This is a genomic window from Streptomyces sp. NPDC020379 (assembly GCF_044387105.1).
Taxonomy (GTDB): Bacteria; Actinomycetota; Actinomycetes; order Streptomycetales; family Streptomycetaceae; genus Streptomyces.
Genome location: NZ_JBIRVR010000013.1, coordinates 1 through 113,257 on the forward strand (window position 1 = coordinate 1; position 113,257 = coordinate 113,257).

General features: G+C 71.5%; 106 protein-coding genes, 3 tRNA genes, 1 other RNA gene and 1 pseudogene (1 of these 111 cut by a window edge). 56 read left to right on the plus strand and 55 right to left on the minus strand.

Annotated features, from left to right (window positions below):
* From ACH427_RS18265 to ACH427_RS18280, 4 genes are all read right to left on the minus strand, one after another.
* The coding region (locus ACH427_RS18265) for a GTP-binding protein (RefSeq protein WP_398870510.1) at window positions 1-222 on the minus strand (222 nt) is incomplete at its 3' end.
* Entirely contained in the window at window positions 222-1,169 is a 948-nt protein-coding gene (cysD, locus tag ACH427_RS18270; protein WP_398870511.1) for a sulfate adenylyltransferase subunit CysD, read from the minus strand. The genes ACH427_RS18265 and cysD, both read right to left, overlap by 1 nt.
* Window positions 1,166-1,729, minus strand: a complete 564-nt coding sequence (cysC, locus tag ACH427_RS18275) for an adenylyl-sulfate kinase (protein ID WP_398870702.1) — start codon at window positions 1,727-1,729, stop codon at window positions 1,166-1,168. The genes cysD and cysC overlap by 4 nt, the downstream gene beginning before the upstream one ends.
* Before the next feature lie 2 nt (window positions 1,730-1,731).
* Window positions 1,732-2,436, minus strand: coding sequence for a hypothetical protein (locus ACH427_RS18280; RefSeq protein ID WP_398870512.1), 705 nt, complete (start codon window positions 2,434-2,436; stop codon window positions 1,732-1,734).
* Window positions 2,437-2,779: 343 nt separating this feature from the next.
* On the opposite strand from ACH427_RS18280, the pseudogene ACH427_RS18285 reads away from it, so the two are divergent.
* The 4 genes and pseudogenes from ACH427_RS18285 to ACH427_RS18300 form a co-directional block, all read left to right on the plus strand.
* Window positions 2,780-2,926: pseudogene (locus tag ACH427_RS18285) on the plus strand (N-acetyl-gamma-glutamyl-phosphate reductase); the annotation flags it as partial.
* A gap of 62 nt (window positions 2,927-2,988) precedes the next feature.
* Window positions 2,989-3,363: a hypothetical protein gene (locus ACH427_RS18290; RefSeq protein WP_398870514.1), complete on the plus strand. Its 375-nt coding sequence runs from the start codon at window positions 2,989-2,991 to the stop codon at window positions 3,361-3,363.
* Complete coding sequence (locus tag ACH427_RS18295; RefSeq protein ID WP_398870515.1) at window positions 3,273-4,376, plus strand: transketolase; 1,104 nt, start codon at window positions 3,273-3,275, stop codon at window positions 4,374-4,376. The genes ACH427_RS18290 and ACH427_RS18295 overlap by 91 nt, the downstream gene beginning before the upstream one ends.
* Entirely contained in the window at window positions 4,280-4,603 is a 324-nt protein-coding gene (locus ACH427_RS18300; protein ID WP_398870517.1) for a hypothetical protein, read from the plus strand. The genes ACH427_RS18295 and ACH427_RS18300 overlap by 97 nt, the downstream gene beginning before the upstream one ends.
* A gap of 78 nt (window positions 4,604-4,681) precedes the next feature.
* Here ACH427_RS18300 and ACH427_RS18305 read toward each other — a convergent pair whose 3' ends face one another.
* The 11 genes from ACH427_RS18305 to bldG form a co-directional block, all read right to left on the minus strand.
* Window positions 4,682-5,437 carry an HNH endonuclease gene (locus tag ACH427_RS18305; protein ID WP_398870518.1) on the minus strand — a complete coding sequence of 252 codons (756 nt, stop codon included), beginning with the start codon at window positions 5,435-5,437 and terminating at the stop codon, window positions 4,682-4,684.
* Between the two features lie 322 nt (window positions 5,438-5,759).
* Window positions 5,760-5,833 (minus strand) — tRNA-Thr (locus ACH427_RS18310).
* Between the two features lie 98 nt (window positions 5,834-5,931).
* Window positions 5,932-7,575 carry an alpha/beta hydrolase gene (locus ACH427_RS18315; protein ID WP_398870519.1) on the minus strand — a complete coding sequence of 548 codons (1,644 nt, stop codon included), beginning with the start codon at window positions 7,573-7,575 and terminating at the stop codon, window positions 5,932-5,934.
* Window positions 7,576-7,822: 247 nt separating this feature from the next.
* On the minus strand, window positions 7,823-9,022 hold the full coding sequence (locus tag ACH427_RS18320) for a DNA polymerase III subunit delta' (protein WP_398870703.1): 1,200 nt from the start codon (window positions 9,020-9,022) through the stop codon (window positions 7,823-7,825).
* 717 nt (window positions 9,023-9,739) lie between these two features.
* Window positions 9,740-13,183 (minus strand): dTMP kinase, encoded by a 3,444-nt coding sequence (gene tmk, locus ACH427_RS18325; protein ID WP_398870520.1) that lies wholly within the window; start codon window positions 13,181-13,183, stop codon window positions 9,740-9,742.
* A gap of 178 nt (window positions 13,184-13,361) precedes the next feature.
* Window positions 13,362-16,190: a type I DNA topoisomerase gene (topA, locus tag ACH427_RS18330; RefSeq protein ID WP_398870521.1), complete on the minus strand. Its 2,829-nt coding sequence runs from the start codon at window positions 16,188-16,190 to the stop codon at window positions 13,362-13,364.
* A gap of 360 nt (window positions 16,191-16,550) precedes the next feature.
* On the minus strand, window positions 16,551-18,068 hold the full coding sequence (locus ACH427_RS18335) for a methyltransferase (RefSeq protein WP_398870523.1): 1,518 nt from the start codon (window positions 18,066-18,068) through the stop codon (window positions 16,551-16,553).
* A 130-nt stretch (window positions 18,069-18,198) separates the two neighbouring features.
* On the minus strand, window positions 18,199-18,771 hold the full coding sequence (locus ACH427_RS18340) for a small secreted protein (RefSeq protein WP_398870524.1): 573 nt from the start codon (window positions 18,769-18,771) through the stop codon (window positions 18,199-18,201).
* A 232-nt stretch (window positions 18,772-19,003) separates the two neighbouring features.
* Window positions 19,004-21,397, minus strand: a complete 2,394-nt coding sequence (locus ACH427_RS18345; protein ID WP_398870525.1) for a sodium-translocating pyrophosphatase — start codon at window positions 21,395-21,397, stop codon at window positions 19,004-19,006.
* Between the two features lie 451 nt (window positions 21,398-21,848).
* Window positions 21,849-22,313 (minus strand): ATP-binding protein, encoded by a 465-nt coding sequence (locus ACH427_RS18350; RefSeq protein ID WP_398870526.1) that lies wholly within the window; start codon window positions 22,311-22,313, stop codon window positions 21,849-21,851.
* A 119-nt stretch (window positions 22,314-22,432) separates the two neighbouring features.
* Entirely contained in the window at window positions 22,433-22,774 is a 342-nt protein-coding gene (bldG, locus tag ACH427_RS18355) for an anti-sigma factor antagonist BldG (RefSeq protein ID WP_030367299.1), read from the minus strand.
* Between the two features lie 54 nt (window positions 22,775-22,828).
* Here bldG and ACH427_RS18360 point away from each other — a divergent pair, with 54 nt between their 5' ends.
* Window positions 22,829-25,285 (plus strand): DEAD/DEAH box helicase, encoded by a 2,457-nt coding sequence (locus ACH427_RS18360; protein WP_398870527.1) that lies wholly within the window; start codon window positions 22,829-22,831, stop codon window positions 25,283-25,285.
* 487 nt (window positions 25,286-25,772) lie between these two features.
* Here ACH427_RS18360 and ACH427_RS18365 read toward each other — a convergent pair whose 3' ends face one another.
* The 7 genes from ACH427_RS18365 to ssd form a co-directional block, all read right to left on the minus strand.
* Window positions 25,773-26,105: an Rv3654c family TadE-like protein gene (locus ACH427_RS18365; protein ID WP_398870528.1), complete on the minus strand. Its 333-nt coding sequence runs from the start codon at window positions 26,103-26,105 to the stop codon at window positions 25,773-25,775.
* A 7-nt stretch (window positions 26,106-26,112) separates the two neighbouring features.
* Window positions 26,113-26,457 (minus strand): TadE family type IV pilus minor pilin, encoded by a 345-nt coding sequence (locus ACH427_RS18370; RefSeq protein ID WP_398870529.1) that lies wholly within the window; start codon window positions 26,455-26,457, stop codon window positions 26,113-26,115.
* Window positions 26,444-26,674: a DUF4244 domain-containing protein gene (locus ACH427_RS18375; protein ID WP_398870530.1), complete on the minus strand. Its 231-nt coding sequence runs from the start codon at window positions 26,672-26,674 to the stop codon at window positions 26,444-26,446. Before ACH427_RS18375 ends, ACH427_RS18370 begins: the two co-directional genes overlap by 14 nt.
* Window positions 26,675-26,705: 31 nt before the next feature.
* A complete protein-coding gene (locus tag ACH427_RS18380) occupies window positions 26,706-27,062 on the minus strand; it encodes a type II secretion system F family protein (RefSeq protein ID WP_398870531.1) in 357 nt (118 codons plus the stop codon).
* A gap of 539 nt (window positions 27,063-27,601) precedes the next feature.
* Window positions 27,602-28,537, minus strand: coding sequence for a type II secretion system F family protein (locus tag ACH427_RS18385; protein WP_398870532.1), 936 nt, complete (start codon window positions 28,535-28,537; stop codon window positions 27,602-27,604).
* Complete coding sequence (locus tag ACH427_RS18390) at window positions 28,534-29,691, minus strand: TadA family conjugal transfer-associated ATPase (protein ID WP_398870533.1); 1,158 nt, start codon at window positions 29,689-29,691, stop codon at window positions 28,534-28,536. Before ACH427_RS18390 ends, ACH427_RS18385 begins: the two co-directional genes overlap by 4 nt.
* A complete protein-coding gene (ssd, locus tag ACH427_RS18395) occupies window positions 29,688-30,803 on the minus strand; it encodes a septum site-determining protein Ssd (protein WP_398870534.1) in 1,116 nt (371 codons plus the stop codon). Before ssd ends, ACH427_RS18390 begins: the two co-directional genes overlap by 4 nt.
* 454 nt (window positions 30,804-31,257) lie before the next feature.
* On the opposite strand from ssd, the gene ACH427_RS18400 reads away from it, so the two are divergent.
* Window positions 31,258-32,103 (plus strand): HAD family hydrolase, encoded by an 846-nt coding sequence (locus tag ACH427_RS18400; protein ID WP_398870535.1) that lies wholly within the window; start codon window positions 31,258-31,260, stop codon window positions 32,101-32,103.
* 398 nt (window positions 32,104-32,501) lie between these two features.
* On the opposite strand, the gene ACH427_RS18405 is transcribed toward ACH427_RS18400, so the two are convergent.
* Window positions 32,502-33,323: an oxidoreductase gene (locus ACH427_RS18405; RefSeq protein WP_398870536.1), complete on the minus strand. Its 822-nt coding sequence runs from the start codon at window positions 33,321-33,323 to the stop codon at window positions 32,502-32,504.
* A 101-nt stretch (window positions 33,324-33,424) separates the two neighbouring features.
* On the opposite strand from ACH427_RS18405, the gene ACH427_RS18410 reads away from it, so the two are divergent.
* The 7 genes from ACH427_RS18410 (at window position 33,425) to ACH427_RS18440 (ending at window position 42,756) form a co-directional block, all read left to right on the plus strand.
* On the plus strand, window positions 33,425-34,420 hold the full coding sequence (locus tag ACH427_RS18410; RefSeq protein WP_398870537.1) for an ATP-binding protein: 996 nt from the start codon (window positions 33,425-33,427) through the stop codon (window positions 34,418-34,420).
* Window positions 34,421-34,724: 304 nt separating this feature from the next.
* Window positions 34,725-37,034: a SulP family inorganic anion transporter gene (locus ACH427_RS18415; protein ID WP_398870538.1), complete on the plus strand. Its 2,310-nt coding sequence runs from the start codon at window positions 34,725-34,727 to the stop codon at window positions 37,032-37,034.
* A gap of 203 nt (window positions 37,035-37,237) precedes the next feature.
* Window positions 37,238-39,205: an acetate--CoA ligase gene (gene acs, locus ACH427_RS18420; protein ID WP_398870539.1), complete on the plus strand. Its 1,968-nt coding sequence runs from the start codon at window positions 37,238-37,240 to the stop codon at window positions 39,203-39,205.
* A 202-nt stretch (window positions 39,206-39,407) separates the two neighbouring features.
* Entirely contained in the window at window positions 39,408-40,805 is a 1,398-nt protein-coding gene (gene nhaA / locus ACH427_RS18425; RefSeq protein WP_398870540.1) for a Na+/H+ antiporter NhaA, read from the plus strand.
* A gap of 66 nt (window positions 40,806-40,871) precedes the next feature.
* A complete protein-coding gene (locus ACH427_RS18430) occupies window positions 40,872-41,360 on the plus strand; it encodes a phage holin family protein (RefSeq protein WP_398870541.1) in 489 nt (162 codons plus the stop codon).
* A complete protein-coding gene (locus ACH427_RS18435; protein WP_398870542.1) occupies window positions 41,357-42,370 on the plus strand; it encodes an alpha/beta fold hydrolase in 1,014 nt (337 codons plus the stop codon). The genes ACH427_RS18430 and ACH427_RS18435 overlap by 4 nt, the downstream gene beginning before the upstream one ends.
* A 173-nt stretch (window positions 42,371-42,543) precedes the next feature.
* Window positions 42,544-42,756, plus strand: coding sequence for a hypothetical protein (locus ACH427_RS18440; protein ID WP_398870543.1), 213 nt, complete (start codon window positions 42,544-42,546; stop codon window positions 42,754-42,756).
* An 84-nt stretch (window positions 42,757-42,840) separates the two neighbouring features.
* On the opposite strand, the gene ACH427_RS18445 is transcribed toward ACH427_RS18440, so the two are convergent.
* The 3 genes from ACH427_RS18445 to nth all read right to left on the minus strand — a co-directional run bounded on the left by ACH427_RS18445 (window position 42,841) and on the right by nth (window position 45,809).
* Window positions 42,841-44,040: a MarP family serine protease gene (locus tag ACH427_RS18445; protein ID WP_398870544.1), complete on the minus strand. Its 1,200-nt coding sequence runs from the start codon at window positions 44,038-44,040 to the stop codon at window positions 42,841-42,843.
* Between the two features lie 84 nt (window positions 44,041-44,124).
* Window positions 44,125-44,808, minus strand: coding sequence for an NUDIX hydrolase (locus ACH427_RS18450; RefSeq protein WP_398870546.1), 684 nt, complete (start codon window positions 44,806-44,808; stop codon window positions 44,125-44,127).
* A gap of 56 nt (window positions 44,809-44,864) precedes the next feature.
* Window positions 44,865-45,809, minus strand: coding sequence for an endonuclease III (gene nth, locus ACH427_RS18455; RefSeq protein ID WP_398870547.1), 945 nt, complete (start codon window positions 45,807-45,809; stop codon window positions 44,865-44,867).
* Window positions 45,810-46,059: 250 nt separating this feature from the next.
* Here nth and ACH427_RS18460 point away from each other — a divergent pair, with 250 nt between their 5' ends.
* Window positions 46,060-46,734: a Crp/Fnr family transcriptional regulator gene (locus ACH427_RS18460; protein WP_030367278.1), complete on the plus strand. Its 675-nt coding sequence runs from the start codon at window positions 46,060-46,062 to the stop codon at window positions 46,732-46,734.
* A gap of 117 nt (window positions 46,735-46,851) precedes the next feature.
* Here the strand turns inward: ACH427_RS18460 and ACH427_RS18465 are convergent, their stop codons facing one another.
* The 4 genes from ACH427_RS18465 to ACH427_RS18480 all read right to left on the minus strand — a co-directional run bounded on the left by ACH427_RS18465 (window position 46,852) and on the right by ACH427_RS18480 (window position 49,303).
* Window positions 46,852-47,682: an MBL fold metallo-hydrolase gene (locus ACH427_RS18465; protein ID WP_398870548.1), complete on the minus strand. Its 831-nt coding sequence runs from the start codon at window positions 47,680-47,682 to the stop codon at window positions 46,852-46,854.
* Complete coding sequence (locus ACH427_RS18470; RefSeq protein WP_398870549.1) at window positions 47,679-48,593, minus strand: NUDIX hydrolase; 915 nt, start codon at window positions 48,591-48,593, stop codon at window positions 47,679-47,681. Before ACH427_RS18470 ends, ACH427_RS18465 begins: the two co-directional genes overlap by 4 nt.
* Window positions 48,594-48,683: 90 nt before the next feature.
* The gene (locus ACH427_RS18475; RefSeq protein WP_398870550.1) at window positions 48,684-49,148 is read right to left on the minus strand and encodes a RidA family protein; all 465 of its coding nucleotides are present in this window, start codon (window positions 49,146-49,148) and stop codon (window positions 48,684-48,686) included.
* The gene (locus tag ACH427_RS18480) at window positions 49,145-49,303 is read right to left on the minus strand and encodes a DUF4177 domain-containing protein (RefSeq protein WP_003967454.1); all 159 of its coding nucleotides are present in this window, start codon (window positions 49,301-49,303) and stop codon (window positions 49,145-49,147) included. The genes ACH427_RS18475 and ACH427_RS18480 overlap by 4 nt, the downstream gene beginning before the upstream one ends.
* Before the next feature lie 207 nt (window positions 49,304-49,510).
* On the opposite strand from ACH427_RS18480, the gene ACH427_RS18485 reads away from it, so the two are divergent.
* Entirely contained in the window at window positions 49,511-50,506 is a 996-nt protein-coding gene (locus ACH427_RS18485; RefSeq protein ID WP_398870551.1) for an ArsA family ATPase, read from the plus strand.
* Window positions 50,503-51,951, plus strand: coding sequence for an ArsA family ATPase (locus ACH427_RS18490; protein WP_398870552.1), 1,449 nt, complete (start codon window positions 50,503-50,505; stop codon window positions 51,949-51,951). Before ACH427_RS18485 ends, ACH427_RS18490 begins: the two co-directional genes overlap by 4 nt.
* 127 nt (window positions 51,952-52,078) lie before the next feature.
* Here the strand turns inward: ACH427_RS18490 and ACH427_RS18495 are convergent, their stop codons facing one another.
* Entirely contained in the window at window positions 52,079-52,414 is a 336-nt protein-coding gene (locus tag ACH427_RS18495; RefSeq protein ID WP_361525423.1) for a WhiB family transcriptional regulator, read from the minus strand.
* Window positions 52,415-52,799: 385 nt separating this feature from the next.
* On the opposite strand from ACH427_RS18495, the gene ACH427_RS18500 reads away from it, so the two are divergent.
* Window positions 52,800-54,971: a transglycosylase domain-containing protein gene (locus ACH427_RS18500; protein WP_398870553.1), complete on the plus strand. Its 2,172-nt coding sequence runs from the start codon at window positions 52,800-52,802 to the stop codon at window positions 54,969-54,971.
* A gap of 85 nt (window positions 54,972-55,056) precedes the next feature.
* Here the strand turns inward: ACH427_RS18500 and ACH427_RS18505 are convergent, their stop codons facing one another.
* Window positions 55,057-55,521 carry a GatB/YqeY domain-containing protein gene (locus ACH427_RS18505; protein ID WP_398870554.1) on the minus strand — a complete coding sequence of 155 codons (465 nt, stop codon included), beginning with the start codon at window positions 55,519-55,521 and terminating at the stop codon, window positions 55,057-55,059.
* Between the two features lie 244 nt (window positions 55,522-55,765).
* On the opposite strand from ACH427_RS18505, the gene ACH427_RS18510 reads away from it, so the two are divergent.
* From ACH427_RS18510 to ACH427_RS18545, 8 genes are all read left to right on the plus strand, one after another.
* On the plus strand, window positions 55,766-56,701 hold the full coding sequence (locus tag ACH427_RS18510; protein WP_398870555.1) for a metallophosphoesterase: 936 nt from the start codon (window positions 55,766-55,768) through the stop codon (window positions 56,699-56,701).
* 39 nt (window positions 56,702-56,740) lie between these two features.
* A complete protein-coding gene (locus ACH427_RS18515; protein WP_398870556.1) occupies window positions 56,741-57,499 on the plus strand; it encodes a Pr6Pr family membrane protein in 759 nt (252 codons plus the stop codon).
* A 47-nt stretch (window positions 57,500-57,546) separates the two neighbouring features.
* Window positions 57,547-57,620, plus strand: a tRNA-Pro gene (locus ACH427_RS18520).
* Window positions 57,621-58,042: 422 nt separating this feature from the next.
* A complete protein-coding gene (locus ACH427_RS18525; protein ID WP_398870557.1) occupies window positions 58,043-58,567 on the plus strand; it encodes a hypothetical protein in 525 nt (174 codons plus the stop codon).
* 486 nt (window positions 58,568-59,053) lie between these two features.
* The gene (locus ACH427_RS18530) at window positions 59,054-59,653 is read left to right on the plus strand and encodes a chemotaxis protein CheB (RefSeq protein WP_398870558.1); all 600 of its coding nucleotides are present in this window, start codon (window positions 59,054-59,056) and stop codon (window positions 59,651-59,653) included.
* Window positions 59,653-61,521, plus strand: a complete 1,869-nt coding sequence (locus ACH427_RS18535) for a CheR family methyltransferase (RefSeq protein ID WP_398870559.1) — start codon at window positions 59,653-59,655, stop codon at window positions 61,519-61,521. Before ACH427_RS18530 ends, ACH427_RS18535 begins: the two co-directional genes overlap by 1 nt.
* 24 nt (window positions 61,522-61,545) lie before the next feature.
* Window positions 61,546-62,406: a GAF domain-containing protein gene (locus ACH427_RS18540; RefSeq protein ID WP_398870560.1), complete on the plus strand. Its 861-nt coding sequence runs from the start codon at window positions 61,546-61,548 to the stop codon at window positions 62,404-62,406.
* Window positions 62,407-62,415: 9 nt separating this feature from the next.
* Window positions 62,416-63,216 (plus strand): ANTAR domain-containing protein, encoded by an 801-nt coding sequence (locus tag ACH427_RS18545; RefSeq protein WP_398870561.1) that lies wholly within the window; start codon window positions 62,416-62,418, stop codon window positions 63,214-63,216.
* Between the two features lie 185 nt (window positions 63,217-63,401).
* On the opposite strand, the gene ACH427_RS18550 is transcribed toward ACH427_RS18545, so the two are convergent.
* Both ACH427_RS18550 and ACH427_RS18555 read right to left on the minus strand, forming a co-directional pair.
* On the minus strand, window positions 63,402-64,403 hold the full coding sequence (locus tag ACH427_RS18550; protein ID WP_398870562.1) for an aldo/keto reductase: 1,002 nt from the start codon (window positions 64,401-64,403) through the stop codon (window positions 63,402-63,404).
* On the minus strand, window positions 64,400-65,767 hold the full coding sequence (locus ACH427_RS18555; protein WP_398870563.1) for a sugar porter family MFS transporter: 1,368 nt from the start codon (window positions 65,765-65,767) through the stop codon (window positions 64,400-64,402). The genes ACH427_RS18550 and ACH427_RS18555 overlap by 4 nt, the downstream gene beginning before the upstream one ends.
* Before the next feature lie 329 nt (window positions 65,768-66,096).
* Here ACH427_RS18555 and ACH427_RS18560 point away from each other — a divergent pair, with 329 nt between their 5' ends.
* The 14 genes from ACH427_RS18560 (at window position 66,097) to ACH427_RS18625 (ending at window position 79,145) form a co-directional block, all read left to right on the plus strand.
* Complete coding sequence (locus tag ACH427_RS18560; RefSeq protein WP_398870564.1) at window positions 66,097-67,077, plus strand: ABC transporter ATP-binding protein; 981 nt, start codon at window positions 66,097-66,099, stop codon at window positions 67,075-67,077.
* Window positions 67,074-68,126: an ABC transporter permease gene (locus ACH427_RS18565; protein WP_398870565.1), complete on the plus strand. Its 1,053-nt coding sequence runs from the start codon at window positions 67,074-67,076 to the stop codon at window positions 68,124-68,126. Before ACH427_RS18560 ends, ACH427_RS18565 begins: the two co-directional genes overlap by 4 nt.
* Window positions 68,123-69,457 (plus strand): YcaO-like family protein, encoded by a 1,335-nt coding sequence (locus ACH427_RS18570; protein WP_398870566.1) that lies wholly within the window; start codon window positions 68,123-68,125, stop codon window positions 69,455-69,457. The genes ACH427_RS18565 and ACH427_RS18570 overlap by 4 nt, the downstream gene beginning before the upstream one ends.
* Before the next feature lie 44 nt (window positions 69,458-69,501).
* On the plus strand, window positions 69,502-70,212 hold the full coding sequence (locus ACH427_RS18575; RefSeq protein WP_398870567.1) for a TOMM precursor leader peptide-binding protein: 711 nt from the start codon (window positions 69,502-69,504) through the stop codon (window positions 70,210-70,212).
* 10 nt (window positions 70,213-70,222) lie between these two features.
* The gene (locus ACH427_RS18580) at window positions 70,223-71,926 is read left to right on the plus strand and encodes a nitroreductase family protein (protein WP_398870568.1); all 1,704 of its coding nucleotides are present in this window, start codon (window positions 70,223-70,225) and stop codon (window positions 71,924-71,926) included.
* 2 nt (window positions 71,927-71,928) lie between these two features.
* Window positions 71,929-72,696, plus strand: a complete 768-nt coding sequence (locus ACH427_RS18585; RefSeq protein WP_398870569.1) for a nitroreductase family protein — start codon at window positions 71,929-71,931, stop codon at window positions 72,694-72,696.
* Between the two features lie 539 nt (window positions 72,697-73,235).
* The gene (locus tag ACH427_RS18590) at window positions 73,236-73,418 is read left to right on the plus strand and encodes a thiocillin family RiPP (RefSeq protein ID WP_398870570.1); all 183 of its coding nucleotides are present in this window, start codon (window positions 73,236-73,238) and stop codon (window positions 73,416-73,418) included.
* Between the two features lie 44 nt (window positions 73,419-73,462).
* Window positions 73,463-73,636 carry a thiocillin family RiPP gene (locus tag ACH427_RS18595; RefSeq protein WP_361522292.1) on the plus strand — a complete coding sequence of 58 codons (174 nt, stop codon included), beginning with the start codon at window positions 73,463-73,465 and terminating at the stop codon, window positions 73,634-73,636.
* A 30-nt stretch (window positions 73,637-73,666) separates the two neighbouring features.
* Window positions 73,667-73,831 (plus strand): thiocillin family RiPP, encoded by a 165-nt coding sequence (locus tag ACH427_RS18600; RefSeq protein ID WP_398870571.1) that lies wholly within the window; start codon window positions 73,667-73,669, stop codon window positions 73,829-73,831.
* Between the two features lie 31 nt (window positions 73,832-73,862).
* Window positions 73,863-74,048 carry a thiocillin family RiPP gene (locus tag ACH427_RS18605; RefSeq protein WP_398870572.1) on the plus strand — a complete coding sequence of 62 codons (186 nt, stop codon included), beginning with the start codon at window positions 73,863-73,865 and terminating at the stop codon, window positions 74,046-74,048.
* Window positions 74,049-74,166: 118 nt separating this feature from the next.
* Window positions 74,167-75,348, plus strand: a complete 1,182-nt coding sequence (locus ACH427_RS18610) for a PqqD family peptide modification chaperone (protein ID WP_398870573.1) — start codon at window positions 74,167-74,169, stop codon at window positions 75,346-75,348.
* Window positions 75,345-77,939, plus strand: coding sequence for a hypothetical protein (locus ACH427_RS18615; protein WP_398870574.1), 2,595 nt, complete (start codon window positions 75,345-75,347; stop codon window positions 77,937-77,939). The genes ACH427_RS18610 and ACH427_RS18615 overlap by 4 nt, the downstream gene beginning before the upstream one ends.
* Window positions 77,936-78,889: a lantibiotic dehydratase C-terminal domain-containing protein gene (locus ACH427_RS18620; protein WP_398870576.1), complete on the plus strand. Its 954-nt coding sequence runs from the start codon at window positions 77,936-77,938 to the stop codon at window positions 78,887-78,889. The genes ACH427_RS18615 and ACH427_RS18620 overlap by 4 nt, the downstream gene beginning before the upstream one ends.
* A 58-nt stretch (window positions 78,890-78,947) precedes the next feature.
* Window positions 78,948-79,145 (plus strand): hypothetical protein, encoded by a 198-nt coding sequence (locus ACH427_RS18625; RefSeq protein ID WP_398870577.1) that lies wholly within the window; start codon window positions 78,948-78,950, stop codon window positions 79,143-79,145.
* 109 nt (window positions 79,146-79,254) lie between these two features.
* On the opposite strand, the gene ACH427_RS18630 is transcribed toward ACH427_RS18625, so the two are convergent.
* A complete protein-coding gene (locus ACH427_RS18630) occupies window positions 79,255-79,905 on the minus strand; it encodes a response regulator (protein WP_398870578.1) in 651 nt (216 codons plus the stop codon).
* Window positions 79,906-80,147: 242 nt separating this feature from the next.
* On the opposite strand from ACH427_RS18630, the gene ACH427_RS18635 reads away from it, so the two are divergent.
* The 4 genes from ACH427_RS18635 (at window position 80,148) to ACH427_RS18650 (ending at window position 83,550) form a co-directional block, all read left to right on the plus strand.
* The gene (locus ACH427_RS18635; protein WP_398870579.1) at window positions 80,148-80,606 is read left to right on the plus strand and encodes a helix-turn-helix domain-containing protein; all 459 of its coding nucleotides are present in this window, start codon (window positions 80,148-80,150) and stop codon (window positions 80,604-80,606) included.
* 9 nt (window positions 80,607-80,615) lie between these two features.
* Window positions 80,616-81,131, plus strand: coding sequence for a hypothetical protein (locus ACH427_RS18640; RefSeq protein ID WP_398870580.1), 516 nt, complete (start codon window positions 80,616-80,618; stop codon window positions 81,129-81,131).
* Window positions 81,128-82,258: an MAB_1171c family putative transporter gene (locus ACH427_RS18645; RefSeq protein WP_398870581.1), complete on the plus strand. Its 1,131-nt coding sequence runs from the start codon at window positions 81,128-81,130 to the stop codon at window positions 82,256-82,258. The genes ACH427_RS18640 and ACH427_RS18645 overlap by 4 nt, the downstream gene beginning before the upstream one ends.
* 68 nt (window positions 82,259-82,326) lie before the next feature.
* Window positions 82,327-83,550: an amidohydrolase family protein gene (locus ACH427_RS18650; RefSeq protein ID WP_398870582.1), complete on the plus strand. Its 1,224-nt coding sequence runs from the start codon at window positions 82,327-82,329 to the stop codon at window positions 83,548-83,550.
* A 57-nt stretch (window positions 83,551-83,607) separates the two neighbouring features.
* On the opposite strand, the gene ACH427_RS18655 is transcribed toward ACH427_RS18650, so the two are convergent.
* Entirely contained in the window at window positions 83,608-84,501 is an 894-nt protein-coding gene (locus tag ACH427_RS18655) for a DUF4190 domain-containing protein (protein WP_398870583.1), read from the minus strand.
* Window positions 84,502-85,096: 595 nt separating this feature from the next.
* Between ACH427_RS18655 and ACH427_RS18660 the strand changes: the two genes are divergently transcribed.
* Window positions 85,097-85,984, plus strand: a complete 888-nt coding sequence (locus ACH427_RS18660; RefSeq protein ID WP_398870584.1) for a phenylalanine 4-monooxygenase — start codon at window positions 85,097-85,099, stop codon at window positions 85,982-85,984.
* A gap of 255 nt (window positions 85,985-86,239) precedes the next feature.
* Window positions 86,240-88,042, plus strand: coding sequence for a prolyl oligopeptidase family serine peptidase (locus ACH427_RS18665; protein ID WP_398870704.1), 1,803 nt, complete (start codon window positions 86,240-86,242; stop codon window positions 88,040-88,042).
* On the opposite strand, the gene ACH427_RS18670 is transcribed toward ACH427_RS18665, so the two are convergent.
* The 5 genes from ACH427_RS18670 to ACH427_RS18690 all read right to left on the minus strand — a co-directional run bounded on the left by ACH427_RS18670 (window position 87,969) and on the right by ACH427_RS18690 (window position 93,448).
* Entirely contained in the window at window positions 87,969-88,877 is a 909-nt protein-coding gene (locus ACH427_RS18670) for an SURF1 family protein (protein ID WP_398870585.1), read from the minus strand. The genes ACH427_RS18665 and ACH427_RS18670 overlap by 74 nt on opposite strands.
* Window positions 88,878-88,949: 72 nt before the next feature.
* Window positions 88,950-90,134, minus strand: coding sequence for a hypothetical protein (locus tag ACH427_RS18675; protein ID WP_398870587.1), 1,185 nt, complete (start codon window positions 90,132-90,134; stop codon window positions 88,950-88,952).
* Window positions 90,131-90,706 (minus strand): SigE family RNA polymerase sigma factor, encoded by a 576-nt coding sequence (locus ACH427_RS18680; RefSeq protein WP_398870588.1) that lies wholly within the window; start codon window positions 90,704-90,706, stop codon window positions 90,131-90,133. Before ACH427_RS18680 ends, ACH427_RS18675 begins: the two co-directional genes overlap by 4 nt.
* A gap of 373 nt (window positions 90,707-91,079) precedes the next feature.
* A complete protein-coding gene (locus ACH427_RS18685) occupies window positions 91,080-92,180 on the minus strand; it encodes an aspartate-semialdehyde dehydrogenase (RefSeq protein ID WP_398870589.1) in 1,101 nt (366 codons plus the stop codon).
* A complete protein-coding gene (locus ACH427_RS18690) occupies window positions 92,177-93,448 on the minus strand; it encodes an aspartate kinase (protein ID WP_116213049.1) in 1,272 nt (423 codons plus the stop codon). The genes ACH427_RS18685 and ACH427_RS18690 overlap by 4 nt, the downstream gene beginning before the upstream one ends.
* Before the next feature lie 283 nt (window positions 93,449-93,731).
* On the opposite strand from ACH427_RS18690, the gene ACH427_RS18695 reads away from it, so the two are divergent.
* Window positions 93,732-94,490, plus strand: coding sequence for a hypothetical protein (locus ACH427_RS18695; RefSeq protein ID WP_398870590.1), 759 nt, complete (start codon window positions 93,732-93,734; stop codon window positions 94,488-94,490).
* A gap of 19 nt (window positions 94,491-94,509) precedes the next feature.
* Here ACH427_RS18695 and ACH427_RS18700 read toward each other — a convergent pair whose 3' ends face one another.
* The 5 genes from ACH427_RS18700 to ffs form a co-directional block, all read right to left on the minus strand.
* Window positions 94,510-95,166, minus strand: coding sequence for a DUF5063 domain-containing protein (locus ACH427_RS18700; RefSeq protein WP_398870591.1), 657 nt, complete (start codon window positions 95,164-95,166; stop codon window positions 94,510-94,512).
* Entirely contained in the window at window positions 95,159-95,758 is a 600-nt protein-coding gene (gene recR, locus ACH427_RS18705) for a recombination mediator RecR (protein WP_398870592.1), read from the minus strand. The genes ACH427_RS18700 and recR overlap by 8 nt, the downstream gene beginning before the upstream one ends.
* 70 nt (window positions 95,759-95,828) lie before the next feature.
* Complete coding sequence (locus tag ACH427_RS18710) at window positions 95,829-96,185, minus strand: YbaB/EbfC family nucleoid-associated protein (protein ID WP_398870593.1); 357 nt, start codon at window positions 96,183-96,185, stop codon at window positions 95,829-95,831.
* A gap of 186 nt (window positions 96,186-96,371) precedes the next feature.
* Window positions 96,372-98,612, minus strand: coding sequence for a DNA polymerase III subunit gamma and tau (locus ACH427_RS18715; protein ID WP_398870594.1), 2,241 nt, complete (start codon window positions 98,610-98,612; stop codon window positions 96,372-96,374).
* Between the two features lie 77 nt (window positions 98,613-98,689).
* Window positions 98,690-98,784: signal recognition particle sRNA small type (gene ffs / locus ACH427_RS18720), an RNA gene on the minus strand.
* Between the two features lie 111 nt (window positions 98,785-98,895).
* Here ffs and ACH427_RS18725 point away from each other — a divergent pair.
* The 5 genes from ACH427_RS18725 to ACH427_RS18745 all read left to right on the plus strand — a co-directional run bounded on the left by ACH427_RS18725 (window position 98,896) and on the right by ACH427_RS18745 (window position 102,164).
* A tRNA-Ser gene (locus tag ACH427_RS18725) sits at window positions 98,896-98,983 on the plus strand.
* A gap of 140 nt (window positions 98,984-99,123) precedes the next feature.
* Window positions 99,124-99,768, plus strand: a complete 645-nt coding sequence (locus ACH427_RS18730) for a class I SAM-dependent DNA methyltransferase (protein ID WP_398870596.1) — start codon at window positions 99,124-99,126, stop codon at window positions 99,766-99,768.
* Window positions 99,769-99,938: 170 nt separating this feature from the next.
* Window positions 99,939-100,547 (plus strand): hypothetical protein, encoded by a 609-nt coding sequence (locus ACH427_RS18735; protein ID WP_398870597.1) that lies wholly within the window; start codon window positions 99,939-99,941, stop codon window positions 100,545-100,547.
* Window positions 100,548-100,672: 125 nt separating this feature from the next.
* Window positions 100,673-101,413 carry a YcnI family protein gene (locus tag ACH427_RS18740; RefSeq protein WP_398870599.1) on the plus strand — a complete coding sequence of 247 codons (741 nt, stop codon included), beginning with the start codon at window positions 100,673-100,675 and terminating at the stop codon, window positions 101,411-101,413.
* 451 nt (window positions 101,414-101,864) lie between these two features.
* Entirely contained in the window at window positions 101,865-102,164 is a 300-nt protein-coding gene (locus ACH427_RS18745) for a hypothetical protein (RefSeq protein WP_398870600.1), read from the plus strand.
* Here the strand turns inward: ACH427_RS18745 and ACH427_RS18750 are convergent.
* The 4 genes from ACH427_RS18750 to ACH427_RS18765 form a co-directional block, all read right to left on the minus strand.
* A complete protein-coding gene (locus ACH427_RS18750; protein ID WP_398870601.1) occupies window positions 102,107-102,628 on the minus strand; it encodes a metal ABC transporter permease in 522 nt (173 codons plus the stop codon). The genes ACH427_RS18745 and ACH427_RS18750 overlap by 58 nt on opposite strands.
* Window positions 102,601-103,833: a tyrosine-type recombinase/integrase gene (locus ACH427_RS18755; RefSeq protein ID WP_398870602.1), complete on the minus strand. Its 1,233-nt coding sequence runs from the start codon at window positions 103,831-103,833 to the stop codon at window positions 102,601-102,603. The genes ACH427_RS18750 and ACH427_RS18755 overlap by 28 nt, the downstream gene beginning before the upstream one ends.
* Window positions 103,834-103,843: 10 nt before the next feature.
* A complete protein-coding gene (locus ACH427_RS18760; RefSeq protein WP_398870603.1) occupies window positions 103,844-104,143 on the minus strand; it encodes a helix-turn-helix domain-containing protein in 300 nt (99 codons plus the stop codon).
* Window positions 104,144-104,272: 129 nt separating this feature from the next.
* Window positions 104,273-104,818, minus strand: coding sequence for a helix-turn-helix transcriptional regulator (locus tag ACH427_RS18765; protein WP_398870605.1), 546 nt, complete (start codon window positions 104,816-104,818; stop codon window positions 104,273-104,275).
* 278 nt (window positions 104,819-105,096) lie between these two features.
* Here ACH427_RS18765 and ACH427_RS18770 point away from each other — a divergent pair, with 278 nt between their 5' ends.
* From ACH427_RS18770 to ACH427_RS18780, 3 genes are all read left to right on the plus strand, one after another.
* Window positions 105,097-106,632: a DnaB-like helicase N-terminal domain-containing protein gene (locus tag ACH427_RS18770; RefSeq protein ID WP_398870606.1), complete on the plus strand. Its 1,536-nt coding sequence runs from the start codon at window positions 105,097-105,099 to the stop codon at window positions 106,630-106,632.
* 248 nt (window positions 106,633-106,880) lie between these two features.
* Window positions 106,881-107,672, plus strand: coding sequence for a DUF2637 domain-containing protein (locus ACH427_RS18775; RefSeq protein ID WP_398870607.1), 792 nt, complete (start codon window positions 106,881-106,883; stop codon window positions 107,670-107,672).
* Between the two features lie 227 nt (window positions 107,673-107,899).
* Complete coding sequence (locus tag ACH427_RS18780) at window positions 107,900-108,529, plus strand: plasmid mobilization protein (RefSeq protein ID WP_398870608.1); 630 nt, start codon at window positions 107,900-107,902, stop codon at window positions 108,527-108,529.
* On the opposite strand, the gene ACH427_RS18785 is transcribed toward ACH427_RS18780, so the two are convergent.
* From ACH427_RS18785 to ACH427_RS18805, 5 genes are read right to left on the minus strand one after another with little or no spacing between them, the layout of a single operon-like run.
* Window positions 108,526-109,068 (minus strand): NUDIX hydrolase, encoded by a 543-nt coding sequence (locus tag ACH427_RS18785; RefSeq protein WP_398870609.1) that lies wholly within the window; start codon window positions 109,066-109,068, stop codon window positions 108,526-108,528. The genes ACH427_RS18780 and ACH427_RS18785 overlap by 4 nt on opposite strands.
* Before the next feature lie 5 nt (window positions 109,069-109,073).
* Window positions 109,074-110,195, minus strand: a complete 1,122-nt coding sequence (locus ACH427_RS18790) for an adenosylhomocysteinase (protein WP_398870610.1) — start codon at window positions 110,193-110,195, stop codon at window positions 109,074-109,076.
* Window positions 110,196-110,245: 50 nt separating this feature from the next.
* Window positions 110,246-110,728, minus strand: coding sequence for a hypothetical protein (locus tag ACH427_RS18795; protein ID WP_398870611.1), 483 nt, complete (start codon window positions 110,726-110,728; stop codon window positions 110,246-110,248).
* A complete protein-coding gene (locus ACH427_RS18800) occupies window positions 110,722-111,138 on the minus strand; it encodes an ATP-binding protein (RefSeq protein WP_398870612.1) in 417 nt (138 codons plus the stop codon). Before ACH427_RS18800 ends, ACH427_RS18795 begins: the two co-directional genes overlap by 7 nt.
* Window positions 111,135-111,572, minus strand: coding sequence for a hypothetical protein (locus ACH427_RS18805; RefSeq protein ID WP_398870614.1), 438 nt, complete (start codon window positions 111,570-111,572; stop codon window positions 111,135-111,137). Before ACH427_RS18805 ends, ACH427_RS18800 begins: the two co-directional genes overlap by 4 nt.
* A gap of 197 nt (window positions 111,573-111,769) precedes the next feature.
* Between ACH427_RS18805 and ACH427_RS18810 the strand changes: the two genes are divergently transcribed.
* Both ACH427_RS18810 and ACH427_RS18815 read left to right on the plus strand, forming a co-directional pair.
* Window positions 111,770-112,885 (plus strand): helix-turn-helix domain-containing protein, encoded by a 1,116-nt coding sequence (locus ACH427_RS18810; protein WP_398870615.1) that lies wholly within the window; start codon window positions 111,770-111,772, stop codon window positions 112,883-112,885.
* Window positions 112,882-113,257, plus strand: partial view of a YdcF family protein gene (locus ACH427_RS18815; protein ID WP_398870616.1) — the 5' portion only. Its footprint extends 296 nt past the window's final position; the window shows 376 of its 672 coding nt (coding positions 1-376); its start codon is at window positions 112,882-112,884; the stop codon falls past the right edge of the window. Before ACH427_RS18810 ends, ACH427_RS18815 begins: the two co-directional genes overlap by 4 nt.

The window sequence follows — 113,257 nt, forward strand, 5'->3', positions numbered from 1 at the left end:
GCCCTGCTCGCGCTCGGCGCGCAGGCCGTCGGTGAGGAGGGCGAGGTCGGGGGTGGCCTGGCCGCGGCGGCGCGAGGCGTCCTCGACCGCTTCCAACTGGTCGGCGAGCACGGACTTGGAGTCGTGCAGCAGCCGCCCCACGAGGGTGGACTTGCCGTCGTCCACGGAACCCGCGGTCGCGAAACGCAGCAGGCCCGCGGCCCGCTGCCCGGTGGTGGTCATCAGAAGTACCCCTCCCGCTTCCGGTCTTCCATCGCTGCCTCGGACATCTTGTCGTCGGCCCGCGTCGCGCCCCGCTCGGTCAGCCGGGAGGCCGCTAGCTCCGCGATCACCGCGTCGAGCGTGGTGGCGCCGGAGTCGACGGCGCCCGTGCAGGACATGTCACCGACCGTGCGGTAGCGCACCTGGCGCACCTCGACGGGCTCGCCGTCCTTGGGGCCGCCCCACGCGCCCGCGGTCAGCCACATGCCGTTGCGGGCGAAGACCTCGCGCTCGTGGGCGAAGTAGATCTCGGGCAGCTCGATCTTCTCGTGGGCGATGTACTGCCACACATCCAGCTCCGTCCAGTTGGACAGCGGGAAGACGCGGACGTGCTCGCCGGGCGCGTGCCGGCCGTTGTAGAGCTGCCACAGCTCGGGCCGCTGGCGCCGCGGGTCCCAGCTGCCGAACTCGTCGCGCAGCGAGAAGACACGCTCCTTGGCGCGCGCTTTTTCCTCGTCGCGCCGCCCGCCGCCGAAGACCGCGTCGAAACGGTTCCGTTCGATCGCGTCGAGCAGCGGCGCGGTCTGGAGCGGATTGCGCGTACCGTCCGGCCGCTCCCGCAGCCGCCCGTCGTCGATGAACTCCTGCACGGAGGCGACATGCAGCCGCAGCCCGTGCTCCGCCACCACCCGGTCGCGGTAGGCCAGCACCTCGGGGAAGTTGTGCCCGGTGTCCACATGCAGCAGCGTGAAGGGCACCGGCGCGGGCGCGAACGCCTTCAGCGCCAGGTGCAGCATCACGATCGAGTCCTTGCCACCCGAGAAAAGAATCACCGGCCGCTCGAACTCACCCGCCACCTCACGGAATATATGCACCGCTTCGGATTCCAACACATCCAGGTGCGACAGCGCGTATCGACCGGCGGTGTCGTCGGCAGGCGCGAAGGCCGTCGAACCGGTGTCACTCACACCAGGCCCCTCTCCGTGAGCAGCGAATACAGTACGCCGGCCGACTCGGCCACGGTCTGCGTGTGCGACTCGATCCGCAGGTCCGGCGACTCCGGTGCCTCATAGGGATCATCAACCCCCGTGAGACCCGATATCTCACCGGCCGCCTGCTTGGCGTACAACCCCTTCACGTCCCGCTCCGAGCACACCTCGACCGGAGTCGCGACGTGCACCTCGAGATAGGCCGTCCCCGAGGCGCCGTGACGCTCTCGCACCGCCTCCCGGGAATCGGCGTACGGCGCGATCACCGGCACGATCGACTTCACGCCGTTGCGCGCGAGCACCTCCGCTATCAGGCCGATGCGCCGCACATGGGTGTCCCGGTCCGCGCGGGAGAAGCCCAGCCCGGCGGAGAGGAACTCGCGGATCTCGTCCCCGTCCAGCACCTCCACCCGGTGCCCCTCGCCGCGCAGCCGCTCGGCGAGCGCCTTGGCGATCGTGGTCTTGCCCGCGCTCGGCAGCCCGGTCAGCCACACCGTGGCGCCCGTCCGCTCCGGCGTGCCGCACGTGCACTGCGTCACTGTCACCTTCCGGTCCCCCCACTCCTCACCGCGTCGACCGGGGGCTGCGCCGCAGCCGCCCGTACCCCCACGTCAGACACCCAGCCGGTGTGCGCGCAGCTTCTCGTAGAACGGTAGATGGTGCGCCAGGTACCCCGAGAGGACAGGGTGGGTGTCCACGTCGACCCGGTCCGCGCGCTCCTTCTTCTCGAAGCCGCTGCTCGCGCTCGCGTCCCGGTGCCGCTTCTCGCTCGGCGCCCACTCCTGGCGGCTGCCGCGGCTCCACTGGAGGGCCTCGGGAACGTACGGGATCCGGCGGCGTCGCAGTACGCCTTCACGGTCCGCTCCGGTGCCTCCACGAGGTCCGCGGCGTCGACCACGGCGGGCACGGTGCCCGTCAGCTCCTGGACGCGCTCGAAGCGCTCGTACTGCGCCTCGAATCCGATCTGGTGCTGCCGCACGCCGGGATTGATGGCGCGGTACGAGGCGATCGTCTCGCGCGGGTGCCGGATGATGAAGGCGTATAGCGCGTCCCCGAGCAGCCCGGGACAGCGCTCGTCGGTGGTGTCCTTGAAGAAAAGCGGGCGGTCCGCGGAAAGCTCGCGGGCACGGGCGAGCAGACCGGTCTCGTCGGATATCCGCCGGCCGGCCGCGTCCACGGAACCGAATTCCATCAGATACGAGAACGGATCGTGCAGCGGCCGGAAATCACCGCGCTCCGACATCATGCGGACGAATGCGGTGGAACGGCAGCGCGGAGCGCTCCAGAGGGCCAGAATTCTCGGGGCTTCCGCGGACCGCAAAATGACACTCCTCGCGCACTCTGCCGATACTGGACACGGGCGCCTCAACCTAGCCTGAACGGCGCGCCGGTAGCAATGGTGCGTGCGCCACCTCCGGCTCCGCGCAAGGGAATTGAAACAGCCCGGTCAGCCTGCCGTTGAGAAGTTGTGGACGCGCGTCGACGCGCCATCAGGAATTGCGCGTCGCGGTCAATGGGATCGGCCTGCGGGAATCAGCAAACGAGTGGATGCCCGCCCGGAAGCACGGCTCCTGGCCTTACCCGGCTGCATGGCGACAGCCGGCATCCTGGCGCTCCGCCCGCTCAGCGAGGCCGGACTGCTCACGGGGAGCGTCCAGATCGACGCCCGCACCGGATCCAGCGGATCCGGCATCTCGGCCGGCTCGTCCGACATCCACGCCGAACGCAGCGGCGCCATGCGGACCTTCGCGCCCAACAGCCACCGCCACCAGGCGGAGATCGCCCAGTGGTGGGCGCCGTGGAGGAGGAGACAGCGCTGTCGCGCGGCGCCGTGCACATCCGCCGCACCCACCCCAGGCCGGACGCCTTCGTCATCGGCGAGCCCAGCGGCTGGTCGACGGTCGTGCTCGGCTACAAGGGCAAGCTCGACCTCCGCTACGAGGTGGCGTGCGAGGCGACCCACCCCAGCAACCCGCTGCCCAAGGCCACCGAGCTGGTCGCGGGGGCCTGGGCCACGCTGCTGGAGCTGCTCGGGCCGGACGCGGGCCACGGCTCCTTCGACCAGCCGGGCCCCACGCTTCAGTGCCACGTCCCCCTACCGGTTCCCTCGCGGGCAGCGCCTGGACCGGCGACCTCCCGCCCGAGGAACACGCCCTGCGCGTCCGCGAACTGATCGTGGAGATGTGCGGCTCCGCCGAAGGGGGGCACCTCGGCGGCTCGATGTCCCTCGTCGAGATCCTGGTGACCCTCTACCGCTCGGTGCTGCGCGTCGAGCCCGCCGCACCCGACGACCCCGAGCGCGACGTGCTGCTGAGCAAGGGCCACGGCGCGATCGGCCTCTACGCCGTCCTGGCAGAACGCGGCTTCTTCCCCGCCGAGGACCTCGCCACGTACGGCCGCCCGGAGAGCCTCTTCTCCGCGCACCCCAACCCGGCCGTGCCCGGCGTCGAGATGCCCACCGGCTCCCTCGGGCACGGGCTGCCGCTGGGCGTCGGCTTCGCCCTCGCGGCCCGGCTGGACGCCTCCCCCCGGCGCACCTTCGTCGTCCTCGGCGACGGCAAGCTCCAGGAGGGCTCGAACTGGGAGGCCGCGATGGCCGCCGGTTCGCTCGGGCTCGGCCGGCTCGTCGCCGTCGTCGACCGCAACAGCCTCCAGATCACCGGCCCCACCGAGAACGCCGTCGCCCTGGAGCCGCCGGCCGACCGCTGGCGCGGCTTCGGGTGGCACGCACACGAGGTGGACGGGCACGAAATCGCCCTGCTCCGCGCCACGTTCGACGGCATCCCCGCCGACACGGACCGGCCGGCCGTGCTGATCGCGCGGACGGTCAAGGGCCGCAGCCTGCCCTACATCGAGGGCCAGACCCGCAGCCACTACGCCCGCCTCGGCGAGCGGCCGAAGAAGAGGGCGCTGGCGATCCTGCGTGCCCGGTCCAGGAAGGCGGCACAGGCATGGCCACCGTGGCACCCGACGCCCCGCGCGCCCCGCGCGCCCCGGAGCGGACCGCTCCCGCGGCGCCCGCGATCCCGTCCAGCCGTGAGGTCTAACGCGACCTGCTGGCGGAGTTCCTCGCCGCGGACGAGCGGGTGGTGTGCCTGGACAGCGACACCGGCCTGTTCAACGGCGTGGACTTCGGCGCCGCCGCCGTCCGCTACGTCAACCTCGGCATCGCCGAGCAGAACCTGATGGGCGTGGCCGCGGGCCTGGCGAGATCCGGGCGGCTGCCGTACGTCAACACGATGGCGACGTTCGCCGAACTCGGCGTCCCCGCCCCCGTACGCCGCGTGGCCGTGGGCGACCACTTCGCCCACGGCACGGGCGCCCAGTCCCACCTCGTGGTACGCAGCGGCATCACAGCGGCGGCAATCGTCACCCGGGCCCGCGAAGCGTTGGGGGCGACCGGCCGTCGGTAGCGGGGCAGTTCCTGCCGATACGCATGAGACCGGCATCGTCCGGTCGAGGCGGTCGAGCAGTACGGCGCGGCGCCCCTGTCAGTCGCGTGGTCGCTCACTGAGCCAGTGCGCATCGAGCCAGACCCTGTGTTCCGGTCGCAGCCGCACCGCCAAAGGCCGGCCATGCAGCTGCGCGTAGCACGGATAGCGGTGAAGGCTCAAGGCGACATCGAGCGTTCCGGAGGAAGTGTCCACTGCGACATGCCCAAGGTCGAAGAGCCGGTGGATGTCACGGCGCAGCAACAGTCCACCGTAGTCGTGGTGCTCACCGCTCTCGGCGTAGCTGTAGAGGTGCGCCGCTTCCAGGGCGGCAGCGGGCGTCGGACCCGTGAAGGCGCATATCTCGCCCTGCTCCCGCAACAGCTGTTCGCGGAAGGCCTCTTGCCCGACGCGCACTCGCACCAGCGACTCCCTGTGGCCCCCCGCTATGGCCAAGCGAGTGGCTGCGGCTATGTCCTTGACCGTGCCGGCTTGGCCGGTGACGTCAAGAAGCGCCTGCCGCAGCCGCTCCCATCGCACGGGGCGCATACTCAACTGCGACTTCGGGGCATCGCAAAGGGCCCGTAGCTCGGAGCCCGAGAGCAGACCGCGACCGTTCATCCATCGCTTGCCGTGCACGGACCGATAAGTGGTCACTGTCCTGGTCTTCTGGCGCGCGACGGAAAACAGGTGCCCACACTTGCCGCAGCGGTACGCCGGCTTCTCCCTCTGGCGCTGCTTGATGTCGGCTTTACCGCACTGCGGACAGGAGTACAGCGTCTTCTCAGCGGTCGCGATGTCGATCGCCTCTATCACCGAGACGCCGATGAGTTCTCTCCTGTCTCAGAGAGCTATCACGTCTCCCACCGCCACACGGGCATGGTTCTGAACGGTGCTGTCCCAGCTGTAGTGCCGAGACGGACTGTCGTCATAGCCGTCGTTCCCGGCGTGCTCCCGACTGTTGCCCAGCGCCAGCATCAACCACGCAGTGGTCATTCCGCCCCCTCACGTCACCCCCCGCAACCGAGTCACACAACGGCCACACATGAGGGTGCGACGATCGACGAGTTCCGCCCCCGACGTGTCCCGGCATAAGAAAAAATCCAGGTCACGGGAAATGTGACCTGGACTTCATCGGAGCCGCCTTCGGGATTCGAACCCGAGACCTACGCATTACGAGTGCGTTGCTCTGGCCAACTGAGCTAAGGCGGCAAGCTGCCGGACACCGGTTCGGCATCAGCAGCGCGGCCAAGTCTACACAGTTTCGAGGGGTGCTCCGTACACGGCCGCCGGGAGGGGGGATCCGCAGGTCAGGAGCACTTCTGGTCGGCGGGCGGCGGGGTGTTCGTGAGGAGGTAGTTGTTGATCGCGGAGTCGATGCACTTGCTGCCCCGCGTGTAGGCCGTGTGACCGTCGCCGTCGTAGGTGAGGAGGCGGCCGGAGGAGAGCTGCGACGCGAGGGAGCGGGCCCAGGGGTAGGGGGTCGCGGGGTCGCGGGTGGTGCCGACGACGAGGATCGGGGCGGCTCCCCGCGCGGGGATGCGGTGTGGGCGGCCGGTGGCGGGCACCGACCAATAACCGCAGGTCAGCGAGGACCAGGCGAGGCTGGCGCCGAAGACGGGCGACGCCTTGCGGAATTCGGGGAGGGCCTCGCGGACATCGTTGGGGTCGCGGAAGGCCGGCGGGAGGTCGAGGCAGTTCACGGCGGCGTTGGCGAACATCAGGTTGGTGTACGAGCCCTTGCCGTCCCGCTCGTAATAGGCGTCCGAGAGCCTGAGCAGCAAGGTGCCGTCGCCGTGCTCCGCGTCCCACACCCCCTTGCGCAGGAGGCCCCAGGCGGCCTCGTCGTACATGGCCGAGATCACACCCGTCGTGGCCAGGCTCTCGGTGAGCTTGCGCTTGCCGGCCGGGAGCGGGTGGGCGTCGAGCTCCTTGAAGAGCGCGGCGAGCCGGTCCCCCGCCGCCGCGACGTTCGCGGCGGGGGTGAGGGGGCAGTCTGTGCGCTTGAGGCAGTCCTGCGCGAAGGCGGTGAAGGCGGTCTGGAAGCCGGCGGTCTGGTCGCGGTTGATCCGCTCCGCGTCCAGGGAGGGGTCCAGGGCGCCGTCGAGCACCACGCGGCCGACCCGGGACGGGAAGAGCCCGGCGTAGGTGGCACCGAGGAAGGTGCCGTACGAGGCGCCGACGTACGTCAGCTTCTCGTCGCCCAGGACCGCACGGAGGACGTCCATGTCGCGGGCGGCGTCGACGGTCGAGACGTGGGGCAGGAGCCTGCCGCTGCGGCTCGCGCAGCCGTCCGCGAACTTCTGGTACGCCTCGACCAGCTCGGCGATCTCGGTGGCGTCGTCGGGCGTCTGGTCCACCTGCGTGTAGGCGTCCATCTCGGCGTCGGTGAGACAGGTGACCGGTTCGCTCGCGGCGACGCCGCGCGGGTCCATGCCGACCAGGTCGTAGCGGGCGCGGACGGCGGCGGGGTAGCCGGTCGCCGCGTACTGCTGGAGGTAGTTGATCGCCGAGCCGCCCGGGCCGCCCGGATTGACCATCAGGGAGCCGAGGTGCGCACCGGGGCCGCTCGCCTTCTTGCGGGAGACGGCGAGCTTGATGTCGTCACCCGCCCGCGGCCGGTCGTAATCCAGGGGCGCGGTCAGGCTGGCGCACTCGAACCCTGCGGCACCACACGCGTGCCAGGCGAGCTTCTGCGCGTAGTAGGGCCGCAGCGCGGAGGGCAGCTCCCTCGGGAGCGGCGCCAGGGTGCTGGCCGGGCCCGCGAGGGAGCCGCCGGCACCGATCGCGCCCGCGGCGGGGAAGTCGCCCCAGGCCCGTCCGTTCCCCCGGGCCTGCGGTCTCGCCGCCGCGGACGCGCTCGGTGCCGAGTCCTCCAGGGCACAGCCGGAGATCAGCAGTGCCGCGGTCGCGATGACGGCGCCTGAGGTGCGGAGCAGACGGCTGGAGTCCATCGGCTGGTCCCTCTGATGGAGTGATGTGGCATGAAAAGGACGAGCAGCGGGAATGACTGTGGGTTACGACAGATCACGATGCCCGCACGGAGCGTATCCATATGGGTGTGCGGCATGGCCACTTGCCGGGCCACTTGGGCTCGTATGAGTGAGATCGCGTAACTGTGGGCCTGCGCGCGCGTAGGGGCGCGTCGACACAGGCATGTGGGAGCGGGCGCCTGTGCTCCCGGCGGGCTCGGACGCGGGCTCAGCCGGCCCGCAGTGCCATCGTCATCGCCTCGACCGCGAGGAGCGGTGCCACGTTCCGGTCGAGGGCGCGGCGGCACTCGATGATCGCCTCGATGCGGCGCAGCGTCCGCTCCGGCCCGGAGCCCGCGGCGACACGCTGGAGGGCGTCCCGGGAGTCGGTGTTGGCGAGCTCCACGCGCGAGCCGAGCTGCATGGCCAGCACGTCGCGGTAGAAGCCGGTCAGATCCACGAGGGCGAGGTCGAGGCTGTCGCGCTGAGTGCGTGTGCTGCGGCGCTTCTGGCGGTCCTGAAGCTCCTTCATGGCGCCCGCTGTGCCGCGCGGGAGGCGGCTGCCGGTGCCGGCCGCCGCGCCGAGGGCGGCGCGCAGCTCCTCGGTCTCCTTCGTGTCGACCTCCTCGGCGACCTGCTTGGCGTCCTCGGCGGCCGCGTCGATCAGCTCCTGCGCGGCCTTGAGGCAGCCGCCGACATCGTCGACGCGGAGCGGGAGTCTGAGGACGGCCGCGCGGCGGGCGCGGGCGCGCTCGTCCGTCGCGAGGCGGCGGGCCCTGCCGATGTGGCCCTGCGTGGCCCGCGCGGACTGCCCCGCGATGTCGGGCTCGATGCCGTCACGGCGGACGAGGAGGTCCGCGACCGCGGCGACGGGCGGCGTCCGCAGGGTGAGCAGGCGGCAGCGGGAACGGATCGTCGGCAGCACATCCTCCAGGGAGGGCGCGCACAGCAGCCACACGGTGCGCGGAGCGGGCTCCTCCACCGCCTTGAGCAGGACGTTGCCCGCGCCTTCGGTCAGGCGGTCGGCGTCCTCCAGGACGATCACCTGCCAGCGGCCGCCGGCCGGGGACAGCTGGGCGCGGCGGACGAGGTCGCGGGTCTCCTTGACGCCGATCGACAGCTGGTCGGTGCGCACGACCTCCACGTCCGCGTGGGTGCCCACGAGGCTGGTGTGGCAGCCGTCGCAGAATCCGCAGCCGGGGGCTCCGCCGAGGGACCGGTCGGGGCTGACGCACTGGAGCGCGGCGGCGAACGCGCGGGCCGCGGTGGCCCGCCCGGACCCGGGCGGACCGGTGAACAGCCAGGCGTGCGTCATCGAACCGCCGCCCCCGCCGCCTCCGCCCGTGACGAACGCGTCCGCGTCGCGGGCGGCAGCGGAGAGCTGCTCCGTCACCCGGTCCTGACCGACCAGGTCGTCCCACACCGCCATGGCTGCCTCCGAGCGCACTGTTCGTCCTGCGGCTACCCATTGTGGGACACGGCACTGACACCGCCCGCCACGTCCTCGGGCCGGACGGGCCGACGCGGCGAGGAGCGCGGATACGAAGCCGACGAACCACGAGGCCGCGCGAGCCTTCCGCACGGGCTGCGCCCGGCCGGGGAAGCAACCCGCCGCACGCCCCAGGCAGGACGGGCCGACGCGGTGACGGACGGGCACGGAATCAGCTGTAAGGCCGCCGAGGACCTTCCGCCCTAGCCAGGCCCAGCCCCAGGAAGCACCCGCCGCACGCCCCAGGCAGGACGGGCCGACGCGGGTGAGGGCCCGGAGTCGGCAAAGCCCTGAGGCCACCGCGGATCTTCCGCCCCAGCCACACCCACCCACGAGAACACCCACCGCACGCCCGGACCGGACGGGCCGCCCCCGTGACGGAATCAGCAAAGCCGCAAAGCCACCGCGGACCTATCCCCCGCCCGGGAACACCCGCCGCACGCCCCCCGGGCCGGACGGGCCGACCGATGGCCAACACCCGCCGGACCGACCCCCGGGGCTCCTGGCCACGGCCGGCCCCGGAGAGACGGCCACCGTCCGGGCCGACGGTCGGCCTACGCCGACCGGGCCGGCAGAGCAGCGGGTCCACCGGCCGGGCCGACGGGGCAGGGAGCCAGGAGTGGGCGAGGAGGCCCACCACAGGCACCAGCGATCACCTCAGCGCCCGCCCCGCCGGCGCCCCTTCTGTTCGTCGTCCGACGGGCGGCGCGTGTCCTCGCGCGGGCCCAGCAGTTCGTCCGCCAGCGTGGGTGCGTCGTCGGAGGACGGTTCCGCCCAGCCCGGGCGGCGTCGACGGCTCTCCGGCTCCTCCTCCGCCGTACGCGGCATCTCGTGTGTCCGCTCGCCGTCCTCCGGCCGGAACAGCCAGGTCGGCACGCGGTCCGCCGGGTCCTCGGGGCGGTCGGGCCGCCCGGCCGGAGCGGGGCCTTCGGAACGTACGGGCGGAAGCACCGCGGTCTCGTCCTCCGCGGAAGCGCCGGACGCACCGGATCCACCGGCCGCACCGGATGCCCCGGACCCACCGGCCGCACCGGACGACCCAGGCCGACCGGACCCACCGGACGCAGGCTTCGCCTCGGGGCGGGCCACCGGCTGCGGGAGAACCGCCGTCTCCTCGGACTCCGAGCCGGTGTCGGCCGGCGTCCTCTCCGGCTCCATCCCCCAGGTGACGCGCTGCGGCGCCTCCGGGCGGACGACCGGCGGTGCGGGCCGCACGGGCGGGAGCACAGCCGTCTCATCGGCCGCACCCTCCGACCCCGCACGCTGCTCGACGCGCGGCCGCTCGACCGTCGGCGTCAGGTCGGGGTCGCCCCGCCGCGGGTCCGGCCGGCCGACGATCGGCCTGCGCACCGTCTGCGTACGGTCGGAGCCGCCGGAAGCCGGCGGGGCCAGCGTCTCCACCGTCTGCGTCGCGTCGGAATCGGCGGAGTCGTCCCGCCGGGCATCCTTCCGCAGCGACGGCCGCTCGACCGTCGGCGCCTCGGAAGCCGAAGCAGCAGAAGCCGACGCAGCGGCCGAAGCAGCCGCGGCCGCCGCCTCCGCCTCGACGCGCGCCCGCTCGGCCCGCAGCAGGGCCTCTTCCGCCTTGCGCTGCTTCTCCCGGCGACGTTCCTCCGCCTCGGCGCGCAGCCGGGCCTCTTCCTCGGCCTGCTTGCGGAGTCGTTCCTGCTCGGCGGCGCGCGTACGCTCCTCCGCCTCGCGCCGCTTGCGCTCCTGCTCGGCCGCCAGCCGCTCTTCCTCGGCCCGCTGCCTGGCCTCCTCGGCGAGTCGTGCCTCTTCCCGCCGGCGCGCCTCTTCCGCCTCGCGCCGCTTGCGCTCTTCCTCCTCGGCCCTCAGCTTGGCGAGCCGCGCCTGGCGCTCGCGCTCCAGGCGCTCCTCCTCCGCCTTGCGCGCGGCCTCTTCCTCGGCCTTGCGCCGGGCCTCCTCCTCGGCCGCCTTGCGGGCCTGCTCGCGGGCCTCGATCTCGTGGGCGGAGAGCGGGAGGACCTCGTCGAGCCGGTGCCGTACGACCGTGGAGACGGCCTCCGGCTCCTGCCCGGCGTCCACGACGAGATACCGCGCGGGGTCGGCGGCGGCGAGGGTGAGGAAGCCGGTCCGTACGCGCTGGTGGAACTCCGCCGGCTCGGACTCCAGCCGGTCCGGCGCCTCCGTGAAGCGCTCACGGGCGGTCTCGGGCGAGACGTCGAGCAGCACCGTCAGATGCGGAACGAGCCCGTCCGTGGCCCAGCGGGAGATGCGGGCGATCTCGGTCGGCGAGAGGTCGCGCCCGGCGCCCTGATAGGCGACGGAGGAGTCGATGTAGCGGTCGGTGATGACCACCGCGCCGCGCTCCAGCGCGGGCCGCACGACGGAGTCGACGTGCTGCGCGCGGTCGGCGGCGTAGAGCAGCGCCTCGGCCCGGTCGGACAGGCCGGCGGAGCCGACGTCGAGCAGGATCGCGCGCAGTCGCTTGCCGATGGCCGTGGCACCGGGCTCCCGGGTGACGACGACCTCGTGGCCCTTGCTGCGGATCCAGTCGGCGACGGCCTGCACCTGTGTCGACTTGCCGGCGCCGTCGCCACCCTCGAAGGCGATGAAGAAGCCGGTGCCCGACGGCGCCTGCGTGGGGTCGCCGCCCCGCAGGACGTCCATCAGGTCGCGGCGGAACGGTACGCCGTGCCGGTCGTCCGTCTTGCCCAGGACGATGGCGCCGACGGGCAGCAGCAGCGCGCCGATGAGCATCAGCGTGAACGCGGCCCCGCCGTGCGAGAAGACGAAGCTGCCGCTCTCCAGCCGGTGCGGCCCGATGGCGGCGGCGAGCAGCGGCGCGACCACCGCGCCGAGCGCCGCGGTGACGCGGACGACGGCGTGCAGATGGTCGGTCGTACGGGCCCGCCGGGCCTCCTCGGTCTCCTGGTCGAGCAGGGAGTGCCCGGTGTTGGCGACGACGCCGGCGCCGACGCCCGCGAGCAGGATCAGCAGCAGGACCGTCGTCGGGTCCGGCACCAGGCCCGCGATCAGCAGCGCGAGGCCCGTCAGGGCGAGGGCCAGGGCGAGCAGGCGGCGGCGTGAGAAGCCCGGCAGGACCCTCCGCGCGGTGCGGATGCCGATGACGGGACCGCCGCTCAGCGCGAGCACCAGCAGTCCGAAGGCGACCGGCCCGCCGCCCAGGTCGACAGCCTGGAGCGTGGCCACGCCGACGGCCGCGGCGATCGCGCCCGCGACGGCGGCGCAGGCGAGGACGAGCACCGGGATGGCGCCCGTGCGACCGGTGTCGGGACCGTGCTGCGTCCGGGGGCGGCGCAGTCCTTCAAGGGGGGAGCGCACGCGCGGCGACTGCACGCCGGGAAGTGCGAGGAGGTAGAGGATCGAGGCGGAACCGGCGAACAGCGCGGCCGCCAGGAAGGAGCCCAGCGCCGCCTGGTGCGCGTGGAACCACGCGATCCCGGAGCCGAGCAGATTGCTGATCAGGGTGATGACGACGAGTGCGGCGGCGGCTATGGGCAGCGCGACGAAGTTCGTCCGCAGCGAGAGGCGGCGCAGCGCGTCGTAGGGGTCCGGCAGCGGCCGGACGGCGGCGCCCTCGTTGGGCGGCCGCGGCAGCAGCGCGGGCGCCGCGCCGTCCTTGGCCACGGTCCAGAACCGCTCGGCGACGCCCACGACGAAGGCGGACACCAGCAGCAGCGCGAGGGCCCTGGTGCCGGTCCAGCCGGTCCACAGCGGCGCCACCGCGAGCAGCGCCACCCGTACGCCGTCGGCGACGAGCATCGTCCAGCGGCGGTCCAGCGGGCCGTTCGGCGCGATCAGCGAGGAGACCGGGCCGAGCAGGACGGCGCCGAAGAGCAGGGTCGCGAGCAGCCGCGCGCCGAGGACCGCGGCGACCGCCAGGGCGGCGCCGCGATAGCCGCCCCCGAAGGAGCCCGCCGCGACCGCCGCCTGGAACGACAACAGCAGGAGCACCAGCAGGGCGAGGGCGTCCCCGATCCCGCCGACGAACTGGGCGCTCCACAGCCGCCGCAGCGGGGGAAGGCGCAACAGGGCCCGTACGGCACGCTCGCGGGAGTCCTCGGCCAGTGCCCCGGATGTGGGGGTTTCCACTGTTGGCTGCTCGGCTCGCGTCATCCTGCCAGCCTATCCGCCTGCGGCGGGGCACCGCGTCTCCCTAGAACGCCCGTCCGAACAGTGCGGGGTCTGTTGCCGCCCGCGGGGGAGCGTCCCGCAGGCACGTCCTCAGACTCCCCCAGCTACCGGCGGGAGGTGCCCCCACGGGCTGAAATCAGCCCGCCCGGCGTGCGGCCCCCTACTCCGCCGCAGCCTTCGACGCCGCCGTCTTCTTGGCAGCCGTCTTCTTGGCGGCCGTCGTCTTCTTGGCCGTCGTCTTCTTCGCGACAGCCTTCTTCGCCGTCGTCTTCTTCGCCGCGGCAGCCGTCTTCTTCGCGGGCGCCTTCTTGGCCGTCTTCTTCGCCGGCCCCTTCGCCCGCTTCTCGGCGAGCAGCTCGTAGCCCCGCTCCGGCGTGATCGTCTCGACGTCGTCGTCACGGCGCAGCGTCGCGTTGGTCTCGCCGTCGGTCACATACGGGCCGAACCGGCCGTCCTTGACCACGACCGGACGCTCGCTGACCGGGTCCGTGCCGAGCTCCTTCAGCGGCGGCTTGGCCGCGGCGCGGCCGCGCTGCTTGGGCTGGGCGTAGATCGCCAGTGCCTCGTCGAGCGTGATCGTGAAGAGCTGGTCCTCGGTCTCCAGGGAGCGCGAGTCGGTGCCCTTCTTCAGATACGGGCCGTAGCGGCCGTTCTGCGCGGTGATCTCCACGCCCTCGGCGTCCTTGCCGACGACGCGCGGCAGCGACATCAGCTTGAGCGCGTCCTCGAGGGTGACCGTGTCGAGCGACATGGTCTTGAAGAGCGAGGCGGTCCGCGGCTTCACGGCGTTCTTGCCGGTCTTGGGCGTGCCCTCGGGCAGGATCTCGGTGACGTACGGGCCGTAGCGGCCGTCCTTGGCGACGATCTGGTTGCCGCTCTCGGGGTCCTTGCCCAGCTCGAAGTCGCCGCTCGGCTTGGCGAGCAGCTCCTCGGCGTACGCGACGGTGAGCTCGTCGGGCGCCAGGTCGTCCGGCACGTCGGCGCGCTGGTGGCCCTCGGAGTCCTTCTCGCCGCGCTCGACGTACGGGCCGTAGCGGCCGACGCGCAGCACGATGCCCTCGCCGACCGGGAACGAGGAGACCTCGCGGGCGTCGATCGCGCCCAGGTCGGTGACGAGCTCCTTGAGGCCGCCGAGGTGGTCGCCGTCGCCGTTGCCCGCGTCGGCGGCGGAGCCCTCCGGGCCGTCCGCCGAACCGAAGTAGAAGCGGCGCAGCCACGGCACGGCCTGGGCCTCGCCGCGCGCGATGCGGTCGAGGTCCTCCTCCATGGAGGCGGTGAAGTCGTAGTCGACGAGCCGCCCGAAGTGCTTCTCCAGGAGGTTCACGACGGCGAAGGACAGGAAGGACGGCACCAGGGCCGTGCCCTTCTTGAAGACGTAGCCGCGGTCGAGGATGGTGCCGATGATCGACGCGTAGGTCGACGGGCGGCCGATCTCCCGCTCCTCCAGCTCCTTGACCAGCGACGCCTCGGTGTAGCGCGCCGGGGGCTTGGTGGCGTGGCCGTCGGCGGTGATCTCCTCGGCCGTCAGCGCGTCGCCCTCGGTGACCTGCGGGAGACGGCGCTCGCGGTCGTCGAGCTCGGCGTTCGGGTCGTCGGCGCCCTCGACGTACGCCTTCATGAAGCCGTGGAAGGTGATCGTCTTGCCGGACGCGCTGAACTCGGCGTCCCGGCCGTCGCTCGCCCGGCCGCCGATCTTGACGGTGACGGAGTCGCCGGTCGCGTCCTTCATCTGGGAGGCGACGGTCCGCTTCCAGATGAGCTCGTAGAGCCGGAACTGGTCGCCGGTCAGGCCGGTCTCGGCGGGCGTGCGGAAACGATCACCCGAAGGCCGGATCGCCTCGTGCGCCTCCTGCGCGTTCTTGACCTTGCCGGCGTACGTGCGCGGCTTCTCCGGCAGATAGTCGGCGCCGTACAGCTGGGTCACCTGCGCCCGGGCCGCGGAGACCGCGGTGTCGGACAGCGTGGTGGAGTCCGTACGCATATAGGTGATGAAGCCGTTCTCGTACAGCTTCTGTGCCACCTGCATGGTGGCCTTCGCGCCGAAGCCGAGCTTGCGCGACGCCTCCTGCTGGAGGGTGGTCGTGCGGAACGGCGCGTACGGCGAGCGGCGGTAGGGCTTGGACTCGACGGAGCGCACCGAGAACGCGGAGTCCGCGAGGGCCGCGGCCAGCGCGCGGGCATTGGCCTCGTCCAGGTGCAGGACCTGCGAGCCGTCCTTGAGCCGGCCGGTCGAGCCGAAGTCTCGGCCCTGCGCGACGCGGCGGCCGTCGACGGCGGTCAGCCGCGCGGCGATGCTGCCCGGGTCACTGGCGTCGCCGCCGCGCCCGGTGGCGAAGGTGCCGGTGAGGTCCCAGTACTCGGCGGAGCGGAAGGCGATGCGCTCGCGCTCGCGCTCGACGACGAGACGGGTGGCGACGGACTGCACGCGGCCGGCCGAAAGCCGCGGCATGACCTTCTTCCACAGGACCGGCGAGACCTCGTAGCCGTAGAGGCGGTCGAGGATGCGGCGGGTCTCCTGGGCGTCGACGAGCTTCTTGTTCAGCTCGCGCGGATTGGCGACGGCCTCGCGGATCGCGTCCTTGGTGATCTCGTGGAAGACCATCCGGCGGACGGGGACCTTCGGCTTGAGGACTTCCTGGAGGTGCCAGGCGATGGCCTCGCCCTCGCGGTCCTCATCGGTGGCGAGGAAGAGCTCGTCGGAGTCGGCCAGCAGCTCCTTGAGCTTCTTGACCTGGTCCTTCTTGTCGTGGTTGACGACATAGATGGGCTGGAAATCGGCGTCGACGTTCACGCCGAGCCGGGCCCACGGCTCGCCCTTGTACTTGGCCGGGACCTCGGCGGCCCCGTTCGGCAGGTCACGGATGTGCCCGACGCTCGCCTCGACGACGTATCCGGGGCCGAGGTAGCCCTTGATCGTCTTCGCCTTGGCAGGCGACTCGACGATGACGAGTCGGCGGCCGCCCTGTGCGGTCTCGCTGGTCGGGGACAACTTCGCTCTTCTTCCGGTCGGCACTCGGTGTAGGCGCTGCGGTGACGCTGCGGAGTGTGACGGTACATCCCGCCCCCGTGTCAAACGGAAAAAGCCCGCAACGCCACTCGAACGGTAACCCGACAAGCGTCCTGTCTGCCGCCCGGACCGGCACACCACCGGAGTGAACCGGCGGCCCGGCCCCGCCGGGGACGCCCCCGGCGGGCTCCCGGCCCGCGCGCGACCGGGGCCCGGGGGCAAGAGGACGGCCCGTCAAGGCCACCGAACGAAGAATCGCAGGTGGCAGCCCTGACACCTGCGGTCCCAGAAGACGATGCCCACACGAACGTGACGTGAACCCGACCCCTCCGAACGGCGTTCTCAGCCCTCCACGGGAACCAGGAACCCCTGCTCCACGAGCAGCCGGATCGACTCCGGAGTGCGGTCGCGCAGCGACACCGCGTCCTCCCCGACGAGCTGCGCGATCGCGTCCAGAATCCGTCCCGCGCTGAGAGAGCCGTCACACACCCCGGCGAAGCCCGCGCCGACCGTGTCGACCTTGGTCGCCCGTCGCATTCCGCGGTTCTGCCTGAGGACGACGTGCTCCGGATCCTCCGCGCCGGGCATCCCGACCTGCTCCTGGACGACCTCGTCGGCCAGCCGGAAGCGGGCGGCGAGCAGTGCCGCGTCGTCATGCGAGCGCAGGAAGTCCTGTCGCTCGAAATGGGCCCGAACGGACGCACCGAGCGGCTGCTCGACCGGGTGCGGCCACTCCTCCGCCGTGACGGAAGGCAGCTCTGAGCCCGTTTTGCGCAGCGTGATCCAGCCAAATCCGACGGCCTTGGTGCCGCGGGCCGCGAATTCGTCCAGCCACGCGTCGTAGCGCGCCGCGTACGCCTCGGGGGCGGAGCGGTGGTCACCGCCGTCGCGCAGCCACAGCTCGGCGTACTGCGTGACGTCCTGCACCTCGCGCTGGACGATCCAGGCGTCGCACCCGCGCGGCACCCAGGACGACAGCCGGTCGCGCCAGTCCTCGCCCTCGACGTGCTGCCAGTTGGCGAGCAGCTGGCAGTAACCGCCGTCGTTGAGCCGCTCCCCCGCCTGCTGCACGAGCGTGCGGCAGAGGTCGTCGCCGCCCATCCCGCCGTCGCGATAGGTGAGCCGTGCGCCCGGGGAGATGACGAACGGGGGGTTGGAGACGATCAGGTCGTACGTGTCCTGCGCGACCGGCTCGAACAGCGAGCCTTCGCGCAGGTCGGCCTCGGGCGCGCCGGACAGGGCGAGCGTGAGCCGGGCGAAGTGCAGCGCCCGCGGGTTGAGGTCGGTCGCGGTGACCTTGGTGGCGTGCTGAGCGGCGTGCAGCGCCTGGATGCCGGAACCGGTGCCGAGGTCCAGGGCGCTCCCCACGGGCGTGCGCACGGTGATCCCGGCGAGCGTGGTGGACGCGCCGCCGACACCGAGGACCAGCTCCGAGCGCTCCACACCGGCGGGGCCCTGCGCGATCCCGCCGGCGCCGCCGACGGCACAGCCCAGGTCGGAGACGATCCACCAGTCCTGCCCCTCGGGGCCGCCGTAGGGGCGCACGTCGACGGTCGCCCGCACCTCGTCGCCGTCGCGCACGAGCCAGCCGCCGGCGAGGCAGTCGTCCACGGGCAGCGCGGCGGCGGCCCGGCCGTACGCGGCGGGGCGCTGCAGGAGGAAGAGCCGGACCAGCGTCTCCAGCGGCCCGTCCCCCCGCGTGGCGCGCAGCGCGGGCACGGTCTCGCTGCGCGCGAGAGCGGCGTAGGCGGGGGCGCCCAGCAGGTCGAGGAGGCCGTCGGCGGTGAAGGCGGCGGAGAGCAGGGCACCGCGCAGCCGGTCGGTGCGGGCGGGGTCGGCGAAGGGAAGGAGCGTACTCACGCACCCATTGTCGGGTGCGCCACCGACAAACGGGTGCGGCGGGGCGTTTCCCCTGCCCACCCGTTTGCCGGTGGCGCCGTGCTTACTGCTTCGCGCCGCGGATCACTTCGTACTGATCACTTCACGCTGATCACTTCGTGCCGGCCGAGGGCGACACGGACGTCTTCTGGCATCCGGGCTGCTTGGCCATCGACTTGCCCACGTCTCCCGACTGAAGCTTCTTCAGCGCGTCGTCACTCTGGCTGCTCAGCTTCCCGATGTCCCCGCCGATGCCCTTGAGCCCCTCGGCGAACTTCGCCTTGTCCCCGGTGTCCAGCCCGTCCATCCGCTTCTTCAGACCGGCGTACGCCGCGGAGAGGTCGTTGAGCGCCTTGACGGCGTTCTTCTGGCTGCTCTCGCCGTCCTTCACGGGCGGCGCGCCCGCGTTGTCCACGCCGCCGGCCAGCGCCTTGTACGCGTCGGCGTTGGCCTGGAAGGCCGCGGAGTCGGTCTGCTGGACCTTCTTGGAGTCCTCTTCGGTCTGGACGCCGGCGATCGAGTGGTTGGCGTCCTGGATCTTCTTGACCTGAGGCTGCATCTGGTCGCAGACCTTCTTGGCCCAGTCGTCGAGCTTCTTGTTGCCCCCGCCGCCCCCGCCGCAGCCGGTCAGCGCCAGGACGAGTGCCGCACCGCCGGACAGTGCAGCCACAAGCTTCTTGTTCACCGGATTGGTCCCTTCGATGGCTCCGGCCCCGGAACTTACACGTCCGGGCGGTGCCGCCTCCGGGCCAGGCGCCCCATACGCACCCTTTTAAAGCCATTTGCACCAAGAACGCCGTGGCGTTCGCCGCACCTTGATCCACTCGCCCGGGTGCGGCGGCGACCACGGCGCAGGGGCGGACGGCGTGCCTTCACGCACCGTCCGCCCGCCTCCGGAGTCCCGCCGGACCGGTCCGTCAGGAAACCACCGCCGGATCCGCGGGGTGCGCCGCGCGCTCCGCCTCGCCGTCGTCACCGTCCATCGCGACGCCGCGCCGCTTGGAGACGTAGACGGCACCGACGATGACCACGATGGCGAGCACCGCGATGCCGATCCGCAACCCCCTGTTGGCGTCGGCCCCGAAGGAGAACTTGACCACCGCCGGAGCGATCAGCAGCGCCACCAGGTTCATCACCTTCAGCAGCGGGTTGATCGCGGGCCCGGCGGTGTCCTTGAAGGGGTCGCCGACCGTGTCACCGATGACCGTCGCGGCATGCGCCTCGCTGCCCTTGCCGCCGTAATGGCCGTCCTCGACCAGCTTCTTGGCGTTGTCCCAGGCGCCGCCGGAGTTGGCCAGGAAGACGGCCATCAGCGTGCCGGTGCCGATGGCGCCCGCGAGGTACGAACCGAGCGCGCCGACGCCGAGCGAGAAGCCGACCGCGATCGGCGCCAGGACGGCCAGCAGCCCTGGCGTGGCGAGTTCGCGCAGCGCGTCCTTGGTGCAGATGTCCACGACGCGCCCGTACTCGGGCTTCTCGGAGTAGTCCATGATCCCGGGGTGCTCGCGGAACTGCCGCCGCACCTCGTAGACCACCGAGCCCGCCGACCGCGCCACGGCGTTGATGGCGAGCCCCGAGAAGAGGAAGACGACCGCGGCGCCCAGCACCAGGCCCACGAGGTTGTTGGGCTGTGAGATGTCCAGACTCAGGTTCATCTCCGTGGACTTCGCGTGGACGTCGTCGACCGCCGTCGCGATCGCGTCGCGGTACGAACCGAAGAGCGCCGACGCCGCGAGCACCGCCGTGGCGATGGCGATGCCCTTGGTGATCGCCTTGGTGGTGTTGCCCACGGCGTCGAGGTCGGTGAGCACCTGCGCGCCCGCGCCCTCGACGTCCCCGGACATCTCGGCGATGCCCTGGGCGTTGTCGGAGACCGGGCCGAAGGTGTCCATGGCGACGATGACACCGACGGTGGTGAGCAGACCCGTGCCCGCGAGGGCGACGGCGAACAGCGCGAGCATGATCGAGGTGCCGCCCAGCAGGAACGCGCCGTAGACGGCGAGCGCGATCAGCACCGCCGAATAGACCGCGGATTCCAGGCCGATGGAGATACCGGCGAGCACCACGGTCGCGGGACCGGTCAGCGAGCTCTTGCCGATGTCGCGTACGGGCCTGCGGCTCGTCTCCGTGAAATAGCCCGTGAGTTGCTGGATCAGCGCGGCGAGAACGATACCGATGGCCACCGCCACCAGGGCCAGCACCCGCGGGTCCCCCTTGTGCCCGCTGATGGCGGCGTCACCGATGCCCTTCAAATCCGCGTAGCTGGACGGCAGATAGACGAATACCGCCACCGTGACCAGCACCAGGGAGACGACCGCCGAGATGAAGAAGCCCCGGTTGATCGCGGTCATCCCGCTGCGGTCGGCGCGCCGCGGTGCCACGGCGAAAATGCCGATCATCGCGGTGAGCACCCCGATGGCGGGGACGAGCAACGGAAAGGCGAGGCCCGCGTCGCCGAACGCCGCCTTGCCGAGGATCAGCGCGGCGACCAGCGTCACGGCGTAGGACTCGAAGAGGTCGGCGGCCATGCCCGCGCAGTCGCCGACGTTGTCGCCCACATTGTCGGCGATGGTGGCGGCATTGCGCGGGTCGTCCTCCGGAATGCCCTTTTCCACCTTGCCGACCAGGTCGGCGCCGACGTCGGCGGCCTTGGTGAAGATGCCACCGCCGACCCTCATGAACATCGCGAGCAGCGCCGCGCCGAAACCGAAGCCCTCCAGCACCTTGGGCGCGTCCGACTTGTACGCCAGCACCACGCACGAGGCGCCCAGGAGGCCCAGCCCGACCGTGCACATGCCGACGACCCCGCCGGTACGGAAAGCGATCTTCATGGCCTTGTGCGAAACGGCCGTCAGATCCTTTTCGGGCTCGCCCTCGGCAGGCGTGGCCTCCCGCGCGGCGGCGGCGACCCGCACATTGCTGCGTACCGCGAGCCACATGCCGACATAGCCGGTGGCCGCGGAGAAGAGAGCACCGACCAGGAAAAAGGCCGAACGCCCGATGCGCTGCGACCAGTTGTCCGCCGGCAGGAGCATGAGCAGGAAGAACACGGCCACGGCGAAAATGCCGAGGGTCCGCAACTGGCGGGCGAGATAGGCATTCGCTCCTTCCTGCACCGCCGCCGCGATCTTTCTCATGCTGTCGGTACCCTCACGCGCCGCGAGGACCTGCCGTACGAGCACCACGGCGACCCCGAGCGCGGCCAGCGCCACAGCGCCGATCACCAGCACCAGCGTGCGGTTGCCCCGGGTCAGCTCGGCCGCGAGATTCTGAGTGAAGTCCACCTGTTCAGGGGTAAGAGGCCCCGCCATTCGTCCTCCTTGACGTTTGGCACATGGGCGCGCGACAGCACCGCGAACGCGGAACAGCCGCCACGCTCAGGCGTACTGAGCTCAAGATGGACGGATTGTAGGGAGCATGCCGAGATCAAAACAGAGCGCGGCAAACGGAATCGGCCTTACCACCGTGAAGATCGAGTGAATGATCGCGCGGAAAAGGATCTCGGCAGAAAGATCCCGAATACGCGGACGGAGATCCATAAAGGATGGATCGGGGTGGGGAGATCGGTAAGGGATCGGGAATAGACCCGCGGCTCATGCCGCACGGCGGAAATCCCTCCCCGGGCCCACGGCCCCGGACCGGCCCGGCAGGCGCTCCGGCCCTGCCCGCAAGCGGTCGCACGCCGAGCGTGGGGCCTCACGGGGCCCCTGGCGGTTACGCCGGATTCAGGGCGCTTCGCTACGGCATTACGGTGACGGCGGGCTACGACAGCACGTGTGCCGACGTCGTCGGCCAGCTCATACGGATCAGGCCGCCGCTGTCGTCGGCGGACACCTCGACGTCGTCGACCAGACCGCTGATCACGGCCAGACCCATGTCGTCCTCGCCGTCGGCCCCGCCGTCGTCCTGAGCGGGCACGGACGGGCTCGGGGTACCGCCGGCGCCCCGCGCGGCCGCGAGCGCGGCAGCGGGCGGCCTGGGGGCATCGTCCCCGACCTCGATGGAGAACTTCTTCTCGTCCTCGATCAGCACGACCCGGACGGGGCTGGTCACCCCGTTGTTCAGGTGCAGCCCGACCGCGCGGGAGCACGCCTCGCCCACGGCGAGACGGAGCTCGTCCAGCACGGCCTCGTCGACTCCGGCCCGGCGCGCCACCGCGGCCGCCACCAGCCGGGCGGTCCGGACATGCTCGGGAAGGGCACTGAAGAGCAGTTCGACGGTGGCCATGCCATCCCCCTCAGTCGTACGTGCCCCTTTCCCCTCTTCCGGAAAAGGGCGGACTCGCGGGGAGGGCCGGGCCGCTCAGGCCCGGATCCCCCCGCGTCGCAGTCTTCCTGCGGCGACCGTCAGTCGGTCGCCTGCACCGCGTCCTCGACCGAGGTGTGAATCGGGAACACCTTGGTGAGGCCGGTGATACGGAAAATCTTCAGAATGCGCTCCTGGTTGCAGACCAGGCGCAGCGAGCCCTCGTGGGCTCGCACCCGCTTGAGGCCGCCGACCAGCACGCCGAGCCCGGTGGAGTCGAGGAAGTCGACGCCCTCCATGTCCACGACGAGGTGATAGCTGCCGTCGTTGACAAGCTCGACCAACTGCTCACGCAGCTTGGGCGCGGTGTACACATCAATCTCGCCACCGACCCGGACAACCGTACGGTCGCCTACGGTCTCGGTCGACAGGGACAGGTCCACGGATCCTCCAGCACCTTGCATCGAGCGGTCGCCCCCCATGGATCGGCAGCCGCGATGGCATTCAATCACTTACCGGCAGGCGTGCACGACGCCTTGGCGCCATTGTCCGCCACGCCAGTGACACACTCGGTGTCAATGGCCAACGATCAACTCCCGCCGGAGGCGGGCGTACACCCCGCTCCCCGCACGGTCCTCGACAGGCTGACCGCCGGGGCCGACCGGGCTGCGCGCATCACTCATACGGAGCACTTGCCCCCGCGTCCGGGACGTCATGCCCCCTGGCCTGAGAAGATCCGGCCGGAAGTGGTCGATGCCATCCGGCTGGCCGGCATCGAGCGCCCTTGGGCTCACCAGGCTCTCACGGCCGAGCACGCCCTGCGCGGCGAGTCGGTGGTGGTGGCCACCGGAACGGCCTCCGGCAAGTCCCTCGCCTATCTGGCCCCCGTGCTGAGCGCCCTGCTGGACGGGGCGGAGGCCCCGAACGGCCGCGGCGCGACCGCCCTCTACCTCGCCCCCACCAAGGCCCTCGCCGCCGACCAGCGACGCGCCGTACGGGCCCTGGCCGAGCCCCTGGGCAAGAGCGTCCGTCCCGCCGTCTACGACGGCGACACCCCCGTGGAGGAGCGGGAGTGGGTGCGCCAGTACGCCAATTACGCGCTCACCAACCCCGACATGCTCCACCGCTCGATCCTGCCCGCCCACCCCAGGTGGTCCTCCTTCCTGCGCGCCCTGCGCTACGTCGTCGTCGACGAGTGCCACACCTACCGCGGCGTCTTCGGCTCGCACGTCGCCCAGGTGCTGCGCCGGCTCCGGCGTGTCTGCGCCCGCTACGGCTCGTATCCCGTCTTCCTCCTCGCCTCCGCCACCGCCTCGGACCCGGCCACCGCGGCGTCCAGGCTCACCGGGGTGCCCGTGGCGGAGATCACCGAGGACTCCTCCCCGCGCGGCGAACTGGTCTTCGCCCTCTGGGAGCCCCCGCTCACCGACTTCCACGGTGAGAAGGGCGCGCCCGTCCGCCGCACCGCCACCGCGGAGACCGCCGACCTCCTCACCGACCTCGTCGTCCAGGGCGTCCGCACCGTCGCGTTCGTCCGCTCACGGCGCGGCGCCGAGCTCATCTCCCTCATCGCCCAGGAACGCCTGGCCGCCGTCGACCGCTCCCTCCCCTCCCGCGTCGCCGCCTACCGGGGCGGCTACCTCCCCGAGGAGCGCCGCGCCATCGAGCGCGCCCTGCATTCCGGGGAACTGCTGGGCCTGTCGGCCACCACCGCCCTGGAACTCGGCGTCGACGTCGCCGGGCTCGACGCCGTCCTGCTCTCCGGCTATCCCGGCACCCGCGCCTCGCTGTGGCAGCAGGCCGGCCGCGCGGGCCGTACGGGCCGGGGCGCCCTCGCCGTGCTCGTCGCCCGCGACGATCCCCTGGACACCTATCTCGTGCACCACCCGGAGGCCCTCTTCCGGCAGCCGGTGGAATCCACCGTCCTCGACCCGGACAACCCCTACGTCCTCGCCCCGCATCTGTGCGCGGCGGCGGCCGAACTGCCGCTCACCGAGGCCGACCTCTCGCTCTTCGGCCCCGAGGCGCCGGGTCTGCTCACCCAGCTCGAAGGGCGCAAACTGCTCCGCCGCCGGGCCGCCGCCTGGCACTGGACGCGCCGCGAGCGGGCCGCCGACCTCACCGACATCCGAGGCGGGGGCGGCCGCCCCGTCCAGGTCGTGGAGGAGGGCACCGGGCGCCTGCTGGGCACGGTGGACGCCGCCGCCGCGCACGCCGCCGTCCACGAGGGCGCGGTCCACCTCCACCGGGGCCGGACCTATCTCGTCCGCCACCTCGACCTGGACGCCTCCGTCGCCCTCGTCGAGCAGGCTGACCCGCCCTATTCGACGACCGCCCGCGACACCACCGCCATCTCGATCCTGGAGACCAGCTCCGAGGTCCCCTGGGGAGACGCACGGCTCTGCTTCGGCTCGGTCGAGGTCACCAATCAGGTCGTCTCCTTCCTCCGCCGCCGGCTCATCACCGGCGAGGTCCTCGGTGAGTCCAAGCTGGACCTGCCGCCCCGCACCCTGCGCACCCGGGCCGTGTGGTGGACCGTCACCGAGGACCAGCTCGACGACGCCCGCGTCCACCCCGAGGCCCTGGGCGGTGCCCTGCACGCCGCGGAACACGCCTCCATCGGCATGCTCCCGCTCTTCGCCACCTGCGACCGCTGGGACATCGGGGGCGTCTCCGTCCCCCTCCACCCCGACACGCTCCTTCCCACCGTCTTCGTCTACGACGGCCACTCGGGCGGCGCCGGCTTCGCCGAGCGCGCCTTCCACACCGCCGCCGAGTGGCTCACCGCCACCCGCGAGGCGATCGCGGCCTGCGAGTGCGAATCCGGCTGCCCCTCCTGCGTCCAGTCCCCCAAGTGCGGCAACGGCAACGACCCCCTCGACAAGAAGGCCGCCATCCGCCTCCTCACCCACCTCCTCAAGGGCGCCCCACCGAAAGCGCCGGAGGATGCCTGACCAGAGCCCCTGACACCGCCTGACGGCCCTCCAGCCGGGCTTCGCTCACCTTGCGCCCGCCGGAACCGGCCGGAGGACGCGGCGGGAGCAGCGGAACGTCCTCAGTGACGTTGCGGCCGCTACGGGGCCGCCCTCCGGCACACCGCCGAGCGAACCACCGCGCCGAACTCCGGACGCGCCCTCCAGGCCCCGCCACCGAACCGCCGGAGGCGAAATCCGGCACCTTGAGCCGCCGGGCCGGGGCCAGTAGCCGACAGGTCGGGAACAGCCTGCGGTCAACCATCGCCCGCCGCAGGCCCGCTCCCCCGATTCAGCCCGCTCCGTCCCCATAAGCTCAGCTCAGCCACCGAGAAGCGGGCCTTGAGCACCCGGAACGGGCCGGAGCCGCAGGGCAATCCGTGCCGCCCTGCATACGCCTCCGAACGGCACCCGCCGAGCCGCAGACCACAAGACCCGCCCCAGCCGCCCACAGGCCGCACCACACCGCTCACGGCCAAGCAGCCGCACCTCCCATCGCCGGGCCCGCTCGTGAACGGACGCGCACCGCATACGGGCCCGCCCCCGCCTCGGCCGAGACTTCGGCGAACTCGCCGCTCACCGCGCAGCGCACCACCCGCGTGTGCTGGGCCGCCGCCACCCGCCGGGCGAGACCACACGCCGTCGGCTCGCCTTCGAGAGCGTGATCCGCGGCTGCCAGCACCGCCAGGTCCGCAGCTCCCCCGGCCCGGTGGCGGACCTCGATCGCCCGCGCCATGGCCAGGACCGTCGCGAACACCGCGCAGAACGCCGTGGCGGCCAGCGCGACCCACACCGTGGCCATGCCCCCGTCACCCCACGGTCTCTTCCGCAAGGGCCACCGCCTCTCCCTCGAGCCGGACCGCCAGGGGGCCAGGCCCGGCGGACCGGGCGTCCACCCGCACCCGGACCAGGTCCCCCTCTCTGGTCAGCGCCACCCGCGCGCCCTCCGGCGCGGCCGCCCTGGCCGTGGCGATCGCCGTCGACGACGGGTCGGACCGAGCCGCCGCCCGAGCCCCTGCCCGCGCCGCGTCCACGCACTGGATCTGCGCGGACGCGGCCATGAGCCCCCAGATCAGCGCCATGCCGAAGAGCATCAGAGCCGGCAGCGCCAACGCGGCTTCCGCGGTCACATAGCCGCCGTCAGAACGGCGCATGGAGCGCCTTCTGGATCAGCCCCTGCAAGGCCGCGCTGACCGCCCCGCTCGTGACCACCTTGTAGAGCACGGCGGCCAGGGCACAGGCCGCCAAGGTGCCGACGGCGTACTCGGCCGTGGACATCCCGGCCTCCCCGCCCGCCCCGGACCCCGCCCGCACCCGCGCTTCCCGCCATACGCGGAACCTCGACCACCACGACACCGTCAGTGCTGTCATTTCCACTTCCCCGCCTTCGTCTCACTCATCGTCAATTGCCTTTCAGGAGCCCGCTCGCGAGCCCGATCACCACGGGCACCACGCCGACCGTCAGGAATGCGGGCAGGAAGCACAGCCCCAGCGGGGCCGTCACCAGCACGCCCGCACGCCGGGCCCGTATGCCCGCCGCCCGGCTCCGCTCGGCGCGCAGGCGGCCCGCGAGCCGGGACATGGGCTCCACCGCGGGCACGCCGGTCGCCTGCGCACGCTCCAGGCAGCTCGCCAGAGCTCGTGCCTGAGGGAGGCTCCCGACCCGGCTCCAGGCCGTGACGGGCTCGCCGCCGAGCCGGACCTCCGCGGCCGCCTGGGCCAACCGCTCACCCACCGGCCCGCCGAGGGACGCGCCCACCGCCTCCGCCGCCTCTCTTGGCCCCGCCCCGGCGGCGAGACACGCGGCCAAAAGATCCGCGGCGAGCGGAAGCTGCTTCTCTACTTCTGCCTCTGACACAACCGAGGTAGCCGAGGCGGATGAGGCCGTCGAGACAGTCGATGCGGACGCCGACACCGAGGCCGATCCAGCCGAAATGGCCGAGAAAGCACCCCCTGAGACCTCGCCGGCCCCGCCCGCTCGCCGCCGGAACCGCCACATGCCGTACGCGGCGGCGAGTCCCAGCCCCCACCCGATGATCCCTCCGACGAGGATGGGACCGGCGGCAGCGGCCCCCGCCATCGGCAGCCAGCGACCGGCACCCGGAAGCCGCTCCGCCCGCAGCCGCAGCAATATCCGCGCCCATCCACTAGCCTCCGCCTCGGACCGGCCGAAGAGGGACGCGGCCCTCCTGCGCGCGCTCCGCCTCCCACGGACCGCCCCGAGAACCGCCGTCACGCCCGCGAGTGCGACGCAGAGCAGCGGCATCACCATCCACAGGCTGTGGATAACATTTCCGCTCACCTGACGCTCCTCCGCTCCGAGCTCCGCAGCGGACCCGCCCCCGCAGTCGGCACCCCGACCGCTGAGCGCACGATCCGCCCCGTCCAGGCGAGCCCCGTGCCCTCCAGCAAGCCACCGAGACACAGGCACCCCAGCCCCGCTGGCGTATGCAGCAGCACCCGCAGCGGCGCGGCCCCGAGCGCGCTGCCCATCAGCAGGGCCACGACCGGAAGCACGGCGAGCATCAAGGCGGTGGACCGGGTGCCTGCCAACTGGGCGTGCAGCTCCTCCCGTTGATCACGCTCCGCGCTCAACGCGGCCGCCACTCGCTCCAGCGCCGCCGCGAGCCCCGCACCCCCGTCGACCGCGACCTTCCAGCAGGCGGCCACGCCCTGCAGCCCCTCGGCCCCCGGCAGCCGCCCCACCGTGCGCAGCGCCTCCGGCACGTCCCCGCCGAATCGCGCCGCGGCCGGGACCACGCCCCAGTCCGACCCCAACTCCCGCGCGCCGACGGCCGACAGTGCCTCAGCGGGCTGCCGACCCGCCCTCAGCTCTCCCGCGACGGCCCCGCAGAGCTCGATCACCGCCGCTTCCCGCCGCTCCCGCTCCTCCCGCGACCGGCGCGCCCCGAGCCACCGCCTCACCAACGGCACGGCCGCCACCGCGGCCAACAGCGGCAACACCGACTGCCCCAGCAGCGCCACCACACCTCCGAGCGGGAGGCACACCAGCTCACGCCGCTCCAGCGCCAGCCGCCACAACCGGCCGCGCCACTCCTCGACCCAGTCGGGAAGCCTGAACCCGACGGGTCCGGTCACACCCCCACCGGCGAACAGCATCCTGGCCCGCCGCACTTCCTGGTCCGGCCGCATCAGCGACCAGGCCATGACCAGCGCCCCCAGTGCCGCGACCGGCCCGAGCACGGTGTGGGGCACCGCCGCGTGAACCGTCATGGCGCGCACCCCCCGCGCTCGCACAGCTCCGCCAGCCGATCCCAGCCCCGGGCCCGCTCGAAGCCCGCCGGACCACGGACAGCCGCCGGCACGGTCGTCACGAACCCCGCTCCGTCACGGTCGAGCACATGCACCTCGGCGATGCGTCGCAGCCCTCCTCGCACCCGAACGAGGTGGATCACCACGGCCAGCCCCGCCGCCAACTGGCTGTGCAGCGCCGCCCGATCGAGGCCGGCCGTGGACCCCAGGGCCTCCAAGCGGGCAGGCACGTCCGCCGCGGCGTTCGCGTGGACCGTGCCACACCCGCCCTCGTGCCCCGTGTTCAACGCCGCCAGCAGGTCGGTGACTTCGGGCCCTCGCACCTCACCGACCACCAGCCGGTCCGGCCGCATCCGCAGCGCCTGGCGCACCAGATCCCGAAGGGTGACCAGACCGATTCCCTCCTGGTTCGCGGGCCTCGTCTCCAACCGCACCACATGCGGATGGTCCGGCCGCAGCTCCGCGGAATCCTCCGCCAGCACGATCCGCTCGTCCGGGGCGACCAGCCCCAACAGTGTCGTCAGCAAAGTGGTCTTGCCACTGCCCGTTCCGCCACTGATCACGAAGGAGAGCCGCGCCTCCAGCACCGCCCGCAACAGCCGCTCGCCGCCCGGCGGAACGGTGCCCGCGGCCACCAGGTCGTCCAGGGTGAAGGCGCGCGGCCGCACCACCCGCAGCGAGAGACACGTCGAGCCCACCGCCACCGGAGGCAGCACGGCGTGCAGCCGCGTCCCGTCCGGGAGCCGGGCGTCCACCCACGGCCGGGCGTCGTCCAGCCGCCGGCCGGCGATCGCGGCGAGCCGCTGCGCGAGCCGGCGCACCGCCGCCGCGTCGGGAAAGGTCACCCCCGTGCGCTCAAGCCCGGAGCCCCGGTCGACCCAGACCTGATCGGGGGCGGTCACGAGCACATCGGTGACATCGGGCTCGGCGAGCAGCCGCTCCAGCGGGCCGGTGCCGACCAGCTCGGACCTCAACCGCTTGACGACACCGAGCACTTCGGCGTCCCCCAGCAGCCGCCCCTCGCTTCGCAGCGCCTCCGCCACCCGGGCCGGCGTCGGTTCCGTACCACTCTCGGCGAGCCTCAGCCGCACGGCGTCCAGCAGCTCGGCGCTCATGACGAGCCCCCGCTGCCGTCGGCAGTAAGCCGACCCCAGAACTCCGCACTGAACCGGGCGAGCGGTCCGCGATCGGCGCCCGGTGGCCGTCCGGCGGTCAACGCACCGGGCAGACCGGGGTCGAAGGGCAGCTCACCGGCGAGCGGCAGGCCCAGCAGGCGAGCGATCTCCTCGCCGTCGAGCCCGGCACCGCACGGGCCGCGCACGACCACCCTCAGGTCGTCGAGCATCATCCTGACCATGGACGCGACGCGTTGCGCCGCCACCACGGCGCGCAGTTCCGCGGGCACCACCAACAGCACCATGTCCAGCTGTCCGAGGGCCTCGACCGCGGCATCGTCGAGCCGTCGCGGCAGATCGACGACGACCGCACCGCCGCGCCTGCGCGCCGCGCCGAGCACGGCCCGCATCGCGTCGGGCGGCACGCTCGCGCACGTGCCCCTGTCCCAACTGAGCAGGCGCAGCGAATGCAGCTCGGGCAGCGCCTCCTCCAGCGCCTGGCCCGCCACCCGGCCCCGCGAGTCGGCGAAGGCGGGCCAGCGGAGCCCTTCCGCTTTCTCGCCTCCGAAGAGCACGTCCAGGCCGCCACCCAGAGGATCGGCGTCGACGAGCATGGTGCGCCGCTCCGAGCGGGCGGCGCCGACGGCGAGCGCGCAGGCCAGCGTGCTCGCTCCCGCACCGCCCCGGCCGCCGATCACCCCCACGGTCAGGGCGGGCTTCCCTTTCTCCTCCATGGCGTCGGCGATGCGGTCGACCAGCCATGCTTCGTTCTCCGGCAGCAGGGCCACGCCGCCGGCGCCGAGCTCCACGGCCCGCCGCCAGATGCCCGGGTCCTGCGGATCCCGGCCGACGAGCACGAGCCCCTCGCCCGGGGGCCCGGCGGCGGCGCTCCCGAGGCGGCTCGCGCAGTCGTCGCCGACCAGGACCAAGGGCGCCCGCTCCCAGACGCCTCTGCGCGCGGGCATCCCCTGCGCCACCTCGGGCACCGCCCCCGCCGCGGCGCACAGCCGCAGCAGGTCGTCGAGCAGCGCCTCGTCCTCCGCGACGATCAAGGGCCCGGCCCGGCCGCCCTCGGCGGCGCGGGGCCAATCGGATGCACTGGATCCGGCCACGATGTCCTCCCCGTCCCACTACGCGCTCTCGCTTCCACGTACATCGCGGAACAGCGCGGGGAATCACCGTGCCCGGAACTGGAAAATCATGTGGATCTTGGTTGAAAACTGTGGACGGCCGAGCCGTTGTGAATATCCCGGTCACCTATACCGGTGACTTCCGGAGAGCGGCCTGGCGATTACGCAGCGTGACGCGTATGAAGGAGGGGAGGGCGCGGCACCGCGAGGCCGAGAGAAGGGAGGAAGATCGGATAGGGACGCGCGAAATGCATCCGGACATGCGACGACCCCCGCCGGGGGGGAGAGCGGGGGTCGTCCCCACGGCCGACTCGGGGGGGGGAGGAGTCGGGCCGGGTTAGACACGGTCGCGAACGATCCGTGACTTCCATGGTGTACCCGAGAGCCTTCTCAGGCAAACCCACACGCCTCAGCTTACGCCGAATGGAGGGCCCCTATGCTCGGCACCGTGGAAAACCACTCGCTGCCCAGGACCGCCGCGTTCTTTGATCTGGACAAGACGGTCATTGCCAAGTCGAGCACGCTCACCTTCAGCAAGTCGTTCTACCAAGGTGGCTTGATCAACCGACGCGCCGTCCTGCGCACCGCATACGCGCAGTTCGTCTTCCTCGCCGGCGGTGCCGATCACGACCAGATGGAGCGGATGCGGGAGTATCTCTCCGCGCTCTGCCGGGGCTGGAATGTCCAGCAGGTCCGTGAGCTCGTCGCGGAGACTCTGCATGAACTCATCGACCCGATCATTTACGACGAGGCCGCCTCTCTCATCGAAGCACACCACACCGCCGGCCGCGATGTGGTGATTGTGAGCACCTCCGGCGCCGAGGTCGTCGAACCCATCGGTGAACTCCTCGGCGCGGACCGCGTGGTCGCCACCCGGATGGTCGTCGAGGACGGCGTCTTCACCGGCGAAGTGGAGTACTACGCCTATGGCCCGACCAAGGCCGAGGCCATCAGGGAGCTCGCGGAGTCCGAGGGATACGATCTCGCGCGCTGCTATGCGTACAGCGACTCGGTGACCGATATCCCGATGCTGGAATCGGTGGGTCACCCGCACGCGGTGAATCCGGACCGCGCGTTGCGCCGGGAGGCGGCCGCCCGCGACTGGCCGGTGCTCTCCTTCAACCGACCGGTGCGGCTCAAGCAGCGGGTCCCCTCGCTGTCCCTGCCCTCCCGCCCCGCCCTGGTCACGGCCGCCGCGGTCGGCGCTGCCGTGGCCACCGCGAGCCTGGTCTGGCTCGCCAGTCGGCGCCGCTCACCCAGTGCCCGCATTGCCCGCCTTTGAAGGCAAAAGCAAAGAACTGCCGCTTGGACTTCCGCTTCGGGGGCGACAGGAGTAGAAAGGAATCAACGGCCCGCGAGACCAGGGACATCCGAGAGGAAGCCCTTCACGCACCACGGCCCCACGGACCGAGCATGAACGTCGGGCACCCACGCGACGCCGACCCGTCGATTACGGGCCAGCCGCACCAGGGGCGAGCGAAGTCTCGACCTGATGGGCAAACACCGTGCACGCATGGTAACCCGGCGAACATGCCAGCGGCGGTACCGGACTTGACCGGTACCGCCGCAACCCTGTCAGCCGGATTTCCCGGCCCCGCCCCCTTGCTGGACGCGGCTCCCAACGCGGGATGACCGCTGACCGAGGATCGCGCTCTCCCAGGCCGGTCGGGGCTCCATGTGTCAGGCGGCTCCGCGCTGGAGTGCCTCGCACACGGCCGTGCTCTCGCGTACGCCCAGCTCCGTGGCGCGGGCGCAGTGGATGATCCAGGCCGCCACTCCCTCGGGCGTGCCGGACACATAGCCTTCGAGCGCCGCCACATAGGCCGCCCGGCCCAGTTCGGCGTGGCCCACCTCCGCGGGGCAGATCGACTTGGGGTCGAGCCCGCTGCCGACGAGTACGATCCGCTCAGCGGTCCGCGCCACCAGCCCGTTGCACGACCCGAAGGGGCGCAGCGCCAGCAGTTCCCCGTGCACCACGGCGGCCGTCACCAGCGCGGGCGCCTCGCTGCCCGCGAGCAGCAGCCCGGCCAGCCCATCGAGCCGGCCGGACACCTCGGCGGCGCTCGGGAGCTCCAGCTCGATCAGCGGCTCGTCGACCGGCTCACCCTCCAGCCGGGGCCGCCCCACCGTCTCGTCCGGCCGGTTGCCACCCGCCGCCACCAGGTGCAGCCTGGCCAGCACCCGCAGCGGCGACTGCCGCCACACGCTCAGCAGTTGGCCCGCCTCGGCGGTGAGCCTCAGCGCCGCGCCCACCGTGCGGGGCTCGCCCTCGACGCTGAAGTCGGTGCGCCGGCGCACCTCTTCCAGCGCCCAGTCGGCGCCGGAGAGCGCCGCGGAGCCACGCGCTCCGCGCAGCGCGGCCTCGGAGGCGATCTCATTGCTGCGACGGCGCATCACGCGGTGGCCGTAGACGCGGTCCACCGCCTTGCGCACGGAGTCCACGGAGTCGGCAACGCCAGGGAGCGAACCCAGGGCCGCGAGCGGATCGGCAGTCGTACTCATGGGTAAAACAGTACGCACTTTGGCTTCACACCCCTCGAAGGAGTGGTCTTCTTCACGCGCGGTTCTCACTTTCCGCGGCCATCGCCCTACGCTTGGTGAACATGAAGATCGCTTTCGTAGGCAAGGGCGGCAGCGGCAAGACCACGCTGTCCTCACTGTTCATCCGCCATCTCGCAGCGGACGGCGCACCCCTGCTGGCGGTGGACGCCGATATCAACCAGCACCTCGGCGCCGCGCTCGGGCTGGACGACGAGGAGGCCGCCGCGCTGCCCGCGATGGGCGCCCAGCTCCCTTTGATCAAGGACTATCTGCGGGGGAGCAACCCCCGGATCGCCTCCGCCGCCACGATGATCAAGACGACTCCGCCCGGCGAGGGCTCGCGGCTGCTGCGGGTGGACGAGGAGAACCCCGTCTACGCGACCTGCGCCCGCACGGTCCCGCTCGACGACGGCGCGTCGGTCCGGCTGATGGCCACCGGCCCGTTCACCGAGTCAGATCTCGGGGTCGCCTGCTACCACTCCAAGGTCGGCGCGGTCGAGCTGTGCCTCAATCACCTTGTCGACGGGCCCGGCGAGTACGTCGTTGTCGACATGACGGCGGGCAGCGACTCGTTCGCGTCCGGGATGTTCACCCGGTTCGACATGACCTTCCTGGTGGCCGAGCCCACCCGCAAGGGGGTCTCGGTCTACCGCCAGTACAAGGAGTACGCACAGGACTTCGGCGTCTCCCTGAAGGTCGTCGGCAACAAGGTGCAGGGCACCGACGACCTCGACTTCCTGCGCGCGGAGGTCGGCGACGACCTGCTGGTGACAGTCGGCCACTCGGACTGGGTGCGGGCCATGGAGAAGGGCCGGCCGCCCCGCTTCGGTCTGCTGGAGGAGTCCAACCGGGCGGCGCTGCGGACGCTGCGCGAGACGGCCGACAGCGCCTACGAACAGCGTGACTGGCAGCGCTATACGCGGCAGATGGTGCACTTCCACCTCAAGAATGCGGAGAGCTGGGGCAACGCGAAGACGGGCGCCGATCTCGCCGCCCAGGTCGACCCTTCCTTCGTTCTCGACGAGCGGCGGGCGGCCACCACGGCCCAGCCCGCCTGAGCGGCACCCCGAGGGGTCCGAAAAGAATCGGTGGGGAAACAACCGCAGCAGACTCGCACAAGCAACACCCCCTGCACAGAACCAAATCGAAGAACAACGGGCAGATAAAGACAGCCATTCACTCGATAGGAGGAATTGCCTCTTCTTCGATCTTTCAGCCTTCCCTCCACCTTTACTCTCCATTACGATTCGTTTACCGAGTGTTGATACACCCCGCCATCGCAGCCGCTCCCGCCGCTGCACGCCGTGACCACGGCCGCGCCCTCCTCGCGGCCGCGCCGCCCCGACGAAGACGGGAACGCCCATGCAGCCTCAGTCGACGAATACGACGGACATGTCGAGACCGGCCGACACGTCCGGCTCCGTAAGCAGCGGAGAGCGCCATTCCGGCAAGCGCCTCTGGCGGCGGGATCTCCTCGCCTCCATGGTCGTCTTCCTGATCTCCGTCCCGCTCTCCCTGGGCATCGCCCTGGCCACCGGCGCGCCCCTCCAGGCGGGTCTGGTCGCGGCGGCGGCCGGCGGCATCGTCGCGGGCCTGCTGGGCGGTGCCCCGCTTCAGGTCAGCGGTGCCGCCACGGGGCTCGTCGTGGTGACCGCGGAGCTCGTCCAGAGGTACGGGTGGCGGACCACCTGCGCGATCACCGCTCTCGCGGGCCTGGCCCAACTGGCGCTCGGCACCGCCCGGGTGGCCCGCGCCGCGCTCGCCGTGAGCCCTGCCATCGTGCACGGGCTGCTCGCGGGCATCGGCGTCAGCATCGCGCTCGGACAGGCCCACGTGGTCCTGGGCGGCAGCCCGTACGGCTCCGCCGCGGCCAATCTCGCCGCGCTTCCCCCGGTGCTGACGGATCCGCACCCGGCGGCCCTGCTCGTCGGCGCGATCACGCTGACCGTGCTGGTCGCCTGGCCCCGGCTGCCGGGGCGGATCGGCCGTGGACTGCGCGCGGTCCCGGCCCCGGTGGCGGCGGTGACCGTGGCCACCGCCGCCGCCACCGGGCTCGTCCTGCCCCGCGTCTCGCTGCCCCGCTGGGAGCTCCAGGCCCTGCCGGCTCTTCCGGAGGGGCCGGTGCTCGGGGTGTTCGCGGCCGTCCTGACGGTCACGCTCGTCGCGAGCATGGAGTCCCTGCTGTCCGCCGTGGCCGTCGACCGGCTGCGGTCAGAGCGGCCGGACGCGCCGGCCGACCCTGCCGCGCTGGACCGGGAGCTCATCGGGCAAGGGGCGGCGAACGTGGTCTCCGGGCTGCTCGGCGGGCTGCCGATCGCCGGCGGCGCGCTGCGCGGCTCCGCGAATGTCCGGGCGGGCGCCGCCACCCGCACGTCCACGGTCCTGCAAGGCGTGTGGGTGGTGCTCTGCGCGGGGCTGCTCACCTCCGTGCTGGAGCTGATCCCCCTCGCCGCGCTCGGCGCACTGGTCATGGCCGCCGGAGTCCGGATGGTGAGCTTCGCGCACATCAAGCATGTGCGGCGGCAGCGGGATTTCCCGATGTACGTGGCCACGCTGGGGTCGGTGGTGCTGCTCGGCGTGCTGCAGGGGCTCACGATCGGGCTCGTGGTCGCCGGCTTCCTCTCCCTGCGGCGGCTCGCGCACACCCGCGTCACCGTCGAGCCCCGGGGCGACGATCATCTGGTGCTCGTCAGCGGGCAGTTGACGTTCCTGGCCGTGCCGCGGCTGACCCGGGCGCTGGCGCACGTGCCCACCGGCGCGAGCGTGGTGGTCGAGCTGGGAGGCTCCTTCATGGATCACGCGGCCTACGACGCCTTGCAGTCATGGACCGATACCCATCGCGCACACGGCGGCCGGGTCACGCTCCGGGGGCGCGGCGGTCAGACCGTCGCCGAGCCCTCCAGCGCCCATGTGTGCCGCCCGTGGACCCCCTGGCGCAACCACCACTGCACCCGTCCCGGCACGGACGCCTCCGCCCAGCATGCCGGAGGCGGGCGGCAACTGCTCGGCGGGGTCACCGCCTTCCAGCGCCACACGGCCCCCCTGGTGCGGGACGAGCTGGCCCGGCTCGCCCTCGAAGGACAGCGCCCCACCCAGCTGTTCCTCACCTGCGCCGACTCCCGGCTGGTGACGAGCATGATCACCTCCAGCGGTCCGGGCGATCTGTTCACCGTGCGCAATGTCGGCAATCTGATGCCTCCTCCCGGTTCCGACGGCACCTGCGATTCGGTCGGCGCCGCCGTGGAGTACGCGGTGGAGGTGCTGGAGGTCGGCACCATCACCGTCTGCGGGCACTCCGGATGCGGGGCGATGCAGGCCCTGCTCGACGCCGCGGACCAGGGGCCGGGCGCCCAGCAGACCTCGCTCACCCGCTGGCTGCGGCACGGCCGTCCGAGCCTGGCCCGGATGCAGCGGATCGGCCGGCTCGGCCGCGGCGAGGTGGCGCTGGCCGACCGCCCCGTGGCGGACGACGCCGAACGCCTCGCGCTCGTCAACGTGATGCAGCAGCTCGACCATCTGATGGCCCACGTGTGCGTCGCCCGGCGCGTGGCGGAAGGAATGCTTCAGCTACAGGGGATGTATTTCCACGTCGCCGAGGCGCAGGCGTATGTGCTGGACCCGCGCTCGCGCACCTTCAAGGCCGTACGACCGGAGGTCCTCGACGCCGTCTGAGGGGCGGTCGGCCGCGGAACGGCCACCCCTGTCGCCCCGGGGCCGACGTACCCCCGCCACCCCCGCATCACCCGCCTGACCTCGAACAACCCCTTCGCGCAAAGGTCTAAACCAGTTTTTCCCGACAACCCTTGTCAGAGTGCACCCCGGGCTGATGAGCTATGGCCCGGGACGCAACGGGCAGCCTGGGAAAGGGAGATGTCGTGAGCAACGAAAGCCTGGCCAACCTCTTGAAGGAGGAGCGCCGCTTCGCACCGCCTGCCGACCTGGCCGCGAACGCCAATGTCACCGCGGAGGCGTACGAGCAGGCGCGGGCTGACCGGCTGGGCTTCTGGGCCACGCAGGCCCGGCGGCTGAGCTGGGAGACCGAGCCGACCGAGGTCCTGGACTGGTCGAACCCGCCGTTCGCCAAGTGGTTCGCCGACGGCCGGCTCAACGTGGCGTACAACTGCGTGGACCGCCATGTGGAGAACGGCCTGGGCGACCGGGTCGCCATCCACTTCGAGGGCGAGCCGGGCGACACCCGCACCATCACCTACGCCGAGCTCCAGCGCGAGGTCTCCAAGGCCGCCAACGCCCTGACGGAGCTGGGTGTCCAGGCGGGCGACCGGGTCGCGATCTATCTGCCGATGATCCCCGAGGCCGTCATCTCGATGCTCGCCTGCGCCCGGATCGGCGCCCCGCACTCGCTCGTCTTCGGCGGCTTCTCCGCGGACGCCCTCGCGACCCGCATCAACGACGCCGACGCCCGCGTCGTCATCACCGCCGACGGCGGCTACCGGCGCGGCAAGCCGTCCGCGCTCAAGCCCGCCGTGGACGAGGCCCTGACCCGCCCCGGCACCGAGAACGTCCGCAGCGTCCTCGTCGTCCGGCGCACCGGCCAGGAGGACATCGCCTTCACCTCAGGCCGCGACGTGTGGTGGCACGACCTCGTCGAGCGCCAGTCGGACCAGCACACCCCGCAGGCGTTCGACGCCGAGCACCCGCTGTTCATCCTCTACACCTCCGGCACCACGGGGAAGCCCAAGGGCATCCTGCACACCACCGGCGGCTACCTCACCCAGACCTCGTACACCCACCACGCCGTCTTCGACCTCAAGCCGGAGACCGACGTCTTCTGGTGCACGGCCGACGTCGGCTGGGTCACCGGCCACTCGTACATCGTCTACGGCCCCTTGAGCAACGGCGCGACCGAAGTGCTCTACGAGGGCACGCCCGACAGCCCCCACCAGGGCCGCTGGTGGGAGATCGTCCAGAAGTACGGCGTCACGATCCTCTACACCGCGCCGACCGCGATCCGCGCCGCCATGAAGTGGGGCGACGACATCCCCGCCAAGTTCGACCTGTCCAGCCTGCGCGTCCTCGGCTCGGTCGGCGAGCCCATCAACCCCGAGGCGTGGGTCTGGTACCGCAAGCACATCGGCGCCGACCGGACCCCCGTGGTCGACACCTGGTGGCAGACCGAGACCGGCAGCATCATGATCAGCCCGCTGCCCGGCGTCACCGCCACCAAGCCCGGCTCCGCCCAGGTGCCGCTCCCCGGCATCGCGGCCACCGTCGTGGACGACGACGCCCGCGAGGTGCCCGACGGCCACGGCGGCTACCTCGTCCTGACCGAGCCCTGGCCCTCCATGCTCCGCACCATCTGGGGCGACGACCAGCGCTACCTCGACACCTACTGGTCCCGCTTCGAGCACAGGTACTTCGCGGGCGACGGCGCGAAGAAGGACGACGACGGCGATGTCTGGCTGCTCGGGCGCGTCGACGACGTGATGCTGGTCTCCGGCCACAACATCTCCACCACCGAGGTCGAGTCCGCGCTGGTCTCGCACCCCAAGGTCGCCGAGGCGGCCGTCGTCGGCGCGGCCGACCCGCAGACCACCCAGGCCATCTGCGCCTTCGTGATCCTGCGCGGCAATGTGGACGCGACCGAGGAGGGCCTGGTCGAGGAGCTCCGGGCGCACGTCGCCAAGCAACTCGGCCCGATCGCCAAGCCCAAGCGCATCCTGCCCGTCGCCGAGTTGCCCAAGACCCGCTCCGGCAAGATCATGCGCCGCCTGCTGCGCGACGTGGCCGAGAACCGCACCCTCGGGGACGTCACCACGCTCACCGACTCCTCGGTCATGGACCTGATCCAGTCCCAGCTCCCGGCCGCGAGCAGCGAGGACTGAGGCGTCACACTGCCCCAGGGCAGCGAGCGAACACTTCGTACGAGTGAGGGGCACCCGGCACCACGCCGGGTGCCCCTCACTCTTTCGGGCTAAGGTAAGTATTCGTCGCGTCAAAAACGCGACAAGAATCATGGGCGCGCCGGGAAGTCTGGTCGGCACACAGCACACGTGTATCCAGTCGACCCCCAGGAGGTCCTCCGCCGTGGCCGCGCCCAAGAACCGCCGCTCCGTCTTTCTCGGCCGGCTGCCGCTGCCAGAGCGGAATTACCTCGCCGATGCCCTGCGTACCGAGACCGTGGGTGGCGTGCTACTGCTCGTCGCCGCCGTCGCCGCGCTGATCTGGGCGAACACCCCGCTGCGGGACAGCTATCAGTCGGTCAGCTCGTTCCACTTCGGTCCGGGCTCCCTCGGCCTGAATCTTTCGGTCCAGCACTGGGCCGCCGACGGCCTGCTGGCCGTCTTCTTCTTCGTCGCGGGCATCGAGCTCAAGCGCGAGCTGGTCGCGGGCGAGCTGCGCGATCCCAAGGCCGCGGTCCTCCCGGTCGTCGCCGCGGTCTGCGGCATGGCCGCGCCCGCGCTCGTCTACTTCACCGTGGTGTCGGCCGGCGACGGCTCGACGGCGGGCTGGGCCGTGCCCACCGCGACCGACATCGCCTTCGCGCTCGCCGTACTGGCCGTCATCGGCACCTCCCTGCCGTCGGCGCTGCGGGCGTTCCTGCTGACCCTCGCCGTCGTCGACGACCTCTTCGCGATCCTGATCATCGCGGTCTTCTTCACGCAGAAGCTGAACTTCGCGGCCCTCGGCTTCGCCGTGCTGGGCCTGGCCGTCTTCTGGCTGCTGCTCCACAAGGGCGTGCGCGGGTGGTACGTCTACGTCCCCCTGGGCATCGTCAACTGGGCGCTGATGTACAACAGCGGCGTCCACGCGACGATCGCGGGCGTCGCCATGGGGCTGATGCTGCGCTGCACGCGCCGTGAGGGCGAGGCGCACTCCCCCGGTGAGCACATCGAGCACCTCGTGCGCCCCCTGTCGGCGGGGCTCGCCGTGCCGCTGTTCGCGCTGTTCTCGGCGGGCGTCGCGATCTCCGGCGGCGCGCTGTCGGACGTCTTCACCCGGCCCGAGACCCTCGGCGTCGTCCTCGGCCTGGTCGCCGGCAAGGCGATCGGCGTCTTCGGCGGCACCTGGCTGGCGGCTCGTTTCACCAAGGCGGAGCTCAATCCCGACCTCAAGTGGCCGGACGTGCTGGCCGTCGCCTCGCTGGCGGGCATCGGCTTCACGGTCTCGCTGCTGATCGGCGAACTCGCCTTCAAGGACAACCAGCTGCTGACGGACGAGATCAAGGCGTCCGTGCTGGTCGGTTCGCTGATAGCCGCGGTAGTGGCGAGCGTGCTGCTCAAGCTGCGCGACAACAAGTACAGGAAACTGTGCGCCGCGGAGGAGCTCGACGAGGACCACGACGGCATCCCCGACATCTACGAGCAGGACAACCCCGCGTACCACCTCCGGATGGCCGCGATCCTGGAGGCGAAGGCGGCCGAGCACCGCAGGCTGGCCGAAGTCGCTGCCGGGCGCACCACCGGGGACGATGGTCCGGCATGATCTGAGTGTCTTCACATCCGCTGGAGACCCGCAGACGACGAGCTGATGACGATGAGGGAGCAGCCGATGAGCGCAGCCGACGACGGCGCGGCGACCGGTGTGAACGGTGCCGACGGCGCGAACCGCAGCCTCGGCCAGCTGATGGCGACGGCCACCACGGAGCTGTCCGCACTGGTGCACGACGAGATCGCGCTGGCCAAGGCCGAGCTGCGGCAGGACGCCAAGCGCGTCGGCATCGGCGGTGGCGCGATCGCCGCGGCCGGGACGCTGGCGCTGTTCTCGCTGCCCGTTCTGAGCTTCGCCGCCGCGTACGGCATCCACAACCTCGGCATGGGGCTCGCCTGGTCGTTCCTGATCGTCGGTGGCGCTTTCCTGCTGGTCGCGGCCCTTCTCGGGCTGCTGGCGGTGAACAGGTTCAAGAAGGTCAGCAAGCCTGAGAAGACCATTGCCTCCGCGAAGCAGACGGCTGCTGTCCTCGGCACCGTCAAGCCGCACCCACACCCGCTGGTCGACACGGGCCGCGCCGACGCATCTGTGACACGCTCGGCCGTATGACGGTGCCCGATACCTCCGCAGCGCCCGCGTCTCCCGACCCCGAGCCCACCCCCTCCGCCGGGCCTCCGGCGGCGCGGACGGGCCCGGCCCTGGTGGTCTCCGGGGCGTCGGTCGTACGTCCCGAGGGTCCCTGGACCCACCGGGATGTGGCGGCGAACGGCGCGCGGTTCCACATCGCCGAGATGGGCGAAGGGCCCCTGGTGCTGCTGCTGCACGGCTTCCCGCAGTTCTGGTGGACGTGGCGGCACCAGTTGCAGGCGCTCGCCGATGCCGGTTTCCGGGCGGTCGCGATGGACCTGCGCGGGGTGGGCGGCAGCGACCGCACGCCGCGCGGCTACGACCCGGCGAACCTCGCGCTCGACATCACCGGCGTGATCCGCTCGCTCGGGGAGCCGGACGCCGCGCTGGTGGGGCACGATCTGGGCGGCTATCTGGCGTGGACGGCGGCCGTGATGCGGCCGAAGCTGGTCCGCAGGCTCGCGGTCTCCTCGATGCCGCACCCCCGCCGCTGGCGTTCGGCGATGCTCTCCGACGTCAAGCAGAGCGCGGCCGGTTCGTACGTCTGGGGCTTCCAGCAGCCGTGGCTGCCGGAGCGGCGGCTGGTCGCGGACGACGCGGCACTGGTGGGACGGCTGGTGCGGGAGTGGTCGGGCCCCCGGCTGCCGGACGACGACGCTGTCGACACCTACCGGCGGGCCATGACGATCCCCTCCACGGCGCACTGCTCGATCGAGCCGTACCGCTGGATGGTGCGGTCGATGGCCCGCCCGGACGGTCTCCAGTTCAACCGCCGGATGAAGCGTCCGGTGCGGGTGCCGACGCTGCACCTGCACGGTTCCCTCGATCCGGTGATGCGTACGCGCAGCGCCGCGGGCTCCGGGGAGTACGTCGAGGCACCGTACCGCTGGCGGCTCTTCGACGGGCTCGGGCACTTCCCGCACGAGGAGGACCCGGCGGCGTTCTCCACGGAACTGGTCAACTGGCTCAAGGACCCCGAACCGGACCGCTGACCTCCGCAGCGGACCCGCGCCGCAGCCGCGGATCCCACCCGGCACGGGCCGCCGGAGCACCGCCACGCACATGGGAACGGCCGTTCCCCCGAACGGCCAATTGCCCGGCGCATAGGCCAATTGAGCGACCCCTGGGCGATTACCGACCTTTGGCCCCGGGCACAGAGCTCTGTATGGGCTGGACGCACGACTACCGTGACGCGACACAGGAGCGGGGCGCCGAGGGCGACTCCGCGGTGGCTGTGAGCGAGGTGACCGACAGGGCGCCGAGGGCGGAGCACCGGCCGGTGGCCGGACCGGATCCGCTCATCGGCATCCCGCGCATCATCCGCCGTCGCGCCCGGTGGGTGTCGGCGCGGCTGCGCCACCACCCGCGCGGCCGCTGAAGCGCCTCTCCCGCGCCCAGGTGATCCCCGGGCGCGAAAGGGCGCGAAGGGCCCTCAGGAGCCCGCACGGGCCCGTGCGCGGGCTCACAGGGCGCAGCTCTGGGTGTTCACCCGCTCGACCGCCTTACGGCCGCTGAGGACGTCAGGACGCACCTCGTCGGCCGTGAGGGCGTAGCCGGTGTCGGCGTCGTCGAGGGACTTGGCGAAGACCACGCCGTAGACCCGGCCGTCCGGGGTGAGCAAGGGGCCGCCGGAGTTGCCCTGGCGCACCGTGGTGTAGAGCGAGTAGACGTCACGGCGGACGTTGCCGCGGTGGTAGATGTCCGGGCCGTTGGCCTGGACCCGGCTGCGGACGCGGGCGGCGCGCACGTCGTACGAGCCGTTCTCGGGGAAGCCGACGACGATGGCGCTCCTGCCCGTCTCGGCGTCGTTCTCGGCGAACCGCAGGGCGGGCGCCTCCAACTGGGGCACGTCCAGGACGGCGATGTCGCGCTTCCAGTCGTAGAGGACGACCTTCGCCTCGTACTGCCGGCCCTGCCCGCCGACCTGGACGGTCGGCTCGTCCACGCCGCCGACGACGTGGGCATTGGTCATCACCCGGTGCCGGTCGAAGACGAACCCGGAGCCCTCAAGGACCTTGCCGCAGCTGGGGGCCGTGCCGACGACCTTGACGACGCTGCGCTGGGCGGAGGTGGCGACGGGGCTCTCGGCGAGCTGGGGGTCGGGCGCGGGCACCGAGGTGATGGGCTCGGTGGAGAAGGGCGCGAAGACCTGCGGGAAGCCGTTCTGCGCGAGGGCCGAGCTGAAGTCCGCGAACCAGGTGTTGGCCTGCGAGGGGACGACCCGGGCGACGCCGAGCAGCACCTTGGAGTTGCGCACCTCCTTGCCGAGCGTCGGCAGGGAGGTGCCGGCGAGGGCGGAGCCGATCAGCCACGCGACCAGCAGCATCGCCAGGACGTTGACGAGCGCGCCCCCGGTGGCGTCCAGCGCGCGGGCCGGGGACCAGGTGATGTGGCGGCGGAGCTTGTTGCCGAGGTGGGTCGTGGCGGCCTGGCCGATCGAGGCGCAGACGATGACGATGACGACAGCCGCGATGGCGGCGGCCGTGCCCGGGGTGGCGTCGTCCGTGGCGCTGCCCCAGATGACCGGCAGGACGTACACGGCGACCAGACCGCCGCCGAGGAAGCCGATCACGGACAGCACACCGACGACGAAGCCCTGGCGGTAGCCGACGACGGCGAACCACACGGCAGCGATCAGCAGCACGACATCCAGCACGTTCACCGGGAAATGCCTCGCAATGATGTTGTCGGTGGGTTCGGCGGCCCCGCGCCCGGGGGTGGGGCCGAGGTCACCGTCTCATGCCTGTCAGGCGTGCCGGTCCAGAGGTACCTGGCGGGCACGGTCCCAGGGGCGCTCCCAGCCGGAGTAGTGCAGGATCCGGTCGATCACCCCTGCGGTGAACCCCCATACGAGCGCTCCCTGGACCCGGAAGGCGGGCCCTATGTGGCCGCTGGGGTGCTTGGCCATCGCGCGGTTCACCGGGTCGGCCAGGTCGGCCACCGGCACCGCGAAGACCCGCGCGGTCTCCGCCTCGTCGACCGGCCCGACAGGGCTGGGCGCGCGCCACCAGCCGAGCACAGGGGTCACCACGAAATCGCTCACCGGGATGTAGAGCCGGGGCAGCACGCCGAAGACCTGCACTCCGGACGGGTCGAGCCCGGTCTCCTCCTCGGCCTCCCGCAGCGCGGCGCGGACCGGCCCGCCCTCGGCCGGGTCGCCGTCCTCCGGATCGAGCGCGCCGCCGGGGAACGACGGCTGCCCCGCGTGCGAGCGCAGCGTCCCCGCGCGCTCCAGGAGCAGCAGCTCCGGCCCCTTGGGGCCGTCGCCGAAGAGGACGAGCACGGCGGACTGCCTGCCGCCCGTGTCCGGCGGCAGGAAGCGGCTGAGCTGGTGCGGCTCGATGGTCTCCGAGGCGCGCGCCACCGGCTCGAGCCACTCGGGCAGCCCCTCGGCGGTGACGGCGGCTCCCCGGCCGTACGTGCTGGTCATGCGCTTCCCCTCGTGCGTGCGCTCATCGGCTCACTCCGTGCGTGCCCTCGGCACGCTCACTCGGCGCCCAGCGGACTGGCGGGCAGGCCCGGGTAGTCCGGCGGGGGCTTCAGCCGCTGGCCCGGCAGTCCGCCCTTCTCGTACTTCAGCAGCTTCCTGGCCTTCTCCGGGTCCGTCTCGCCCTCGCCGTACGACGGGCACAGCGGGGCGATCGGGCAGGCTCCGCAGGCCGGCTTGCGGGAGTGGCAGATGCGCCGCCCGTGGAAGACGACCCGGTGCGAGAGCATCGTCCACTCGCTCTTGGGGAAGAGGGCGCAGACGACGGCCTCGACCTTCTCGGGGTCCGTCTCGTCGGTCCACTTCCAGCGGCGGACGAGCCGGCCGAAGTGGGTGTCCACGGTGATGCCGGGCACCCCGAAGGCATTGCCCAGCACGACATTGGCGGTCTTCCGGCCGACGCCGGGCAGCGACACCAGATCCTCCAGCCGCCCCGGCACCTCACCGTCGAACCGGTCGCGCAGCGCCACCGAGAGCCCTATGAGGGACTTGGCCTTGGCCCGGAAGAAACCGGTCGGCCGGATCCGCTGCTCCAGCGCCTCGGGGTCGGCCGCGGCCATGTCCTCCGGCGTCGGATAGGCCGCGAAGAGCGCCGGGGTGGTCTGGTTGACCCTCAGGTCCGTGGTCTGCGCGGAGAGGACCGTGGCGACCAGCAGCTCGAAGGGATTCTCGAAGTCGAGCTCCGGGTGGGCGTACGGATAGACGTCGGCGAGCTCGCGGTTGATGCGGCGCGCGCGGCGGACGAGCGCGGTCCGGGACTCCGGCTCGGCGCGCTTCACCGGGGTGACGCTTTTTGTCACCGGGGCGACGTTTTTTGCAGGTGCGGCGGCGGCCTTCACCGTTCTGGCGGCGCGCTTCGCGGGCTTCTCACCACCTGACGGCGCGCCCGGCGTTTTGTTCTGCCTCGCGGCATTCGCCTGCTGTGCGGACGAACGTTCGCCCACAGCGGAATCGCGGCTCCCGGTCACCCTCCCGGCCCCCTTGCCCTGTGCTCTCACCGGCGTATTGGACACCCGGCCAGACTAGAGCCCAGCACTGACATCCGGCCCGTGCGCAGGAAAACCGCAGCCCAATCGGACCCCTGCCGTAGGGCTTCGGTCGACGATGCGCGACACTTGTGTTTGATCACACAGTTTTACCGACGGGCATCATGGGGACCACGGTCCTCTGTGCATGTCGACAAGGAGAGAACTCGTGGACGACGTTCTGCGGCGCGCCCCGCTTTTCGCGGCGCTCGATGACGAGCAGGCCGCTGAGCTGCGCGCCTCCATGGGCGAGGCCACCCTCGCGAGGGGCGACGCCCTGTTCCACGAAGGGGACCCCGGCGACCGCCTCTACGTGGTGACCGAGGGCAAGGTGAAGCTGCACCGCACCTCGCCCGACGGCCGCGAGAACATGCTCGCCGTCCTCGGTCCGGGTGAGCTCATCGGAGAGCTGTCGCTCTTCGACCCGGGGCCGCGCACCGCCACCGCCACCGCCCTCACCGAGGTCAAGCTGCTCGGCCTCGGCCACGGCGACCTCCAGCCCTGGCTCAACGCCCGCCCGGAGGTGGCCACGGCCCTGCTGCGCGCCGTCGCGCGCCGCCTGCGCCGCACCAACGACTCGATGTCGGACCTCGTCTTCTCCGACGTCCCCGGCCGTGTCGCCAAGGCGCTCCTGGACCTGTCCCGCCGGTTCGGCGTGCAGTCCGAGGAGGGCATCCACGTGGTGCACGACCTCACCCAGGAGGAGCTGGCCCAGCTGGTCGGCGCCTCCCGCGAGACGGTCAACAAGGCGCTCGCGGACTTCGCGGGCCGCGGCTGGCTCCGCCTGGAGGCCCGCGCGGTGATCCTCCTCGACGTGGAGCGGCTCGCCAAGCGGTCCCGCTGACGCGAAGGGGCGCACGCCCCCTGGCGCGTCCCTGAGGGGCCGCGCCCGCAGACGCGCCGAAGGCCCCCGCCACACGGCGGGGGCCTTCGGCGTGCGCCCACGCTTCACGAGCGCCCGTCAGATCAGTCCGTGCTCCCCCAGATAGTCCAGCTGCGCCCGTACGGAGAGCTCCGCCGCCGGCCACAGCGAGCGGTCGACGTCGGCGTAGACCGTGGCGACCACGTCCTCCGGCGTCCGGCAGCCGTTCTCGACGGCCGTCTCGACCTGGGCGAGCCGCTTCGCCCGGTGCACCAGATAGAAGTCGATGACGCCCTGGGCGTCGTCCAGCACCGGGCCGTGGCCGGGCAGCACCGTCTCCACGCCCTCCTCGACGGTCAGCGCGCGCAGCCTGCGCAGGGAGTCGAGGTAATCGCCGAGCCGCCCGTCCGGATGCGCGACGATCGTGGTGCCGCGGCCGAGGACCGTGTCTCCGGTGAGGAGCGCGCGGTCCGCCGGGAGGTGGAAGGCGAGCGAGTCCGCGGTGTGGCCCGGCGCCGGGACGACGTGCAGTTCGAGACCGCCGGTGGTGATCACATCGCCCACCCCGAGCCCCTCACCGCCCAGCCGCAGCGCCGGGTCCAGCGCCCGCACGCGCGTGCCCGTCAGCTCCGCGAAACGGCCCGCGCCGTCCGCGTGGTCGGGGTGGCCGTGCGTGAGCAGCGTCAGGGCGACGCGCTTGCCCGCCGCCTCGGCCGTGGCGACGACCGCGGCGAGGTGGGCCTCGTCCAGCGGACCGGGGTCGACCACGACCGCGAGGTCGGAGCCGGGCTCGGCGAGGATCCAGGTGTTGGTGCCGTCCAGCGTCATCACGGAGGGGTTGTCCGCGAGCACACAGGTCGCGCGGGCGGTCGCGGGGCCGCCGATGGCGCCGCCGCGCGGCCTGCCGGGAAGGTCGGCTGTCGTGGTCATGAGTCGGCTCCCAAAGCTCGCGGGGTTCCCGTGGGGGCACCGGACTCCGGCGGTCCCGGAGGGATGTGCTTGGTGAATTCCTCGTGCCCCGGCCAGCTCAGCACGATCTCCCCGGCGACGAGCCGGGCTCGCGCCAGAACAGGGGTGAGATCCCGCTCACCCGCCGCCGCCAGCACCTCCCGCACGCTGCCGTACGGGCGCAGCGCGCGCAGGGTGGCGATGGTGGGCGGCATCATCAGCAGCTCGCCCCGGTCGTAGCCGTCCGCCGCCGCGCCCGGGCGGATCCACTGGGTGCGGTCGGCCTCGGTGGAGGCATTGCGGGTGCGCTGTCCCTCGGGGAGCGCGGCCACGAAGAACCAGGTGTCGTAGCGGCGCGGTTCGAACTCCGGGGTGATCCAGTGCGCCCAGCCCCCGAGGAGGTCGCTGCGCAGCACCAGGCCGCGCCGGTCGAGGAAGTCGGCGAAGGACAGCTCACGGCTCACCAGGGCGGCGCGGTCGGCCTCCCAGTCGGCGCCGGTGGTGTCCGCGACGACCGTGTCGGGCGCCGGGCCCGCCAGCAGCACGCCCGCCTCCTCGAAGGTCTCCCGCACGGCCGCGCAGACGATGGCCTGGGCTCCGGTGGCGTCCACGCCGAGGCAACGTGCCCACTCCGCGCGCGACGGCCCGGCCCAGGGCACCTCACGCTCGTCACGCGGGTCGACGGAGCCGCCCGGATACGCGTACGCGCCTCCGGCGAAGGCCATGGAGGCGCGTCTGCGCAGCATGTGGACGGCGGGGCCGTCGGCTCCGTCACGGAGCAGCAGGACGGTCGCGGCGCGCCGGGGCGCGACGGGCCGGAGCTCGCCGCGGGCCAGCGCTCTGATCCGGTCCGGCCACTCCGGCGGGTACCACTGGCCGTTCGAAGTCGACATGGCCGGATGCTATGCGCTCATGCGCGGATGTTCGAGGGGTGGCCGGGCCGGTGCGCATCCCGCGCAGCGGCCCGTACGCGACCCTCGGGGTCAGTCCCCGACCTCCACCAGGATCTCGACCTCCACCGGGGCGTCCAGCGGCAGAACCGCCACGCCCACGGCCGAGCGGGCGTGCACGCCCTTCTCCCCCAGCACCTCGCCCAGGAGCTCGCTGGCGCCGTTGAGGACGCCCGGCTGGCCGGTGAAGTCCGGTGCGGAGGCGACGAAGCCCACGACCTTCACCACTCGGACGATCTTGTCGAGGTCGCCGACGACCGACTTCACCGCGGCGAGGGCGTTGAGCGCGCAGACCGCCGCCAGCTCCTTCGCCTGCTCGGCACTGACCTCGGCGCCGACCTTGCCGGTCAGCGGGATCGAGCCCTTGACCATCGGCAGCTGGCCGGCGGTGTGGACGTACGCGCCGGAGCGCACGGCCGGCTGATAGGCGGCCAGCGGCGGCACCACGTCGGGCAGCGTCAGACCCAGCTCGGCGAGCCTGGCCTCGACGGCACTCACGCCTTCTCCCGCTTGAGGTAGGCCACGAGCTGCTCGGGGTTGTTCGGGCCCGGGACGACCTGGACGAGCTCCCAGCCGTCCTCGCCCCAGGTGTCCAGGATCTGCTTGGTGGCGTGCACGAGGAGCGGCACGGTCGCGTATTCCCACTTCGTCATGGGCCCGACTGTAATGCCTGGCACCGACAGCCTCGTGCGTAGCCCGCGCGACGGTCTCGCGTCACCGGCTCAACGAGCGAGCACCGGGCCGGTGGTGGCCTCACGGAGTGCACGCTCCCCCATGGCGTGACGGGCCTCACCGTTCGAACCAGGCCATGTCGCCATCTGACGCCACACGGCCGTTGCGAAGGAATTAGGCTCCGAATCATGAGCAGGCTCCATGTCGTCAGCGGCAAGGGCGGAACCGGCAAGACCACGGTCGCCGCGGCACTCGCGCTTGCCCTCGCCGCCGAGGGCAAGCGGACCCTTCTGGTCGAAGTGGAGGGGCGGCAGGGCATCGCGCAGCTCTTCGAGACCGAGGCGTTGCCGTACGAGGAACGGAAGATCGCGGTGGCCCCCGGCGGGGGCGGCGAGGTCCACGCGCTCGCCATCGACGCCGAGCGGGCCCTCCTCGACTACCTCCAGATGTTCTACAAACTCGGCAGCGCCGGGCGGGCGCTCAAGAAGCTCGGCGCGATCGACTTCGCGACGACCATCGCACCGGGCCTGCGGGACGTCCTGCTGACCGGCAAGGCGTGCGAAGCGGTGCGCCGCAAGGACCGCGCGGGCCGTTACGTCTACGACCACGTGATCATGGACGCCCCGCCGACCGGCCGCATCACGCGCTTCCTCAACGTCAACGACGAGGTGGCGGGGCTGGCCCGGATCGGCCCGATCCACAATCAGGCGCAGGCCGTGATGCGCGTCCTCAAGTCCCCCGAGACGGCCGTGCACTTCGTGACGCTCCTGGAGGAGATGCCGGTCCAGGAGACGGTGGACGGCATCACCGAACTCCGCGCCGCGCAGCTGCCGGTGGGCAGCGTCGTCATCAACATGGTGCGCCCGGAGATCCTGGACGAGACCGCGGTGGAGGTCGCGGCGAACGGCCGCAGGGCCGACGTCGCCCGCACGCTGTCGCACGCCCTGGAGCGCACCGGTTTCGGCGGTGCACGCCACGCCGGCCTGGCCGAGCAGTTGGTCGACCCCCTGGTGGCACAGGCGCGCGAGCACACCGAGCGGCTCGCCCTGGAGCACCAGGGCCGTACGGAGATATCGGGCCTCCGCCTGCCCACCTACGAACTGGAACTGCTCGGCGACGGCGTCGACCTGGCGGGCCTCTACCGCATGGCGCGCGAACTGCGGAAGCAAGGAGTCTCCGAGTGAGCCTGGACGCGGCGTCCGTGCTGGACGTGGATCCTGTCCTCGACAACCCCCGCACCCGCATCGTGGTGTGCTGCGGCTCCGGTGGCGTCGGCAAGACGACGACCGCGGCGGCACTGGGCGTACGGGCCGCCGAGCGCGGCCGGAAGGTCGTCGTCCTCACCATCGACCCGGCCCGCAGGCTCGCGCAGTCCATGGGCATCGAGGAGCTCGACAACGTGCCGCGCCGGGTGCACGGAATCGACACTTCCGCGGGCGGCGAGCTGCACGCCATGATGCTCGACATGAAGCGGACCTTCGACGAGATAGTCGAAGCGCACGCCGACGGTGAGCGCGCCCGCGCCATCCTGGAGAACCCCTTCTACCAGTCCCTGTCGGCCGGTTTCGCGGGCACGCAGGAGTACATGGCCATGGAGAAGCTCGGCCAGCTCCGCGCGCGGGACGAGTGGGACCTGATCGTCGTGGACACCCCGCCGAGCCGCTCCGCACTGGACTTCCTGGACGCTCCCGGCCGCCTGGGGTCCTTCCTGGACGGGAAGTTCATCAAGGTGCTGATGGCCCCGGCGAAGATCGGCGGCCGCGCCGGGATGAAGTTCCTGGGCGTCGGCATGTCGGTGATGAGCGGCCCGCTCAACAAGCTGATGGGGGCGCAGCTCCTGCGAGACGTGCAGACGTTCGTGGCCGCCATGGACACGATGTTCGGCGGCTTCCGCACGCGCGCAGACGCGACCTACCGGCTGCTCCAGGCGCCGGGTACGGCCTTCCTGGTCGTCGCGGCCCCGGAGCGGGACGCACTGCGGGAGGCGGCGTATTTCATCGAGCGCCTGGCCGCCGAGCGGATGCCGCTGGCGGGGCTCGTCCTCAACCGCGTGCACGGCAGCGAGGCCGCCCGGCTTCCCGCGGACCGGGCGCTCGCCGCGGCGGAAGCGCTGCTCGACGGCTCGCTCGGCGCACCCGGTGAAGTCTTGGCGACGACCGCGATGGAAACATCGGAAAATCTTGATTGCGGCGGCATTGTGGATCGTGACAGCGGGCAAGCTGCCTCACGTACCGTTGATGCGCCGGGCGCCGACGCTCCCACGGCCCCGTCCACTCCCGAGAGCGGCCTCCCCCAGCCCGCCCCCTCAGGAAGCTCAGCGGCACAGGACTTCACCGCACAGGATTCCACCGCACGGCTCACCGCCGGTCTGCTGAGGCTGCATGCCGAGCGGATGCAGGTGCTCGCGCGCGAGCGCCGCACACGTGACCGCTTCACCGCGCTCCACCCCGAGGTCGCGGTGGCGGAAGTCGCCGCCCTGCCGGGTGATGTGCACGACCTGGCGGGCCTGCGCGCGATCGGCGAGCGACTCGCCTGCCAGACCGCGGGGGACACGACAGGACCGCACACGACCGCGTCGGACACAACTGCGGGGAGCGCACGGGAGGAACGCACGGAGGCGACCGGCTGAGTGCCGCGCCTTGCCCGCCGGGACAAAAGAGGATCGAAACTCCGACCGACGTGCCGAGGCCCCCGACTGACGGCGCCGTGGGTAATGCCGTCGGTGTCGGGGGGCTGACGCTCGGCGCCCTCAGCGGCTAGCCGACTGCCGCGTACGCGTCGTAGTCCTCGTCGCTCAGCGGCAGGATTCCCGCACCCCGCTCGTATTCCGTACGAGCGGTCTCCAGGAGCCTGCGCCACGAGGTGACGGTCGGCCGGCGCCTGAGCAGCGCACGCCGCTCCCGCTCGGTCATTCCGCCCCACACCCCGAACTCGACGCGGTTGTCCAGCGCGTCGGCCAGGCACTCGGTGCGCACCGGGCACCCGGTGCAGACCGCCTTGGCCCGGTTCTGTGCTGCGCCCTGAACGAATAGTTCATCCGGATCGGTAGTGCGGCAGGCTGCCTGCGCACTCCAGTCGGTTACCCAGCCCATGCTGGCGCCGTCCTCTCCCGAATTGAGGCTCCCCCACGGCGGCAGCGGCATATTCACCGTTGCCAGTTGAGGACGTTACGGAAGGCGGGCAGGGGACAACACCCCCTTCGGGCCCAATCTTGGATGGCCCGAACGGACTATGCGTAGACCGCAGATCACCCAACGGAGTGAGCTGGCGACATCAGCGACTTTCGCCGGTATATCGGGGCACTTCTCCCATGTCGCGATGGTCACCGAGTGACACAGGTGGCAATACGGACACGTCTCATCACTCACAAGAGTGAAGGCGTAGGTGATGCTGAAACGCATCGCAGTGACTGGCGTGAAACAGCGTAGGCGAACACACGGGCGTCTGTCCGCCGAATGAGAACGTAGGCTTCCCTTCATGGCTATGAAGCGTTCGGGCGAGGGCCCCAGCAGGGCCCAGCAGGCCGCCAGGTTCCTCGGTGTCAGCGTGCTCTCCGGAGCGGTTCTTGCGGGCCTGGTCCTGCCTGCCGTCGGCGCCTTCGGCCTCGCGGCGAAGGGTTCGGTGGAGGGGTTCGACGAGATCCCCGCCAGCCTCAAGACCCCTCCGCTCAGTCAGCGCACCACCATCCTCGACGCCCAGGGCGGCGAGATCGCGAAGGTGTACTCCCGCGACCGCACGGTCGTCCCGCTGAACGACATCTCGCCTTACATGCAGAAGGCGATCGTCGCCATCGAGGACGCGCGCTTCTACGAGCACGGCGCGGTCGACCTCAAGGGCGTCCTCCGCGCGCTCAACAAGAACGCGCAGACCGGCGGCGTCTCCGAAGGCGCCTCGACCCTCACTCAGCAGTACGTCAAGAACATCTTCATCGAGGAGGCCGGCGACGACCCCGACAAGGTCGCCGTCGCCACCCAGCAGACCCTCGGCCGCAAGGTCAAGGAGCTGAAGTACGCCATCCAGGTCGAGAAGGAGCTCGGCAAGAAGCGGATCCTCAACAACTACCTGAACATCACCTTCTTCGGGCAGCAGTCCTACGGCGTGGAGGCCGCCTCCCAGCGCTACTTCAGCAAGCCCGCCAAGGATCTCTCCCTGGACGAGGCCGCCCTGCTGGCCGGCATCGTGCAGTCGCCGAGCCGCTACGACCCGGTCAACGCCCCCAAGGAGGCGACCAAGCGGCGCAACACGGTCCTCCAGCGGATGGCCGAGCTCAAGGACATCACCCCGGCCGAGGCCGCCGCCGCACAGGCCAAGCCGCTGCAGCTGAAGGTCACCCGCCCCAAGAGCGGCTGCATCACCGCCGTCGACGGCGCCGGCTTCTTCTGCGACTACGTCCGCGAGACCTTCCTCCAGGACCCCGCCTTCGGCAAGACGAAGGAGGAGCGCGCCAAGCGCTGGAACGAGGGCGGCCTGACGATCCGTACGACGCTGGACCCGCAGACCCAGAAGTCCGTGCAGAAGTCGATCAGCGATCACGTCTATCAGAACGACTCGGTGGCCACCGCGGTATCGATCGTCGAGCCCGGCACCGGCAAGGTGCTCGGCATGGGGCAGTCCCGGCCGTACGGCTTCGGGGAGAACCAGACGCAGATCAACCTCTCCGCGGACCACGCGCAGGGCGGGTCGAACTACGGCTTCCAGACCGGCTCCACCTTCAAGCCGATCCTCGCGGCGGCCGCCCTGGAGGAGGGCATCTCGCCGAACAAGGTCTACTCCGCGCCGTACCAGATGCCCTACCCCGATTCCGTCGAGACCTGTGACGGCACCTGGCGCAACAGCGAGGGCGCGATGGTCAACAACGAGAACCGGAGCGAGGTCGGCCCGTACGGCATGCGGGAGGCGACCGCGAAGTCGGTGAACACCTACTTCATCCAGATGATCGGTGACACCGGCACCTGTCCGGTGACCAAGATGGCGTCGAAGCTGGGCCTGAAGCCCGCCTCCGGCAAGAAGATGGACCAGGTGCCGTCGATCGCGCTGGGCACCCAGGGCATGTCCCCGCTGAAGATGGCCGCCGCCTACGCAGCCTTCGCCAACGGCGGCACGTACTGCACCCCGGTCCTGATCAACTCGGCCACCGACCCGAACGGCAAGAGCATCAACGTCCCCAGGACGCAGTGCTCGCGCGCCATGTCCGAGGAGACCGCCAACACCGTCAACACCCTCCTCAAGGGCGTGGTCGAGGACGGCACCGGCAAGCAGGCCGGCCTGGACGGGCGCGACAGCGCGGGCAAGACCGGTACGACGGACAGCCGCCACGCCGCCTGGTTCGTCGGCTACACCCCGAACATGGCGGGTGCCGTGTGGGTCGGCGGTCCCGGCAAGGACGTCGAGATGGAGAACATCACCATCGGCGGCGTCTACCACGACAAGGTCTACGGCGGTGACACCCCGGGTCCCATCTGGCGCGACGCCATGACCGGCGCCCTGGACGGCAAGCCCGCGCCGACGTTCGACTCGGTGGGCACCATCAGTGACGCCGGTCCCCAGGGCAACGACAACGGCGGCAACGGCACCACCGGTGCGAACGCCGATGCCACCAAGGGCCACGGGCGGGGCAAGCACACCCCTCCGGGCGGCAGGGGCCACTGAGCCTCCGCGCATAGCGCACAGGGGCGCCCGGACCGTCATGGTCCGGGCGCCCCTGTGCGCTATGCGCGGGTGGTGGCCTACCGGCTCAGCCCGCAAGCAGGCGCTTCACCTCGGCCGCCACACGGCCGCCTTCGGCACGGCCGGCCACCTTCGGGTTCACGATCTTCATGACGGCGCCCATGGCGCGCGGGCCCTCCGCGCCGCCGGCCTTGGCCTCCGCCACGGCCTCCGAGACGATCGCGGCCAGCTCCTCGTCGGACAGCTGCTGGGGCAGGTACTCCGTGAGCACCTCGCCCTCCGCGCGCTCACGCTCCGCGGAGTCGGCGCGGCCACCCTTGTCGAACGCGTCGGCGGCCTCGCGGCGCTTCTTCGCCTCGCGCGCGATCACCTTCCGCACCTCGTCGTCGGAGAGCTCACGGGCGACCTTGCCCGCGGTCTCCTCGTAGGCGATCGCGGAAAGGGTGAGGCGAAGCGTGGAGGAGCGCAGTTCGTCACGCGCCTTGATGGCGTTCGTGAGGTCGTCGTGAAGCCTGGACTTGAGCGTGGTCATGCCGCAATCTTCGCACCCGGCCACGGCGGGCGCCCCGCATTAACGGCCGGTGCGGCGGCGAGGTGGCGATCCGGAGGCCGGTGCGGGAGTTGATGCGGGAGCGGTACGGAGGCGGTACGGGACCGGTGGGGGAGCCGGTGCGGGAGCAACTCCCGTACGAGCCCGGGTGATCGGCCTCGTGGAGTTATCCACAGGGGTGGACCGGGCCGACCACAACGGGCCCGCGTCTGCGACCATGGACGGCATGCGCGCTCGTTATGGAGTACCCCTGGGAATCACCGCCGTCGGCGCGGCAGGCCTCGCCTACGCCGCCGGCATCGAGGTCCGTTCCTTCCGGCTGCGACGGGTCACCGTGCCCGTGCTGCCGCCGGGGATGCGGCCACTGCGGGTGCTCCAGGTCTCCGACATCCACATGGTCGGCGGACAGCGCAAGAAACAGCGCTGGCTCCAGTCGCTGGCCGGCCTCCGCCCCGACTTCGTGATCAACACCGGTGACAACCTCTCCGACCCGGAGGGCGTCCCGGAGACGCTCGACGCGCTCGGCCCGCTGATGGAGTTCCCGGGCGCCTACGTCTTCGGGTCGAACGACTACTACGGCCCGAAGCTCCGCAACCCCGCCCGCTATCTGCTGGAGAAGGCCAGCGGCCGCCATGGGCTGAACGGCAACGCCCCGGCCGTCGGCGCGATCCACAACCCCTGGGAGCAGCTGCGCGACGGCTTCGACTCCGCGGGCTGGGTCAATCTCACCAACACCCGCGGCAGCCTCAAGATCGACGGCTATGACATCGCGCTCACCGGCCTCGACGACCCGCACATCAAGCGCGACCGCTACGCGGAGGTGACCGGCGGCCCCCGCGAGGACGCCGACTTCTCCCTGGCCGTCGTCCACGCCCCCTATCTGCGGGTGCTCGACGCCTTCACCGCCGACGGTTACCCCCTGATCCTCGCCGGACACACCCACGGCGGCCAGCTCTGCATCCCCTTCTACGGCGCGCTGGTCACCAACTGCGACATCGACACCCAGCGGGTCAAGGGCCTCTCCACCCACCGGGCCGGCGGCCAGAACTCCTACCTCCACGTCTCGGCGGGCTGCGGCACCAACCGCTACACCCCCGTCCGCTTCGCCTGTCCCCCGGAGGTCACTCTCCTCACCCTCACCCCCCGCGACGACCGCGACTGATCCAGGAGGGTTTCCGGCCGCCGCCCGTACCGTGGAGGGATGATCGACCCGACTTCCTCCACCACCCGGCTCGGGCGGCCCGGCGCCGCGGGCGTCCCCGCCTCGGCGGTCGTCCCCACCGGCCGCCGCCCCTTCGCGGCGGCCTTCCGCGCGCTCGTGGCCCTCGCCGCGTTCACCGGCATCGTGCTGGACATGATCGACTCGGACGACCTGGGCCGGCTGTTCAGCTACTTCACCGTGCAGTCCAACCTCCTGGTGGCCGTCACCTTCGCCTGGTCCGCCCACCGCGCCTGGAACGCGCGCCCGCCCCTCTCCCCACGGATCACGGGCGGCGCGCTGCTGTACATAGCGATCACCGGCCTCGTCTTCCACTTCGTGCTGTCGAACGACTCCAGCGGCTTCTCCATGACCAGCGAGCGCACGCCCCTCGAATCGGTCGCCAACCAGCTCCTCCACACCGTGACCCCGCTCGCGGCCGCCTTCGACTGGCTCGTCCTCACCGCCCCCGGCGGCTTCCTCCTGCGCCACGCCTGGCAGTGGCTGGCCTACCCCTTCCTCTACTTCCCCTTCGCCCTGGCCCGCGGCGCCCTCCTCGACCCCGGCACGGAGGGCCGCTACCCGTACCCCTTCCTGGACGTCGACCTCCACGGCTACGCGGGCGTGCTCGGCAACGCGGTCGTCTTCGGCCTGGCCTTCTACGTCCTGGCCCTCGCCCTGGTCCTCCTCGACCGCATACGCCCCCACCTGCGCGCTCCCCGGAATCGGATTTCGCCTCTGGGCTCCGGTCCGCTAAAGTAGAGCTCGTTGCGCCGGGGACCTGCAAAAACGGGTTCTGGAGCAGCGATCGGGGTGTAGCGCAGCTTGGCAGCGCGCTTCGTTCGGGACGAAGAGGTCGTGGGTTCAAATCCCGCCACCCCGACAGAGTAAGACCAGGTCAGGGGCCTGATCCGCTTAGCGGATCAGGCCCCTGAGTGGTTTCCGGCGTCTTCTGGGAGAAATCTGGGAGCCGTCTTCGCGATCCGGCTCCCAGAGGGGACAGAGACCTCTCCAGGCTCCCCGCAGCCAGAAGTGGCGGTTCCGGCGGGCGCGTCGCTTACCGAGGGCGTCGCTTGCCGAGGGCGTTGGTGAGCGCCCGGCACGGGCACCTGCGGCCTCGACGCGGTGTGACGCAGATCGCCGAGGGGCCGAGGTCCAGTGTCGATCAGCGGTAAGGCGGCGGGGCAGGAGGGTGATCGGGCCAGGGAACCGTGCCGGGCTCTCGCCCCCGCTGATGTGTACCGATTCTGGTCGCGACCGGTTCTTGTGCTGGTTCCGGGAGTGGCTTCGAAGGGAAGCCTCCGCGTGCCGGCCGGACATCGCGTCGAGGACGCAGGGAGCCTCCTCCCCCGGCCCTCGTCAGCCGACCTCGCCGGCACGTTGGTGCAGGACTTCGATGTCATGGGCCTCCTGCATCGTTCACTCGCCGAGCACTGCGTGAACCTGCTGGGTGTGGCAGCGGCCGGAGTCCTGCTCGCCACGCCCGGCGGCCAGTTGGTGCGTGCCGCAGCCCCGGACGAGCGCATCCGCCGCCTGGAACTGGCCGGCGCCTCCACCGGCGGCGCCCTGCAACAGCGGGCGGTGAGACGACAGATGACGGTGCCCGCGCGACCGCGGTTCGCCCTGGACAGCCGCGTCATCATCGAGCGAGCCAAGGGCGGCCTCGCGAGCCGTCGCGGCACAGGCACCGAGGACACCCTCGCCCTCAGGCGTCACCGAGGTTGCGCGCCATGCCTTGCAGGGCACGGCGGATGCCTCACTCCTGCCGCGGCGCCATCGGTCAGACGTCACCCCGCGCTCGGCCGTCGTCCAGCCTGCCTGGCCCCGTAAGGGACAGCTCCACTGACCCCTCCCGTGGGTGACCGACCACCTCCGCCCCTCAGCGCGCACAGGCCCAGCATGGCACCGCAAGGCGTGTTGAGGGCCTTGCCCGCACGAGACGACTTCCGTGCCAGGGCAGGCGATTTCAGGCTCGTAGCAGAGGCGCCCATGTCTCGACCACACAGCACCCCCGGCCGGGGACCACCGGGAAAGGGATGAACGGATCCCCCAGGGTGCCATCCGCACGTAAGGGTGTCTTCTGTCGGCATCGCTCGACGGACCCACCAGGCCGGATCGACGCGAGCGGGAGACGAGACCGAGCGCGCGTCCGGTGGCCCGGGGCACCGCGCCACCGTTCCTCCAGAGCCGTCCAGCGGCCCGCCCCCACGAGGGCGGCGCGAGAGCTCAAGAGACCCCCCTGCCCCCTCGTGCCCGGCCACCCGCCGAGCCTTCCGCGACCACCCCGCCGGACGCAGGGTCCGATAGGCTCGTTATGTGACGGCAGACCGATCTTCCTCGGACCACTACGCCATCGTCGCTGTCGCGTCGTCCGCCGGTGGCATCCAGGCGCTGACCGCGCTGCTGGGGAGCCTGGGCCCGGTTCTCCCGGTGCCCCTGCTGCTGGTCCAGCATCTCGACCCGCGGCACCGCACCGTGATCGCCGATGTTCTCTCCCGCCGCACCGAGCTCCCGGTCAAGCTCGCCGAGGACGGGGAGCACGCACAGGCCGGAACCGTCTACATCGCCCCTCCCGACCGGCATCTCCTCATCGGCCACGACGGCGTCATGACGCTGACCAGCACCGAGCTCGTCCACTTCGTGCGCCCCTCGGCCGACCTGCTCTTCGAGTCGGTCGCCGGGGCCTATGGGGCGCAGGCGATCGCCTGTGTGCTCACCGGCACCGGAAGTGACGGCTCGATGGGAGTGGACGCCGTGAAGTCGCGTGGCGGCACCGTGATCGCCCAGGACCCCCTGACCGCCGAGTTCAAGGGGATGCCGCAGGCCGCTGTGGCCACCGGAGCGGTCGACTTCGTGCTACCCCTTGCGGAGATCCCCGCGGTCATCCGGGGGCTTGTCGAGAACAAGGGCCAGTGATGAGCGAGCCACACGACGCCGCGACCGACGAAGACGCGCTCGAGGAACTGCTCGCCTTCATCAGGGACGCCCGGGGTTTCGACTTCACCGGGTACAAGCGCTCGACCCTGGGCCGGCGCATTCATAAACGCATGACCGACGTGGGCCTGCGCACCTACCCGGACTACCGGGATCTGCTGGAAACCAGCGCGGACGAATTCGACTCCCTCTTCAACACGATCCTGATCAATGTCACCTCCGTCTTCCGTGACCCGGACGCCTGGACCCTCCTCCAGCGCGAGGTGGTCCCCGAACTGCTCGCGGACCTCCCACCCGACCAGGAGATCAGGGTGTGGAGCGCGGGCTGTTCCAGCGGCGAGGAGGCATATTCGCTGGCCATCATGTTCGCGGAGGCGCTCGGTGTCGAGGAGTGCCTGCGCCGGGTCAAGATCTACGCTACGGACATCGACGAGGAAGCGCTTCGCGAGGCCCGCTCGGGTCTGTACCCGGTGAAGGTCCTGGAGCCCCTCCCGGTGGAGCTGCGCGAGAAGTATTTCGAGCAGAACGGCGCGCAGTTCAGCTTCCGCCCGGACCTGCGGCGCCGAGTGATCTTCGGACGTCACGACATCACCCGGGACGCCCCGATCTCGCGCCTCGATCTCCTGATCTGCCGCAACACGCTGATGTATTTCAACGTCGAGGCGCAGACCCAGATCATCGACCGCTTCCACTTCGCCCTGCGTCCCAACGCCTATCTTTTCCTGGGTAAGGCCGAGATGCTGCTGAACGACGCGGACCGGTTCGAAGTGATCAGCATGCGGCAGCGGATCTTCCGACGCCGCGCGGGCGACGCCGGGCTGCCCTACCACCCGGCACCCTTGAAGATCAGAGCCAATTCGGGCGTCGAACTGCACTCGGTGGCCCGCACCCGCCAGCTACGCGATCTGGTGCTCGACGCGAGCCCCGTCCCCGCGATCGCCATCGACGACGACGGGGTCGTCGTGGTGATCAACGGCCAGGCCAGGTCCCAGTTCTCCCTGACGGCCACCGATATCGGCCGCCCGTTCCAAGACCTCGAAATCTCCTACCGGCCTGTCGAACTGCGCTCCCTGATCGACCAGTCCATGCACGAGCGCCGGGCCCTGCGGGTCAACCGGGTCGAGCGCAGAACGGGTGAGGACGTGCAGTACTACGACATCCTCATTCAACCGTTGGCCGGGCCGAACGGCCTGCACATCGCCACCATGATCTCGTTCACCGACGTGACCGTGGCCACCCAGCTCAAGTCCGAGGTCAAGCGGGTGCGCGAAGATCTGGAAACAGCATACGAGGAACTCCAGTCCACGAACGAGGAGCTGGAGACGACAAATGAGGAACTCCAGTCCAGCATCGAGGAACTGGAGACGACGAATGAGGAACTCCAGTCCACGAACGAGGAATTGGAGACCACGAACGAGGAACTCCAGTCCGGAAACGAGGAACTGGACACCATGAACGACGAGATGCGCATCCGTACGGAGGAGCTGGACGAGGCCCGCGCCTTCTTGGAAGCCGTCCTGACCAGCATCGCGGCGGGGGTGGTGGTGCTGGACAGCGAGCTGAAGGTGAAGAGCTGGAACCGGGGCGCCGTGGACATGTGGGGGCTGCGGTCGGACGAGGTGATGGACGAGCAGTTCTTCAGGCTGGACTTCGGGCTGCCGACCGACGTGCTGAAACCCGTCGTCAACGAATGCCTGACCTCCCGCAAGCGCTCCGGACCGGTCGGCGTGCGGGCCCTGAGCCGCATCGGCCGGCCGATCACCTGCGATGTGTTCTGCTCGCCGTTCGACGGCCACAACGGAGGCGTCGTCCTGATGATGGAAGAGAGCCGGAACGACGGTTCCGACTGACCCGCCGCGGCGTACGCTACGAGCATGGACCCGAAGCGGCGCGAGGAGGCCATCGGCTTGGCCGGAGCCGCACGTCGTCGCGCGGCTCTGGCACGGGAGCGGGCCGAGCGGGCCGACGCGACCGCTGAACGCCACGAACTGCTGGCCGCGCAGCCCGGGCAGGAGTTCCACGCGGCCATCGCGGTGACGCACCGCAGATCGGCCGCGTGTCATCGCTCCTCGGCGCGGCTCCAAGAGGCGTTCGCCCTGCGCACGATGGAGTGGGCCGGGGGAAGCGGAGCGCGGCCCCGGTTCATGGCCAGTGTCGCGGAAGCGTACGGGACGAGCAGCGCCGCGCTCACCCTGGTCGATTCCGGCCGGAACCAGCTCGCGGTCGCGGTGTCGGACGAGCGGTCGGACACCGCGATGGACTTGGAGTTCGTGCTCGGCGAGGGGCCGGCCAGGGACGCGGTGTCCGACCGCTGCCTGATCCTCGAATCGGCACCGGTCATCGAGGCGCGCTGGCCCACCTACGGTCCGGCCATCACTGCCCGGGGGATCACCTCGGTGGCCGCCGTTCCGCTGGACACGGAGACCAGCTGCATCGGAGCGCTGACGGTCTTCTGCCCGCGTCCCGGTCTCACCGCCCCTGAGCACCTCACCGAGATCGCCGGTGCCCTCACCTGCATCGTGCTTCTCGGCCCCGAGCCCGATCCCGAGCTCTACGGCGGAACCGACCACAGGGACACCATGCAACAGGCGGTGGGCGTCCTGTCCGCACGGACCGGTCACCGGGTCGGCGACGCACTCGCTCTCATCAAGGCAAGAGCTTTCACCGATGGCGTGCCCACCGAGGTGATCGCCCGCCGGATCCTGCGCGCGGACCCGGAACTCACCTGGGAATAGAGAGGTGTCATGACACCGCAACAGCGCCTGGCCGAGGCATTCATAGCGTTGTCCGGCGGCACGACGGAGGGCGCGCTGGACATTCCCGTCACCCTCTCGGTCCTCGCGGACCGCACCCCTTCCCTGCTCGGAGCCCGTGCCGCGGCAGTGGTGTTCGCCGCCGAGCGGGACGAAGTGCTACAGGTGACGGGTTCCAGCCTCGAGGTGTACCGGCTGGAGTACGACGCGGCCGGCTGGCGCGAAGGCCCCGGTCACGACTGCCATCACCGTGACGCTCCGCCTGGCGGCCGGACGGCCCTCGACGGCCGTCCCGCCAGGCAGCGATGGCCGCACTACGCCCCGCGGGCACTGGAACTGGGATACACGAGCGTGGCGGCCCTGCCGCTGCGCGACCAGACCCGGACCAGCGGCGCGCTCGTCCTCCTGTCGGACCGGCAGAGCCCCTTGTTCCCCGCCGCGCTGGCACTCGCCCAGACGATGGCGGACTTCACCGCCGTCATCCTGCGCCGGGCACAGGAGGCCCACCGCAGCCAGACGCTGATCAGCGACTTGGAGCGCGCCCTGGCCACGCGCGTCATCGTCGAACAGGCCAAGGGCATCATCTCGACATGTCGCTCGCTGCCCATGGACGACGCCTTCGCGCTTCTGCGTAAGCACGCGCGCACCCATCAGCGACGGGTGCACGACGTGGCACGCGACATCGTCGAAGGGCGCGGCACCCCCGAACTGACCGGCCCCCCGCCGAAGCTCCCCCCACGGCAGAGCGGGTGCGCCTGCGAGCAGGAGGGCACCGAACGCACGCACCGGTGACTCAGGCACCTGGCAAGGCGGGCACAGAGCGCGGCTTCCCGCTGTCCGATGAGGCTGGGCGGCCATCGCCGACGCATGCCGACCGTGACATGCGCGCGCCGCGCTGAGACCGAGCCGTCGACGGGGCCCATGCGTTCGTCCATGAGGATCTTCTCGCTACCGACGTCCTCCATCGCCGAAAGTCCCTACCGCCCTGAGCCGGGATGCCCGGCGTCTCCGCGCAGCATTCCCGCCAGTCCCCCGCACAACCCCGGTGGCACGTCCGCACGCGCCCACCCCACGTTCGCCCGGACCTCCTCCGCACTGCGCATCCCCACCAGCACCGAGGTGACCGCCGGGTGTCGCGCGGTCCAGGCCAGGGCTGCCGCGGGGAGAGGGACCCCGTGGGCGGCGCAGAGACCGGCCAGGCCGTCGGCGCGGGCCCGGACCCACGGTGGCGCCGGGGCGTAGTCGTAGTGGGGGGTTCCGGTGGGGTCGGCCAGGATCCCGCTGTTGTAGACGCCCGCCGCCACCACCGCCACGCCGCGGCGTTCGCACAGGGGGAGGAGTTCGCGTCGCGCGCTGTCGTCCAGGAGGGTGCAGCGGCCCGCGCACAGGACGACGTCCAGGTCGGTCTCGGTGACGAAGCGGGACAGCATCGCCGTCTGGTTCATGCCGACGCCTATCGCGCCGACGACGCGGTCGTCACGGAGGCGCGCGAGTGTGGGGTACGCCTCGGTGACCGCTTGTTGCCAGTGTTCGTCCGGGTCGTGGATGTAGAGGACGTCGACGCGGTCGAGGCCGAGGCGGCGCAGGCTTTCGTCGACGCTGCGGAGCACGCCGTCGCGGCTGTAGTCGCGCACTCTGAGGCGGTCCGGGGCGCCGGTGAACTCCCTGCCGTCCGCTCCGGTGCCTTCCGTGAGCAGGCGGCCGACTTTCGTCGAGACGGTGAACTCGCCGCGGGACAGGCCGGACAGGGCCAGACCGAGTCGTTGTTCGGAGAGCCCGGCGCCGTAGTGCGGAGCGGTGTCGAAGTAGCGGAGGCCCGCGTCCCAGGCGGCGCGTACGGCGCGTACCGCCTGGTCCTCCGACACCGGCCGGAAGAGGCCGCCGAGTGCCGCCCCGCCGAAGCCCAGCCGGGTGACCGGGACGCCGGAGCGGCCGAGGACGGCGCGTGCGGTGGGGCCACCGGGGATGGCGGTGCTCATGCGTGCCTCCAGTGCCGTTCGATCTCTTCCAGGGAGCGGCCGGCCGTCTCGGGCACCCGCCGCACGACGTACCACGCGCCCGCCGCCGAGAGTGCGGCGAAGAGCAGGAAGACGGAACTGCCCATGGCGTCGAGGGTGTCCGGGAAGGCCAGGGAGAAGAGGAAGTTGCCGAGGTACTGCGCGAAGGTCACCACGCCCATGCCGATCGCCCGGGCGCGCAGGGGCAGTGCCTCGGGGCAGTACAGCCAGAAGACCGGGCCCAGGCCGAAGCCGAAGGCGAAGGTGTAGAGGAAGACGCACGCGACGGCGAGCGCGGTGGCGTCGGGGAAGAGTGCGAGCGCGACCATGGGTGGCGCCTGTGCGGCCAGGGAGAGCGTCAACAGCCTCACGCGGCCGGCCCGTTCGATGAAGGGCAGCGAGAGCGCGGTCGACAGGACGAGCGCGGCGCCGACGCCGTAGTTCGCCAGGGTGCCCGCCTCGGCCTCGCCGCCCCCGGCGGCGTGGCGGAAGATGACCGGCGCGTAGTACACCACCGCGTTGATCCCGGTGAAGACCTGGAAGAAGGTCAGCGTCAGGATGACGCGGAGGGCCGGGCGGTAGGTGGTGAGCAACTCGCGCGGGCCCGCGTGCTGCTCGGCGAGGCTGTCGCGGATCTCGGCCACTTCGGCGTCGGCGGCGCGGCCGCTGGGGCGCAGTCGGCGCAGCACGCGCCGGGCCTCGGCCTCGCGGCCGTGTGTCATCAGCCAGCGCGGCCCGGCGGGGCTCGCGACCATGCCGGCCAGGAAGACGACGGCGGGCAGCGCCCCGAGCCCCAGCATCCACCGCCAGGCGCCGGCCGCGGAGAGGGCGTCGTCGACGGAGTAGGCGAGCAGGATGCCGATGTTGACGGCGAGTTGGTACAGGGCGGTGATCCGGCCGCGCAGCTGTTTCGGCGCGAGCTCGCTGAGGTGGATGAGGCCGAACATGTTCGCCAGGCCGACGGCGAAGCCGAGTACGAACCGCGAGGCCATGAGCACGGCGGCGTCCGGTGCGACGCCGCAGCCGGCCGAGCCGGCGACGAAGATGCCGCCGGCCACGATCAGCAGTTGCCGTCTGTCCCAGCGCCGCGCGGCCAGTGCGCCGCCGACGATGGCCGGCAGCGCGCCGAGCAGGATCAGGCTGGTGACCAGGCCCTGCTCGGTGGAGCTCAGGCCGAAGCGCTCGGTCAGGGGGTCCAGGGCGCCGGAGATCGCCCCGGAGTCGTAGCCGTAGAGCACGCCGGACAGTCCCCCGAGCGCGGCCACCAGGTGCACCCGCTTCGGCACCGTGTCGCCCCGCCCGGCTTCCCGGGCCGCCGCTCCCGGGCCGAGCCTGATCTGTGCCACGGGACCCTCCTCGGTCTCATGGGGACGCGTCCACGGGGCCATTGGGGCAGATCCGGCGTGGATTTCCCAGACTGCCTCGGTTTCCAGCAGGCGATCAGCCACCCGGCCGGACGGGCCACCGGTCAGGTACGTACCACCGGTCACCCGGCGGACTACTGCGAAGGAACTACTCACCTCCCACCCCAGGGTGAGGCCCCCGGTGCCGCCCGCGCGAAAGGATTCGAACGTAAGTCGCCGCGGGTCCGGCAAGGGAAATCGCCGGGGCCGAAAAGGAAGGACGAAGGTCGTTGGCTGTGGACAGCGGGAGAACGGAAAGGGTGGTGGATTCCATGAACGTCGAGAAAAACGGGGGACGTTCAGGGGATTCGCCCGCCGGTGCCGTTGTGGTGATCCGCGAGCTGTCCAAGGAGTACGACGGTAAGAGAGCGGTCAGCGACGTCACCCTGGAAATCCGCCGGGGCGAGATATTCGGCTTGCTGGGACCGAACGGTGCCGGCAAGACGACGACGCTGGAATGCCTGACGGGACTTCGCCGCCCGACGTCCGGATCGGTCGAGGTGCTCGGCCACGATCCGGCGAAGGGGACGGAGGAACTGCGCCGGATGGTCGCGGTGCAGCCGCAGGAAGCCAATCTCTTCCCGCAGTTGACCGTGCGGGAGACCGTCGAACTCTGGGCCTCTTTCTATCCTTCCCCCGACGACATCGACGGTGTGCTTGAGCGCGTCGGCCTGACGGAATCAGCCTTCCGCCGGGTCAAGGCGCTGTCCGGGGGACAAGCACGCCGGCTCCTGCTCGCCGTCGCGGTCGTCGGCCGTCCCGACGTCCTCGTGCTGGACGAGCCGGCGGCGGGTCTCGACCCGCAGGCCAAGGAGCTGTTGTGGGCGGTGGTGCGGCAGCACCGGCGGAACGGGGGGACGGTGCTGCTCACCACCCACGACATGAACGAGGCCACGGAGCTGTGCGACCGCGTGGCCGTGCTCGTGGACGGCCGGGTGGCCGCGTGCGACACGCCGGCGCGGCTCGTCTCGGAGCTGACGACCACGAGCGCGGTCACCTTCACCACCGACTCCGGGACCGACCTCGGCGAGATCCGCGCCGTACCCGGTGTGACCTCGGTGGAGACGCGTCCCGAGGGGGCCGGGAAGGTGGCCGTCCGGGTCCGTACGACCGAGAGCGACGAGACCTTGCGGCGCATCGCCGCGGAGCCGAAATGGGCGGCGTCGGAGCTGGCGATCACCCGGGGCGGCATGGACGAGGTGTTCCGCACCCTCGCCACGAAGACCACGCGGACCGAGGAGCCGGGCGAATGATTCCCACACTCACTCCCGCCTTCACGCAATTGGTCAGGGCCAACAGCCGGGAGCTCTTCCGGGACGGCAAGACCATCTTCTTCGTCCTGCTCTTCCCGCTGCTTTTCGTCGCCATGTTCATCGGTATCGGCCTGCTCAACACGGGCGGCTCGTACAAGATGGCCGTGACGCCCGCGAGGAATCAGCAGGAGATCGTCCGTGAACTGTCGCACTCCAGCGGGTTCAAGGCCGAGCCGTGGCACAGGAAGAGCCTTCCGGAGAACGGCGATCTGGCCGGTTACGACGCGATCGTCCATCCGTCGGCCACGGCGGGTGACCGCGCGCTGGTGGTCGTCGACTCCGCGAAGTTCGGTGCGCTGAAGGGCATCCGTTCGGCGCTCGGGCACAGCGGGATCTCCGCCTCGAAGGTGGATTTCCGGACCCCGGACGGCGGAAAGCCCTTCGACCCGATCAGGATTTCCCTGCCCACCGCGCTGCTGATGGCGCTGATGTCCATGGCCTTCTTCGGCACGGCGACCCCGCTGATCGCGCTGCGGGCCCGCGGCACCCTGCGCCTGCTGGGCACGACCCCGCTGCGCAGGCGGACCTTCGTGCTGGCCCAGGCGCCGGTGCGGCTGGCCCTGGTCGCGGTGCAGCTGGTGGTGCTGGGGGCGATCGCGGTCGGGCTCGGGTTCCTGCCCGCGGTGGACGCCGCGCGCGTGCTCGGCACGGGGTTTCTCGGCGCCGTGATGCTCTTCGCCTTCGGGTATCTGGTCGCCGCCCGCATGCGCAACGCCGAGGTGGCGAACGGGCTGCTGGCCGTGCTGATGCCGCTGGTCCTGTTCGCCAGCGGGCTGTTCCTGCCGCTGGACCTCCTGCCCTCGGTGGTGCGGGACGTCTCCAAGGCACTGCCCACCACCTATCTGGTGGACGCGCTGACGCATGACTTGACCGGTGCCCCTTCCACGTACGGCCTCACCCTCGACTGGCTGGTCCTGCTGGCCGGGGCGGTGCTCTTCGGCGGGCTCGCCGCCCGCCTCTTCAGCTGGGACCAGGGAGAAGAACGATGACCACATCCTCGCTACAGTCCGGCCTGGGCCGGCTCACCGATCTGGACGCCCTGGTGGGGCCCTACGGTCTGGTCAGCCGCACGCAGCGGCTACCCAACCACCCGGGTGACGCCCGCTTCCCGATCTTCACCGCCTCGCTCGGCGACATCGCGCACGTGTCGGAGAACGTCGCCGTCTCCGTACGGGGACAGGGCGCGCGCGGTGACATGGACGGCGCGGGCGGCGCGCCGGACCCCGAGCGGGCCGCCCGGCTGAGCGTGGCCGAGGCCCTGGAGCGCTACTCCACCTGCGTCGAGCAGCCCGAGTGGACCATCTGGGCCACCGCCGAGGAACTGGGCGAAGAGGCGCTGGACCTGCGGAAGTTCCCCCGCTGCTCGCCGACGGAGCTCGCGCACCCCAAGGCGCTGACCGTCGACATCGACACCCGGGCGCCGATGCGCTGGGTGCGGGGCTGGTCGCTCACCCGGCGCGAGCCGAAGTGGGTGCCCGCGGTCCAGACGTGGATGCACATCTCACCGCTCTCCGCCGGCGAGCGCGCCTGGAACCCCATCTCCACCGGGTGCGCCACGCACACGGACCTCGGCCAGGCGCTCGTCAACGCGCTGTGCGAGGTGGTGGAGCGGGACTCCATCGCGCTCACCTGGTACCAGAAACTCGCCCTGCCGCGCATTGAGTTCGACCAGGTGCCGGACGCGCTGGCGCCGTTCCTGGAGAAGTCGCGCAAGAGCCTGGTGGAGACGGTCTTCTTCGACGCCACCACCGACCTGGGCATCCCGACGATCTACTCGATCGACCTGTCCCCGGACAACGAGGTGCTGGGGCAGATGGTGATGTGCAACACCAGCCTCGACCCGGCCGACTCGGTCGCGAAGATCGTCCGCGAGTCCGCGTCGTCCCGCATCGCCATGCAGGCGCGGCGGGAGATGCCGGAGTCCGTCGACGACTTCCAGCACGTCTTCCACGGCGCGTCCTACATGGGCCGGCCGGACCGGCGGTCCGACTTCGACTTCCTGCTGGACAGCCCCGCGCGCCGGGCGTTCAGCGAGATGCCTGCCATGACCACCGGGGAGAGCGGGCGCGACCTCGCGCTGCTCGTCGATCTGCTCGACCGCGCGGGCTACGAGGCCGTCGCCGTGGAGTGCACCACGGACGAGGCGCGCGACGTGGGCTTCCGTGTGGTGCGGGTGGTCGTACCGGAGCTGATGCCGCTCTCCTTCACCCACCGGGCCCGCTATCTGGCCCACCCGCGGCTCTACGACGCGCCGCGCCGGATGGGCCACCCGGTGCGCCAGGAGGCGGAGATCAACCCGCTGCCGCAGCCGTTCGCCTGAGCCCGGGCGCCAAGACCTGACACGTTTCGGAGAAATGGACTTCCATGACCAAGGTGCATGTGCTCGCAGTCGGTGACTTCGGTGTCGCCGTCGCGGAGCGGCTCCGCCGGGAACACGACGGCGTCGTGGTCACCACGGACCGGGACGGCCATCTGCGGTACCCCGCCGGCTGGCCGCGGGCGGACGTCCGCGTCCTGGTCTCCTGGCGCGAGGTCCCGCACCTGGCGGACGTCCTCGACGCCCGGTCGGCCGACTGGCGGACGCCGTGGTTCCCCATCGTGGCCGAGCACCCGCGGCTGCGGATCGGCCCGCTGGTCGTACCGGGCGCCGGTGCCTGCTACCGCTGCTTCGGCAAGCGCCGCAAGCAGCACGAGCGGGACAGCGCGATCACCTCGGCCCTGCACGCGCACTACGACGCCACGCCCGCGGCCGGGCCGGAGGGCTTCCTCCCGCAGCACGTGGCGCTGGCCGCGGGCTCCGCGCGCGATCTGCTGCACCGCCTGGAGGACGACGGCGGACAGCGGGACGCGGGGACCGTACGCCACTGGCACCTGCTGGAACAGCTCATCACCAGCGCGCGGGTCGTCGGCGTCCACGGCTGTGACCGCTGCCGGACCCGCGCGGGGGCGGGCCCGGACGGTTCCAGCTGGCAGGACCTGGCCGACGACCTGGCCCCGTGGCTACCCGCCACGAAGCCGTCCGCGCCGGGCACGTCCACCCCGGTGGCCGCGCCCTCGATCCCCGCCCGTCAGTGAGGTAAAGGCCATGGCCGACAGCAAACTCATCTCAGCCCAGGACATGCGCCGCGCCGTCGCGACGGATCCGCAGTTCACCGCGCCGGTCCGGCCGGCGCTCTGCCGGGGTCTGGTGCTGCTCCCCATCGAGGGCGGGCTGCTCGTCGAGGGCTCCCCCACCCGTCAGATCCTGCGTGGCACGGCCACCCGGGATCTCATCCCCAAGCTGCTGCCCCTCCTGGACGGCACCCGCGGCCAGGAGGAGATCGCCGAGGCCGCCGGGGTGCCGGTGGAGCACGTGGCCCAGGTGGTCGCGCTGCTGTACACCTGCGGGCTGCTGGAGGAGGGCGACCCCTCCGGCACGCACCCTGCCGACGACGCCGAGGCCGGGAGCGGCGCGGCGCACGCCGCCCGCTACTGGTCGCGCAGCCTCGACTCCACGCGCGTCAACCGCAACACCGCCGAGGTGCTGGACCGGCTGCGTGAGACACGCGTGACGGTCGTCGGTGACACCGAGTTCGGCACGCGGGTGGCCGAACTGCTCCTCTCCGCGGGCATGGCGCGGGCGGCGCGGGCCGACCTCTCGTCGTTCCCCTCCGCCGACCGGCCCGACCTGGTGATCGCGCTCACCGAGGACTCGTCGGCGAACCTGCACGGCGTCGCCGAGTGGTGCGCGGAGCACGATGTTCCGCTGATCCCGGCCCGGTTGACCGACGGCATGCTCGACGTGGGCCCCTACGTCGACACGAAGTTCACCGTCTCGTTCGCGGACGCGGAGCGGCAGCGGGTCACGGCACCGGCGCCCGCCGAGCGGTCGTATCTGCCCGACCCGGCGGTCCGGCGCGCCCTGGCCGCCTCCCTCGTCGCCAACCAGGTGACCACGGTCGTCGGCAGGGTGGGCTCCGCGCCGGTGCTGCGCGGGCTGCTCCGGGCCGACCTGGTCGAGTGGACCCAGACCGTCCATGTCGTCGCCCAGGTGCCGGACGTCACGGACGCGCGATCGACGCTGACCGAGGCGGGCGTGCCGCTCGCCCTGGCCTTCGAGGCGTCGGTCGGCTTCCCGCCGCGCAAGCTGCTCAACCCGCGCGACCACCAGGCCCATTACAAGCCGGGCAACATCGCGCTCCAGCACGACAGCAAGCGCTGGCCGAGCGCGCGGACGCTGGAGCTGCCCCGCGAAGGCGCCTTCCCGTACACGCCGTTGGGCATGGACGCGCCGGAACCGGCGGCGGCCGTCGACCTCGCCCGGCTCTCGTCGGTGCTGCTGCGGGGTGCCGGGCTGCGCGACGAGGCCGAGCCGACCCGCCAGGTGCAGCGGTGGAACCCCACCGGTGGCAACCTCGGCTCGGTGCAACTGCACGTCGTCGCCAACGGCGTGGCCGGGCTCGAGGACGGCACCTGGGGCTATCTGACGCACTCCCACGGCCTGGCCCGGCTCTCGGGTGCCACGGACGCGGGAACGGGGCACACGGGGCAGCCTGTGGCCGTCGTGCTCACCGGGGCGCTGGCGCGGGTCGCCTCGAAGTATTCGGGGTTCGCCTGGCGCGTCGTCCACCTCGACGCGGGCGTGGCCATCGCGCAGATGAGCCACGTGGCCCGCTCCCTGGGCCTCGACGCGCGGCCCCTCGACCGCTGGGACGACCTCCACCTGGCCGGCCTGCTCGACCTCGACCTCGACGCCGAACCCGTCACCGGTGTCCTGCTGCTGCGGCCCTCCGCCGCGAAGGAGTCCTGATCATGGAGACGACGCGCGTCGGCGAACCGAACGACCGCCGGATCGACCTGCTGCCCGACCACGGCGACGTGCTCAGGGAGCTCCAGTCCCGCAGCCGTCTGACCGCCGAGGACCTGCTGGAGGCCGCCCCGGCCGCCGACCCCGCGCTGCGGGAGCCGCTGGCCCCGGCCGACGCGGCCGAGGCGCACGGCATCAGCGCCGTGAGCGCCCCGCCGGCCCTGGTGGCCCTGGAGACCGCGCTGCGCCGCCGCAAGTCCGTACGGGCCTACGACGGCGAGCCGGTGCCGGTCGAGCTGCTCGCCTCTGTCGTACGGCAGGCGGCCGACTTCGACCGGTCGGCCTGGCCGGACCACGAGGGCGGTGCGGGGCTGGAGTTCCTCGTCGCGGCCCGCTCGGTGGCCGGCCTGCCGCAGGGGCTGTACCTCCACTCCGCCGACCGGGGCGACTTCACCCCGCTCGCCGAACTGCCGGACGGATCGGCGGCCGCCGATCTCGTCCTCCAGCTCGAATACGCGGACGCGCCCGCCATCGTGATCGTGTGCGGGCCGCTGGCGGCGTCGCTCGACCGGCACGGCGAGCACGGGCACCGGCTGCTGCTGACGCGGGCCGGCGCGGCTGCCCAGACGGCTTGGCTGGCGGCTCTGTCGCATGGTCTCTCCGGCAGCATCTTCGCCGGGTTCCTGGCGGCGGCGCTCAAGCCGTTGGTCGCGGTGGACGGTTATCGGAACGTGCAGTTGCTGGCGTTTTCGCTGGGGTACGAGGCCCGCTGACGCGGGGGCGGATCTCAAGCGCGGCCCGGTCGGTACCCGCGGCGCTTTGTTGCCCTCTCCCGCCCCTCCGCGGCTGCCTCTGATGTGCGGCTCCGCCGCGCGGGGTGCGTGGACGCCCGCATCAAGCTCGACCTCCGGCACCACGTGCGGCTCCGCCGCGCGGGGGCGCGTGCCCCCGGCCCCCGGTTGCGGGTCGGTCGGCGCCTGCGGCGGGCTTCTTCCCCCACCCCGCCCCTTCCCGAAATTGGGGGCAAGCCCCCAGGCCCCCTCGTCCGGGTGCCCGATTCAGCCCGTCCGGCCCTTGAGAGCGCGCCCGCGGGCGGCAACGGACCCGCAGGCCGGGGCCTGGGCGGAGCCCCTACACGGCGGATCCGCACATCAGATGCAGCCGGCAAGGGGCGGGGCCGGGGAACGAGCGCGCCGCAGGCGCAGGCAACCCGCATCGCGTCACACACCCGCACCACCACAGACTCCGTGCCCTCACCGAGGACACGGCTTCACGCGAGGACACCCGTCCTCCCATCCGAAGGAACACGAACATGCTCGCTCAGAACACCGAGCCGATGACCCTCGACCTCTTCGCCGAGGACACCTCCCTCGTCGTCGACACCCTGCCCAACGAGGCCGCGCTCGCCTCCGTCGCCACGGTCGGCTCGCTGGGCTGCCTGACCTGCCCCGGCTCGACCTTCATGACCAGCGGTACCGCCAGCTCGCAGGGCTGAGCCGGGCCGCGGGAAACAACCGACCCTCCTGAAAGGAGCACTCCATGCGTGAGATCGACCAGATCGATCTGTTCGCCGAGGACGCCGCCGGCCTGACGGCGGAGGTCCTCGACGACGCGGCCCTGCTGGGGACGTGGGGTTCATTCGGCACGTTCACCAGCTTCGCCTGCCCGGCGTCGAGCGCGGCGACCAGCGCCAGTGCCTCGTCCGCCGGCTGACCGAACGACTACCGGAGAGAAGGACTCACCATGAACGACCAGACGCAGGTCGACCTCTTCGCCGAGGACTTCGGCGCGCTCCAGGTCGAGCAGCTGAACGAGACCGTGCTGCTCGGCACGTGGACCTCGACCAGCTCCCTCGGCTCGGCGGGTTCGACCGCCTCCACCGCGAGCACCGCTTCCTGCACCAGCTGAGGCCCCGCGCCTTCCGGAAAGGATCTTCACCATGCTTCGCACCGACTCGGTGACCACCGACGCGTTCGCGATCGACCTCAGCGTCGAGGACATGACCGTCGAGCAGCTCGACGAGGCGGCCCTGCTGGGCACCGCCGGCAGCTTCGGCACGGGCGCCTGCGCCAGCTGCCCGGCCGCCTGCTTCACCAGCGCCGGCTCGTTCTCCTCGGCGGGCTGATCACTCAGGCCGCCGCACCGCTCATGAGCTGAGGCCATGAGCAACGCCGCCGGGTCGGCAATGTGCAAGATTGCCGACCCGGCGGCGCCACCCGTCAGTATTCCCCAGGAGGTCAGCCATGCGACTCCCCGCAGCGGCCACCACCCGTACGAAAGCCGCGCCCGGTGACGCGGGTGCGCGGCACAGTGCGCAGGCGCCCGAGGACACCGCCTGGCTCGACACCGCGCCGCTCGCCCTGAAGGACTCCATCGAGCAGATGGACGGCATCGACGGGCGCCCCCTGCTCTTCGACACGGAGACCGGGCAGTACGTCGCCCTGTCCCGCGCCGGAACGGCCATCCTGACCCTCCTCGACGACGCTCCCACGGCCCGCGAGGTGGTCCGCCGGGTGACGGCCTCCTCCTCCGCGGACCCGGACCGCATCGAGACCTCCGTCGTGCGTTTCCTCGGGGAGCTGCGGCAGGCGGGCGTGCTGACCCTCGCGCCTCAGGGGCAGAACCGCAGACAGCGGCTGATGAAGCACTCGCTGCGCCAGCGCATGCCGAGGTTCGCCCTCACGCGCTCCGTGCACGTCCTGCTGGAGCCCGTCGCCCGCCTCCTGCGGAGGCTGCCGGTCGCGGCGGTCGTCACCTGCTGGCTGCTGCTGGTGGCCGCGGGCGCGGGCGCGGTCTGCGTGGCCCTCGCGGAACGCGGTGTACCGCACCTGTCCTCCTGGGCGTGGCTGGCCATGCTGCTGCTCGCCGCGCAGATCGCCGTCCACGAGCTCGGGCACGCCCTGGTCTGCCAGTACCTGCGGGTGCCGGTGCGCGAAGCGGGCATCACGCTGATGCTCTACGTCATGCCGGTCGCGTACGTCGACCGGACGGACGCCTACCGTGTGCGCAGCCGTGCCCCCCGTGTGCTCATCGCCCTGGCCGGCCCGCTCAGCGACGCCATCTGGGCGGGCGCGACCGCCGTGGTGCTGCTGTCCACGCACGGCGCCGTGGCCGATGTGGCCGGCGCGCTGCTCTACTCCCAGCTCTTCCTGATGATGATCAATCTCAATCCCCTGCTGCCGTCGGACGGTTACCAGGCGCTGGAGTCGGCCATGGGTTCCGTCAATCTGCGCGGCCGTTCCTTCGCCTATCTGACGCACCTGGTCACCCGCGTGCCCCTGCCCAGTCACCTGCTCGCCGCCTCCCGCGCGAAGCGGGCCGGCTATCTGACCTTCGGCGGACTGTGCCTGGCGTACGGGGTGTTCATGGTCGGCGCGGTGCTGCTCTCCTGGTGGCACATCATCGAGGCGGTGCGGGGAGCATGACGACCGCCCCGTCCCTCACCTCTGCGGACAAGCCTGCGGACAAGCTCGCCTCTGTGGACGCACTCGCCCCCGCGGACGATCTGATCCCCTCCCTGTCGCCCTTCACCCTGCACCGGGTCAACGGCCTGCCGGTCGAAGCGCTCGATGTGGCGCTGCGGGAGACCTCCGCCTCCCTCGCCGCCGAGACCGGCCTGGAAGCGGAGCTCCGCTCTGTCGCGGGCCCGCTGGCCGACGCCCTGCACGCGGTGGTCCCCTCCCTGGACGGCGCTCCCGGCGTGCGCCGCACCGTCCTGGCACTGCGCCGCGCCGTCCACAACGGCCGCCCGTACGTCCTCACCGGCGACCAGGCGCGCGAGGTGGACGCCGTCCTGGATCCGGAGGCCCGCGAGCTCACGCGCCGCTGGCTGGACCGGATGCACCGCCTCACGGAGGCCCGGACCGAGACGGACGCCGCGTACGCCCGGGAGACCGCCGCCGCCACCGAGCGGCTGCGCGAGCTGCTCACCCACCGGGGCCTGTCCCAGGGGCTCGCGCACGCCGCCCCCGGGCTGCTGCGCCATCTGACCCGCAAGCCGCTGCACCCGCACGGCAAGGCATCCCGCGCGGTCTTCGGCTACGCGTCCCGCGCGGCGCTCAAGACGAGCCCCTTCTCCCGGCTGACGGCGGTCGCGCTCGACGGCGGTACGGCCGACGGCCGCGCGCTGACCTACATCTCCCAGCAGCACGTCCGTTCCTGGCTCGACCTGCTCTGCCGGGACGAGCGGCTCGCCGCGGCCTTCGAGGCCGAGCCCAACGACGCGGTCCGTTACGTCGCCGGGCGTCCGTACATCATGGTGCCGTCCTACAACCCGAAGGCCGAACTCGCCTGGCGCTCGGACACCCTGGCCGACGCGAGCCTCTACGCGCCGCTCGTGGAGGAGGTGTCCTCCTGGCCGCGCATGCGGGTCACCGAGTGCCTCGAAAGGCTCGGCGGGAAGGATCCCTTCGCCGCCTATGTGCGGCTGCTGGACACCGGCCTGCTGCGTATCGTCACCCCCTGGGTGAACGCGGAGGAGCGCCCGCTGTCGGCCCTGGCCCGGGCGCTCGACCGCCTGGACGCCCCGGAGGCCGCCCGGACCGCCGCCCTGCTGCGTGAGGTGGAGGCGGAGACGCACGCCCTCCACGAACTCTCAGGGCCGGAGCGGCTGTCCGTCGTCGACCGGCTGGAGACCGTCACGCGGACCACCGACGACGCGGCGCTCCCGATGGCCCCGTTCGCCGCCTACGAGGACGCGGCCTCCGACATCCCCGTGGAACTTCCCGGAGGGCACGTCGGCAGCGATCTGGCCGAGCTGGGCCGGACCGTGCGCCCCTACATCTTCCGCTCCTACCTCTACGACTGGCTGGTCGAGGAGTTCGTGCGGCGGTACGGCGAGGGCGGCCGGTGTGACGACGTCGTGCGGTTCCTGTGGGAGGTGGCCGCGGATCCCGCCCATGGGCAGCGGCTGTCGCACGCGCTGATGGCGGACTACCGGGCGATCGGCACGCCCACCGAGCGCGCCTGGCTGCCGGTCGGCCGGAGCAGCGCGCCTCCGACAACGGCCGTGCTGTACCAGCTCGCGGCCGAGTCGGCCGACGATGTGCGGGCGGGACGGTACAAGCTGGTCGTCAACCAATACAACCCTGGAATGGGTGGTTTGGTCGCACGCTTCCGCAAACTGCTGAAGGCGGACCGGCCCGGTGAAACGGACCTGACCGAGGGCCTGCGCACCTGGATCGGCGACTCCTTCCCCGAAGCCGAGCCGCTCCAGGTCACGTTGAGCGGTGACGTCAACGGCATGCACTACGCCGCCGCCGGCGTGCTGCCGCCGTTCCACTGGCCCGGCGAGCCCGGTTCCGAAGGCGTGGCACCCGACGGCGCGCCCGTCGCCCTCCACCATGACGCGGAGACCGGCACCCTGGAGATGACGGGAGCGCTCGGCCAGGCCGTCGCGCCCGTGTACCTCGGTGTCGTCCCGTCCCATCTGGTCTCCGGTGTCGCCCGGTTGCTGCTCTGCCTGGCCGATCCGTGGGTCAACGGCTCCCGGCTGTGCTGCACCCGCAGCCCGCTGGACACGGACCCGCCGCTTCCGGACGGTGCGGTGGAGGAGCTCCCCGGTGACGAACGGGGCCGGCTCGTACTGGGCCGCCGCGCCTGGCGCTTCGCGCCGGGGCAGATGCCGCGCCCGGAACCCGGCGAGGGAGCCGAGGAGTTCTTCCGCCGGGTGCACCGCTGGCGCACCGGCCACGGCATGCCGGACGAGGTCTTCCTGTCCCTCAGCGGTTCACCCTCGGTGTCGTCGGCGGCCGTCCGCAAGCCGCTGTGGCTGTCGTTCCGCAGCCCGCACGCCGTCTGGGCCGCGGTCCACCACACCCGGGATCTCGACCCGGCCACCAGCGTACGGCTGGCCGAGGCTCTGCCGGGGCCGACCGGGCACTGGATACGGGACGACGACGGCATGCGGCACGCCACCGAGCATGTGTCGCTGCTGCGCTGGGACCGGCCGCGCCCGGGACGGGAGAACGACGGCGGGCACGGCCCCGCTCCCTACGCACGGCTGGAGCAGCGATGACAGCGATGACCAGGTCGCCACGACCCGCCACGCCGGACTCGGCAGCGGACGCCGGAGGTTGGTGGTACGCGCGCCTGTATCCCGGCGGCCTGGAGCGGCTGGACGCGTCCGTCGACCGGCTGCTGCCGCCGCTCGTGGACCTCGCCGCGGAGTCCGGCGCGGACCGGTGGTTCTTCATCCGCTACACCGACTGGGACGGCCCCCACCTGAGAGTGCGCTTCCACGGCGGCCGCGACCTGCTGGACGCCCTGCACCGCCGCCTTCCGTCCCTGCGGGCCGACTGCGTCCGGCTGGGGCGCGAGAGCGCGCCGGAGTACGACCCGCTGTTCGCGATGGACCTGCGCCCCTTCCGGGGGCGCCGGGACGGGGCGGAGGTGGGGCTCTACGAGCCCGAGGACGACAAGTACGGCGGGAGCGTGGGCACCCGGCTCGCCGAGGAGGTCTTCGAGCACTCCAGCGATCTGGCGCGGTGGGCCAACGCCTGCCCGCGACTGCCCGACCGCGCGGCGCTCGCGGTGCTGCTGCTGCGCGGGGCGGGCGAGGCGCTGCTGCTCGCCAGCGCCGTCGGTGAGGAGGGCGCGATCGGCCCCGCGCAGTTCTGGCCACGGCACCTGCAGTGGTGGACGCAGGACGCCGGGAGCCAGGCCCCGGGTCTGCGTGATCTGCTCCGGCGCGGCGCGGAGCGCGACGACCGGGGGCTGCGGCAGCGGGCGGAGGTCCTCGACGCCGACCCCGTGGTGCGGCGGTGGACGGATTCCTGGACCGCGGTGCTGACGACGTATCTGAGCCGCACCCGCCGTCATCAAGTGCCGCGCACGACCGGCCATCTCGTTTTCCACCAGGCACATATGATGCTCAACCGGCTCGGCATCCTGCCTCGTGAAGAGGCGATGCTGGGAATCATCGCGGCGTCGATGCGGAATGAAACGGCCCTCGCCGGGCAGGGCTGACGGTAGCCCGGTGACAAGGAACAGCACGACGGCGGCAGCCGGAGGACGGAGAACTCACATGGAACAGCAGGCGTCGGCAAACGGGGGTTCCCCGCTGGTCCTCATCGCCGCCCTGGCCGGAGTCGCGGCGGCGGTCGGCGCGGTCGTCTTCCAGGAGACCGCGCCGCGCGCGGTGCTCATAGCCCTCTCCGTCGTACTCTTCGCCACGGCCGGAAATGCCTGGCGGAGCCGGAAGAACCGGAGCGCCGGAGCGTAGTCGGCCACCGGGAGAACGCCGGGGCCGGATGCGGTGCGCACAGCACGGCATCCGGCCCTTTCACGCTCACGGCATACGGCCCTTTTCGCACGCCTGGAAGCGTCAGGCGTCAGGCGGTCAAAGAGAGTTCCTGGGTCAGCAGGGCTATCTCGATCCTGCTCTTCAGTCCCAGCTTCGCCAGGATGCGGCTCACATGGGTCTTCACGGTGTTCTCCGCCACCTGCATCCGGCGGGCGATCTGCACATTGGACAGGCCCTTGCTCAGATAGCACGCGACTTCCTGTTCCCGCCGGGTCAGCGATCCCAGGCCGGGCAGTCCGACGGCCGGCGAGGTCTCCGGCGGTTTCACCGACACGGCGTGCACAAAGGAACGGACCACGGTGGGATCGATGAATCCCTGGCCGCTCGCCACCAGGTGTACGGCCTGCACGAGTTGGGCCGGGGTGGCGTCCTTGAGCATGAATCCGACGGCGCCCGCCTGAAGGGCCCGCCTGACGTGTGCCGCCAGCCCCAGCGCCGTCAGCACCAGGACGTCGCACCCCCGCTCCACGATGCGCCGGGTCGCCTCGATCCCTCCGGCCGTCGCCAGATAGGCGTCCAGCACGACGAGATCCGGATTGAGCGCCTCGCTCATTCCCACGGCCTGCTCGCCGGTCCGCGCCTCCCCCAGCACCTCGATGTCCGGATCCCCCTCCAGGACGCTCACGACCCCCGCGCGCATCGCGTCCTGACCATCGGCGACCACCAGTCGTACCACCACAAATCCCCCCAACGGAACCCGCGCCCCGTCCGCCGTCACACGGCGGGGCGGCGCCCCTCTCAGCGGCCACGAGCCCCACCGCTCTAGACTCATATGCAAGTGCGCCGATCCACGACATTCACCTGAGTGGAACTCCCGGCGGAGCTTAGCCCGGCGGTCGGGGCGATTCAACTGTGGTGAGAACGGCGGAGTCCATGTACGTTTACACGGGTGGAGAAGAGGGCGATGCCGTGGGAGGCGTCATGAGCGAGCGGGCGAGCCGTAGCCTGGCCGACAAGCTCAATCACCTTTTCGCCAGTGTGAAGCCAAGAGGGGGCCAGGAGTACAGCAACGAGCATGTGGCCGAGGCCATTCGCGCGGGCGGCGTCACGATCTCGCAGAGCTACATCTGGCAGCTCCGCAAGGACAAGAAGCAGAACCCGACCCTCAAGCATGTGCAGGCCCTCGCGGACTTCTTCGGCGTACCCGCCGCGTATTTCTTCGACGACGAGGTGACGAGCCGCGTCGAGAAGCAATTGGAGCTTCTCAAGGCCGCGCAGGAGCGCCGGGAAGAGGATGCCGCCGGCCAAGACGTGAAGCTGATGGCAATGAGGGCCGGTGAACTGTCCCAGGAGCGCCGCCAACAGGTCATGGATCTGCTGGACGTCGTCTACCGGCTGGAACAAGCGGAACGCCGGGGAGGAATGGACTCCCCCGGCTGAGGAGTGAACGTGAGAGAGCGGGAGCTACGGCGCCGTTGCAAGCGCGAGCTTCGCGCCCTGGACATCCAGCCGCCTTTGGATGTGGCGCAGTTGTGCGAACTCCTCGGTGAGCGGCGGCAGCGGCCCATTCGCCTGGTGCCCTACTCGCTGCCGATGCCCGGCCCGTTCGGGGTCTGGATCGCCACCGCGTCCGCGGATTACATCCTGTATCAGCAGGAGACCAGCAAGATCCATCAGGATCACATCATCCTGCACGAGGTGGGCCACATTCTCGCCGACCACCACAGCGACGACGCGGACGACGAATTCTGGCGGCAGATGGCCCCGGACATGTGCCTGGGCACCATCAAGCGGGCCCTGCGCCGTACGTCCTACGACGAGCAGCACGAGCGCGAGGCCGAGCTGGTCGCCACCATCATCCTGGAATGGGCCTCCGTCCTGGACCGCGTGACCCCCAGAGCGCCGAGCGACCCGTCCCTGCGCCGGGTGCAGTCGGCCCTCGGAGACCGGCAGGGGTGGCTGTGATCGCCTCCGCCGTCATCGTCGGCATCGTCCTCGTCACCGCCCTGTGCTGGAAGACCTTCCAGCTGTCGAAGGCGCCGCACGACCACGCCCTGCGCGCCGTCACGCTGTGCCTCGCGTGCGCGACCGTCGCCTTCCCCTTCGGCCTCCCGGCGACCGCCCACGCCTTCGACGCCGTCACACTCGCCGGCGCCGCCAAGCTCGTGCAGAACGTGCTGCTGCTCAGCACGGTCTACTGCCTGATGTGCTTCTACCTCTACTCGGCGACGGACAGCGACCGGGGCCGCAGGCGCGCCCGGTGGGAGCTGATCCCCCTGTCGGCCACGATCGTCGTGATCACCCTGCTGACCGTGCTCACCCCGAACCACGCGACCGGGCACGTCTACGCCAGCGCGGACATGCGGGTCACGCACGTCGCCCTCTTCTATCTGGTGGCCGGTCTCTATCTGGCCTACGCGCTGGCCTCCGCCTTCGCCTGGACCCTGCGCTACGCCCGCGCCTCGGTGCGGCCCCTTGCCACCGGGCTGTGGCTGGCCGCCGGGGCGATGGCCGGCATGGTGCTCTCCAGCGCCGCGCGGGCGGCGTTCATCCTGGTGCGCTGGCTCGGCGGGGACGTGCCGCGGCCGCTGTCCCGGAGTGTCGCACTGCTCCTCGCGCTCTCCATCCCGGTGTTCGTCATCGGTGTGACCTACCCCGGCATCGCCACCCGCCTCGCGGCGTTCCGCGTCTGGTGGCAACATCGCCGCAACTACCACCGGCTGCGGCCGCTCTGGCTGCTGCTGCACAAGGCGTATCCGCAGGACGCGCTCGGCCGCGTCCCCACCAACCTCTGGCGGGACGCGCTGCGCGTCCGCAGCGTCCACCGGAGCCACTACCGCAGGGTGATCGAGTGCCGCGACGGCCTGGTGCGGATCAGCCCGTACCTCGCCCGCCTCGGCCTCGCCGACGCCGCCCCGGGCAGCGTCTCGCCGGAGGAACTCGCGGAGAAGCTGCGGCTGGCGCTGCGGGCCTACGACCCGGACGACCAGTCGGCCCAGAAGGCCATCCCCGTGGCGATGCCGGACGGCGACGGGCTCGATGCCGACGTCCGGCAGCTGGTGGCCCTGTCGGACGCGCTGAGAGCCGCGTGAGCCCGGTCCGACTCCCGTGTCGGCGGACAGAGATGAAGCAAGCGATCCCGTACGGAAATGGTGGCGTGATGGACCTCTTGGTCATGGCAGGACGGGTGCTGACAGAGCCCGGCGGCGGCTGCGTGGAGGACGGCGCGGTGTTCGTCCAGGGCGACAGGATCGCCGCGGTGGGCCCCCGGGCCGAGGTCGAGGCGGCCGTCCCGGAGGACGTGCGGCGGATTTCGCTGCCGGACGCCACGGTGCTGCCCGGGCTCATCGACTGCCATGTGCACCTCGCCTTCGACGCGAGCGACGACCCGGTCGGCGCCCTCCAGGAGAGCGACGAGGCCGGTCTGCTCCTGGGCATGGCCAAGCGGGCCGGGCAGTTGGTGCGCAGCGGTGTCACCACGGCGCGCGACCTCGGCGACCGCGGCGCGCTCGCGATGCGGCTGCGGGACGCGATCGCCCGGGGCGACGTGCCCGGCCCGCGCGTGCTCGCCGCCGGGCGGCCGCTGACCGTGCCGGGCGGGCACTGCTGGTTCCTCGGCGGCGAGGTCGAGGGCGAGGAGGCCATCCGCGCGATGGTGCGCCGCAACGCGGCCGACGGCGCCGACGTCATCAAGGTCATGGCCACGGGCGGCGGGCTGACCAAGGGCGGGCACGCGACCTGGGAGTCGCAGTTCACCGAGGAAGAGCTCCGCGTCGTGGTGGCGGAGGCCCGCGCCCTCGGCCTGCCGGTCGCCGCGCACGCGCACGGCACGGAGGGGATCGCCGCGGCGGTGGCCGCCGGGGTGAACACCATCGAGCACTGCACATGGATGACGGAGGGCGGTTTCGACGCCCGTGAGGACGTCGTCGCCGACATCGCCGCCAAGGGGATCCAGGTGTGCCCGGCGGCGAGCCCCAACTGGCGGGCGTTCGCCGAGCGGTTCGGTTACGAGCGGGCCGACGTGCTGTTCGCGCGCGTGCGCTGGATGGCCGAGCAGGGGGTGTCCCTGATCGCCGGTACGGACGCGGGCGTGCCGCGCGCGGAGTTCGACAACCTGGTGGGCAGCCTGGAGTTCTTCCGCTACCTGGGCTTCCCGGAGGCGCGGATCATCGACATGGCGACCGTCGACGCCGCGCGCGCCCTGGGCATCGCGGAGGAGACCGGGCGACTGGCCGCGGGGCACCGCGCCGACCTCCTCGTCGTCGGCGGCAACCCGCTGGACGATCTGGAGGCCCTGCGCGATGTCCGCCTCGTGCTGGCCGGGGGCCGGCCGCACGTCCCGGAGAGCGCTCTGACCCGGCTCGCCGGAGCGGACCGGGCGTAGACGGAAGGAGGGCCGGAGCGGTGTACCGCTCCGGCCCTCCTCACACACAGCGCGCGGCTACTTGACCGAGCCGCTCCAGGCGGCTTCCTTGTAGGCCACCACGGCCGGTTCGACACTGACCTCCATGCGGGCGCCGGCCTTCTTCTCGGGCACCAGGTAGAGGTAGGTGCCGCTCACCGACGTGCCCGCGTGCGGGCGGCCGGTGATGCCCTGGCTGAAGCCGATGCCGTTGCGGGTGTCGAAGGTGCGCTCCAGGCCCGCGCCGTCGCCGTCGCGCGCCTTGACCGAGGTGAGGTCGAGGTCCACGGTCTTGTCCGTGCCGTTCTCGACGGTCACCTCGACCTTGTAGGCGACGTACCCCTCCTTGGCGCTGTACCCGCTGAGTTCGGTCTTCTCCGGCTGCGCGACCGTGACCTTGAGGCCGTTCGCGTAGCGGGCCGTCTTGCCGAAGTCGAGGGTCTGGGCGTCCGGCTTCGTCAGGCCGTCGTCCTCGTCCTCCTCCTCGGACGGCGTAGGCTCCACGCCGGCGGACGTATCGCGGTCCCGGGCATCTTCGTCGATCCCCTTCTTGACCTCGCCGACGAGGAAGACGGTCAGCACCAGGCCGACGACGGACAGGGCGATGCCGACACCGCCGAGCGCGGTGCCCACGATCGCCATCGGCTTGTTCGACGCCAGGCCGTTGCGCGCGCGGTTCCAGCCGACGATGCCGAACACGACGGCCAGGACGGCCAGGATCGCCGTGAGCCAGAAGAGGAAGAAGACGAACCCGGTCGTCACCGCGATGCAGCCGAGCACCAGCGCCGTGATCCCGGCGCCGTTGCTGGGCAGCACGGGCGGCGGCGGGGGGAAGCCGAGCGGCGGAGCGGGCGGCAGGCCCCAGTGCGGCGGCGGTACGTGCATGCCGGGTGCCGGGGCCGGCCGCGCCCCGAACGGCGACTGGGGCTGCATGCCGGGCGGGGGCACCTGCGCGCCGGGGAACGGCGGGACCTGCGGTCCGGGCGCCGGGGGAGCCTGGATCCCGGCCGCCGGAGCCGTCTGCTCTCCGGCCGGAGCCTGCTCCGTGGCGGAGGAAGGCCGCTCCGTCGCGGGCGAGGCCGGCTCCGTCAGGGACGAAGCCGGCTCCGCGCCGGACGGCAGGGGCTCCTTCGCGAGCGACGGCTCCGTACCGAGCGGAGGCTCTGTGCCGAACGACGGCTCAGTCCCGGGCGACGGCTCCGTCCCGGACGGCAAGGGCTCGGTCCCGGGCGACGGCTCTGTCCCGGACGGCAAGGGCTCGGTCCCGGGCGACGGCTCTGTCCCGGACTGCGGCGGAGGAGTGGACGACGGGGTGGTCATGCACGCGGCTTTCTGGGGCAGGGTGGGTGGTCGGGGTGGTACGGATGCCCGGGACAGTGCGAATGATCTTGTCACCTTTGTCAAACTTTTAGGCAAACCTTGACGAAGAGTATCCCGCGCGCCGGACGACACGGCCGCCTGGAGGCCACCGACTGTCCCCGATATCGCGCTGGTTACGCTTCTGATCCACTTGGGCACTCTGTGTGTCATGAGCGATGCGTGGACGCGGACACCCGTCACGCCGGACGGGCGCCTGGGCACACCGGCGGAGCACCCGGGGCGGCGCGACCGGGAATACCTGGCACGGCGGGCGGCGCTGGCGCGACCGGCCCGCGGGCACCGGGTGGGCGACCCCTCGCCCCACGTGGCGTACACCGAGAGCGAGCACGCGACCTGGCGCACGGTCCACGCGGCGCTGGCCGACGCCCACCGCCTGTACGCGCACCGCGCGATCCTGGCCGCCGCCGAGGGCGCTCCCATCCCCGCGGACCACATCCCCCAGCACGAGGAAGTGAGCGCCGAACTGCGGCGCTTGACCGGGTTCGCGTTCACGCTCGCCGGGGGCTTCGTGGACAACCGGCGCTTCCTCGGCTCGATGGCGAGCGGATACTTCCACGCCGTACAGTTCGTGCGCCATCCGTCGATACCGCTGTACACGCCCGAACCGGACGTGATCCACGACGTGTTCGGGCACGGCATCCACCTGGCGTCACCCCGCTTCGCCGAGCTCTACCGCCTCTTCGGACGCGCGGCCCTGCGGGTGCGCACGCGCCGGGCCCTGGACCTGATCAGCCGGGTGTACTGGTTCACGCTGGAGTCCGGCGTGATGGCCGATGGCGCGGAGACCAAGGCGTACGGCGCGGCGCTGCTCTCCTCCTCCGGCGAGCTCGCGCAACTGGGCCGCTGCGAGATCCGCGAGCTGGACCCGTCCGACATGGTGCGGACGCACTACCGCGTCTCGGGATACCAGCCGGTGCTCTTCCGCGCGCGGTCGCCGGAGCACCTCGCCGATGTGCTCGCGGAGTTCCTGGAGGACTTCGACGACGACGAAGGCTCGCGGCTGGCCGTCCACGCGAGCCGCGGCGACCGCTCCTGACCCCTGGTGAGCTGGGCGATACCCCTGGCCGACGGCCTTATCGAGGGCTGGAGTTCCGTACTGATGGGGCGCTTCGGGGAGACCGCCGAGGCCCCTCGGCCGCGAAAGTTATCCACAGGCTGTGGCACCCCGCGACACGATGTCGGACCCGCGGCGCAGAATGGGGCCATGACTGAGAGCAACGGGGCCGAGCTGACCAGCGGGACCACGCAGGCCGAGGGGGGCACGACGGACGAGGCGGCGACGCGAGCGGCCATGCCGGACTGGGAGAAGCGCTTCCGGGCGCCGCGGCTCGGGCTGCCGCAGTGGGCGGAGGACGCCCCGGACCGCTCGCTGTTCGTCTCGAACGTGACGGGCACCTTCGAGCTGTACGCCTGGGATCGCGCGACGGGCGAGCAGCGCCAGGTGACCGACCGGCCGAACGGCACGACGGGCGGCGTGCTGTCGCCGGACGGCGAATGGATCTGGTGGTTCTCCGATTCGGACGGCGACGAGTTCGGCGTCTGGATGCGCCAGCCCTTCCACGGCGGGGCCGACGAGCCGGCCGCGCCCGGCCTCGCCCCGTCCTATCCCGGCGGCCTGGCCCTGGGCCGGGACGGCACCGCGGTCGTCGGCCGGTCCACGGACAAGGGAGGCTCGACAGTCCATGTGGCGCGCCCCGGTGCGGAGCCCGTCGAGATCTATCACCACGAGGAGTCCGCGGGCGTCGGTGACCTCTCCCACGACGGCACCCTGATCGCCATCGAGCACACCGAGCACGGCGACGCCATGCACTCGGCGATCCGCATCGTGCGCACCGACGGCACCACCATCGCCGAGCTGGACGACACCCGCGGCGGCACGGAGGAGCTCGGGCTCGCGGTCATGGGCTTCGCCCCGGTCGACGGCGACTCCCGGCTGCTGATCGGGCACCAGCGGCGCGGCCGCTGGGAGCCGATGCTGTGGAACGCGGCGACGGGCGAGGAGACCACCCTGGCCCTCGATCTGCCCGGCGACCTGCACGCCGACTGGTATCCGGACGGCTCCGCGCTGCTCGTCGAGCACAGCTTCCAGGCACGCAGCGAGCTGTGGCGGTACGGGCTGGCCGACGGCACTCTCAGCCGGCTCGACACCCCTGAGGGCACCGTCTCCGGAGCGCTGCCGCGGCCGGACGGCACGGTGGAGTTCCTGTGGTCCTCGGCGGCGACGCCGCCCGCCGTCCGGTCCACGAGTGGTCAGCTCGTGCTGGAGCCGCCGCGCGTGCCGGGCGGCATCGGCCGCGCCCCGCACTCGGTCCCCGTCAGTGACGCCTGGGTGGAGGGGCCGGGCGGCAAGGTGCACGCCCTGGTGCAGAAGCCGGAGGGCGAGGGCCCCTTCCCGACGGTCTTCGACATCCACGGCGGCCCGACGTGGCACGACAGCGACGAGTTCGCCGCGGGCCCCGCGGCCTGGGTCGACCACGGCTTCGCGGTGGTCCGGGTCAACTACCGCGGTTCGACCGGCTACGGCCGCGCCTGGACGGACGCCCTCAAGCACCGGGTGGGCCTGATCGAGCTGGAGGACATCGCGGCGGTGCGGGAGTGGGCCGTGGCCTCCGGCCTCGCGGACCCCGATCGGCTGGTCCTCTCGGGCGGCTCGTGGGGCGGCTATCTGACCCTGCTGGGCCTGGGCACCCAGCCGGACGCCTGGGCGCTCGGCCTGGCGGCCGTGCCCGTCGCCGACTATGTGACGGCCTATCACGACGAGATGGAGGCGCTGAAGGCTCTGGACCGCACGCTGCTGGGCGGCACCCCGGAGGAGGTGCCGGAGCGCTATGCGGCGTCGTCACCGCTGACATACGTCGACGACGTGCGCGCGCCGGTCTACATCTCGGCCGGCATGAACGACCCGCGCTGCCCGATCCGGCAGATCGAGAACTACGTCGACCGGCTGAAGGAGCGCTCCCACCCCCTGGAGGTGTACCGCTACGACGCGGGCCACGGCTCACTGGTGGTGGAGGAGCGGGTCAAGCAGCTCCGGCTGGAGATCGCTTTTGCGGAGCGTCACCTGGGCCGCCGTCCGGACCGCTCAAAGGCGTAGGGCCGTCGCCGCCCGTGGGGCCGTCGCCGCCGGCAGGGCCGGCCGGTCCCGCGGGCTCGTCCGGGGCGATGCCGAGCGCGAGGTCCCGGGCGGCCTCCACCTCGCGGCGGAAGAGCCGGAACCACATGAAGACGACGAAGCCGGCGAAGACGAACCACTCACCGGTGTAGCCGAGGTTCTGGAAGGACTTGAGGTCCAGACCGCTGCCGGGCGCGGCGGCCGCGGGCACGGGCGTCATCGCCCCCTGGGCCTTTGGCGTCGTGATCCACGCGTCGTAGACCTCGTACGGCACGAGGTTGACCAGCGTGGCCGCGCTGATGATGCCGACCTGTCCCTTGGGCAGGCCACTGTCCGCCCGTACGCCCATGGAACCGGGGGTCTCCGCGGACTGGAGGGCGCCGGTGACGGTGACATGACCGGCCGGCGGGGCGGGGACGGCGGCGGCGTCCGACCGGGAGTCCGGGTCGCCGGGCAGCCAGCCGCGCACGACGGGCAGGGCCTTGCCGCCGTCGGTGCGCAGCAGGGTGAGGACGTAGAAGCCCTTGCGCTCGTTCAGTTCCCGGTCGGGGACGAGCAACTGGTGCCCGGCGTCGTAGCGCCCGCTGGCGACGGCCTGGCGGCCGGAGGTCACGGTGCTGACCGGCAGCAGGTCGGCCAGTGGCTCGGCCGCCGCGGATCGGGCGTCATCGGCCTGCGTCTGCGCCGCGCGGTGCGAGTCGACACGGGATTCGAAGCGGCCGAGCTGCCAGCTGCCCATGAAGAGGCAGAAGGGGATGGACAGCACGGCGAAGGCGTTGATCCCCCACCAGCGGGAAGTCAGCAGGAACCGATACACACCCCCACGGTACGGGCAGGGCGCCCGCTCCCGGCCAGCGCCCCCGGATCCGGGGCCGGGCCGGAGCCCTCGCTACGGCGCCGTGGCCAGGGGGCCCGTGCGGTAGACCGTGCCCGCGCAGGCGTCGTTGATCTTCGTGTCCGCTATCGCCGGTTCGCCGACGTCCGGAGTGTGGCTGAGCACCACGCTCGGCGGGGGCGGCGGCGGAGGCGGGTCGGAGACCGAGGGCTTGTTCCCCTCGGCGGCGGCGCCCGCCGACGTCGAGGGCACCGCGCTGCCACCGCCCGGGGTGGGCGTGGCCCCGCCCGTGTTCTTCGCGCAGCCGGTGGGGCCGCCGTCGGGGGCCGGGATCCAGGCGAACCTCACCTCGTACGCCTGGCCGGGCTGGAGGATGACCTCGCTGGGCTCCGCGGTCGGGTTGGGCAGCCCGGTCGCGGCGTCGCCCGGCGTGTGGTCCACGACGGAGACACGCGCGCTGTCGGCGCTGCCGCGCGCGCTGGCGGCGACGGTGCCCGGCCCCGCCACCGTACAGACGGAGCGGGAGATGTTGACGACGCGGAAGGCGCCGTAGACCCGGCCGTCCTTGTCGGCGGCGCCGACCGTGCCGGAGCCCTTGCCCAGTTGGTCGCGGTCGCACGTGGGCGAGACCGCCGCGAAGGTGTTCGCGGGGTCGGGGACGATGCCGCTCGGGGAGCCGGACGGCTTGATCTCGTTGTCCGGCTTGTTGCCCTCGGGCTTGCGGCCGTCGTCCGGCTGCCGGTCCTTGCCCGCGGGGGCGTCCGGCCGGGACCGCCCGCTGCCCTCGACAACGCCGTCGCTCAGGCCCTCGTCGGTCTCCGGCTGGGCGTTGTGCGCGCTGGCGGTGTTGGCGTGGCGTTCGTCGGTGGTGGTGCCGGTGTCCGCGACGTGCAGGAGCGCGGGCAGCGCCGTGCCGCCGAGGATCACTGCGGCCGCGAGGCCGACGAGCGCCTGGCGGCGTCGCGTGCGCCGGGCGGGCACGGCGCGGCGCAGCTGCTCCAGCGCGTCGGCGGAGGGCTCGATGTCGCCCACCGCGCCGCGCAGCAGCCGCCGCAGGGCCTGTTCGTCGAGTGACTCGGGGGAGTCGCCTCCGGGCACCCCGGCCGGGCCCGGCTCGCGCTCGGGCGCTCCGGGGGGCGTCGGCCACCCGCCGCGGCCCTCGCCCGGGCCGCCGTCGCCGGAACCGCCGGGGGCCGGGCCCTCGCCGTGCGGGGGGCCACCGGGAAACTGCTGGTTCATGCCGGAGCCTCCATGGCGACACGGAGGGCCGCGATGCCCCGGGAGCCGTATGCCTTGACCGACCCGAGCGAGAGGCCCAGGGTCTCGGCGACCTGGGCCTCGGTCATGTCGGCGAAATAGCGGAGGACGAGCACCTCACGCTGGCGGCGCTGCAGTCCGCGCATCGCGGTGATCAATTGGTCTCGCTCCAGCTGTTCGTACGCGCCCTCTTCGGCGCTCGCCATGTCGGGCATCGGCTTGGAGAGCAGCTTCAGCCCGAGGATGCGGCGACGCAGCGCCGATCTGGACAGATTGACGACAGTCTGCCTCAAATAGGCGAGGGTCTTCTCCGGCTCCCGGACGCGGTTGCGCGCGGAGTGCACCCGGATGAACGCCTCCTGCACCACGTCCTCGCAGGACGCGGTGTCGTCGAGGAGCAGCGCCGCCAGGCCGAGCAGCGACCGGTAATGGGCGCGGTAGGTCTCGGTGAGGTGGTCGACTGTGGTGCCCGCTGCCATCGCCTCGTCAGCGTCCCCGCGCTGGGGCGGCAGCTGGGTGGTGGGGGTGGCCGGCCAGGGAGCGATCACCGGCATACCGCCCGGCGTGCGCGGACGCGGACGCACTGCACTGCTGCGCCGCGGGGCGGTTGCGATGCTGATGACCTCTGCCACGCCTGTTGGACACGCTTCCCCCCGTCAGGGTTGTACGCGCGGGGCAGCCCGTCCGACGGAACACCGCTCGACGACGCGTCATATGCCCTCATGCGTACCAGCTCTTCCTCGATGCCCCGATTTTGGTGCCACCCCGAGAGACGGCATCAAAGACGCTCCCCGCCCCGCCGGCGGTTGCGGTGCGGGGCCGTGGCCACACCGTCGGACAGGGTGTGAATAGTCGAACACACCATCTGCCCAGCTCAAGAGGTCCGGACCAACGACTTGATCACAGGACCTTCACGAGTCCTCCCGGTCAGGGGACGGTCAGCTCGGCCGCCACGACCTCCGCGATCTGGGCGGTGTTGAGCGCCGCTCCCTTGCGCAGGTTGTCACCGCAGACGAAGAGCTCCAGGGCCTTCGGGTCGTCCAGCGAGCGCCGCACGCGGCCCACCCAGGTCGGATCCGTGCCCACCGCGTCCGCGGGGGTGGGGAACTCCCCCTCGGCCGGGTCGTCCACGAGCACCACGCCCGGCGCGTTGGCCAGGATCTCGTGCGCCTGCTCCACGGTCACGTCCCTCTCGAAGCGCGCGTGCACGACCAGCGAGTGCGTGGTGAGCACCGGTACGCGTACACAGGTCGCGCTGACCCGCAGCTCCGGCAGCCCCAGGATCTTCCGCGACTCGTCACGGACCTTCAGCTCCTCGGACGACCAGCCGGCCTCCCGCAGGGAACCCGCCCAGGGCACCACGTTCAGCGCCAGCGGCGCCGGGAACGGCCCCAGGTCGTCACCGACCGCCCGCCGCACATCACCCGGCTGCCCGCCCAGATCCGTGCCCGCGACCGCGGCCAGCTGGGCCCGCAGCGCCTCCACACCGGCCTGTCCAGCGCCCGAGGCCGCCTGGTACGAGGAGACGATCAGCTCGCTCAGCCCGAACTCGGCGTGCAGCGCGCCCACCGCGACGATCATCGACAGCGTGGTGCAGTTGGGGTTGGAGACGATCCCGCGCGGCCGCAGGAGCGCCGCCTGCGCGTTGACCTCGGGCACCACCAGCGGCACGTCCGGATCCATCCGGAACGCCCCGGAGTTGTCCACGACGACCGCGCCCTTGGCCACGGCCACCGGCGCCCACCGCGCGGCCACCTCGTCCGGCACGTCGAACATCGCGACGTCGACGCCCTCGAACACCTCCTCGCTCAGCGCGAGGACCTCGGTCTCCACGCCCCGGACGGTCAGCTTCCGGCCCGCCGAGCGGGCGGACGCGACGAGACGGACCTCGCCCCACACGTCCGCGCGCTGCGACAGGATGCCGAGCAGCACCGTCCCGACGGCGCCCGTGGCGCCGACGACGGCGAGGGTCGGCCTACGGCCCGTACCCCCCGAGGGAATACGGGCCGCGGGGCCGGTGCCGGTCATCGACCGGTGCCTCCGTAGACGACGGCCTCGTCGCTCTCGGTGTCCAGGCCGAAGGCGGTGTGCACGGCGCGCACGGCCTCGTTCACGTCGTCGGCACGCGTGACCACCGAGATACGGATCTCGGAGGTCGAGATGAGCTCGATGTTCACCCCCGCGTTCGACAGCGACTCGAAGAACGTCGCGGTGACCCCGGGGTTCGTCTTCATCCCCGCGCCGACCAGCGAGATCTTGGCGATCTGGTCGTCGTAGCGCAGCGAGTCGAAACCGACCCGGTCCTTCGTCCGCTCCAGCGCCTCGATCGCCTTGCGGCCCTCGGTCTTCGGCAGGGTGAAGGAGATGTCGGTCAGACCCGTGGACGCCGCCGAGACGTTCTGCACGACCATGTCGATGTTGATCTCGGCATCCGCGATCGCCCGGAAGATCGTCGCCGCCTCGCCCGGCTTGTCCGGCACCCCGACGACCGTGACCTTGGCCTCGGAGGTGTCATGGGCAACACCCGAAATGATCGCCTGCTCCATCGGCTGGTCCCCTCGCGGTTCGTTGCTGACCCAGGTGCCCTGGAGCCCCGAGAAGGACGAGCGCACGTGGATCGGGATGTTGTAACGGCGTGCGTACTCCACGCACCGGTGCAGCAGCACCTTGGACCCGGAGCTCGCCAGCTCCAGCATGTCCTCGAACGAGATCCACTCGATCTTCCGGGCCTTCTTCACGACCCGCGGGTCCGCGGTGAAGACACCGTCCACATCGGTGTAGATCTCGCACACCTCGGCGTTCAGCGCGGCGGCCAGCGCCACGGCGGTGGTGTCACTGCCACCCCGGCCCAGGGTCGTGATGTCCTTCTTGTCCTGGGACACACCCTGGAAGCCCGCCACGATCGCGATATTGCCCGCGTCGACGGACTGCTGGATCCGCCCCGGCGTGACATCGATGATCCGCGCTTTGTTGTGGACCGAGTCGGTGATGACCCCGGCCTGGCTGCCGGTGAACGACTGCGCCTCGTGACCGAGGTTTTTGATCGCCATCGCCAGCAGCGCCATGGAGATGCGCTCCCCGGCGGTCAGCAGCATGTCGAACTCGCGCCCGGCAGGGATCGGGGAAACCTGCCCGGCGAGATCGATCAACTCGTCCGTCGTGTCACCCATCGCGGAAACCACGACAACCACACGGTTGCCGTTCTTCTTGGCTTCCACGATTCGCTTGGCGACCCGCTTGATGCCCTCGGCATCGGCAACGGAGGAGCCTCCGTACTTCTGCACGACAAGGCCCACGTGCGCTCCTCGCAGCTATGTGTAATGCGGTCGGCTCAGTCTAACGAGCGACTGCTTTCGGCCATGCGGATACCGCATGCTGAGACGGTTTCGCCCTCGGCGGTCCCCCTGCCCGCCGTGTCCGCTCCCACGCTCGAAGGTAACCCAGCTCACACCCCCCGCGCCGCCCGGGCCCAGGCCGGGGCGAGGGATGATCCACAAAAAGGCCGGGGGAAAATACCCGCATGATGATCAAGCACTTCTGCTCCGCGCTGCGGAACATGCGCATGCTGCTGAGCTCGCGGTGAGCGCCGAGCGCCCGCCCGCCCCCGCGAGGGCCCGTACAGGGCGGCGGTCGACCCTGGTCGCGGCGGTGGCCGGCGCGGTCTGCGCGATCGCCTCGGCGTATCTGCTGCTGGTCACCGTGCCCGGCGCGCGGGCCGAGGCGCGGCACTTCCGTGCCGCCGCCTCCTGCCGGGCCGACGCGGTGTCGAAGAAGTGCCTGCGGCCGGAGACGGCCACCGTGGACGGGACCGAGACGGTGACCTCGGGCAGTTCGACGCAGTGGTGGCTCTCGGTCACCCAGGACGACGGCACCGCACACCGCATCCGGATGGCCGGACGGCCCCGCGTCGCCCACAAGGTCAAGCCCGGTGACCGGGTGACCGTCACCTACTGGCACCACAAGAGCCGCTATGTCGACTTCCGCAACATGCGGGAGGCCACGCACGACGACCCGCGGAACGGCTACCGCCTGCCGTACGCGCTCGCCCTGGCGCTGCTGCCCGCGGCCGCGGGCTCCCTCTGGGCGGCCTACTGCTTCGGCCGGCGCTCCACGGACTCGCCGCGGCCTTCGCCCCGGCAGCTCGCGGTCCCGTCGGCGGCGGCCCTCCTCGCCGCCCTGCTGGGCGCCGCGTCACCGTGGTACGTCCACGGCGTGGGGAAACCCCTGCTGATCACGGGCGTGGCCACCGTGCCCCTGGCGGCCTGGGCCGCCCTCACCCTCGTCCGCCACCGCAAGCGGGCGGACGAGGCGAACGCGCTCGTACCGTCCGGCGGCTGACCGCCGGGATCCGGGCGTCTCAGGAGCGGTGGAGCCCCAGCGGGCCCCCTATTTCCGCCGCCATCACCCGCCCGGCCTCCTCGGCCAGCTGCTCCTCGGTGGCCGCCGCGTCCGTGTCCAGGCCGTCCAGCTCGTCCAGCGGCTGGTCCAGGCGCACGTGCGCGACCAGCGACTGCAGCGCCCGGAGCGACGCGGAGGCCGTGGGTCCCCAGTTGGAGAGGTAGGAGAACTGCCACCACCACAGCGCCTCGCTCACCCGGCCGTCGCGGTAGTGGGCCATGCCGTGCCGCAGGTCGGTGATGATGTCGGCGAGGTCGTCGGAGATCCGGCAGGCGACGGGCGCGGTGCGCGGGACATACGGGTCGAAGACCTCGGAGTAGACGTCCACGGGGTCCAGCAGCCGGGCGAACCGCTCGCGCAGCTCGTCCACGTCCGGCTCCGGGCCGACATCCGGCTCGTAGCGCTCGTCGGGGAGGAAGTCCTCGTGCGCGCCGAGCCGGCCGCCGGTGAGGAGGAGCTGGGAGACCTCCAGCAGCAGGAAGGGCACGGCGCTGTCCGGCTCGTCACCGCGCGACACCTCGGCCACGGCGACGATGAAGCTCTCGATCGAATCCGCGATCTGGACGGCGAAATCGTCGGGATCGCGCTTGGCGTCATGCAGCGTTGCGTCAGACATCGAGAAGTCGTCTCCCTTCGAAGGCACGCCCGAGCGTGACCTCGTCGGCGTATTCGAGATCGCCACCCACAGGCAGACCACTGGCCAGCCGCGTGACCTTCAAACCCATGGGCTTCACCATGCGCGCGAGGTACGTGGCGGTGGCCTCCCCCTCCAGATTGGGGTCCGTGGCGAGAATCAGCTCGGTGACGGTGCCGTCCGCGAGCCGCGTGAGCAGCTCACGGATGCGCAGGTCATCGGGGCCGACGCCCTCGATGGGGCTGATGGCCCCGCCGAGCACGTGATAGCGACCGCGGAACTCACGGGTCCGCTCGATCGCGACGACATCCTTGGACTCCTCCACGACACAGATCACCGCGGGGTCGCGGCGCGAGTCCTGGCAGACCCGGCACCGCTCCTCCTGGGCGACATTGCCGCAGACGGCACAGAAGCGGACCTTCGCCTTGACCTCGGTCAGGGCGTGCGCGAGCCGGCGGACGTCGGCCGGCTCGGCCTGGAGGATGTGGAAGGCGATCCGCTGCGCGCTCTTGGGACCGACACCGGGCAGCCTGCCCAGCTCGTCGATGAGGTCCTGGACCACGCCTTCGTACACGGATCGAACACTCCTTCTGCTTCTGCGGTTGTCTTCCGGCCGGCGGTTTCCGGGCCGGCGGTTTCCGGTGCTAGAACGGCAGACCGGGCAGGCCACCGCCCAGACCGGCGGTCAGCGGGCCGAGCTTCTCCTGCTGGAGCTGCTGGGCGGCCGCGTTGGCGTCGCGGACGGCGGCGACGACGAGATCGGCGAGCGTCTCGGCGTTCTCCTCGGCGGTCCCCGCCTCGGGGTCCACGGCCTTGGGGTCGATGACCAGGTTCTGCAGCTCACCGGCGCCGGTGACGGTGGCCTTCACGAGACCGCCGCCCGCGGTGCCCTCGACGGGCGTGCGCGCGAGCTCCTCCTGGGCCGCGGCGAGATCCTGCTGCATCTTCTGGGCCTGCTGGAGCAGCTGCTGCATGTTGGGCTGGCCACCACCGGGGATCACGGTTTCGCTCCTGGCTGTCGACGTCAAACCTTCGGTAGCCCGAGCCTACGTGTTCGCCGCTGCCTGCGCCCTATGGTCTACAGCTACGCATCCTGTTCGATCCGCTGCTTGACCGCCGGCGGGGCGTGAGCGGGCCCGCCGCGCGCCCCCGAGGCCGGAACCATGAGGGCGCCCCGCCGCCCGTACCTACTCGTTGGCGATCTCCTCGATCACCGTCGCGCCCAGCTCGCGGACGATCAGGTCGTGGCCGGTCAGCGCGGAGTCGACCAGATCCGGGTCGTCCTCCTCCGGCATGTCGTCCTCCGGCGCGACCGGCGGGGGCTCCGGCTCCCGGTGGACCGGCGCCGCCGGGGGCGGGCCCTGGCGCTGCTCCCGCGCGGGAGGCGCCGCGGGGGCCTGCGGGGGCCGCGCCGCGAAGCCCGGGGAGGCGGGGGGCGCGGCCGCGGGGCCGCCCTGGCCGCCGCCGGAACCGTGCGTACCCGCGTAATTCACGACCGGAGCGCCACCGCCCCCGCCACCGCCGGGCGAGACGACGAGCTCGACCTTCCACTGCACACTGAGCGCGTCGGTGATCGCCTGCCGCAGGACCTCTTCACTGCCGCTGTTGGCGAAGCTGTCCCGCGCGCCGGCGTTCGCGAAGCCGATCTGGAGGGTCGTCCCGTCGAAGCCGACGACGTCCGCGTTCTGGCTGAGCACGATCCACGTGAAACGGCGGCGGTTCTTGACCGCCTCCAGGATCTGCGGCCACATCTGCCGCACCTGGCTCGCGTCCCCGGAGGGCTGCGCCGGCGGGGCGGCCTGCTGGGGACCGCCGTACGAGGCCGGAGCGGGCGCCGCGGGGGCCCCCTGGCCGGGAGCGGCGGCGGACGGCCACGCGCCGACGCTGCCCTGGCTGCTTCCCTGGCCGGTGCCCTGGCCGGGAGCGGCGGCCGAGGGCCAGGCGCCGGCGGTCCGCGCGGCGGGGGCCGCGGCCGGGGCGCTCTGCTGCTGGGGTGCCGCGCCGGGCGCGGCCGCGGAGGGCCAGGCTCCGGTGGGCGCGCTCGGCTGAGCGGGGGCGGGGGCGGGCTGGGCCGGAGCTTGGGGGGGCTGGGCGGCGGGCGGGGGTGTCACAGGAGCAGCAGGGGCCGCAGGAGCCACAGGAGCGCCTCCGGAGACCGCCGCGCGCGCGGCCGCAGGCCCGGAGAGCCCCGGGACGGGCGCCCCGCCGTGGGCCTCGAGCCCGGGGACGTACCCCGCGGGGGCGCCCCCGCCCGTGAAGCCGCCCGCGAGCGCCCCGCGCTCCAGCTTTTCGAGCCGGGCCCGCACCGAGCGCTCGTCCTCGTACGCCGCGGGGAGCAGCACACGCGCGCAGATCAGCTCCAGCTGGAGCCGCGGCGAGGTCGCGCCGCGCATCTCCGTCAGCCCCTCGTTGACCAGGTCGGCGGCACGGCTGAGCTCCGCGGCGCCGAAGACGGACGCCTGCGCCTGCATGCGCTCCACGACATCCGCCGGGGCGTCGATGAGCCCCTTCTCCCTGGCATCGGGCACCGCGGCGAGGATCACCAGGTCACGCAGCCGCTCCAGCAGGTCGGCGACGAAGCGGCGGGGGTCGTTGCCGCCCTCGATGACGCGGTCGACGACCTCGAAGGCAGCGGCGCCGTCGCCCGCCGCGAAGGCGTCGATGACGGAGTCGAGCAGCGAGCCCTCCGTATAACCGAGGAGGGACGTCGCCATGGCGTATGTCACACCGTCCTCGGCGGCACCGGCGAGCAGCTGGTCCATCACGGACATCGAGTCACGCACGGACCCCGCGCCCGCCCGGACGACCAGCGGCAGCACGCCGTCCTCGACGGGGATCTCCTCCCGGCCGCACACCTCGCCGAGATACTCGCGCAGCGTGCCCGGGGGCACGAGGCGGAACGGATAGTGGTGCGTACGCGACCGGATCGTCCCGATGACCTTCTCGGGCTCCGTGGTCGCGAAGATGAACTTCAGGTGCTCCGGAGGCTCCTCCACCACCTTCAGCAGGGCGTTGAAGCCCGCCGAGGTGACCATGTGGGCCTCGTCGATGATGTAGATCTTGTACCGGCTGGAGGCGGGGCCGAAGAACGCCTTCTCCCGCAGCTCACGGGCGTCGTCCACGCCACCGTGGGAGGCGGCGTCGATCTCGATCACGTCGATCGAACCTCTGCCGTTGCGCGCGAGGTCCTGACAGGACTGGCACTCACCGCAGGGCGTGGGCGTGGGGCCCTGCTCGCAGTTCAGACAGCGGGCGAGGATGCGCGCGCTGGTCGTCTTGCCACAGCCGCGCGGCCCGCTGAACAGATATGCGTGATTGACCCTGTTGTTCCGCAGCGCCTGCTGCAACGGGGTGGTGACATGCTCCTGCCCGATGACCTCTGCGAAGGACTCGGGGCGGTAGCGGCGGTAAAGCGCGAGGGACGACACACCTACGACGATATCGGGCCCCACTGACAAGTGGTCTCGATCACAGGGACCGCCCGCCCGGGGCAGCCCCGGGAAACACAAGGGCCCCCCACGCACCCGCCAGAGCCCACTTACCCTTGCTGCCTTCCGGCCCTGGGGGAGTTCGGTGAGATAGCGCCACGTGAGGGGCTTGCCCCCCAGCCTAGCCGATCCCCACCCCTGCTCGTGCCCCCTCCCCCACCTCACCCCCACCCCGGCAGAACGTGTTCGCGAGCACCCCTCCACGTCTTGTATTGTTTGCGGCGGAGGATTCGCCTAGAGGCCTAGGGCGCACGCTTGGAAAGCGTGTTGGGGGCAACCCCTCACGAGTTCGAATCTCGTATCCTCCGCCAGTGCCTCACCGGGCACTTGAAGGCCCCGACCGGGAAACCGGCCGGGGCCTTCTGCTTGTCTGGTTGCAGTTTTGGTTGCAGTTGGCCAGGAGACGGGCCGACTGCCGGCCCTGATCACACAAGCTCTAGTCTCGCCCCCCGTGACCGACCTCCCCCTCTCCCCGCACCTCCGCGCGACCGCGGACGCCTACGACAGCGTTGCCGTCCGCTACGCGAATTTCGTCCGCAACGGACTCGCCCCTCTTCCGCTGGACCGCGCCGTGCTCGCCGCCTTCGCCGAGTTCGTACAGGCCACTGGGGGCGGTCCCGTCGCCGAGCTGGGCTGCGGCCCCGGATACGTGACCGCACACCTGCGGGACCTGGGCCTGGACGCCTTCGGCGTCGACTTGTCCCCGGCCATGATCACCCAGGCCCGCGAGGCATACCCGGGCCTGCGGTTCGAGGTCGGCTCCATGGACGCGCTGGACATGGTCGACGGCGCACTGGGCGGCATCGTCTCCTGGTATTCGGTGATCCACACCCCGCCGGAGGTAATGGCCTCGTATTTCGCCGAGTTCTCGCGTGTGCTGGCCCCGGGCGGGCACCTGCTGCTCGCCTTCTTCGACTCCGAGGGCGAGCCGGTGACGGCCTTCGACCACAAGGTGGCGACCGCCTACCGATGGCCGATCGATGGCCTCGCCGCACTGGCCGACGAGGCCGGTTTCGCCGAAGTCGGCCGGATGCTGCGCGAGCCCCGCGAGGAGGAGCGGTACCGCCGGGGCCACCTGCTCATGCGCCGGCAGTAACCGGGCGGATCGTGCGGCTGCGGAGGGCGCACGGACTGCTTCACGCGCTGGGGAAGCAGCCGATGAGCCCGCCCTGGCAGGCTCATCGGATACCGGGCACTGGTGCCGCGCTCTCATCGCCTTCATCCTGGGACGGCTGCGCCCGACCCCGCGGGAAGGGACGTGTTGGCGTGTGCGCATCGATGGTGCTGCGAAGCCTGCGGGCCGCCGTGTTCGCCACGGTGTGCGTGACGCTCGCAGCCGCCGGGCACAGCATCGCCTGCCGGCAAACGCCCTCCGCGTGGGCCCAGGGCGTCGGCTTCGCAGCCGTCTTCGCCCTGAGCTGCCTGATGGGCGGACGTGAACGGTCACTGGCGGGGATCGTCGGCACCATGGGCATCGTCCAGGTCGCACTTCACATGCTCTTCGACGCCGCCCCGGGGGCCCCGGGAACAACCATGGCGCAGGTGCCGGGCATGTCAGGCATGTCACATCCGGCCATGGCGCTCGTGCACCACGGTGAGAGCGGCCGGGCGATCGTGGCGCATGCTGCGGCGGCGTTGGTTGCCGCTTGGTGGCTGCGCTGCGGTGAGGCAGCCATCTGGTCGCTGTTGCGCCAGGTCGCCACGGTCATCCCCGGGCTCGTGGCCTGGTGGCATGCCATCGCGGGGCTGCCGGCACCTCCGTCGGGCGCCCCGGTCCGGCGGCGCGACGGCGAGGAGAGGCGGACGGGGCAGTTCCTGCTGCGTCACGCGGTGATCCGTCGGGGTCCGCCAGTGGTGGCGGCGCCGGCCGAGTGAGCCGTCCGCGGTACGGCTCTCGGCCGCCACCGGGCTGATCGCCTGCGTGGCGACGCCCCTCGATCACGCTCACCTTCACCGGTGGACCGCCGTGTCCGCCGGTCCGTCCCGTACGGAGCCTTCGCATGCCTGCGACATCCATATCCCCAGTCATCCGGCGCGGACTGCGCCGCGCCACCATGGTCGGCGCACTGGCCACGGCCGGTGTGCTGGCGAGCGCCGGTGCGGCGTTCGCGCACGTCACCGTCCACCCGGACAGCTACCCCCAGGGCACCTCCGACGGCACCCTCACCTTCCGGGTGCCCAACGAGGAGGACAAGGCCAGCACCACCAAGGTCGACATCACCCTGCCCGCCGACCGCCCCATCCCGTCCGTCCTGGTCACGCCCGCGGCAGGCTGGACGGCCCAGGTGAAGACGACCAAGCTCGCCACCCCGATCAAGACCGACGACGGCAACATCACCGACGCCGTCTCCGAGATCGTCTGGACCGGCGGCAAGATCGACCCGGGCCAGTACCAGGACTTCACCATCGCCTTCGGGCAACTGCCCACCGGCACGAACCAGTTGGTGTTCAAGGCGCTGCAGACCTACTCGGACGGCAACATCGTCCGGTGGATCGAAGAACAACGGCCCGGCCAGCCGGAACCGGAGCACCCGGCCCCGACCCTGAAGCTCACCGCAGCAGCTTCAGACGACAAGAAGGGCGACAAGAGCAGTACAGCAGAGGGGAATTCATCGGCAGCTTCGGCGAAGGCCGACGACTCCACCGCCCGGATCCTGGGCATCGCCGGACTGATCCTCGGCGCGCTTGGACTGATCGCGGGCGGGCTCGGCCTGGCCCGCGCCCGCACCGGCAGGCAGTAGCCCCGGACACAAGCCGTCCCGCCAGGAATGGCCTGGCGGGACGGCGGCGCTCGGCGATACGACGCCGGCATCTGTCTCGTTGTGGCCCTCGGCACAGCAGTCAGAGCTCGGCTAATCGCCGCACTGGCAGGGGCCGCCGGACTGGCATCCGCAGGTGCAGTCCGGACCGCAGTTGCAGCCTGAACCGCATGTCGAGGACGGCGTGTTAACAGTCATGGTCAGCGCTCCTCCTTCGCTCGTACGGCCTTCCCATCGAGCGAACACCCGGCCGGTTCACGGCCGCAAGAGGGTGGACGCGGATATCGGCCGAGGGAAGGGCGCCTCCTGCCGCATGGCGTGTTTCCAGCCGACCTGTGGCAACTTTCATGAATCCCCGGCGCGCTTAACAACGGAAGAGCAAGATCTCCCGTCGGAAAGATCTGATCATGCGGGGGAGAAGGAAGGCTTTGCCATGCTGACCAGCGCGCACACTTCCCATGTGAACCACACCCACCAGCACGGTGCGGGGTGCGGCCACGTGGCGGTACCGCACAGCGACCACGTCGACTACGTCCACGACGGGCACCTGCACCGCATACACGAGGACCACACCGACGAGTGTGAGACCGCCGGCCACACCGTCCACCAGGACCACACCCACCAGCACGGTGCGGGGTGCGGCCACGTCGCCGTGCCGCACGGCGACCACATGGACTACATCCACGACGGGCACCGGCACGCCCAGCACGACGGGCACTGGGACGACCACTGACCTTCAGGCTGTCGGCGGTGTCTGCGCCTGATCGGCCTTCCGGCCGCAGTTCGGGCAGACGCCGGGCGATCCGGTCCAGCCATTTCTCCACGGGGCCGAATTCGACGGGCAGGCTGAGGCCGCACTCGGTACACAGCAGGTAGTGGCGATGGTCGGGGCCGAGGCCATAACGGAAGAGCCGCTCGCCGTTGGTGTCGCGCACAACGTCCGCGCGGCCGGCCCCGGCACAGGTCGCTGCCGAAGGCGAGCGCGGCCATGGCGCCGGTGAAGGCGACATGGCTGAGCGCGTCGGCGGTGAAGACCTGAGCACGCAGCACGAGGAAGTAGCCGACCAGCCCGCAGGCGGCTGCGATCAACGTTCCGCCCAGCAGGGCGTGCTGGAGCAGTACGGCGAGGCCCCGACCGCCGCAGACGCGGGGGCCTCGCCGCACCCAGGTCAGGCTGCGGGGCTCGGCGTGCCCCACAGCAGCCCGCCCACCTTGTGGGCGGTGTCCTGGAGGACCCGGCCGGTCAGGTGCTGGTAACGGCGGCGCATCCGGGCCGACTTACCCGGTTCCCAGCCCATGATGGCGTCGACGATCGCGTCGGGGACGCCGAGGATGAGCAGGACCGTGGCTGCCGTGTGGCGGGCGTCGTGGAGTCGGCCGTCGCGGACTCCGGCCGCCTTCAACAGGTCCTTCCACTTGTGGTAGTCGGTGTTGGGGTTGAGGGGCTCGCCGGTGGGCGAGGTGAAGACGTATCCCTTCTCCACCCACAGATCGCGGGCCAGACGGCGTTCGCGATCCTGCTCTTCCTTGTGCCGACGCAGCAGCTTCATCAGCTCCTCCGGTACGCCGATAGGCCGCTTGCCCGCCCTGGACTTGGTGTCCTTGGTCTCACGCCGGATGTTGACCTTCTGCGGGCAGTAACCGGGCTTGCGCCCGCAGCGGTTGCCGCAGCCGTGCTGGTACCGAGGGCGGAGCCGACCGCGGCTGACCCGGATCACTCCGGCCTCCCAGTCGACGTCCGTCCACTGAAGACCGAGCACCTCGCCCTGGCGGAGGCCGAGAGCCAGGGCGATGACCCAGCGCGCGGTGTTGCGGTGCCGTTCGGCCTCCAGGAGGATCCGCTGGACTTCCTCGACCGAGTACGGCTCGACCTCTTCCTCTTCGAGGCGGGGCGCCTTGGCGACAGTGGCGGGGTTGACCGTGATGTGGCGACGGCGTACGGCCTCGTTCAGCGCCGCCCGCACGGTCCGGTGGGCCTGGTGGGCCGTACCGGACGAACTCCCGTTGTCCTGCATCTTCTTGTAGAAGCGTTCCAGGTGCTCGGGCTCCAGCTTCGTCAGCCGGTGGGCGCCGAGGCCGGGGATGAGGTGGTGGTAGACCGCGACGCGGTAGCCGTCGATGGTGTTCTCGGAGACGTGCAGGGCTGCGATGTTCTCCACCCAGTGGGTCAGCCAGGTCGTGACCGTCCAGACCTGACCGGCCTTGCGAACGGTGCCGGCATCGCGCTGCCGCTCCAGTTCGCGGACCTTCTTGGTCACCTCCGCGCGAGTCTTGCTGGTGACGTGGCGGCGGTCGGGCCTGCCGTCGTCCTTGACACCGACGGTCACGTAGCCGTGCCAACGGCCGTCCTTCGCCTGGTGGATGGAGGAAGCACCATTGGGCTGGCGGGACTTGTTCGACATGTCGCCGCCCTCAGGCCGCAGCCGCGAGGTCGCCGGCACTCAGGCGCCGGGCGAGGAACTCGTTCACCGCCTCTGCGGGTATTCGGCGGAGACTGCCGATCTTGACCGAGGCGATCTCGCCGGAGGTCACGTACTCGTACAGCTTGGTCCGGCCGATGCCGATACGCCGGGCGGCCTCGGCGACGGTCAGGCCGACCAGCGTGGGGTCACCATGGGACCCGTCCCGCTCGGACATGAGCACGCGGAGATCCTCCTCCGCGACACCGAGGAGATGGGCGATCTGGGAAACGGGCAGGTCGTTCTTGGGCAAGGGTGTTCCTCATCCCGGCAGGCCACGAAGGGGCGGCAACCCCGGGCATGCCGTACTGGTCGTTCAGGGATGGGCGTTGATGTGGTGCCTGGCGTCCGGTGTTCGTAGCACCGGGCGGCAGAGAACCGATTACTCGGCGTCGGGCTTGGCAGGAGCCTCGTCGCCGATCAGACGCCTGTGCGAGTGAGGCACGTCGCGGTGGCGCATGAAGTCGCCGCCGGAGGCGCCGGAGACCTCGTAGCCGAGCAAGGCCCTGACCATGTCCTCCTGGTCGGGGTGGGCCTTGATGTACTCCTCGATCTCGTCGCGGGCGCGGTCCATGGGCTCACGCGCGGCCCGCCACTCCTTCCAGCGCTCGACGTACTCGCCGACGAGCCTGCGCACTTGAGCGTTGGAGACGTGGCCCGGCGGGCCGGTCAGGTCGTCGAGGGGGATATCGAAGACCTTGCTGAACCCCAGGGCCTCGTCGAGGTTGACCCTCCGGCGGGGCTTGCCGCTCTCGATGCGCCAGATCGCGGACTGGTTCACCGGGTGGCCGACCTCGGCCATGCGCTCGGCCAGCTTCTGCGTGCTCCAGCCGCGGATCTCGCGCTCGAGCTTGATGCGCTCGGCCACGTTGTTCTCCGGCAGGGGCCGCTCGGGGCCGACGCGGGCGGCACCGTCGTCGCTGCTCACTGCTCGCACCTCCTCCGGCATGCCTCGCTCCGGACCACCGTGGCCCGGGGTGAACAGCTAACTCCATTTCGGAGCCGAACGCAACTCATTCGGGAGCGCATCAGATGGGGTAGTGTGGTCCCGTCCGGGGCTGAACGGCGTCGGACATGCAGAAACCCCCGGTGCTACGAACACCGGGGGCTCCGAAGAAGAAAACCTCACGACCGCCCATCCCTGAACGATCCAGACCGGCCTGGCCGGGGTTGCCGCCCCATATGGCCTGCCGGTGAGGAGTTTCCTTGGCACAGCCTACGGCCCAGCCACCGGAGATACCATCCCGGCAGGCTGCAGGGCCCGTACCGACCTCCGACCTCACCCTCCAGCCTCCGCACGACGCGGACGCCGAGCAGGCCGTCCTCGGCGCCTGCATGCACGGCCCCGCCGTGATCGACGAGATCCGGCCCATGCTGGTCGCGGCGGACTTCTACCGGCCGCACCACGAGACGATCTGGCGGGCCCTGCTCGCCCTGCGCGGCGAGGACAAACCGACCGACCCGATCGCCGTAAGCCACTACCTCACGTGCCGAGGCGACATCAACCGGGTCGGTGGCGTGGCCTACATCCACCAGCTCTACTGCGCCCCGCCCTCCGTCAGCGGCACCGCCTACTACGCCGGCATCGTCAGCCGGACCGCCGCCCTGCGCCGCCTGCGCGAACACAGCATCCGCGCCGTGCAGCGCACCCAGGAGCCGGGTGCCGACCCCGACGAGATCCGCTCCGCCATAGAGGCGGACCTGGGCACCGAGCGCGAGCGCGCACTCGCCTCCGGCACCGGGCGGCTCTCGCGCCACATCGCCGACGGCTGGCGGTTCGTGACGGAGGCCGGCGCCGACAAGGAACCGCTGTGGGGCACCCGCGAGAAGACCGCGTGGGCCTCCGGCGAGAGCCTGATGATCGTCGGCGCCCCCGGCGTCGGCAAGACCACCCTGGCCCACCAGGTCATTCTCGCCCGCATCGGCCTTCAGGACACCGTCCTCGACATGCCGGTCGCGCCCAGCAAGCGGGTGCTCTACCTGGCCATGGACCGCCCGCAGCAGATCGCCCGCGCCATGTTCCGCCGCATCCAGCCGGAGCACGAGACCATCCTGCGGGAACGGCTGGTGGTCTGGCAGGGCCCCCTGCCCGCCACCCTCGACAAGGAGCCCGACCTCCTGGCCGACCTCGCCGCAGCCCACGGGGCCGACACCATCGTGATCGACAGCCTCAAGGACGCCGTGAGCACCCTGGTCGACGACGCCCTCGCCGTGGCCTTCCAGAACGCCCGGATGCGCGCCCTGCGCAACGGAGTTGAGGTCATGGAGCTGCACCACCAGCGCAAAGCCCTGGCCGACGCACCGAAGGACCAGCGGCCGGCACTCGACCGCGTCTACGGCTCCACCTGGATCACCTCTGGAGCGGGCAGCGTCCTGTTCCTCACCGGCGAGGCAGGTGACCCGGCGGTCACCCTGCACCACCTGAAGATGCCCACCGGTGAGATCGGCCCACTGCAGCTGATCCACGACCACGCGCGCGGCACCACCACCGTCGACCCTGCCCTGGACCCGGTCACCATCCTGCGCGCCAGCCCCAACGGCCTGAGCGTGCGTGACCTCGCCAAGGCCCTGACCCGCCAGGCGGCCCCCGACCGGGCTGCCGTCGAGAAGGCGCGCCGCAGCCTGGACCAGCTCGTCGAGGCGGGGCTGGCCACCAAGACCCAAGGCACCGCAGGCGGCAGCGGCGGCGGGCAACAAGCCCTCTACCGCGCCTCCGCACGCCACATCGCCGCCATCGGCTGACCCGCCACGCGGGCGGCCGGAGCGTACACGGGACCGTACACGCGCCCCTCACGGCGTCACGGCCCGAAAACCGTTCACGCCGCTCACGCTCGCGACAAAACCGCAGGTCAGACGATCACGCGACCGCACACGGCGTACACGCGCCCAGCGTTCACGCGCGAGCCCCCCTTTAGAAGGGGGCTCGCGTGTACGCCCCCTCCGTGAACGCCCCCGCCAGCACCCCAGAAACTTCCTCGGAGCACCACCCCGTGACGACCCTCGCCCCCACCCACCGGGCCACCGGCTGGGACCGCGCCGCCATCACCGTCCTCGGCGCCGCCGGATGCGCACTGTCCTACGACGCCCTCCAGCAGATGGCCACCGCCATCCACGTCCGAGGCTTCCTGACCTACCTCTTCCCGCTCGTGATCGACGGGTTCATCGCCTACGGCGTCCGCGCCCTGCTCGTCCTGCGCACCGCCTCCTTCAGCGCCCGCCTCTACGTGTGGACGCTCTTCGGCACCGCCACCACGGCCAGCATCTGGGCCAACGCCCTGCACGCCATACGCCTCAACCAGCAGGCCACACCCACCGGTTTGCACCTCGGCGATGCGACCGTCGGCGTCCTCTCGACCCTGGCCCCGCTCGCGCTCGCCGGAGCCGTCCACCTCCACATCCTCATCGCACGCCACACCACCACCGAGGCGCCCAGCACCACCGCCGGCCCGGTCCAGCCACTGCGCCAGCAGGAGGCCGACGAACCTCCCGCAGGTGAAGCGGACGAGGATGAGGACGAACCCCAGGGCCAGGGTGAGCTGTTCAGCGGCGACCTCCCGCCCATCCGCTCGCGCCGCGTAGGCCGGCCCCCGAGTGCCGGGCTGGAGGAGCTGGTCGACCTGGCCCGGCCCGTATTCGTCGAGCACACGAATCCCACCCGGAATACGGTCCGCCAGACCATCCGGTCAGCGGGACACCGCATCGCCGAAGACCGGCTGACCCAGGTCATGACCGCCCTGCGCACGGAATTCCGGGACCGCGTCCCCGCCCACACCAGCGGCTGACCGGAACTCTTTCCAGGTCACCGCCACCTGCCCGGAATCCGGTCACGCCACCGCAAGGGGGCGGATCCGCACCGCCGGCCGACCACCCAGGACACGGTCCGCCCCTGCCGGGCCCGCATCAGCCTCCCCCACAGCCCGTTCACCAGGCGACCAACCCCGGGTTTCATACCCGCCTGGGTCGCACTGCACGGGACTGCCGCCGCCAACACCACACGGAGCACGTCGACATGCACGACCCGCACCTCGAAATCGCCAGTGGTCAGCAGGAGATGTCCACCACCCCAGACAAAGACGCAGCAAGTTGGTGCTTTGTGCACTCCACCGTCGGTGGAGTGCACAAAGGGACCTCCGCCCCAGGGGTGGCGGAGGCCGACCGGCGCCAGGGGGCACTGGCCGGAGAGGCTGGGACCGAGGGCGGTCCGCAGCCCCAGCAGGGCGAGCATTCCTGCCACGCCCCCTCGTGCGAGCAGACAAAGCGGCGCATCCGCCGACGTCCTTACCAGCGCGGCAGGCGCCTCCACGGCCGTACCGCCCGGTTCAACGACGAGGAACTCGCGCTAATCACCGCTGGCGCGAACGCCGCCGGCATCACCGTCGCCGCCTTCCTCGCCCACGCCGCCCTGGCCGCCGCCCGTGACCTCGACCGCACCGCAGCCGAAATCGCGAGCCGACGCGAGATCGTCGTCGAGCTGTTCGCCGCGCGGCGGCACCTCAGCCACATCGGCAACAACCTCAACCAAGTGGCCAAAGCATTGAACTCCGGCGCCGAGGCCCCGCACGCCAATACCGTCGTTGAGGCTGTACGCCGCGCCGTCGCACGCGTCGACGCGGCCGCCCAGCACCTCATTGAACGCTAGCGGAGGGCTGCAGCGATGCGACTCCGCAGACATTCGTCAGCGACGGTCTCGATGTCACGCCAGGCCGCGTCGGTGACCTCTTCCGCCTGGAGTTGGTGGACGTCGGCCGTGGTCCGGAAGAGAAACCGGAAGTCGATGTGCTGATGGTCCGGCTCGCCCTTGGCGTCATTGGCCGGGATGGGGTGGACGTCGATGTGTACAGGACGGTCCGTCACAGCGGTGACCGCTTCGGCCGGGATACCGGTCTCCTCCGTGAGCTCGCGCAGGGCCGCGTCGAGGAGGGTGCCGTCCAGGGCTTCGAGATGGCCGCCGGGCAGAAGCCACTTATCGAGGGCCAAGTGGTGAATATGCAGGATGCTGCCGCCGGGGCGGGCGAGGATGGCGCCGGCGGTGGCGTGGCCACGGAATTCCTTGCGGCTGGCCAGGTCGGCCCCGTCGTCCAGGAGGGCGAGGACGGGCGCGAGGGCGGGCTTCTCGTCGGGGTGCTCGTCGAGGAAGCCGTTGACGGTGGTGCGGATGTGGTCTGCCGTGATGGGCAAGTCGATCACCTGTTGAAGTAGGAGAGCCAGGTCGCCGCGATCGCGGCACGGTCGTCCGCGCCGACTTCATGGAGCCCGGGGGCTAAGTCGGCGCGGGTGAGCATCCTGATCGCGGCCAGGATCTCGGCTTGGACCAGGAAGATGAAGGGTCCGACGCTCGCGCCGTGGAGGAAGTTGACGGCGTCCCCGCCATTGGCGAGGTAGAAGTAGTGGCCGGTGGTCTGGTAGCGGGTGACGTGCTCGCCGACCATCGTGCGGGTGTAGACGTCCGGCAGAGCGTCCAGCTCCAGTTCGTCCTCCCGTGAGGTGACGGTGGCGACGTAGGCGCCGTTGCGCAGGTAGGGGAAGTCCTCGCCCCTGAGCGACCGGGCGCCGGTGGCGCAGAGCACCAGCCCGGCAGTGGCGAGAGTTGCTTCGCGGTCGCGGGCGACGGCGAAGCCCTGTGAGAGGGCCTGGGTGCGGCGGACGGGGTCGATGTCGCAGACGGTGACCTGGACGCCCTTGGCATGCAGGAGGCGGGCGATGGACGAGCCGAGCTTGCCGAAGCCGATGACCAGGGCGGGGCGGCCCTGGAGGATGTCGCCGCGGTCGCGCATGACGGCTTCGGTGGAGAAGACGACGGACTGGCCGACGAGGAAGTCTTCCGGGTCCTTCAGGGGTGAGCGGGCGACCGAGACGACCGGGCAGGGCAGCTTGTCGAGCTCGGTGTAGCGGCGGTGGCCGTTCTCGGTGTCCTCAATGACGCCGAGGATCTGGCCGGTGAAGCGGCTGTGCAGGTCGGCGAGAGCGGGGGCGAAGTAGCCGCCGACGTCGAGCAGCACCACCGGCTCGCCGGCCACGCGGGATTCGAGGTAGTCCAGGGCAGTGTCGGGGTCGGTGAACAGCTCGCGGGAGAGGACATCGCAGGGAGTGTTCTGTTCGACCTCGCGCTGGGCGGCGGGGTGGATGGACTTCGGCTTGGGCAGCACCGCGCGCAGGCGGGTCATCGCGGCGACCGCGCGGACGAAGCCGGGCCGCTCGGCCAGCAGGTGGGTGACCAGGAAGGCGGTGGCCTGCTCGGTGGGGGCGAATTGGTTGGCGATCTTGGTGAAGTAGGCGTCCAGCCGGGCGCGCTCGAAGGGTTCCATGGCAGTTCCCTCTCGGTTGAGTGTGGGGTCGTGCATGGGCGGCTGGTGAGTCAGGGGGTGCAGGCGAGGCCGAAGAGAAGCCGGTTGTTCGCGCGGGCGGCGTCGAGGTAGGTGTCGAGGCGGCGGGCGGTGGCGGACTGCGGCAGCGGGTCCAGGGCGAGGATGAGGACGGCCTGGCCTCGGCGGGTGATCAGGTCGGTCCAGCCGGGATGGGTCGGCAGACGGAGGCCATAGCGGGAGCCGCCGAATTTCAGCAGCACCCGGTTGCCGATGACGCGCAGGCAGCCGTCGAGCCGTGCGATGACGTCATGGGCGCCGACGAGGGGGCCGAGGCTGGCGGCGATGTGCCGTATGCGGGCCTCGATCGCGGCCGGGGTGTCGTGGCTGGCGCGTCCGGGTGGGTGGGCCAGCAGGATGTGCGCGACGTCCTGCCCGTCCGGGCCGGGGCCGGACCATGTCCGGGTGCTGAGCGAGAACAGCAGGCCGGGGCCGGGCCCGGAGGACGGCGCGGGGGCCAGGGTGCGGGTCAGCATGGCATCTCCTGCGGTGCGGCCGTGATCGGGAACCGCGACCAGACGATCTTTCCGGAAGAGTGGCTGGGCTCGACGCCCCAGCCGGCTGAGAGGGCGGCGACCAAGTGCAGGCCGCGGCCGGTGGTGACGTCGTGGGTGGGGAACCGGACCTCGGGCCAGCGGGGGTGCCGGTCGTGGACTTCCAGGTGGAGGTAGCTGCCGTCGATGGCCAGCCGGACCAGGAAGCCGTCGTAGTTGGCGTGGACGACCGCGTTGGTCGCCAGTTCCGAAAGACACAGCCGGACATCGTCCGCGAGAGCGTCCAGGCCCCAGGCCAGGAGGAACTTGTCGGCGAAGTCGCGGGCCAGGCCGACAGAGGCGGGCGCCGAGGCGAAGAATCGCTGATCGGCGGCGGGCATGGAGGGATTCATGACTCCGCCTCCAGTGCCGGTGCGGGGCCGTGGCCGCGCTGCCTGGCCTGGTTGCCGCCAGGCCCGGGGCGCCTGCGGCGGGAGGCCGAACCCGGGGTCTCCTTGCGGACCAGCAGCAGCCGGGCTCCGGTCGCCGCGATGCGTTTGTCCCTGCCCACCGCTATGGCCCTGGGGCCCAGGTGGGAGGCGGAGGGCAGCACGACTCCGTAGGTGCCGGGCACTTCCAGCACGTCCATCAACCCGGTGAAGGCAGCGGAATTGACCGTGGTGACGCGTTCGGTGAACAGCCCGGACAGGGTCAGCTCGTGCTGGCAGCAGTACTCGGCCAGCGACCCCTTCAGGGCCGCCTCGCGGGCCGGGGAGACGTTGACCAACCGCAGAAAGCCATAGACGACCGGGCCGTTGACACGACGGTGCTCGGTAAGGGGTTCCATGAAGTGGACCGTCCAAGTTCAAAGGAGGGACGAATAAATGAAGGCCGCCCCGGTCCAAGGAGGGGCTGTGACCTGCGTGTTGAAGCGTCCTCCCTGACGCGCGGCGACGAAATGACCCGCTGTTGCACTTGCGTTGCACTTCCGTCCCCCCACATACGCGTTCCGTGCTTGCATGAGCTTTCGGAAGGGAGCGACGCGTGGCGACCGTGCACCACTGGACCGGCCTGGAAGCCCGGGCCCTGCGGCTCGCCCTGCGGATGAGCGTCCGCGCGTTCGCCGAGAACCTCGGCCTCGCCGTGGGGACCGTCTCCAAGTGGGAGAAGCACCTGGCCACGACGGAACCCCGCCCGGACACTCAGGCGATCTTGGACACCGCTCTGGCTCGCGCGGACGCATCAGTGCATCTGCGGTTCGAGACGTTCCTCTCCGAGGCCGGCGGACCGCCCGCGACCACCCGCCGTGTCACCTCGGCAGGGCCCAGGGCCTGGGAGTACGAATCGTGGACCGACGACTTGGACCGGGTCGTGGTCGCCTTGAGCCGCCAGAACTTCGCCTTCGCCGACAACCTGCTGGGCCGGTGGCTGAACCGCTTCCGGCCCCCGGAGCTGGACGACAAGGGCCTCTATCTCCTCGCCCGCTCAACCGCCTTGATGGGGGACCTCAAGCGCGACCAGGGAACGGTGGTCGGGCCTTTATCGGCCCAGCACGCGTATGCCGGCGCCCGCTCGATCTTCAGCCAGCTCGACATCCCCCGTCGCGTCGCCCAACTCGACCTCTCCCTGGCCGTCGTTGCGGAAATGTCCGGCCGTCTGGAGACCGCAGCCCGCCAGTACGAACACCTGGCCGTCGATGACCGCCTCGCCCGCCGGGACCGTGCAAGAGCCCGCCTGTGGGTGGGAACCGCCCTGAGCAAGGAAGGCGAGCACGACTATGCGACCCGCATCATGCTCGCCGCGACCCGCGACTTCGAAGAGCTCGGTGAGCCGGACGACTGGTCCGTCGCCCACCAAAAACTCGCCCTGGCCCACCGGGGCGCCGGTCACCTGAACAAAGCCCTGCACTTCATTGGGATCGCCCGCAGCACCGGCGCGATCGACTCACCGATGCAGCGGGTGCGTCTGGACACTGCTCACGGACACATCCTGCTGTCCGACCCTGCCACCCGGGATGATGGCCTTTCGGCCCTCGATCAGGCAGCGAAGCTGGCCGCTCAATACGGCATGAGCCACCAGCTGACCAGCATCGAGAGCATCCGGAAGACCGTCGGGGTCGGACAGCCTCCGGCGGCGGTGACCAGGGAGAGACGCCAATGACGACGGACATCCAGCGGGGCATCACCGACGACCAGCGCCAACGGGCCAAGCTGATCTGGGACTACCACCAGATGGGCCACGAACTCCGGCCGACGGACGCAGCGATCGGCCTGGGCAGCCACGACCTGGGCGTCCCCGCATTCTGCGCCGAACTGTACCGAGCCGGGCTCTTCCCCGCCCTCGTCTTCTCCGGCGGGCCCAACCCGACCCACCCGGGCCGCTTCCCTCGGGGTGAGGCCGTGCACTTCCGCGAGCACGCTCTCGCCCTCGGCGTCCCCACCGAAGCGATTGTGCTGGAGCCGAACGCGCGCAACACCGGCCAGAACATCACCTTCTCCCGCGACGTCCTGGCCACGGCCGGGATCACGGTGA

Bases quoted from the DNA above. Each gene is read 5' to 3' on its own strand.
- ACH427_RS18360 (WP_398870527.1), top strand. From the start codon at position 22,829: ATGGCATTCAATCACTTACCGGCAGGCGTGCACGACGCCTTGGCGCCA.
- ACH427_RS18665 (WP_398870704.1), top strand. From the start codon at position 86,240: ATGCCGGACTGGGAGAAGCGCTTCCGGGCGCCGCGGCTCGGGCTGCCG.
- ACH427_RS18345 (WP_398870525.1), bottom strand. From the start codon at position 21,397: ATGGCGGGGCCTCTTACCCCTGAACAGGTGGACTTCACTCAGAATCTC.
- ACH427_RS18805 (WP_398870614.1), bottom strand. From the start codon at position 111,572: ATGGAACCCCTTACCGAGCACCGTCGTGTCAACGGCCCGGTCGTCTAT.
- ACH427_RS18480 (WP_003967454.1), bottom strand. From the start codon at position 49,303: ATGACGAAGTGGGAATACGCGACCGTGCCGCTCCTCGTGCACGCCACC.
- ACH427_RS18600 (WP_398870571.1), top strand. From the start codon at position 73,667: ATGAACGACCAGACGCAGGTCGACCTCTTCGCCGAGGACTTCGGCGCG.
- ACH427_RS18485 (WP_398870551.1), top strand. From the start codon at position 49,511: ATGAGCAGGCTCCATGTCGTCAGCGGCAAGGGCGGAACCGGCAAGACC.
- ACH427_RS18545 (WP_398870561.1), top strand. From the start codon at position 62,416: ATGACACCGCAACAGCGCCTGGCCGAGGCATTCATAGCGTTGTCCGGC.
- ACH427_RS18610 (WP_398870573.1), top strand. From the start codon at position 74,167: ATGCGACTCCCCGCAGCGGCCACCACCCGTACGAAAGCCGCGCCCGGT.
- ACH427_RS18570 (WP_398870566.1), top strand. From the start codon at position 68,123: ATGACCACATCCTCGCTACAGTCCGGCCTGGGCCGGCTCACCGATCTG.
- ACH427_RS18350 (WP_398870526.1), bottom strand. From the start codon at position 22,313: ATGGCCACCGTCGAACTGCTCTTCAGTGCCCTTCCCGAGCATGTCCGG.
- ACH427_RS18365 (WP_398870528.1), bottom strand. From the start codon at position 26,105: ATGGCCACGGTGTGGGTCGCGCTGGCCGCCACGGCGTTCTGCGCGGTG.
- ACH427_RS18615 (WP_398870574.1), top strand. From the start codon at position 75,345: ATGACGACCGCCCCGTCCCTCACCTCTGCGGACAAGCCTGCGGACAAG.
- ACH427_RS18745 (WP_398870600.1), top strand. From the start codon at position 101,865: ATGCTGACCAGCGCGCACACTTCCCATGTGAACCACACCCACCAGCAC.
- ACH427_RS18625 (WP_398870577.1), top strand. From the start codon at position 78,948: ATGGAACAGCAGGCGTCGGCAAACGGGGGTTCCCCGCTGGTCCTCATC.
- ACH427_RS18635 (WP_398870579.1), top strand. From the start codon at position 80,148: ATGAGCGAGCGGGCGAGCCGTAGCCTGGCCGACAAGCTCAATCACCTT.
- ACH427_RS18550 (WP_398870562.1), bottom strand. From the start codon at position 64,403: ATGAGCACCGCCATCCCCGGTGGCCCCACCGCACGCGCCGTCCTCGGC.
- ACH427_RS18540 (WP_398870560.1), top strand. From the start codon at position 61,546: ATGGACCCGAAGCGGCGCGAGGAGGCCATCGGCTTGGCCGGAGCCGCA.
- ACH427_RS18515 (WP_398870556.1), top strand. From the start codon at position 56,741: ATGATCGACCCGACTTCCTCCACCACCCGGCTCGGGCGGCCCGGCGCC.
- ACH427_RS18320 (WP_398870703.1), bottom strand. From the start codon at position 9,022: ATGGCGGTGTGGGACGACCTGGTCGGTCAGGACCGGGTGACGGAGCAG.
- ACH427_RS18430 (WP_398870541.1), top strand. From the start codon at position 40,872: ATGAGCGCAGCCGACGACGGCGCGGCGACCGGTGTGAACGGTGCCGAC.
- ACH427_RS18740 (WP_398870599.1), top strand. From the start codon at position 100,673: ATGCCTGCGACATCCATATCCCCAGTCATCCGGCGCGGACTGCGCCGC.
- ACH427_RS18400 (WP_398870535.1), top strand. From the start codon at position 31,258: ATGCTCGGCACCGTGGAAAACCACTCGCTGCCCAGGACCGCCGCGTTC.
- ACH427_RS18465 (WP_398870548.1), bottom strand. From the start codon at position 47,682: ATGACCACGACAGCCGACCTTCCCGGCAGGCCGCGCGGCGGCGCCATC.
- ACH427_RS18605 (WP_398870572.1), top strand. From the start codon at position 73,863: ATGCTTCGCACCGACTCGGTGACCACCGACGCGTTCGCGATCGACCTC.
- ACH427_RS18435 (WP_398870542.1), top strand. From the start codon at position 41,357: ATGACGGTGCCCGATACCTCCGCAGCGCCCGCGTCTCCCGACCCCGAG.
- ACH427_RS18565 (WP_398870565.1), top strand. From the start codon at position 67,074: ATGATTCCCACACTCACTCCCGCCTTCACGCAATTGGTCAGGGCCAAC.
- ACH427_RS18415 (WP_398870538.1), top strand. From the start codon at position 34,725: ATGCAGCCTCAGTCGACGAATACGACGGACATGTCGAGACCGGCCGAC.
- ACH427_RS18675 (WP_398870587.1), bottom strand. From the start codon at position 90,134: ATGAACCAGCAGTTTCCCGGTGGCCCCCCGCACGGCGAGGGCCCGGCC.
- ACH427_RS18700 (WP_398870591.1), bottom strand. From the start codon at position 95,166: ATGTCTGACGCAACGCTGCATGACGCCAAGCGCGATCCCGACGATTTC.
- ACH427_RS18510 (WP_398870555.1), top strand. From the start codon at position 55,766: ATGCGCGCTCGTTATGGAGTACCCCTGGGAATCACCGCCGTCGGCGCG.
- ACH427_RS18495 (WP_361525423.1), bottom strand. From the start codon at position 52,414: ATGGGCTGGGTAACCGACTGGAGTGCGCAGGCAGCCTGCCGCACTACC.
- ACH427_RS18800 (WP_398870612.1), bottom strand. From the start codon at position 111,138: ATGAATCCCTCCATGCCCGCCGCCGATCAGCGATTCTTCGCCTCGGCG.
- ACH427_RS18280 (WP_398870512.1), bottom strand. From the start codon at position 2,436: ATGATGTCGGAGCGCGGTGATTTCCGGCCGCTGCACGATCCGTTCTCG.
- ACH427_RS18680 (WP_398870588.1), bottom strand. From the start codon at position 90,706: ATGCCGGTGATCGCTCCCTGGCCGGCCACCCCCACCACCCAGCTGCCG.
- ACH427_RS18390 (WP_398870533.1), bottom strand. From the start codon at position 29,691: ATGAGCGCCGAGCTGCTGGACGCCGTGCGGCTGAGGCTCGCCGAGAGT.
- ACH427_RS18575 (WP_398870567.1), top strand. From the start codon at position 69,502: ATGACCAAGGTGCATGTGCTCGCAGTCGGTGACTTCGGTGTCGCCGTC.
- ACH427_RS18385 (WP_398870532.1), bottom strand. From the start codon at position 28,537: ATGACGGTTCACGCGGCGGTGCCCCACACCGTGCTCGGGCCGGTCGCG.
- ACH427_RS18650 (WP_398870582.1), top strand. From the start codon at position 82,327: ATGGACCTCTTGGTCATGGCAGGACGGGTGCTGACAGAGCCCGGCGGC.
- ACH427_RS18405 (WP_398870536.1), bottom strand. From the start codon at position 33,323: ATGAGTACGACTGCCGATCCGCTCGCGGCCCTGGGTTCGCTCCCTGGC.
- ACH427_RS18535 (WP_398870559.1), top strand. From the start codon at position 59,653: ATGAGCGAGCCACACGACGCCGCGACCGACGAAGACGCGCTCGAGGAA.
- ACH427_RS18375 (WP_398870530.1), bottom strand. From the start codon at position 26,674: ATGACAGCACTGACGGTGTCGTGGTGGTCGAGGTTCCGCGTATGGCGG.
- ACH427_RS18560 (WP_398870564.1), top strand. From the start codon at position 66,097: ATGAACGTCGAGAAAAACGGGGGACGTTCAGGGGATTCGCCCGCCGGT.
- ACH427_RS18410 (WP_398870537.1), top strand. From the start codon at position 33,425: ATGAAGATCGCTTTCGTAGGCAAGGGCGGCAGCGGCAAGACCACGCTG.
- ACH427_RS18660 (WP_398870584.1), top strand. From the start codon at position 85,097: ATGAGCGATGCGTGGACGCGGACACCCGTCACGCCGGACGGGCGCCTG.
- ACH427_RS18780 (WP_398870608.1), top strand. From the start codon at position 107,900: ATGCACGACCCGCACCTCGAAATCGCCAGTGGTCAGCAGGAGATGTCC.
- ACH427_RS18590 (WP_398870570.1), top strand. From the start codon at position 73,236: ATGCTCGCTCAGAACACCGAGCCGATGACCCTCGACCTCTTCGCCGAG.
- ACH427_RS18585 (WP_398870569.1), top strand. From the start codon at position 71,929: ATGGAGACGACGCGCGTCGGCGAACCGAACGACCGCCGGATCGACCTG.
- ACH427_RS18620 (WP_398870576.1), top strand. From the start codon at position 77,936: ATGACAGCGATGACCAGGTCGCCACGACCCGCCACGCCGGACTCGGCA.
- tmk (WP_398870520.1), bottom strand. From the start codon at position 13,183: ATGACGCGAGCCGAGCAGCCAACAGTGGAAACCCCCACATCCGGGGCA.
- ACH427_RS18315 (WP_398870519.1), bottom strand. From the start codon at position 7,575: ATGGACTCCAGCCGTCTGCTCCGCACCTCAGGCGCCGTCATCGCGACC.
- ACH427_RS18755 (WP_398870602.1), bottom strand. From the start codon at position 103,833: ATGTCGAACAAGTCCCGCCAGCCCAATGGTGCTTCCTCCATCCACCAG.
- ACH427_RS18595 (WP_361522292.1), top strand. From the start codon at position 73,463: ATGCGTGAGATCGACCAGATCGATCTGTTCGCCGAGGACGCCGCCGGC.
- ACH427_RS18795 (WP_398870611.1), bottom strand. From the start codon at position 110,728: ATGCTGACCCGCACCCTGGCCCCCGCGCCGTCCTCCGGGCCCGGCCCC.
- ACH427_RS18655 (WP_398870583.1), bottom strand. From the start codon at position 84,501: ATGCAGCCCCAGTCGCCGTTCGGGGCGCGGCCGGCCCCGGCACCCGGC.
- ACH427_RS18790 (WP_398870610.1), bottom strand. From the start codon at position 110,195: ATGGAACCCTTCGAGCGCGCCCGGCTGGACGCCTACTTCACCAAGATC.
- ACH427_RS18500 (WP_398870553.1), top strand. From the start codon at position 52,800: ATGGCTATGAAGCGTTCGGGCGAGGGCCCCAGCAGGGCCCAGCAGGCC.
- ACH427_RS18370 (WP_398870529.1), bottom strand. From the start codon at position 26,457: ATGCGCCGTTCTGACGGCGGCTATGTGACCGCGGAAGCCGCGTTGGCG.
- ACH427_RS18440 (WP_398870543.1), top strand. From the start codon at position 42,544: ATGGGCTGGACGCACGACTACCGTGACGCGACACAGGAGCGGGGCGCC.
- ACH427_RS18685 (WP_398870589.1), bottom strand. From the start codon at position 92,180: ATGACCGGCACCGGCCCCGCGGCCCGTATTCCCTCGGGGGGTACGGGC.
- ACH427_RS18580 (WP_398870568.1), top strand. From the start codon at position 70,223: ATGGCCGACAGCAAACTCATCTCAGCCCAGGACATGCGCCGCGCCGTC.
- ACH427_RS18450 (WP_398870546.1), bottom strand. From the start codon at position 44,808: ATGACCAGCACGTACGGCCGGGGAGCCGCCGTCACCGCCGAGGGGCTG.
- ACH427_RS18505 (WP_398870554.1), bottom strand. From the start codon at position 55,521: ATGACCACGCTCAAGTCCAGGCTTCACGACGACCTCACGAACGCCATC.
- ACH427_RS18470 (WP_398870549.1), bottom strand. From the start codon at position 48,593: ATGTCGACTTCGAACGGCCAGTGGTACCCGCCGGAGTGGCCGGACCGG.